We start from the raw sequence: 114,439 nt of genomic DNA on the forward strand, positions 1-114,439 counted from the left end.
GTGCCGAGGCGATGAAACGGCACGACGCAATCGTCGATAAATACGTGCTGAACTTCAAGGAATCCGTGCGCGGCTTGGCCCTCGGCGCGCCGGTTGATTTCCGCGGCATCGTCATCGGCGAGGTGTCGGCGATCAGCTCGCATTTTGATCCGGCGACAAAGGCGTTCGATATCCCCGTCGAAGTCAGCATTTTCCCCGAGCGTTTGATTTCTCGCGATGACGCAGGACGCGCCGTCGGGCGAATACCGTCGGAGCGCAACGCGTTTGCGGACTACCTGGTGACAAAAGGAATGCGTGCGCAACTGAGAACAGCGAGCCTGCTGACGGGCCAACTCTATGTCGCGATCGATTTCTTCCCCGCGTCACCGAAGGCGAGCATGGACTGGAACAAAAAGACGCCCAAATTGCCGACCGTGCCGGGCAACTTGCAGAGTTTGCAAGACTCGATCACCACGCTCGTGGCGACGTTGAACAGGATTCCATTCGAGGGCATCAGCCGCGATCTGCGCAAAACGCTCACTGACGCGGACACGCTGATGAATACGATCAGCACCGATCTCGCGCCCGACGCCAAGGCGACGCTGAGCGCGGCGCGCGAAGCGCTCACGTCGGCGAATCGCGCGTTGCAAAGCGACTCGCCGTTGCAGCAGAGCAGCGCCGAGACAATGCGCGAGTTGTCGCGCACCGCGGCCTCGTTCCGCTCGCTGGCGGAGTACTTGCAACGCCACCCGGAAGCGCTGCTGCGCGGCAAGGTCGAGGACAAGTAATGCGTCGATATGCAACGCTACTGCTGGGCGTGTTCGTGCCGATGCTTCTGGCGGGATGCGCGAGTTCGCCGGCGTCGAGGTTCTATACCTTGAGTCCGGTTCAGGCTGTCGCGCCGCCGCAAGGCGCCAATGCGATCGCGATTCAGATTGCTATCGACCCGGTTACAGTGCCCGAACTGGTCGATCGGCCGCAAATCGTTTCGAGGCTGGATGCGAACCGCGTGTCGATTAACGAGTTCGCCCGCTGGGCCGAGCCATTGAAGAGTCAGATTCCGCGCGTGCTGGCCGCGGATCTCACGCGGCTCATGCCGGGCGCGATGATCTCCACCTATCCGCAGCGCGTGGACGATGACGCCTACCGCGTGTCGATCGACGTGCAGAGCTTCGATTCCTCGGCGGACGGCACGGTAACGCTGGCCGTGATCTGGTCCGTGCGCGCGCCGAGGGGAGGGCGGAGAGTGAACGGGCGCTCGGTCGTGCGCGAGTCGGCAAGCGCGCCAGGCTACGACGCGCTGATCGAGGCGCACAGCCGAGCGCTCGCGTCGGTGGCGAGAGATGTCGCGGTGGCGGCGCAATCGCTCACGCCGCCATGAGTTTCTGACCCACGGCTTGCGCACCAGCAACCAACCAGCGACCAACCACCAACCATTCACGCGGACATCTTCCCATCGGACTCGTCGTCCGCATGGTCCACCGCCGCGCCCGCCGCATCGCGCATGCCATACGCGGTCATCAGCCGATACAGCGTGACGCGCGAGATGCCGAGCGCCGTCGCGGCTTCGCCCAGCCGGTTGTTGTAGCGCCGCAAGGCGGTTTCGATCGCGCCGCGCTCGGCCGTTTCGCGGATATGGTCGAGCGTCGCGGTTCTCCTGTCGGCAGGCGATTCGAGATCGAGGTCGTGCGGCGTCAGCAGCCGGCCTTCGGCCATCACGAGCGCATGGCGCACGCGATTGATCAACTCGCGCACATTGCCGGGCCAGTGGTAGTGGCGCATGGCCTCGATCGCCGACGGCGTGAAGCCATGAATCTTGTGCGTGCTGTCGGTCTTGTACTTCTGCAGAACGTGGTGCGCGAGCACTTCGATATCCGCGCCGCGCTGGTTCAGCGGCGGTTCGTCCACGCGCAGCACGCACAGGCGATGGAACAGGTCGGCGCGAAAGCGTCCGTCTTCTATCGCCGCTTCGAGGTCGACGTGAGTCGCCGAAATGATGCGGATGTCGACCGCAATCGGCTCATTGCCGCCGAGCCGCTCGATCTTGCCTTCCTGCAGGAAGCGCAGCAGGCTCGCTTGCGCTTCGAGCGGCATGTCGCCGATTTCGTCGAGAAACAGCGTGCCGCCGTTGGCCGATTCGATGCGGCCTATCTTGCGCCGGTCCGCTCCCGTAAACGCGCCGCGTTCATAACCGAACAACTCTGACTGGAGAAGATTGTGGGCAATCGCACCGCAATTGATCGCCACGAACGGCGCCTTGCGGCGCGGCGAGCGACGGTGGATCGCGAGCGCGGTGAGTTCCTTGCCGGTGCCGGACTGGCCGGAAATGAACACGCTGGCGTTCGTGTTGGCGACCTTGCGGATGGTGCTGAATAGCTGCCGCATGGCCTCGCAATTGCCCACCATCTCGTCGTCGTCCGCGAGCGGGGTTCCGGCGGCGGTGTCGAGATAATCCAATGCCGCCATGCCCCGAGCGTGCCCGAGCACGCGTGCGATCGATTCGCGCGGCAACGGCAGCGTGACGTAGTCGAAACAGTAATTGCGGATCAGCTCGCGCACCGGCTTGCTGGCCGCCTGGCCATCGGCCGTGACCGCCACCCAGCCGATCGCCGTTTGGCTCAGGCAGGCCTTGAGCACGGAAAAGTCGCGCAGCGTGAAGCCGTCGAAATCGATGAGCCCCGCGGCGACGCCGGTCTTCCTCGTCGCGGCCTCGGCGCTGGCGGGGGTTTTCGCCACGACCACGTCCCAGCCGGCCGCGCGCAGGTCCGCGAGAAGCGCGTCGTCCGGTGTGCGAGCAACGCAGATCAGACGGCGCCGAGTGTCGGGCAGGCGCGCGGGAGCCGGCCCGGCCGGACCGGCCGTCGCGCAGACGACCGTTGCAGCGCGCTCGGATGACTTTCGCACGGTACGTCCCCCTTCATTCTTGCGTCGGTGCGCGCCCGCACACCTGTTGCCGCGAGGAGCGTGAAACGCCCCCTCGGCAATAACGTCCGGATTCGCCCCTGGACGTATCGGTACTTTCCCCGGCGACATGCGATGCACGAACACCCGATGCACACCCGCCGGTTCGAGCACCTCCTAACCGCCGCCGCTCAACGTGGGCAGCAACACCCGGTAGATGTGGATGAACGCGGGCCCGAGCAGAACCGTGAGCAGCGCGGGAAAGATGCAGAAGATCAGCGGAAACAGCAATTTCAGCGCGATCTTCGCGGCCTGTTCCTCGGCGCGCATGCGACGGCGCGTGCGCAGCGTGTCCGACAGCACGCGCAACGACGAGCCGATACTGGTGCCGAACCGTTCGGCCTGCACCAGCATCGCGCAAAACGAATCGACATCCTCGACGCCCGTGCGCAGCGAGAGATTGCGTAGCGCCTTTTCCTTGGTAAACCCGGAGCGCATTTCGAGCAGCATGAGTTGCAGTTCGCTCGCGACCACCGGGCTGCGCAATTCGATTTCTCCCGCCACTTTCATCAAGCCCGCGTCGAGGCTGAGACCCGCTTCGACGCACACGGTCAGCAGATCGAGCGCGTCGGGGAAGTCCTCGAAGATGGTCCGCTTGCGCCACGCGATGCGCCGCGTCAGCACCACGTTCGGCAGGTAGTAGCCGAACGCGGCGAGCAGCGCGAGCGTGCCCATGAACATGTACTGTTGCGCGAAGAACGACGTATTGGACAGCAACACGAGCGCGATCAGCGGCAGCACGAGCGCAAGGATGGTCTTGGCGGCGAAATAAAGCGCGGCGGCTCCCTGCGTGCGCCAGCCCGCGTTCATCATTTGCACGCGCAGCGCCGAGTTTTCCCAGCCTTCGGCCGGGATCGACAGCTTCGAGATCGGCTGCGAAATCTCCGCGAGCTTTTCGAGCCAGGCGGACCCGGTCGACGTACTGCCGGGTTCGGACATCGGCAGGTTCGCGCCGCCCGCCTGCTCGATGCGCCGGCGCATATCGCGTGGCGAGAGCAGCAGCATCGCGGCGAATGCCGCGCCGAACACCACGGCGAAAAGACCGGCCAGCAACAGCATATGCATCGAGTCGAGCGTTTGCATGACAACTCCCTGGTATCTTGTTACGCGACACGCCTGCGAGGCGGGCGCGTCAGACGCGAATCTTGACGATGCGCCGCATCCACATCACGCCGAACAGCATGGAGAAGGCCAGCGTCTGCAGCATCTTGATGCCGGCCGGGTCCTGCCACAGCACGTCGAGAAAGCTGGGGTTCAGGACCATCATGAAGCCGGCGGTGACGAACGGCAGCAGGCCGAGGATCCACGCCGACAACTTGCCCTCGGCCGACAGCACGCGGATCTTGTCGAACAGCTTGAGGCGCTCGCGGATCAGCGTCGCGATGCCGTCCAGCACCTCGGCGAGATTGCCGCCCGTTTCCCGCTGAATCAGCACGGCGATCACGAAGTAGCGCAGATCGCGAACCGGCACGCGCGTCGCCAGATTCAACAGGGCTTCGTTCAGCGAGACGCCGTAGTTGATCTCGTCGAACGTGATGCGGAATTCGCCGCCCATCGGCTCGGCGAACTCGGTGCTCACCATGCCGATCGCGCCCGAGAACGCGTGCCCCGCGCGCAGCGCGCGGCTGATCATGTCGGCGACGTCGGGCAACTGGCGTTCGAGTTGACGCAGCCGCTTGCTGCGCCGCCGGCTCACGTACAGGAACGGAATCGCCGAGGTGGTGAGCGCGCCGAGCGCGGCGAACAGCGTCGGCACCGGTGCGAACGTGGCCGCCCCGAGCACGGCGGCCGGCAGCACGAGGCTCGCGCCGAACAGCCGCGCGATCGACCACTTGAGCCCCGACTGCTGGATCCACAAGTCGAGCGTCTGGATGCGCGGCAGCCGCATCAGCAGCTTGTCGAGCGTTTGGGACTCGCTCAGCATGCGGTTCTTCAGGATCGTGAGGCGATCCTTATGCACCTGGCCGCCGGCGGACAACGCGCGGATTCGCGATTCGATCCGGCGCGCGGAAGGGCCGTGACGATTGTTCCACCACTGGTAGCCGCCCTCGAGCGCGAGCACGACAGCGAGGAACAGCAAGATGGCGAATGCGTAGAAGATCGGGTTCATGCAGGTCTCCTGAGACCGCGACGAGTCAATGAGCGGATCGGCCTCGCCGGATCAACGGGTTTCGAAGTGCCGTCCCGGATCGTAGGTCTGATCGGGCAGGTTGATGCCGAACGCCTGCAGGCGCTCGGCGAATTTGGGCCGCACGCCGGTCGCGCAAAAGTACCCGCGCACCGAACCGTTTTCGTCGATGCCGGTCCGCTTGAACGTGAAGATTTCCTGCATGTTGACGATGTCGCCTTCCATGCCGGTGATCTCCTGAATGCTGACGATCTTGCGGCGTCCGTCGGTCAGGCGGGCCGCCTGTACCACCACCGAGATGGCCGACGAAATCTGCTGGCGCATGGTTTTGGTCGGCAGCGACAGGCCGCCCAGGTTGATCATGTTTTCGAGGCGTGTGAGCGCATCGCGCGGCGTATTCGCGTGGATCGTGGCGAGCGATCCTTCGTGACCCGTGTTCATCGCGTTGAGCATGTCGAGTGCTTCCGGCCCGCGCACTTCGCCGAGAATGATGCGGTCGGGCCGCATCCGCAGCGCGTTGCGCACCAGCGTGCGCTGCGTGATCTCGCCGCGCCCCTCGATGTTCGGCGGGCGTGTTTCGAGCCGCAGCACGTGCTGCTGGCGCATCTGCAGTTCGGCGGCGTCCTCGATCGTGACGATGCGTTCGTCGTCGGGAATGAAGCCCGACAGCACGTTGAGCAGCGTGGTCTTGCCGCTGCCGGTGCCGCCCGACACCAGCACGTTGACCTTCGCGCGCGCCAGCGCATCGAGCACCTCGGCCATCGGCGGCGTCAGGCTTTGCAACTCGATCATGTCGGAGACCTGCAACGGATTGACCGCGAAGCGCCGGATCGAGAGCAGCGGTCCATCCACCGCCGAGGGCGGAATGATCGCGTTCACGCGCGAGCCGTCCGGCAGACGCGCGTCGACCATCGGGCTCGATTCGTCGATGCGGCGCCCGACGCGCGACACGATCTTCTCGATCACCTTCATCAGATGCGTGTCGTCGTAGAACGTCACGTCGGTCAGTTCGAGCCGACCCTTGCGTTCGACGTAAGTGTGCTGGTACGTGTTGACCAGAATGTCCGACACGGTCGGATCGCGCAGCAGGCTTTCCAGCGGACCGAAGCCGAACATCTCGTCGTACACGTCGATCACCAGTTGGCGGCGTTCAAAATCGTTGGCCGGCGCTTTCTCTTCTTCGAGAATGCGCGTGATGAGCGTGCCGATTTCCTGGCGGACCTGATCGGTCGGCAGGCGAGCGAGACGTTCGAGTTCGACGCGCTCGAGCACGCACTGATGTATTTCGCGTTTGAGCTTCTGGTAAGCGCCCCGCGCCATCTGATTCGACGAATGGTGGCTGCTTTCGCGCTCGGCGAACGGCTGCACGCGTTGAGCGGAAATCTGTTCACGCAGCGACATGGTGTGTCTCCCTGTTGTGTATCACATAGCCTTGAGTTTCGGCGCCGGCTGGCGGCCGAAGAAGCGGCTCAGCAGCGGCTCGCTTTTGACGCGGCTGCCTTCGGGTCCCGCCGAGAGGCTGACGATGTTGCCGGCGAGCGCGAGCAGGCTGCGCGACACGCTGCTAGTGCGGCTCACCTTGGTGATCGGCACGCCGTGATTCACCGATTCCAATACCGTGTCGGTATCCTCCGGGATCACCTGGTACGGCCGCATGCCGAGCACTTCTTCGAGCGCGGCGCGCGCGCGTTCGCCGTGGCGCGTGTAGCGGTTCAGCAGCAGCCGCGTGCGGTCGGCCGGATAGGCGAGCGACGCGAGGATTTCCTGCAGACGCCGGCCGGCTCGCACGTGCGGCATGCTTGCCTGCAGCACGAGATGAATCTGGTCGCTGCGATCGAGCGCGAGGATGGACAGCGCGTTGACGGACTGGCCCAGGTCGAAGATCACCATGTCGTAGCGCGGAACGGCCACGCCCAGGATCCATTCGAGCCTTTCTTCCTTGATCTCCGACGCCTTGATCGGATCGCCCGCGCCGGCGAGGATGTGGAACGTGTCGCTCACGTGCACGAGGCAGGCGTCGAAGAAAGCCGCGTCCATGCGCTCGACCTGAGCGCACATTTGCGGCAGCGTGGAGGGCGCTTTTTCCTCGGTCACGAGAAACGCGGCGTCGCCGAAAAGCTGATTGAGGTCGATCAGCAGCACGCGCTTTTTTTGCGTCTCGGAGATCGCATGCGCGACGTTGCTGGCAATGAAGCTGGTTCCCGCGCCGCCCTTGCAGGACAGGAACGAAACGATCTGCGTCTCGTGCGCGCCATTGAGCGCCCGCTGACTCTCGATGCGCGAGAGCGCGTCGCCGAGCGAGGCGCGATTGAGCGGCCAGCCGAGCACGTCGCGAAAGCCCGCGCGCATGGCTTCGATCAGCGTCTGCGGCGACGCGTCGGGAATCAGCAGAATGCTGGTGACGTGGGTGCGCCCGCTGCAGAGCCTCGCGACGACCGGCAGTTCCGCGGCATCGAGCGACGCGGCGTCGACGATCAGCACGTCGAACGCGTCCAGGCTGTCGCCGCGCTCGATCAGCAACGACGGCCTGCCTGCCACGCGCGTGGTGCGATAGTTGCCGCACTCGCCGATCAGACGCACGATTTGCGCGAGCCGCGTGGCGTCTTCCGAAGTGATGAGAATGTTGATCATGATCGTGGTGGCCTGGTTATAGGAAGTTATTGACAGACGGTGCCGCCGGTCGACGTCGCGAGGCTTTCGCGCGGCAGCGTGGTGGTGAGCGGCGGCATCGTGAGCGTGAGCGGCACGAACGGAATCATGGTTTGCACGCTGACGTTGGTGACGCTGACGGTAACGAGCCGGCATGTGTTGCGCGCCGTGGCGGGGTCCGCGTCGCAGCCGGTCGGCGTGTACGCGACGTTCACGTTGGACGAGGCGAGCAGGGGCAATAGGCTGGTCATCTTGCTCTTGATCACCGCCGCGTTGGCATCGCACACCACGGCGGTGCGCGCGCCGAGACGCACCGCCTCGCTCGCGGTGTTCCAGTAAAACAGCACGCGGCTGAATTCGCAGATGCCGATCAGCACCGTGCAGAGAATGCCGGCAACCAGTGCGAACTCCACGACGGCGGCGCCGCGCTGCTTGCGCAGCCGCCTCGATACGGATAACGGTAGCGGGTTCATGACACTTGCCTCATCACGGTAACGATGTTGCCGAACGTCAGGCCCACCAGGTTGAAGTAGGTGAGGAGCGGCGAGTACGGATACCCGGCGATCTTCACTTCGACCAGGTTGATGCTGCCGGCGGCGTTCGAGGGGCCGACGCCGTTGTCGTTGTCGTAGGTCGGGACGTTGGCGAACTGCGGCGGGTCGGACGGATCGGTGCAGCCGCTCGTGTGCGCGCTGTCGCATACGACCACCATCGAAGTCGTCAGGCCCGACACGAGTTCGGTTCCGCTGCCCGACGAGGGGCACGTCGTGCTGCCGTAGACGGCGAGGCACTGAGCCTGCGCGAGCGGGTAGGCGCTATCGGTCGGCAGGTAGGTGGACAGATAGCGGGCCGCGTCGCGCGTCGCCTTGGTGAGCGCTTCGTACTGGTAGATCGCGTGACCGAATTCGGCCACGCCGGCCACGAGCGTGACGAGCGGAATCAGCACGATGGCGAATTCCACCGCGGCCGAGCCGCGCATGCGCGCCAAACGGGAAGAGTGTTTTTTCATGACGGCCCCTATTGCAACAGCACGGGAACTTGCGGTCCGACCGAGCTGCCGGAGCCCGGCACGCCCTGGGTCGCGCACGGGCTTCCCGCCATCGACGACGAACCGCGGTACTCGAGATGGACAGGCCCGGCGGTGCCGGTGGAGCCCATCGGATCGAGCATCAGCACGCAATCCCACGTCACGACCGGGGCGCTGTGGGCGCTTGCCAGCGTGCCGCAATCCAGTTCGGGGGCGAGCGCGAGACGCCGGTCGGCGCCGAGCGGATAGTTGCCGGCGCTGTACGAGCCCTTGGTGTTGACGCCGGAGAGCGTGTCGCCCTGATAGCTCTGAAACGTGTTGCGCTTGCTGACGAAGTCGCTATAGGCGTTGAACGGTGGGCTGAAGGTGCTCGCCGTGTACGCATATCCCGTGAAATCCGGCGCGCCGTCCTGAGGTCCCTTGAACGAGGTGCCGTAGATCCCGAAGCGCGTATTCCATGCACCCGCGTCGGCGACCTTGTTGCCGGTCGAACCGATGCTCGCGCCGACCGCGGGCAGGCTGCAAAAATTCCCCGTCAATTCGTTCTTGATCGCGACCGCATTGCTGCTGCCGTCGAGGGCGGCCCAGCCAAAGTTGCCGGGGCCGTCTGCCGGCGAGGAGCCGCTTTTCGACGCGATCCACTGCCCGATCGTATAGCTCGCGCCCACGATGGGCGGCGTGACCTCCGTTCCCGGCTTGCAGATGAAGACCGGAATCGCGCAGGTGGTTTGCGCCGCGCCGACGGTCGCGACCGCCGAAGCGGAAACCGTCGCGTTGGCGATGGTCGCGCCGGTGAATGCGCCGAGCACCTGGATGAACCAGTGCGCGATGTTCGACTTCGACGTCGTGCATTTGGCGTACTTCATGCTCGCCGGGCTGGCGACGGCGCTCTTCGGCAGGAACGGGTTGCTCAGCGAATCGCTGAACAGCACGCTGCTGTCGGTCGTCAGTTGCACCGCGCCGCTTTGAAACAGCGCGTAGTTGAGGTGGCCGGCCGTGATGCCGGCGGCCTCGGGCACGGACAGATTGACGGTGGCGCCGGTGAGATCGCGCGCGGCCGCCAGCGCGCAGGCATCGGCGCTGTTCTGCAACTCGCTCTTGGCGACGTACAGCTTGCCGAGATCGAGTGCGAGACCCACGAAGCCGATCAACGCCACCAGCGACACCGCGACGATGATCGATACCGCGCCGCGTTCGCCGCGGCGAGCCGCGCGGTATCCCCCTGATTGTTTTACGCGATACATGACGCCCCCCGGTGCATGGTGTCGTTACTGGCTGCCGCCCCCGCTGCCGACGCCGATGACGAATGCATTCGGTGTCGGCACGGGTTGTTGAAACGACTTGTCGTAGGTGTTCATCGCCGAGGCCGCGGCCTTGCCGTCCACGCCCTGTGCCGCTTGCGCGTGTTCCGCCGCGTGCGGATCGATGATCTGCGCCTGGGTGACGCTTTTCAGCGCCTCGCCGATATGCGCATCCCAGATCGGCGTGCTGGTCATGCAACCGCCGAGCGCCGCGCAGACCGGCACGATGAGCGCGGTCCAGCGTGCGAAAGCAAAGTGTTGGTGTTTCATGAGATTCCCCTTGGCGTCACATCAATGTTGGAGCGCGGCGCTCGAAGCGTCCGCTTTCGCGACTTCCTGCTTCGCCGTGCGCGCGGCGATCCGTGCCGCCGCGCTTTCGATACGGGCGGCGCGAGCGGCCTGCGCGGAGTCGGCGGATGGCGTCGGCGTCTCCGCCAGCGGTTCCACGGTGACCGTCGTCGCCGGCACCGCGGCCGACGTGACCGGTGGCGCGTCGGGCTGCCGCAGCACGGTTTCCGTCGGTTCCTGACGCGCCGGCGCGGGCGTGGGCTGCGGTGCTTGCGGCTTCACGGAAGCCGGCGCGGTAGCGGGTGCGGTAGCAGGCGCGGCGGCGGGTGTGGCGTTGGCAGGCGCGGCGGCGGATGCGGCAGGTGTGACGTTCCCAGACGCTGCGTTCTCCGGCGTCGCGGCGCTGGGCGCGGCGGTCGCTGCCGGCGCTTTCAGCTTCGGATGACGGCCTTCCATGTTGCCGGTGGCGTAGACATCGACCGCGTTGGCCGGCGAGAAGCTGTCGGTCGGCAGCGGGTAGTCCGCGGTCTGCAGCGGCTTGACGAGGTGCGGCGTGATGATGAACACCAGCTCGGTCAGGTCCTGCTGGAACGACGTGCTGCGGGCCAGCGCACCGAGCACCGGAATTTCGCCGATGCCGGGCACCGCCTTCAGCGCCCCGGTGACGTTGCTCTTCATGAGTCCGCCGATTGCGAACGACTCGCCGTCGCTCATCTGCACGACCGTGGACGCGCGGCGTGTCGTAATGAGCGGCAGGATCGACACGCCGCTCACGTTGGTCGCGCTGAGCGTGATGCCGGTCGGCGAGAGTTCGGAGACTTCAGGCGCGACCTTCAGGCTGATGCGGCCATTGGCGAGCACCGTCGGCGTGAACTTCAGGCCCACGCCGAATTCCTCTTCCTGCAGCGTGATGGTCGTCGCGCCCGTGCTGCTGCTCTGCGGCACCGGAATGAAGATCTTGCCGCCCGCGAGGAAGGTGGCTTCCTGTCCGCTGATCGCGACTAGGTTCGGTTCGGCGAGAATCTTCACGAGGTCGTCGGTCTTCTGCGCGTCGACCGCGAAGCCGAACGGCCGGTTGTTCGCCTTGTTGCCCGCGGCGAAGCTGGTTACGCCGGCCAGCAGATTGCTCACGAGCGCGCCGCTCCATGAGCCGAAGCCGCCCTGAATGTTGAATGCGGCGCCCATCTGATTGATGAGCGTCTTCGACACCTCGGCGACCTTCACTTCGAGCATCACCTGTTGCGGCGCATCCACCACCATCATGTTGATGACGTCGGCGGGTTTGCTGGTGCTCGAGCTTTGCTGGGCCACATTGTTGCCGTTGCCCATCGTGCCGGTGCCGCTCTGCGATTGCTGCGTGGGCTGGGCGCTCGCGTGGGCCTTGGCGATTTCCATCGCCTGCTGGGCAGCCGGCGAGCTCGACACGTGGCCGCCGAGCACCAGGTTGCCCGCCGCGGTCGACACGCGGATGCCGCGCTCCGCGGGCAACAACTGCCCGAGCGATTGCTGCACGCCGTTGGCGTCGATGTTGACGATCACGTCGATGATCTGGCAACTGCCGCTGCGTCCCTGCACGATCATGTTGGTCGTGCCGACCGCCATGCCGACGAGGTACAGCGTGCGGGGCGATACCAGCGTCGCCTGCACGATCGTCGGATTGCCGAGCGTGCGGTTGCGGACCGCTTCGGCGAGCGGCAGCAGGGCCGACTTGCCGACCGGCACGACGACGCTGGTTTGCTCATGGACCGCGCCGGTGCAGTCGGGGCCGCGCAGCGGCGCGGCCGATCCGCCGGCCGGCGTCGGCGCCGCGGCGAGCATCATCTGCCCGGGCACGCGGCCGCCCGGCAAGGGCGTGTTCGGCCGCGCTTTGGCGAGCGCCGGACCCTCGAATGCTTCCTGCGCCACGCTGCCTTGCGCAACCATTAGTCCGGCGCACAGTGCCGAGGCGACTACGACGCCACCCAGCGAGCGGCCACGCTTTGCGCCGCCGGATGAGAACCCCAGTTTCGTTTTCATTTCTTCATCCCCCATTCCCGACATCTTGTGAATCGAGATTTCTGATCTTTGCTTTGGTGTCAGCTGCGGCGTTCCGTCTTCGCGGATGCCGCCGCGTCCGGTTTAGAAACATTCGACACTGCCCAGCACACCCGAGAGCACGCCGACGCAATCGCGCTTGACGGCCGGCCGGGCGGCGTAACGCACCTTCGCCGGCTGGACCGGCAAGGCGGCCGGCGCCGAGGCGGGCACGGCCGCGGAGGTGCCGAGCAAGGTGAATTTGGTGGCGCCGACGGTCGGCAGCGTGGCCTTGTCGATCTGATTGCGCAGCACGAGCGAGAGCGTGCCGACGCTGCGCGCCAGATCGAGTTTTTCCGCCTGCACGGGCGAGACTTCGAGCGTGACGGCGTTGACGACCTTCGGCGCGGTATCGTCGCGATTCACCTGCTGCGCCACCGCGAGCACCAGGATCTTTTCCAGCACGATCTTCGAAATGCTTTGCTGATCGGCCTTGCCCGGTTCCTGCGTATTCACGATCACGTCGACGTAGTTGCCCGGCAGCGCGAAGCCCGCCACGCCGACCACGTCGTTCACGCGCACCGTGATCGCGCGGTTGCCTTCGCCGATCACGGCCGACAGGCCGCCCTTGGTGCCGATCGGCGCGAGCTTCGATTCGATCACCGGCTCGCCGCGGCCGAGACTCGTGCGCACGACGCGGCCCTCCAGCGCTTTCGGATCGGTGAACGCACCGGGCGGCACGCTGCCCGTCGGCCAGTTGACGGTGCGGATCAGGCCGGCGTTGAGCGGCTCGCCGAGATTGACGTCACCCGCGGCGACCGCGATCGGCGTGATGGCGCTCGACGAGGTTTGCATCAGCCACCGCGAGGCGAAGACCACGGCAGCGAGACCCGCCAGGACGGCGATGGCCAGCATGACTAAAGCGCGACTGTTTTTCATGGTGATACTCCTGCGTAGGTCGTTGGACACTTGCCGGTCAACCGGCGGCCAACTGTCGGCCCGGCCGGTCGGCCGCGGGTGGGTAAGAGGCGTCGTGGTCGGTCGCGATGCCGAAGTAGTTATGCCAGGCGTCGCGCAGTCCTTCTTCCGTCACTTCGCGCGCCGCGCCCCGGTAGTGCGCCGCGGCGGAAAACAGATCGAGCAGGTCGCCGGGATAGCAGGCGAGGAACGGTCTGCCGCTCGGGAAGTGCAGGTTGTGCAACAGGTAATCGAATACGGCCTGGCTCGCGGTGAGTTCCAGCGCCGCGCAGCGGGCGTTGAAGACCGCGCGGTAGTCGTCGACCGATAACGGGCCGACGTACAGCTTCGAGCCGAGCCGGCGCAGGAAGGCGTCGTCGAATTCGCTCGGCGTGAGGTTGCTGGAGAACACCGGCCAGACGTCGAACGGCGCCATGAAGCGCGAGCCGGATTGCAGCGTGAATTGATCGACGCCACGATCGAGCGGCATCAGCCAGCGATTGAGCAGTTCATGCGGCGCGATGCGCTGGCGGCCGAGGTCGTCGACGATATAGAGCCCCATGCTCGCCTTCATGTGCGGCGGCGCCTGATAGAAACCGGCCGCGGCGTCGTAGCGCAGGTCGAGCCCCTCGAGCGTCAGTTCGCCGCCGGAGATCACCACCGGGCGGCGGCACATGCGCCAGCGCCGGTCGGCGGTCGACGCCGGCTCCTGCTCGGGCGCGTCGCGGTGCACGAGCGGGTCGTAAAGCTGAATGATTTCGCCGCCTACGAAGAGCGCGTAAGGAATCGGCACGTTGCCGCGCAACAGCAGGCCGAGCCGCTCCGCGAGAAAGGTCTTGCCGCTGCCCGCGAGGCCGTGCAGCAACAAGGGCCGTCCCGCATTGAGCGAGGCGGCGGCGGCGTCGAGCAGCGCCGGATCGATGACCACGTTGTGGAACGCGGCCCGCACCTCGGCTTGCGTGATGCGCAGCCAGCGCACCGAATGTTCGCGCACGCTTTGCACATAGCTTTCGAACACGACGGGTGCGGGGCCGCAATAGCGGCAGCGCGCCATGTCGTCCTGCGCGAGCGTGCGGCCGCTGTCCGTGAGACGAACCTGCACGTCCATGTCGGTCGCGCCGCGGTGCGTGATCTCCAGCAGATGCTCGCGCACGAGAAAGGCCAGCACTTCATCGAGCACGCCGATGGACAAACGGTGCCGCTCGGCGAGTTCGGCGAAGCTCGACTTGCCGTGCAGCAGCGCGGACTTGAGCACGAGGCGGCTCACGAATTCCAGAGGCAAGCCCGTTTCGGCCAGCGTGCGCGGCGCGCGCAGCGACACGGCGGATTCCTCCGCGCGACGCCCATGCGAGGGCGCCGGCTCGGGAAGGCGCGTCACCTGGGCAAGCGTCGCGCTTTCGATGTTGTGCTGGTTCATCGCTCTTTTCTCCAGCGCCGTTTGCCACTGGCGCTACAGGCTGTACCGCTGTTAGCTGCCTCGTATCGAAGGCAACCCCGGATTGCTCGGCTACGCAGCCGATGCGAACAACACACCTAATGTCCCGGCGGCAATGGCGACGCCGTAGGGCAGTGATCCAACCGATTCGACCTGCAGGTGCTCACGATTCCTCGCCCGTTGTGCGGGGCGCCACGCGCTCGTCGTCATGCACCAGAGATTCACGAGCAACTGCCGCATGCGGCCTTGACGCAAGGCGACCCACAGCGACCAGATTCCGCCGATGACGAACGTCGCCAGCGCGATGCGCACGGTCAGCGCCGGTCCGACCCAGGCGCCGATCGTCAGCAGCAGCTTGACGTCGCCGGCCGCCATGCCGCGCAGCAGATAGAACGGCAGCAGGACCGCGAAGCCGGTCAACGCGCCCATCAACCAGTCCGCGCCGCCCGCAAGCGGGCCTTGCAGCCAGAGCTGCACCACCAGCGCGGCGGCGAGGCCGAGCGCGATGATCCGGTTAGGTATGCGCCGGCTGGTGATGTCCGTGCTGGCGGTCACGATGGCCAGCGCGATCACGCATGCGGGAATGGGTTGGGGCGGCAGTAACATGACGTGTCCGGTCTCGTTCTTCTGCGTTCATGCGAGCGCCGCCGCGACCTTCGTCGCGATGCGCTGATAGAGATCGCTCACGGAGCTGCCCAGTGAAGCGACAGCGCCGAGGACCGTCACCGCGATCAGCGACGCGATCAACGCGTACTCGATCGAAGTCACGCCGCCTTCGTCTCGCAGAAGCTGCTTCACTACGTCGCTCCATGCATGCATGGCGATCTCCTGAATGGGTTCGTTGCCGGGTCCCGTTTGGCAACGGGCCCGCAACGATCTTAAGGAAGACGGGAGAGACGGAAAAACCGCTCACCCGTCAATCCCGTCTCTACAGTTCCGAGCCGATCGTGGTGAACACTGAGTCCAGCTTTTCGCCAACGGTCTTGACCGCACCGATGATGACGACCGCGATCAGCGCGGCGATAAGTCCGTATTCAATGGCGGTGACACCATCTTCGTCACGAACGAAACGCTTGGCTTGGGCGATGATGTTTTGCATGGCTAACTCCTTTGGATGGCAACAATAAGCCCTTGACCTGAACAGGCTGAGGGAAGGAACTACAAAGGAACTACAGGGCACTACGGAAAAAACCGGCGTCGAATCTAGACCTGACGTGTCGGTGCGCGCGCAAGAGCGTGCATACCGGTCGGGGCCGAGGATTCCTTGCGAGGAAACGGATAGGGGAGCGTGAGCGCGGCCATCGGCCTGGCGCACGGTCCGTGAAGATCACCTTCAGCGCGTTGGTGCGCGCCGCGGACGATCGATGCAATGGCAGCAGGGAACGTAGCGTTCGAGTCGCTGTTGCGACGGTGGGTCCGCCGCTTGGTTTGATGGTTCTTCATCTCGTGGTCCTCTGCTTCGTTGCTCGTTATCGGCTTCCGGTGTGAGCTGGAGCCCGCTAGTCAGTCGGCGACCACCCTCTGTTCGATTGCACGCGCTGTGATGTTCTTGCAGCAGCGCATGCGGACGAACTTCCCCGTGGCTGACTCCCGTCGCGGTTCAGGCTCTCGCTCGTCGCTGCTGCCTGAATCGCATCGGTCGTCACGTCGTCGACTTCCGCGCTTTCCCCTTTGCAAGCTCCAGGCCAGCGACCCCAAATGCCAGGAAAGACGGCGTTGACGCCGATTCGCCCGCGCTTCGGTTGCGTTCCTGAAGCACAGGTTGTCTCCGATCTGCGACGTTTTCGGGTGCCGGCCGGCCACGCTGAAAAACCCGCGGAGGCCCGCCAATCAAGGCGCTGCGCAAAATTTCTAGCGATTTACCCTGGGACGAGTTCAACGCCTCGGCGGTCGATATCGGGAGGTTTTCAATCGGCTTGCCAGCCCAAACCGTTGCATGCGTGAAACATGACCTCTTCGGCACGCTCGAAATCGCGTCGAATTTCCGCTTCGAGGGGTTGATTTCGGACCTGCCTCGGCTGGGGAGGAAAACGATGGGTTGAAAGTCTGAATATTTCCTACAACAATGAATCGACCGTAAGCGCGCGACGTTCACTTCGTTAGCTTAGGAATAGAAAGAAAAAACGAATCGACCGGATGAGTAGAAAAACATTCGGACCTCATGTGAGGCGGGGATCATGTACTTTGCAGATCGGGGACCACTCGATGCGGACCGTCGCATCCACGGCTGGCTGACTCGCGAGCGCGTGCTGCTGTACAGCTGCGCGATGCTCGTCGTGTGCGCCATCGTATTGGCGGCCTGGGCCTGGACCAGTCACGGCTTCATGGCGGATAACACTACGCGTCCGGGCATCGATTTTTCGGTGTTCTGGACCGCGTCGCACATGATGCTGAACGGCACGCCGGCCGCCGTCTACGACTATCCGACGTTTGCACGCGCCGAGTCGGCGCTATTCGGCGCATACGTCAATCACGGTTTTTTGCCGTGGCTCTATCCGCCGACGCTGCTGCTGCTCGTCGCACCGCTTGCCCTTTTGCCGTACGTCGTTTCCTATGTGCTGTTCATGGGCGTTTGCGCATGGCTTTTCGCAATCGGCACGCTCGGCGTGAGCGGCCTCGCCGCGCACTTCCATCGCCCGCGAATCGCGGCGCTCGTCGTGCTTGCCTATCCCGGTGTGTATATCGCGGCGGTCGTCGGACAAAACGCGCTGCTCACCGCCGCGCTGATGGCGTTCGCCGTTCGCTGGAATGAGAAGAATCCGGTACTGGCCGGCATTTGCATCGGCTTGCTCGCGATCAAGCCGCAATTGGCCGTGTTGTTCCCGATCGTGCTGATCGCGACGCGCGCCTGGAAGACGATGGGCGCAGCCGCGATCACCGCCGCCACGTTTGCGGGCGTCAGCGTCCTCGTGTGCGGCACGCAATCGCTCCACGCGTTCATGGCCAGCGCCAGCTTCGCGCGAGAGATGGTGCTGGAGAGCCGCATGCTGTACTGGTTCGCGTCTCCGACGCCGTTCGCCACGATGCGTCTCGCGGAAGCATCCATCGTCATGGCTTATGTCGTGCAAGGCGGCGTCGCGCTGATCGCTGCCGCAGCCACCTGTTACGTATGGCGGCGCACGCCCGACCTGCGCATGCGAGCCGCGGTAATCGCCGTGGCGACGATGCTCGCCAATCCCTACCTGTGGTTCTATGAACTGACGTGGCTCGGCGTCGCGCTCGCCTGCCTGGTGGTAAGCGGTCTGGAAAAGGGCTGGCGGCGCGGCGAGCAGACCATGCTGGTGATCGCGTGGCTGCTGCCGATCTACGAATACCTCAATCGCCTGACACTGCTGCCGCAAATCGGACCGATGGTGCTGCTGCTGGTGCTGCTCGTCATCGTGCGGCGCGCGCGGCTTGACACAGAGGTGACGGCATGAATCCGCACGCGTTCCGTCATGCGCCGTCGAAGTCACGGCCTTTGCCCGCATTGCAAATGGCGGGTCCGCGGCGGCGTCCGCATTGGCTCAATGCAAACCGGCTGCGGCTCTATCCGCTCGTCGTGTTCGCCTGCTTCGCATTGTTCGTTGCGATCTATCTGTTCCGCCTGAACACGCAGAGCGGGATCAGTCCGCTCATGGTGGACTTCCTGCCATTCTGGAGCGCGGCGGTCATGGCTCTGCAGGGGCATGCGGTCGACGCCTATAACGTGCACGCGCTTTCGCTGATCGAGATCGGCGCGATGCCGCATTTCGCGACGGTCGACGGCATCCTGCCGTGGCTGTACCCGCCCAATGCGCTGCTCATGATCGTTCCGCTCGCGCTGCTTCCTTATAAGCTGGCGGCGGTGGTGTGGCTCGGCGGCGCGTATCTGCTGTTCGTCAAGACGATTCGCACGATCTTGCCGGACCGGCAGGCCCTTCTGCCCGCGCTGTTCTTTCCGGGCGCGCTGTTCGTCATCACCGTCGGGCAAAACGGTTTGCTGACGGCCGCGCTCGCCGGATGCGGCCTCGTGTGGCTGCGTCGCCGCCCGGTCGCGGCGGGCATCTGCTTCGGCCTCTTGTGCATGAAGCCGCAACTGGTGGTGCTGTTCCCGCTGGCGCTGCTGTGCTCTCGTTCGTGGCGCGCGCTGGCCGCGATGGTGGTGACGGCGGGGGCCACACTCGGCTTCTCGCTGCTCGCATTCGGCACCGGCACGCTGGGCGCATTCCTGCATAACACGGGGATCGCCACCTACAGCATCGAATCGGCGCACGCGACGCTCGCCCGCATGCCGACCCTCTTCGCGCTCGCGACGCTGCTGCACGCGCCCGCGCTGCTCGCTTATGCGGCGCAGGGCGCGTGTGCGCTGCTCGCCGCGGCGGCGGTCTGCTACGCATGGGGACGCGAAAGCTCGCACGCGCTGCGCGCCGCCACGCTGGTCTGCGCGAGCCTGCTCGTGAGCCCCTATCTTTACGACTACGACCTCGCCTGGTATGGCGTGTTGATCGCGTGGTATTGCCGGCATGCGCTGGCCGAAGGCTGGCGGCGCGGCGAACGCGAATGGCTGGTGGTCCTGTGGATCGCGCCGCTTGCCGGCATGCTGATCGTCGCCATGGGGCCGTTCCAGTTCATGCCGTTGATCTCGCTGACCACGCTCGCGATGCTGGTCGGGCGCATCGCGGTCGAACGGCGCGCGGCGCCGGTCTTGCAAGCTTATGTGGACGAGTGAGGAACGAGTAACGGCTCATCCGCACGAGGCGTCAAATCAGAATTACGGGGAGGTCATCATGCTTGAACATAACAATATTCCATTGATTTCACTGGTGGTGCCGTTCTACAACGAAGGCGAGGCAGTCGGCCATTTCTTTAGCGAGATCGTTCCGGTGCTCGAAGGCATCGAATCGACGCGCTTCGAAATCGTCTGCATCAACGACGGCAGCAACGACGGCACGCTCGACAAACTCATCGCCGCCAGCGTGCGCGACCCGCGCATACGCGTGATCGACCTCACGCGCAACTTCGGCAAGGAGGCCGCGCTGACGGCCGGCATCGACGAAGCGTGGGGCGACGCGGTGATTCCCATCGACGCGGATTTGCAGGACCCGCCGAGCCTGATTCCGGTGATGATCGAACACTGGCGCGCAGGCGCGGAAGTGGTGGCCGCCAAGCGGGCCAACCGCGCATGCGACACCTTCGCGAAGCGCACCGCCGCCTCGATCTACTATCGCGTTCACAATGCGCTTTCCGAAGTGAAGCTGCCGGAAAACGTCGGCGATTTCCGTCTGATGGACCGCCAGGTGGTCAACGCGCTGCGCAATTTGCCGGAGCGGCGGCGCTTCATGAAGGGGCTCTTCGCATGGGTCGGCTATCGCACCGTGATCGTCGAGTATCAACGCGAACCGCGCAGCGCGGGCCGTTCGAAATTCTCCGGATGGCGCTTGTGGAATTTCGCGCTCGAAGGCATCACGAGTTTCAGCACCGTGCCGCTGCGCAGTTGGACCTATATCGGTCTCGCGATCGCGACCGTGGCTTTCGTGTACGGCGGGTTCATCATCGGCCGCACGCTGTGGCTCGGCAATCCCGTGCCGGGTTATGCGTCATTGCTTTCCGTGATGCTGTTCATGGGCGGCATCGAGTTGATCGGCATCGGCGTGGTCGGCGAATACATTGGCCGCATCTACTACGAGACGAAGGGGCGGCCGGTCTATCTCGTGCGCCGCCGCTATCAGGAGAACAGCAAGATCAGCACGCTGCCGGTCGGGCGCAACGGTTCGCGCGCGTCGAACATGGTACGGATCGACGCGGCACGCAAGCGCGTGCGCTTCGCGAGCCGCTGAACGGAGGCGCGAATCATGTCCCCCGACGCTTATCTTCAGATGGCCGAGACCGAGTCCGAACATTGGTGGTTTCGCGGCCGGCGCGACGTGTTGCGTTCGGTGTTGCGCCGCCTCGCGTTGCCGCCGCGTGCGCGCGTGCTCGAAGTGGGTTCGGGCACCGGCGGCAACCTCGACATGCTGGCCGAATTCGGCAGCGTGAGCGGAATGGAAATGGACGAAACGGCGCGCAGGCTGACCGCGCAAAGCACCGGCGCGCGTTTCGATATCCGCGCCGGGCGATGCCCCGACGATCTGCCGTTCCACGGCGAGCGCTTCGATCTGATCTGCTTTTTCGATTGCCTCGAACACATCGCCGACGACGTCGCTTCGCTCGAACGCATGCGGGACGTGCTGGCCGTGGGCGGAAAGGTCGTGGTGACGGTGCCGGCCTATCAATGGCTGTGGAGCGCGCACGACGTGCATCTCCATCACCATCGGCGCTACAGCCGGGCGACGCTGGCGGCGTGCGCCGCAAAAGCGGGGTATCGCATCGAGCGCATCACGTACTTCAACACGCTGCTGCTTCCGCTCGCGATTGCCGTGCGTTTTGTCGATCGCCTGTTCAGGCGCGGCGAGTCGAGCGGCGACTCGGTGCCGTCCAGTGCGGTGAACGCGCTGCTTTACCGGATCTTCCGCGCCGAGCGTCACTGGGTTTCACGCGGCGCATTGCCGTGCGGCGTGTCGCTGCTCGCCGTGCTGAGCGCGAAGTGACGCACAGGGTGAAGCACCCATGACGAAGCGCACGGAGTTGATACGGCTGATGCGCTTCGGCGTATGCGGACTCTCGGCGACAGGCCTGCATATCGCGATTGCCGTGGTGTTGATCTCGCGCGCCGGTGTCTCGCCGACGCTCGCCAACACGGTCGCGTTCGCCTGCGCGACCTGTTGGTCGTATCTGGTGAATACGCTGTGGAGCTTTTCGTCGTCGCTTCGCGTGCGCAACGTTTGGCGATTCATCGCCGTGTCGCTCGGCGGTGCCGCTTTGACCGGCCTTGTATCGACGCTCGCGCAAGTTGCGGGAGCGGGGCCGTGGATCGGGATTGCTCTCGTGGTTTGCGCGGTCACGCCGCTTTCCTTTCTCACGCACCGTCGCTGGACGTATCGCTAGCGCGCGGCGGCGCGCGCTTATCTCGTTGGTCTTCAGCGCCGGCTTCGCGCGGCGGGCATGCGGGATGCTCGCCTGCCAGCCAGGTGGAGGCGAGGCGCGGCCCCGGAACGATCGTATCCGTCATGATGCGGGCGAGCGGTGCGCGGGGGTGCCAGGCGGCTCGCCCTTTCCATCGCTAGACAGTGAGCCGCGCCATGACTTCGAGACCGCTGCAATTCGCGCACAAGCCAGGAGGCACACGCAATTTGCGGGGCGTCGCCCTAACGGCGCTCAAACGCTTTTCATCCGACCGCTGCACGACACTCGCCGCGAGCATCGGCTTCTATTCGGCTTTCTCGCTCGCGCCGACGCTGCTGATCGTGCTGACGGTGGCCGGCTGGTTTTTCGGCGAGTCGGCCGCAAGCGGCAGGCTGTTCGCACAAGTGCGCGACGTCATGGGCAAGGACGCGGCAATGGCGATGCAAACCATTGTCGAACATGCTCACCGCGCGAGCGGCGGCGGTCTCGCCGCGCTCGTGTCGACGGGGCTGCTGATCGTCGGCGCGTCGGCCACCTTCAGTTCGCTGAACACCGCATTGGATGTCGTTTTCTCAGCGCGACAGCGCTCGGGCATGGCGGGGCTCGCGCTGCTCGTGCGGGCGCGGCTCATCTCAGTGGGCCTGGTGCTCGGCGTCGGCTTCCTGCTGGTCGTCTCGCTCGTGCTCGATGCGGCGATCGCTTATGTCGGACATCGGATACTCGGTGACTCGCCGCTGGCCGTCGCGGCGCAGATCGCGCAGACCGTGTTCGGCTTGCTCGTGCTATGGGCCGCCTTCGCCGCGCTATTGCGCTGGCTTCCGGATACGCGCGTGCGGTGGACTCAGGCATTGAGCGGCGCGGCGGTGTCGGCGGTTCTCTTCACCGTGGGACGGCGGCTTTTCGGCATCTATCTGGCTTATGCGGGCACGGCGAACTCATTCGGCGCGGCGGGCTCGCTTGCGGTCTTGATGATGTGGCTTTACTTTTCGGCGGCCGTATTCCTGCTCGGCGCGGAGATAGCCGCCGCGATGGGCGAGCGCCGCGACCCTCGCGACGATCGACGGAATGCGAAAAAACCTCCCGGCAAGGTAACGGGCAGCGCTCACGAGTGACGGCCGGGTGCGCCGTCGCTCGCGCTGCATGGCGTCGGGCGGGAAACCCGGCATCGGCTAAACGTTGCTTGCATGACAGGCGATAGATCACGGCGTAACACGAATGAAACCCGCGATGCTCTGGCTACCATTGATCCTCTTAAGACCGACGCAGATAACGGTGGGTCTGATCTACGTCGCCGTCAAGATCGACATCATGCGGCGGATGGAGGACGGCGCGCGCAAGCGCTTCATGGAAAAGCACGCGATCAAATGCGCGCGCGCCGCGGACGGCTCCTTGCATATCGTCGATCATCATCATTGGGCGCGAGCCTGGCATGACTGCGGCATCGAGAAGGTTCCCGTCGAGATCGTGGCGCACTTGCCCACGGATTGCTCAAACGGCATCCGGGCCGCGCTCGCTGAAAGAAGCTGGCTGCATCCCTATGACGAATTCGGGCGGCGTCGCGACGCCAGCGAGCTTCCCGTCACGGTAGGACTGATGCGCGACGATCCGTATCAAAGTCTTGCGGCGTTGACGAGACGCGCCGGCGCCTATCGCAAAGCTCACGCGACGTGCAGCAGCTTCATCTGGACGGACTTCATCCGCGGCGCCGTGCAACTGGAGGGAAGCGACACCGTTGCTTTCACGAGCGCGCTTCTGGCCTCGATAAAAGCCGCGCGCAGCGATGCGGCGCGAGCGCTGCCGGGGTTCATCGGCAATCGCGATCAGTAGGGCTTCGTTGCGCGCTACCGCTTAACCCGCGCCTAACCCGCGCTCAACCGTTCTCATCGACCCATTCGATCGCCCAGCGCCGCGCGTATTCCATCGCATCGCGTTCCGAAGGAAACTGCCCCAGGTCGCCTGACCATTTCTGCTCGACCAGTTGCGTGCCGTCGGCGGAGCGGCGCAACAGTTTCGCGCGTGCGAAGTAGCGGCCGCCTTCGCTCAACGGCGTGGCGTCGATATGAAAATCCTTGTAGTCGAATTCCATCGCTTCCCCGCCGTGCTGTTGCGATACGTGTTGGCGCAGCAAACGTTGCGCCCGTCACGGCTCTTCACCGCTGACGCGTATCTTTTTCCACCGACTCGCGGCATCCGCGCTTCGCTCGGGGCATCGCACCGCCCGCGTCGCTGGCACACGCCATGCGCGTTTGCCGGCATGGGTGGCCTTCAGCAAGGAATCGGAATGCGAGTCGCACAGGTTTCGCCGTTGTACGAGCGCGTGCCGCCGCTGGCCTATGGCGGAACCGAGCGCGTGGTCGGCTGGCTGACCGACGGCCTCGTCGAACGCGGCCACGACGTGACGCTGTTCGCCAGCGGCGATTCGTCCACCGCTGCGCGCCTCGTGCCCGGCAGCGCGTGCGCCGTGCGGTTGATCGAGAACAGCGCCGACGCGCAGGCGTTTCACTTCGCGATGCTGGAAGAGGTGGTGCGGCGCTCCGCCGAGTTCGACATCGTGCATTTCCACACCGATTACCTCGGCTTCCCGTTCGCGCGCCGGCTGGTTTGCCCGAGCGTGACGACCTTGCACTGGCGCATGGACGTGCCCGGCCTGGCCGACCTGTACCGCCAATTCGCCGACATACCGCTGGTCTCCATCTCGAACGCGCAGCGCGCGCCGGTGCCGTGGGCGAACTGGCGCGCGACCATCGGTCATGGCTTGCCCGAGCGGCTGTATCGCTTTCGCGCCGAAGCGGGCGGCCATGTCGCATTCCTCGGCCGTATCGCGCCGGCCAAGCGGCCCGACCTGGCGATCGAGATTGCCGCGCGCGCCGGTGTGCCGATCGAGATCGCCGCGAAAATCGACAACGGCGACCGCGACTACTACGAGGAGCACATCGCACGCCTGTTCGACATGCCGCACGTGCGCTTTCGCGGCGAACTCGACGACGCGGGCAAGAGCGACTTGCTCGGCGGCGCGCGCGCGTTGCTGTTCCCGATCGATTGGCCCGAGCCGTTCGGTCTTGTGATGATCGAGGCGCTGGCATGCGGCACGCCGGTGATCGCGTTCGGCAACGGCTCGGTGACGGAAATCATCGAGGACGGCGTGACCGGCTTCATCGTCGATTCGGTCGAAGAAGCCGTCGCGGCGGTGAAGCGTGTCGGCATGTTGAGCCGCGTCCGTTGCCGCGAGGAATTCGAGCGGCGCTTCACGGTTCAGCGAATGGTCGACGCATACCTCGGCGTCTATGAAGAACTCCGCAACGCGCGCAGAGCCGGCGAGTCTCGCGGTACGCGCGAGGCGGACATGCCCGCGCCGATGCAAGCCGCTGCTGCGCCTAAGTGAGTCGAATGAGTGAGTCGAACGAGTGAACCGAATGAGCCAATCGAAGGAGGAAAGAGGATGCGATTTTTCGCCGTTGCGACCGACTACGACAACACGCTCGCTTCCAACGGCCGCGTCGGCGACGCGGCCTGGGCCGCGCTCGACCGGCTGCGGGCCTCGGGGCGGCAAGCCATTCTCGTCAGCGGACGGGAACTGGATGATCTTCTGACTATCTGTCCGCGGCTCGACGTGTTCTCGCGCGTCGTCGCGGAAAACGGCGGCGTACTGTACGACCCGTCGAGCGGCGAACGCCGCCTGCTCGCGCCCGCGCCGCCTCCGCGCTTCGCGGAAGAATTGCGCAAGCGCGGCCTGCGCGATTTCAGCGTCAGCGAAACGCTGGTTGCGATGATGCGGCCCAACGAACAAACCGCGCTCGCGGCCATTCGCGATCTCGGCCTCGAATTGCAGATCGTTTTCAACGGCGACGCGGTGATGATCGTTGCGCCCGGCGTCTCGAAGGCGAGCGGACTGCAAGCGGCGTTGAACGATCTCGCGCTGTCGCCGTTCAACGTGGTCGCGATCGGCGACGCCGAGAACGACCATGCACTACTCGCTGCGTGCGGTTTTCCGGTGGCCGTGGCGAACGCATTGCCGGCCTTGAAAGAACACGCGGTATGGGTCACGCGCCAGGCGGCCGGCGCGGGTGTCGCCGAGTTGGTCGACGCGCTCGTCGCCGACGATCTGCGCAGCCATGCGAGCCCCGCGATGCGCAATCAGGTGACGCTCGGCCAGCGCCGTGACACGCCCGACGAAGCGCCGCTCGGCTTCCCGGCGCACGGCACGATGGCGTTGCTGGTGGGCGAGTCGGGCTGCGGCAAGTCCACCGCGACCGCCGGCTTGCTCGAACGGTTGACCGCCGCCGGCTGCCAGTTGTGCATCGTCGATCCCGAGGGCGACTACGGCGGCGACGACAGCATCATCGCCGTGGGCGACGCGCACACCGCGCCGCCGCTCGACGAGGTATTGCAACTCTTGCGGCGGCCCAGCGTGCCGGTTGTCGCGGCCAATTTGCTGCGGGTGCCGCTGGATGAGCGGCCAGGCTTTTGCGCGGCCTTGCTGCTGCACATCCAGCAATTGCGTCTGCAAACGGGCCGCCCGCATTGGCTCGTGTTCGAGGAAGCGCATCATCTGTTTCCCGCGGACTGGGCGGGCGTCGCGCAGACGATTCCCGAGGCGCTCGAAACCGCGCTCGCGATCACGGTGTCGCCCGATCAGGTGTCGCCCGCGTTCCTGCGCCAGGTGAACACGGTGCTCGCGATGGGGCGCGACGCCCGCGCCGCATTGGCGCAATTCGCGGCGGCGGTCGGCCGTCCCGCGCCGACGTCCACGGCGTTGCCGTCCAAACCCGGCGAAGCGTTGTTGTGGCGCGTCGACGACGAGGCGCAGCCGCCTTGCGTCGTTTTGCTCGAGCCGGGCAACGAGCATCGCCGCAGACATCGCCGCAAGTATGCCGAGGGGATGCTGATTCCCGAGCGCAGCTTTTACTTTCGCGGCCCGCAAGGCGCGCTGAATCTGCGTGCGCACAATCTGATTCTGTTCCTCGAGATCGCCGAGGGTGTCGACCCGGCGACGTGGCAATTCCATCTGGAGCGCGGCGATTATTCCCGCTGGTTCGAGAACGAAATCGGCGATGCCGAATTGGCGCAGGAGGCGCGGCAGATCGAACGGGATCGTCACCTCAGCCCGGCGGAGAGCCTCGACTTGATTCGAGCCGCCGTGCAGGCGCGCTATACGCAGCCGGAAAATCCGTCGCTGCCGGCCATACTGTCCAGTTCGACGCAAACGGGACAGGCGGCGGGCGAATAGACAAACGCGCCGATAGATTTCAGCGTTCAGCGGCAAGCACATCGCCATGCGGGGAATGGATTTTGCAGCGCCTCGGCAATCTCATTGCCGGAGCCCGCCGATGACCAGTGAATCGAAGAAACCGCTCGAACAACGGCGCCGCCTCGGCGGATGGCTGCCCGATAAGGAAGCCGAACTCGTCGCGTTCAGGAAGGAACTCGCGCGGCGGGCGCGGCAACGCGCGGCCAGCGCGCCGCGCGCCCACGTGGTCGATGAACTGCGTGCGTTGATCGAAGGCGACACGGTGCTGCGAATGAATCTGAGCCGGGCGATCGACCAGGCGCAGTCGGCCGGCTACGAACTCGGCTATTCGACGATCGGCGAGCTGATCGACATCATCGACTACGTGACGACGTATGCGCCGCCCTTCAGCGAGTCGAGCCTGATTCACTGTCCGCTCAACGCGCTGCTCGACTGGCCGATGTGCATGCCCTCGGGGTATGCCGTGTTTCGCGACCCGGCGTTCAACGCGCGACTCAAGCGCGTTCTCAATGTGTGGTGCGGTTTCCTGAGCGGGCCGCATTCGAGAATGCATCTGAACGGCTCGCCGGATGGATGGTTCTGCGAGGAGGCGCAACAGCGGCTGGGCATCTCGCAGTTCCTGTGCGATCCGCACGAACCGCATTGGGGCTTCGCCTCATGGAACAGCTTTTTTACCCGCCAGTTCAAGCCCGGCGCGCGCCCGCTCGCCGAAGCGGCGGATAGCAAGATCATCGTGAGCGCCTGCGAGGCATCGCCGTATGAAGTGCGGCACGGCATCAGGTTCGAGGACAGTTTCTGGCTGAAGTCGCAGCCGTACTCGGTCAGGGAAATTCTCGAACGCAGCCCGCGCGAACTCGCCGAACGCTTCGTCGGCGGCTCGATCTATCAGGCTTTCCTCAGCGCATTCAACTATCACCGTTGGCATGCGCCCGTTGCCGGAACGATTCGTGAAGCGTACCAGGTGGATGGGACCTACTATTCGGACGCCGAGTCGGAAGGCGAGGACCCCGGCGGGCTGAACGATTCGCAGGGCTACACCACGGCGGTCGCCGCGCGCGCCGTGATCGTGATCGACTGCGACGATCCGGCGATCGGGCAGGTGGGCTGCGTTTTCGTCGGCATGGCCGAGGTGTCGTCGTGCATGATCGACGTGTTCCCAGGCCAGCACGTGAGCAAGGGCGAGGAACTGGGCTTCTTCCAGTATGGCGGCTCGACCTACTGCCTGATATTCGAACCGGACGTGATCCGCGGCTTCGTCGTGCAACCGCCTTTCGACGACGCGCAGCCGATCCGGGTCAACGCGCATCTCGCGACAGCGCGATAGCGCGATAGCACCGCGGCAGCGCTGCGAAAGCGCGCGGCCGGAGAGGCGCGCTCAATCGATTTCGGCCGCCGTCTGCGCGATGCTGCGCACGGCGCTCACCGCCGACTCCAGCCGTTGCAGGCTCGCGCGCAGCGGCGCGACGCTGCCGTCGCCGTGCTTCTCGCTGTGAGCGAGCGCCTCGCGCAGCAGAACCACGCGTTCCTGCAAGCGGCGTATCGACGCCCACAGCGCGTCTTCCGTGCCGTCTTTCTGCGCATGAGCCAGCGAGAGTTCGGAGAAGGCGTGGCCCGTATGGCACCTGAAGCGCAGCGGCTCGCCATCGTCGAGCCGCCACAGAATGCCGCCGCATTCCGGACAGGTGAGCGCGCTGCGTTTGCCGATCGCATCGAGATCGGCGGGCTCGGAGCGCAGGCCCAGCGCGATGCGGCTTTCCAGCGCGGCTTTGTCGGTCGAGTGTTCCATCGTCGGGTTCTCGGGAGCGGGGGCCTTCACCGCGGCAACGATCGCATCGCCGAGCTTGTCGATCGGCGCGATGACGTCGACGCGGGTGGCCCGCAATGCGCTGCGCGGCATCGACGGGGCGACGCAGTCAGCCGGGTCCTGAACCATCGCGACGCCGCCGGCGGCCGTGATCGCGCGCAAGCCGGCTGCGCCGTCATCCAGATCGCCGGTGAGCACGACGCCGATCGCGCGCGAGCGATATTCGACGGCGGCCGAGCGGAACAGCGGGTCGATCGCCGGCCGGGCGAAGTTTTCCTTGGGGCCGTGCGAGAGCCGCACGCGGGTCTGATGAATCAGCATATGACGGTCGGGCGGCGCGACGTAGACCGTCGACGGCAGCACCGCCTCGCCATCGCGCGTATCGGCGACGCGCAACACGGTCTCCCTCTGCAACAGTTGAGGCAGCACGCTGTCCCAACTGCCGATGTGCATCACGATCAGCATGGCCGCGTCCATGTCGGGCGGCAAGGATCCCACCAGCGTTTTCAGCGCCGCGAGACCTCCAACGGAGGCTCCGACGACGACGACTCTTTTTGCAGTCATGTCGGCCTTATGTTCGTCATCTTTGAACCGATGACTCGCAATTTTCGATCCGCCAGGTATGAACGCCGTCGGCAAGCCCTGGCAGCGCCTGAAAGCGGGAGACGCAGCCCGCCGCGGCACGCGCCGGCCATGCGCGCAGACGACTGCGGCTTGCCGGCACTTTGCAAACCTTACCCGGTTGCGGTGAGGAGGCTGGTGGAGCGGCTCCTGGCCGATCGACGGGCCGCTTTCGGGCCATCTCGGCTTCGCGGCACAAGCGTTGCTCCACGGCGGATGAAGCGACCGCAATGTGGAGATGCGCATGGCACACCGGGACCCGTCCCGCACGCAAGACGGCGCGCCGCCCATCGACGCCGCGAACGGACCCTCCGTGAGTAGGCCCGCGACGCACGACAGCCCGCGCGCGAACGAAGACCCGCCTGTCGGGCCGGCCGTCCCCGGCGAAGCGGGTGGAACGATGCATCTGACGCATCGGGGCGTCGACATGACGGTGAGCGCGCGGCAGAACCCGCAAGGCGCATGGGTGGACGTGATCGTCGCGTCGCAAGCGGGCAAGCCGTTCGCGTTGCCCGACGCGCAGCCCATCACGCCTGAATGGCTGACGCGCGAGGAAGCGTTGCGCGCGGGTGTCGAACGCGGCTGCTTCCTGATAGACCGATGCCTGCGCGACAGCGGCCCGGACCGCGACGTGCTCGATTGGGAGGCCAGGCAATGACTCTTCTCGCCAGCATCATGCGCCGCGCGCTCGTGTCGGGCAGCGCGGCGGGCAGTGCCGCGGCCGTCGCCGCCGCGGCGCGCGCGCCCGCGGAAGGCAGCACGCCCTTCGCGCCGATCAACGCGGTAACGCACAGCTTGTGGCCGCGGCGGGCCTTCAGCGAGACCGGGCCGAGCGCGCGTTTCACGCTGACCGGCCTCGCGATTCACCAGGCCGCGGCGGTGTTCTGGGGCCTGCTGTTCGAAGCCCTGCTGGCCCGCCGGCAAAACACGCACGGCGCGCGTCCGGGCGCCGCGGCGATCGCGGCGGCGGCCGGCACCACGGCGGCAGTGGCTTACGTGGTCGACTATCACGCGGTGCCGAAGCGGCTCACGCCCGGTTTCGAGGCGCACCTGTCAGGGCGTTCGATGTTTCTGATCTACGCCGCGCTTGCGGCCGGTTTCGCGGCGGCCGCGCTTCGCCGCAAAGAATAAACAGCGTCCACGGCAAAGCGGAACGCCGACCCTTCCCGCGCCGGCGCATCTTGCGATGCTTGCGGGTTCGCATCAAGGAGACCGTCATGGAGTTCAAGTACAAGTCCTGCACGATTCACGCGACCGCGAGCCTCGACGGCGACGCGATCGTCGCCAATGCGCGAATCTATATGCCGTCAGCGGACGATTGCCCGGCCGGCGATACCCATGAGATGGAGTTCCACCGCGATTTCCTCGATGAACACGAGGCGATCGAATTCGCGCACGAGCGCGCCGTCGCGTGGCTCGACGAACATTGGGACGCGGAGCTGGACCGTCCGGTTGGCGCCTAGCGAAGCGCGCTAGCTGCATAGCCGATAGGCGCCCATGTCCAGATGGAAATGCGCGCGGTGCAACGCGTCGTAGTCGGGGCCGAGCACGGCATTGAACACGCTGCAAGCGCCGTCGTGCGCAAGCTTGACGAACGCGCCCGCGCGCGTGTCGCTCGCCCAGCCGCGGGCGACCGTGATCCGCGTGCCGTCGGTCAGCACGAAGCCCTCGATATCGATCGCATTGGCGAACGCATGCTGGCTGAGCGAGCCTTGCGCGGCACGGGCGACGTTCCTGCACGCGTAGCTGCCTACGTGCAGAATCTGCCGCACGTCCTCGCCATACACCGCGCGCGCGGCCGGCTGCAAGTAGTGGCGGTCGTACATCGCAAGGCCGAGTGCGAGCGGACAGGTGGCAAGAAAACGGCTGCTCACCCGCGCTTCGTCCAGGCGCTCGACGCGCAGCGCGTCATGCAGCGCGCAACCTTCGGGCGTGGCCTGATCGGCGACCGGCGCATACGTCAGATGCGAGGTGTTCAACGCGGCGCGGCAGGCCTGCGGATCGCGCGTCGCGCGCCACAGCTTCCACGAAGTCAGCGGGCCTGGCGGCGCCTGAACGTTCAACGGTGCAAACGGATTCCAGCGCTCGGGGATCGATACGCGCTGAGTGGCGACGAGCCACGCTCCCACGAGCGCGGCGCCGGTCAATGCCAGCAGGACAAGGCGCAGCATGCGCTCACAGCGACGCGGCGGCGCTCACAGCGCGCGGCACGCTTCCGCGCACGCACGGCAGGCGTCGCTGCATGCCTGGCAATGCGCCGGAGGATGACGGCCGCATTCGTCCGCGCATGAATCGCAGATTCGCGCGCACAGGTCGCAGAAATCACGCATGAATTCGGTGTCGCGCGCGAGCGCCGCCGACGTGAACCGGCACAGCGATGCGCAGTCCAGATCCAGCCGGATGCACTTTTCCATCTCGGGCAGCGCGCCTTCGGCGATGCACGCCGAAGCGCAGTTCTCGCACGCCCTGGCGCACTTGTCGAGTGCTTCGATGCAGCGGTCGGCGTCGTTCATGGTCGACTCTCCTAGGGTTTGGCGGCGCGGGGCCGCGAGCGTTGTAAGTACTTCCCGGGCGGTTGAATATTTGACCGCGCTTTGAAATCACAGACGCGCGATCGATGTGGCGTATCGACCCACGCGGCCGATTCCTCGCCGGATGCCCGTTGCAGGCAAGCAGCATCGACTGTTCCCACGCGGCGCATCCCGCGCATTTGGCACGCGCATTGCTCGTCAACAGGCGTGACATGTCGAGCGATCGAGCGTGCCTCGCGCGCCCGACGAACAGGTGCCGGCCGGCATCGTGAAGCGCGCAGTTTGACGAACTCAACTGGAGGTCATCATGCCGTTAAAGAGAGGAACTTCAAGAGAGACCGTCTCGCACAACGTCAAGACGGAAACCAAGCATGGCAAGTCGCAAAAGCAGGCGGTCGCCATTGCGTTGAATCAGGCGCGCAAGTCGGGCGCGAAGATCCCGAAGAAGAGCGGCAAGTGAGTGCCGCCGCTCGCGCGTCATCCTCAACACGGGAGTCGTTATGAGCAATACCAAGCAGTCCAACACCCAGCCGGCCAACCCGAAGGAGCCGGCCAAGGAAAAGGCCCAGCAGCAACAGAACCAGCAGAAAGCGCCGCAGCACCAGGGCGGCCAGCGGCAGCCTTGAGTCCAACGGGGAAATGAGCGGTGCGCCGTAGCGGGCGCACCATGAGTCGCGCGCGGCGCTTGAACGGCCGCGCGTTTTTATTGGTACTTTCCCCAGCGCCGCTGGGCTCATCGGCCAACCTGGCCCAGGCATGCGTCGCACGATCCCCGCTCCTGCTTAGCAGGCTACGGGTCATTCGATCGTCATAACGTGACGTCATGGACCCTCAAACAATTCCGGCGTTGTCGCGGCAAATTAGACTCACTATATTTTGATCAAACGCGCGGTATAAGGCCCGCTCCCCTTTGCGTTTCCCGCATCGCCGCCGTTTTCGCCGCCGGCGCGAGGCGCCGACGAAAGCCGCATTACATAGACGATATTTTTCGCTCACCCGCTCACCCGTATCGAGGACAAAGTCGTGATCAAGAAGCCAACGTTGCGCCCGCTTGTCGCTGTTCTGATCCTTGGGGTCGCGAGTCTCGCGACTGTGTGTCCGACGCCCGCCTTCGCCGCGGGAAAAATCACGTTCGTCTCGCAAGGCGGCACGTATCAGGAAGCGCAGACCAAGGCGATTCTCGACCCGGCGGCGAAGCTGCTGAACATCACCGTCAACCAGGACAGCATTCCGGACGCGTGGCCGCAAATCAAGGCGCAGGCCGCCACCGGCAAGCCGATCTGGGACGTGGTGGATACGCCGACATCCAACTGTCTGCGCGGCGGCCGCGAGGGTCTGCTGGAAAAGCTCGATTTCTCGAAGATCCCGAACGGCGCCGCGATGCCGGAGAAATACCGCACGCCGTACTCGGTCGCCTATGAGTTCTATTCGACGGTGATCGGCTACAACAAGAAGACGTTGAAGAAGGTGCCGCAAAGCTGGGCCGATTTCTGGAACGTGAAGGCGTTTCCCGGCTCGCGCGCGCTGCGCAACGATCCGCAGACGGTGCTCGAAGCCGCGCTGCTCGCCGACGGCGTGCCGCGCGACAAGCTCTATCCGCTCGACGTCGATCGCGCGTTCAGGAAGCTTCAGCAGATCAAGCCGGACGTGACCGTGTGGTGGACCTCGGGCGGGCAGTCCGCGCAATTGCTGCACGACGGCGAAGTGGACATGACGATGATCTGGAACGGCCGCGCGAGCGCCGTGCGCAAGGACAATCCCGATGTCGACTTCACCTTCAACGACGGCATTCTCCAGAACACGCAGTTGTGCGTGCTGAAGAACGCGCCGAATCTCGCCGACGCGATCAGGTTCGTCAACGCCGCCGTCTCGCCGGAATTGCAGGCGAATCTGCCGCGTTATATCGACTACGGTCCGGGCAATCCGGCCGCCTTCAAAACGGGCAAGATCGACGCGAAGCGCGCGAGCGAACTGCCGAGTTCGCCGGAGAACGCGGCGAAGCAGGCGCTCATGTCGGAAGATTGGTGGGCCTCGGACGCGGGCATCCAGGCGAAGGCGCGCTGGCTCAAGTTCATGCAGTGAGGCGGGTCTAACGCATTGACCGGCGCGCGGGCCGCTGAACCCAGCGGCTCGCGCGCAAGGTCGTTTCCTGTCGCAGCTTCCATCGCCCGCGCATTCATCGAACGTGATCGACTATCTGATTCTCGGCGGCGGCTCGGCCGGCTGCGTGCTGGCCGCGCGCTTGTCCGAAGACCCCGGCAAGACGGTTTGCCTCATCGAGGCGGGCCGCAATATCTCGCGTACGGACATGCCCGCGGCGGTGCGCAGCCGCTATCCGGGCCGCGCTTATCTCGACACGGCGAACATCTGGCGACGCCTGAAGGCGCGCATGAGCGCGTCGGCGACGACACGCCGCTACGAACAGGCGCGTTTGCTCGGCGGCGGCTCGGCGATCAATGCGCTAATGGCCAATCGCGGCGCTCCCGCCGACTACGACGAATGGCACGCGCTCGGCGCGCACGGCTGGACCTGGAGCGCGTGCCTGCCGTATTTCCGCAAGCTCGAACACGATTGCGACTTCGGCGGCGAACTGCATGGCGCGAGCGGTCCGCTTCGCATTCAGCGCGCGAAGTGGGCACGCATCTCGCCTTTCGTGCGCGCGGTGCTCGCCACGCTCGACGCACGCGGCCACGTGCGGCGCGACGATCAGAACGGGGCGTGGGAGGACGGCACGTTCATCGGGGCGATCGCGGTGAGCGAGGCGGGCGAGCGCATTCCGACTTCGGTCTGTTATCTCGACGACGCCGTGCGGGCGCGGCCCAATCTCACGATCCGCACGGGCAGGGTGGTCGAGCGTGTGCTGTTCGACGGCAAGCGCGCGGTGGGTGCGCGCATCGTCGGCGGCGAAGCGAACGACGGCGCGGCCGAGGATGTGCTGGCCGCGCAGGTGATCGTTTGCTCGGGCGCGATCCACAGTCCCGCGCTCCTGATGCGAAGCGGCATCGGACCCGCCGCCGACCTCGCGGCGCTCGGCATCGAAGTGCGCGCGGATCGGCCGGGCGTCGGCGGCAATCTGATGGAGCATCCGTCGATCGCGGTCTCCGCCGTCTTGCCGCGCGCGGCCCGCACGCCGTTTCCCGATGAACATCACGAGCAGGCCATCGTGCGCTTTTCGTCAGGCGTGCGCGATACGGTGCCCGGCGACATGCACGGCGCGATCCTCTCGCGTTCGGGCTGGCATTCGGTCGGTTATCGGCTCGGCACGATCTTCTTCTGGGTGAACAAGTCGTACTCGCGTGGGCGCGTCACGCTCACGTCGGCGGACCCGCATGGCGAGCCCGCCGTCGACTTCAACATGCTGTCCGATCCACGCGATCTCGAACGGCTGAAGCTCGCGCTGCGCTTCGGCGCAACCACGCTGGCCGATCCGATGATGGCGCAACATCGCGCCACGCTGTTGCCTTCGAGCTATTCGCCGCGCGTCGCGAGCGTGGCCGTGCCGGGTGCATGGAACGCGTTGCAGCGCGGCACGCTGAGCGCGCTGCTGGATATCGCCGGTCCGCTGCGCGGGTGGCTCGTGCGGCGCGTGGTCACCCAAGGCGTGACGCTCGACGATCTGCTCGCCGACGATCACGCGCTCACGCGTTTCGTCACGCGTTCGGTGGGCGGCACGTGGCATCCGTCGGGAACCTGCCGCATGGGCGCCGCCGACGATCCGCTCGCCGTGTGCGATGCGCGCGGCGCGGTGTACGGCGTCGACGGGCTCTATGTGTGCGATGCGTCGCTGATGCCGTCGATACCTTGCGCCAACACGAATGTGCCGACCATCATGATCGCGGAGCGCATCGCGGACAGGCTGCGAGGGCGCTGATCGCCCCGCGCGCCTTCGCTTAAGTTGCCATCAATCGCCAAACCCCACGATTCCCTTCACTTCGAGAAACGCCTCCAGGCCCCACTCGGCGTATTCGCGCCCATTGCCCGACTGCTTGTATCCGCCGAAAGGCGAGCCCGCATCCCACGACGGATAGTTCAGATACACGCTGCCCGCGCGCAACCTGAACGCCACGCGCCGCGCGCGTTCCAGGTCGGCGGATTGGACATAGGCCGCGAGGCCGAAAGGGCTGTCGTTGGCCATGGCAATCGCCTCTTCTTCGTCGCGATACGGCATGATCGCGAGCACCGGTCCGAAGATTTCCTCGCGCGCGATCGTCATCGAGGGCCGCACGTTCGCGAACACGGTCGGCTGCACGTAATAGCCGCGTTCGAGACCCCGCGGACGGCCGAGGCCACCCGCCACGACTCGCGCGCCTTCCTCGATGCCGGCCGCGATCAGCCGCTCCACGCGCTCGAACTGCACGCTGCTGACCACCGGCCCCATGGTCGTGCGTTCGTGATCGGCGGGGCCGACGCACTGCGCCTCTGCCGCGCGCCGTGCGATCTGCGCCGCTTCGTCGTGACGCGCCGCGGGCACGAGCATGCGCGTCGGCGCGTTGCACGACTGACCGCTGTTGCCGAAGCACGCGTTGACGCCCGCGGTCACGGCCGCTTCGAAATCCACGTCGTCTAGCAGGATGTTGGCCGACTTGCCGCCGAGTTCCTGGTGCACGCGCTTGACGGTCGGCGCGGCAAGCTTCGCGATCTCGATGCCCGCGCGCGTCGAGCCGGTGAACGACACCATGTCCACGTCGGGATGCGCGGCAAGCGCCGCGCCGACGCTCGGCCCGTCGCCGTTGACGAGATTGAAGACGCCGGGCGGCACGCCCGCGGCGTCCAGGATCTCCGCGAACAGCAGCGCGTTCAACGGCGTGACTTCGCTCGGCTTGAGCACCATCGTGCAGCCGGCCGCAATCGCGGGCGCGGCCTTGCAGACGATCTGATTGATCGGCCAGTTCCACGGCGTGATGAGCGCGACCACGCCCACCGGCTCGTGATTGATGAGCGTGGTGCCTTTCCTGCGCTGCCAGGCGAAGCTCTCGCAAGTGCGGATCAGTTCTTCCAGATGCCGCCGGCCGATCCCCGCCTGCCACGCATGCGCCATCGCGCGCGGCGCGCCCAACTCGCGCGAAATCGTCTCGCCCATTTCGTCGTGGCGTTCGAGAAACACGTCGAGAATGCGGCGGATCAGCGCGAGGCGCTCGGCGGGCGTGGTTTGCGAGAACGAGGTGAACGCATGTTTGGCCGCCGCCACCGCGCGATCGATGTCGGCGGGCGTGCCCATCGCCACTTCGGCAATCGCTTCCTCGGTGCAGGGATCGATGACGGGCAGGCGAGCGGCGCCCGACGGCTCGACCCATTTGCCGTCGATATAGAACTTCAGTGCATTGGTCATGGCGTAGAGGGTTTTTGAAGGATGGGCTCAGGCGCGCGCCGCGCTGGAGCGGCGGCTCACCACGACGATCATCACGAGGCACAGCGTCAGCGCGGTAAGCATCGTGCTGATCGCGGCGATGGTGGGGTCGATCTCGTCGCGCAAGGTGACGAACATGCGGCGCGTGAGCGTCTGGTTGGTGCCGCCCGACACGAACAGCGCGACCACGGTTTCGTCGAGCGCCTGGATGAACACGAACACCGCGCCGGAAATCACGCTCGCCTTGATCTGCGGCAGCGTCACCGCCATGAAGCTGCGAAAGCGGTTCATGCCGAGGCTGCGCGCGACCATCTCCTGCGTGCGGTCGAAGGTGCGCAGATCCGCGCCGACCGAAATCAGCACATACGGCAGCCCGAGCATCGTGTCGGCGAGAATCAGGCCGCCGAGCGTATTCACATAGCCCGCCTGCGAGTAGACGAAAAACACGCCCACTGCGACGATGATGATCGGCACCATCAACGGCAGCATCAGCAGCGTGCGCAGATAGCGCATGATCCAGTGCGTGCCGTTCTGGATCGCGTAGGCGGCGCACACGCCGAGCGGCGTGGCGATCAGCGCGGCGGCGCTCGATGCGATGAGCGTGGTGCGCGCGGCGTCGATCCACGCGGGGTTGTCGAAGAACGAGTGATACCAGCGCAGCGAGTAGGCGGGCGGCGGGAAGGTCATGAAGCGCGTGTCGGAAAACGACAGCGGCACGACGATCAGCACCGGCACCATCAGGAACAGCAGGATCAGCACGACCGTCGCGCCGAGCACGATGCGTCCGAACGAGAGCCTGTTCATTTCGCCCCCAGGGTTTTTTCGAGCGGCACGACGCGGCTCGCGGCATAGAAGATCGCGCCCACGCAGACGAGCAGCACGACGCTCACCGCGCTCGCCGCGCCCCAACTGTTGTAGATCTCGACGTTGCGGCTCACCACCATCGACACCATGATCGACTTGCCGCCGCCCATCAGTTCAGGCGTGATGTAGAAGCCGAGGCACAGCACGAATACGAGGGTGACGCCGGCGAATACGCCGCTCATCGAGAGCGGCAGGAACACGCGCAGGAATACGTGCAGCGGCGAGCCGCCCAGGCTCGCGCCCGCTTGCGAGAGATTCGGCGGGATTTTCTGCATCGCCGAATAGAGCGGCAGCACCATGAACGGCAGCAGGATATGAACCATCGCGAGGATCGTGCCGAACTGGTTGTATGCGAGTTGCACGGGCCGGTCGATCAGGCCCGAGGCGATCAGCGCCTTGTTGACGAGCCCCGTGCGCTGCAACAGCACGAGCCACGCATAAGTGCGCACGAGCACGCTGGTCCAGAACGGCAGGATCACCATGCCGAGCACGAGCGCGCTGAGTTTCGGCGGCAGCGAGGCCGCGAGATACGCAACCGGATAGCCGAGCGCCAGCGTGATGACGGTCACGACGATACTCAGCTTGAACGTGAGCAGGAACGTGTCGACGTAGGCGCCCGTGAACATGCGCCGATAGTTGTCGAGCGTGAAGCCGTCGTGCCAGATGGATTGCCACGACAGCCACGCGAGCGGCACGACGAGCAGCACCACGATCACGAGGAGCGCGGGCGTCATCAGCAGAAGCATCGTGCGATCCTCGCGCCGCTGGTGGCGCGTGGCGGGATCGGACTCGGTGGCCTGGATCAAGGTGGGTTCCTGGAGCATCCGCTTGGCGGTTGTCATCATGCACCTACAGCGTCGAGAAACTGATACCACGCGGCGACGAGCCTCACGCCCGGCGCGCGCAGCGAATGAAAGGGCACGGGGCGCAGGCCGGGCGCGGCGAGCAGCGAAAGCTCGGGCGTTTCGCCGAGCGCGAGCGCGGCGGCGTGTTGTCCGAGCAGACTCGCCATCGCGACGCCTGCTCCGTTATACCCCAGACAAAAGGTCGTGGCGTCGTCGCTGCGGCCAACGTGCGGCAGCGAGTTGAACGTCATGCCCACATAGCCCGACCAGCGATACGCCACGCGCAGGTCCGCGAGTTCGGGAAAGAGCGCGATCATCGCGCGCTGCAACGCGTCGAAGCCGGTCGTTTGGCCTTCCTTGCCGAACGCGTCGCGTCCGCCGAACAGTATGCGGCCGTCCACCTTGCGGAACCACTTCATCATGCGCCGCGTTTCGGTGTAGCTGCGGCGCTCGACCATCAGGCGCGCGTCGAGTTCGGCGGGAAGGCGGGCGGTGGCGATCATCGCGCTGCGAAACGGCACCAGTTCGCGCTGATAGGGCGAGGTCGCGGGCGTGAGGTCGGAGTAGGCATTGGTCGCGACGATCACCTGTTTCGCGCGCACCGTGCCGCCGGGCGTGCGCAGCGTGACGCGCGTGTCGCCGGGCGCGCGGCGCATCTCCAGCACCGGTGTCGATTCGTGGATCGGCACGCCGCGCCGCGTGATGCCGCGCGCGAGGCCGCGCACGTATTCGAGCGGCAGGATCGTGCCGGCGTCCGCGCTCAGCACGCCGCCGACAAAGCCCCTGGAACCCGTCTCGCGCGTGACTTCATCGCGCGATTGCACGGTCATCGAGGTATCGCCGAGGGTCGTGCGCACCCAGTCGGCCTCGGCGCGGATCGATGCGAACGCGCGCTCGGTGTGCGCGCAGCGCAGGCTGCCGGTGTGCTCGAAGCAGGCGCGTTCGAGCCCGAACTCGTCGACCAGCGATTCGACGACGCGCACGCCGTCGTGCGCGAGCCGGTGCATGCGCTTCGCGGTGTCGAGGCCGTGCAGCGCGTGGATCGCCGGAAACGACAGCCTGAACTTCGACGACACCACGCCGCCGTTGCGCCCGCTCGCGCCCCAGCCGACCGGGTTCGCATCGAGCACCACGCATTCGACGCCGCGCTTTTGCAGCGCATAGGCGGCCGCGAGGCCCGAGTAGCCCGCGCCGATCACCGCGACTTCGACGTCGAGATCGCGCGTCAGCGGCGTGCCGAGCGCCGCGCTTGCATCGGGCGATGTGGCGGCGAGCGCGCGCCAGAGCGAGTCCGGCTGGTTAAGCGGCTGCTTATCCGGCTGGTTAAGCGGCGCGGGCATGAGGCGCGATGTCGTCGGCGCGGGCATGGCGTTACGCGGCGAGGCGCGCTTCGGCTTCGACGGCGTCCGCGAGCGCGGCGAGCGTCGCGAACCTGAACGTCGGCGTGGTGACGGCCTCGGGCACCGGCGTCGCGCCGAAGCCCTTGCTGCCCTGACGGCGCTCGATCCAGCAGGTCGCGTAGCCGAGCTGCGTGGCGACGCCGATATCGTGGTACTGGCTCTGCGCGGTGTGCAGGATTTCGCTGAACTTGTAGCCGAAGGCCGCCTGGCGGCCGCGGTTGTACGCGAAGAACTGCGGGTCCGGCTTGGCGACGCCGGTTTCGTCGCAGCACACGGTGTCGTCGAACGGATCGCCGAGCGTGTGCGCATACGCCGACAATGCGACGCGGTCCGCGTTCGTCATCGCGACGAGGCGGTAGTGCTTGCGCAAGCGCTTGAGCGCCGCGACCGAATCCGCGAACGCGGGCCATTCGAGCACGTCGCGCTGGAACGCGGCGGCCGATTGCGGGTCGTCGGGCAAATTCAGTTCCTTCGCCAGCGACAGATACACGTTCGCCATTTCGTGGCTCGAACGTCCCGGGAACGCCGCGCGGCCGCGCATGTACGGCTCGAAGATCTGATCGTCGCTGAGGTCCTTCGCCGCTGCGCCGCCGAGGCGCCGCACGGAGGCGAGCACGCCGCGCTCGAAGTCGATGAGTGTGCCGACGACGTCGAACGTCAGGACCTTGAAATCGGTGAGCTTCATGAAATCATCCTTTTGCGGTTTGCTGTGATGCGGAGAGGGAAAGGCCCGCGCGCGGGCGGCTGGAAAGGTTGGATTGGCGCATAAGCGTGCAGGCGTGTAGGCGTTGGTTCAGGCGGGCACCACGATCGTGTCTTGCGGATCGAGCGTGACGCTCATGTGCGCGCCCGGCTGCGGAACGCGGCGGCGCGCATCGTGGCCGCCCGGCTGACGGAGACTGATGGCGGTGCCGTCGGCGAGCGCCGCGAACACACGCAGGCTTTCGCCTTGATAAAGCACTTCGGTGACGCGGCACGACAGGCGGTTCACGCCGTCGCGCGCGTCGCCGTTGTCGATCACGAGCTTTTCGGTTTGCACCGCGAGCAGCAGCTTGTCGCCGCGCGGCAGCGGGTGCGCGGTGCGCAGCACCGTCTCGCCGAGACGCACGGCGTCGTCGCCCGCGCGGGTCACGTCGAGCAGCGTCGCCTCGCCGATGAAACTCGCGACGAACGCATCGCACGGACGGTCATAGAGCCGCTCGGGCGTATCAATCTGCACGAGCCGGCCGTTCTTCAGCACCGCGACGCGGTCGCTCATCGTGAGCGCCTCGCGCTGGTCGTGCGTCACGTAGACGATCGTCGCGCCGAGCTTGCGATGCAGCCGCCGCAATTCGATCTGCATGGTTTCGCGCAGTTGCTTGTCGAGCGCGGAAAGCGGCTCGTCCATCAGGATCAGTTGCGGCTCGAACACCATCGCGCGGGCGAGCGCCACGCGCTGGCGCTGGCCGCCCGAAAGCTGGCCGATGCCGCGGTTCTCGTAGCCGGAGAGTTCGACCATCGCGAGGGCGTCGGCCACTTTCCTCGCCCATGTGTTTTTCGGCTGACGGCGCGCGCGCAGCGGAAACGCGACGTTCTCGCCGACGCTCATGTGCGGAAACAGCGCGTAGTTCTGAAACACGATGCCGATGTCGCGTTTATGCGGCGGCGCAAATGTAATGTCGCGCTCGCCGACCCAGACCGCCCCCGAGCTCGGCTGCACGAAGCCGCCGAGAATGCCGAGCAGCGTGGTCTTGCCCGAGCCCGAGGGGCCCAGCAGCGAGACGAATTCGCCTGGGGCGATCTCCAGCGAAACGTCGTCGAGGGCCACTACCGGGCCATAACGCTTCGCTGCCGATCGGATCGAAACACCTGTTTTCGCTCGTGCGTCCATTGCGTTCTGTCTCGCTGAAGAAGCCTGCGTTAGAGAAAATATAGGCTGCGTCTATTTTGGCGGCAATTCCCAAATTGTTGGAGAAGGCATAACATGAGGTCATGCCTAACCTGCGTAAAAAACTGCCGAGCGCCAATGCGCTGTTCGTGTTCGAAGCCGCCGCCCGCTGCGGCAACTTCACGCGCGCGGCACAGGAACTGTATGTCAGCCAGCCCGCGGTGAGCCGAATGCTCGCGCGCATGGAGGACCATCTCGGCGTGCGCCTGTTCGAGCGCGTGCGCGGCGGCATCGAGCTGACCGAGAACGGCAGGATTCTTTACCGGAAAATTTCCGAGGGCTTCAACGGCATAGAAGGCGCGATCCGCGAGATCGAGGCGAGGGCGACCGGCGTGGAGTCGGTCACGTTGTCCGTTTCCACGGCCTTCACCACGCACTGGCTGATGCCGCGCATGAACCGGCTGAACCAGGCGTTTCCGAATGTCGACCTGCGCTTTCAACTGATTTCAGGGCGCATCGGCGGGCCGCTCATCGACGTCGATCTCGGCATGCGCTTTCTGCGCGAGGACGAGATCGGCGAGAACAGCGTGCTCGTGATGCCGGAGACGCTGCTGCCGGTGTGCAACCATCGCTACCATGAGACGGCGTCGACCGAGGCGGGCCGCGAGCACGGCGACACGGTGATCGTGATGGACGACGGCGAGCGCGGCTGGCATGAGCGCTTCGGCGAGTTCGCGGCGCACGGGCGGCATCCGGCGAGCATGCTGAGCTTCAACGATTACGCGATCGTCGTGCAGGCCGCGTTGCTCGGGCAGGGTGTGGCGCTAGGCTGGCTCAACGTGGTGTCGCACTGGCTGCTGGAAGGCGCGCTGTTGCCGGCCGAAGAACAGGTGATCGTCACCAACCGGCGCTGCTGCCTGGTGTGGCCGGAGGGCCGGCCGTTGCGGCCGGTCGCGGCGGAGGTGCGCGACTGGATCATCGGCGAGACGCGCGCCGACGTGCGCGCGGTGGATAGCCGATATCCGAAGCTCGGGTTGCGCGGGTTGCTGGGTGACGCGGGGCTCGCGATCGGGTCCTGATGCGGGCCGCGTGGTTCGATTCCGCGCCGCGCCGAAGAAGCGGCGGCGGCGCGGCTGGCAGATGAGGTGAGGTGAGGCGAGTTGCGGTAGGCCGCGGCGGGCCTACCGATGCGCTAGATCACGGGCCGACCCGCAGAACCACGCCGGACGAAATCTGCACCATCAGATAGTCGCCGCCAATGCCGACCCACGAATAGCCGCGTGGAGGCGGAGCAAGGTGGTAGTCGCGCCAGTTGTCGATCACGTACTGGCGATCGCGGTATTCCGGAGGCAGGCGATCGCCCTTGCGCCAGTGCCCGGGCGCGTTCGCCGAATTGCCTGGACCGTCGGCGCCGTGTCCGGGCGGCGCGTCTTTCGGGCCGTGCCCCTTCGATCCGTGACCATGATCGCCTTTACCCGAGTTGCCGTGGCCGGACTTGTCGTGCGGCGGTTGTGCGCTCGCGAGCGACGATGCCAGCATGCCCGTGACTATCAGCGACGCGAGAAGCATGCGCGATTTCTTCATTGCTTATCTCCTGTTAGGTGGTTGCCCGACGGCCCAGGCATGAAGCAGCATCCCGGCGACAGTCATCGGACCTCAGAAGCACTGGGTCAGGGGCATGATAGCGAACTGTCGGGGATTGATCTACTTGTGTTGGGTGAGGGTGGACACATTGCAAAGGAGCCAATGAGTGGCCGAAATATCGAGTAATGCCTTGAAAGATGGCCTGACTTCCGCGCGCTTGAAACTCGTGCGGGCGGAAGCCGCGTTCGCGCCGGAGCTTCGTGATTACTCCCTTCGCAATCGCGAGCACTTGCAGCCTTGGGAGCCCGCACGCCCGGATTCCTTTTTCGAACTCGAGGCCGTCAAGAACCGACTGGGCGCGATGAGTCGTGACAATGCCTTGGGCAATGCCGTTCATTGGTTGCTAACGCGTAGGGACTCGGCGGAAGTGATCGGCGAATGCCACTTCACGAATATCGTCCGTGGTCCATTCCAGGCATGTCATCTCGGCTTTTCTCTCGCGAAACATGCGCAAGGTCAAGGGCTGATGCAAGAAGCCCTTACGGTAGCGATACCGCATGTGTTCAATGACGTCGGATTGCATCGCATCATGGCGAACTATCGGCCTGAGAACATACGCAGCGGGCAATTGCTGAAGCGGCTAGGGTTCGAACGCGAGGGACTCGCGCGAGCGTATCTGAAGATCAACGGCGCGTGGGCCGACCATGTACTCACGTCGCTGATCAACCCGAGTGCTACATCTTGACGACCACCTTTCCCTTCACGCGTCCTCTCTCGACATAAGCCAGCGCCTCGTTGGTCGACTCGAACGGGAAAACCCGATCGATCACGGGCTTTATCGCACCTGCGTCGACGAGCGCGGCGATCTGACCGAGTTGCTCCCCATTCGCACGCATGAAAAGAAACGAATAGCTGACGTGATGACGTTTCGCCGCCTTTCTAATGCGGTAGCTCAGAAAGCGCATCGCCGTTTTCAGGAACAACGAGGCACCTATCTCTTTGGCGAAATCAGGATCAGGCGGACCCGCGATTCCAATGAGTTTGCCCCCCGGCTTGAGCACTCGCAGCGACTTCTCGAGCGTGTTTCCGCCTTGTGTGTCCAGCACCACGTCGTAGTCTTTCAGAATGGCCGCAAAGTCGTCTTTCTTGTAATCGATGACGACATCCGCGCCGAGTTGCTTCAACCACTCGGCATTCGCCGCGCTCGCCGTCGTTGCGACAGTCGCGCCCACATGCTTCGCCAGTTGAATCGCGAAGGTGCCGACGCCGCCCGAGCCCGCATGGATGAGTACTTTCTGCCCTTTCGCGAGTTGGCCTTTTTCGATCAGCGCCTGCCAGGCGGTCAATCCCACCAAGGGCATTGAAGCCGCTTCTTCCATGCTGAGTGACGTGGGCTTGAGCGCCACGCCGTCTTCCTTGACCGCGATGAATTCCGCGAAAGTGCCGATGCGGTCCTTATGCGGTCGCGCAAAGACTTCATCGCCCGGCTTGAATCGCCGCACGTGCGGTCCGACGCGGACCACCACTCCCGCCAGGTCGTGGCCTAAAATCAATGGCAAACGATAAGGCAGGAGGAGCTTGAATTCCCCGTCTCTGATCTTCGAATCGAGCGGGTTCACGCCGGCGGCGTGAATCTGGATCAATACGTCGTCCTCGCGCAGTTCGGGAACCGGCATATCGCCGGCCCGTACGCCATTCTTGCGTCCATATCGATCGACGACGAATGCCTTCATCACAGTTCCTTATTGCTCATTGCATTACATTGTTTCGCGGGTTGCGGCTTTAAAACGGGAGAGGTAGTCACGCGGCCTACGTTGCCAGCCGCAAATCCTTGCGAACGCCGGCGTCCACCAGGCCCGCGGGCGCGAACCTGCGTAGCAATTGCAGACGGCCGGCGAGTCCGCCGGCCGTATAGCGCAGCTTCGGGCGAGCCGCGCTGGCGGCCCGCAGTACGGTTTCGGCCACGACCTCGGGACCGTCGGCATTCTCGACCACCTCTTTCACCCGCTTGTCGACGGCCGAGCGCACCTCGCGATATTCGTCGAGCGGGGCGTCGGGCGCCATGAAGTTCGCGTCGAAGGCCGTCTTGACGTAGGCGGGCTCGATGACCGAAACCCGAATGCCCTTGGTACGCAACTCGTGGTCGAGCGACTCCGAGTAACCCGCGACCGCGTGCTTGGTGGCGGAATACAGCGCCATATAGGGCATCGGCAGAAAACCCAGCACGGAGCCGATGTTGATGATGCGGCCGCTGCCGTGTCGGCGCATATGGGGCACCACGGCGCGCGTCATGCGGACGATCCCGAAGAAGTTCGTATCGAAGATCGCTCGGGCCTGATCGATCGAACTCTCTTCCGCGGCGGCCGGGGCGACGCCGAAGCCCGCGTTGTTCACCAGCAGGTCGATGCGGCCGTGCAGGCGCAGGACTTCGCTGACCGCCGCTTCCACCAATTCCTCGCTCGTCACGTCGAGCGGCAGCATCTCGAAGGTCCGTTGGCCGCCTTGCGCACCGCGCCGGCTCGTGCCGTAGACCGTGTATCCGGCCTGCGCGAGCCGCTCGGCCGTGGCTTCGCCGATTCCCGACGACGCGCCGGTAACGAGCGCTATTCTGGTTTCCATGATGTTCTTCCGATAGTGAGCGATGTGAGCGATGTCCGATACGTGGGCGGCGGGGCTTTCATCCTGCCATTTGTATGATTGTCATCATATTTCAGGTGCAGCGAAAACCGGCGCCGGGCCGGGCGGATTCACACATCAGTGGGCGCGAGTTTTTTCAATGCGGTTTCAAGAAAACTATCCGTGAGCTTTGGATCGTCGACGGCGCGCGCCAGCATCAGGGTGCCGACCATCGTGGCGACCGTCATCAGCGCCTGTTCGTGTGCGCCCGGTTGGCCCCAGTCGGGCAATTGGCGCGCGACGACATCGATCATTTCCTTGATGCGGCGGGTGGCCGCGCGCCGCACGACGGGCGCCTGGCGCGGCATCTCCGAGCCGAGCGCGGAGACCGGACAGCCCGTTTCCACGCTTTGGCAATGCTCTTTCGACAGATACGCGCGCACGATCGCCGGCAACGCCTGGTCGGGCGCCACGGAGGCCGCGATATGTTCGGACATGGCCACGGCTTCGGCGCCGGCGCGGTCGGCCGCTTCGGCAAGCAGCACTTCGCGCGACGGAAAGTGGGCATAAAAGCCGCCATGCGTCAGGCCGGCCTCCTTCATGATGTCGGCCACGCCCGTGCCGGCGTAGCCGCTGCGCCGGATCGCGCGGGCGGCCACCTCGACGATGCGCTCGTGTGTGAGTTCCTTGCGGCTGGCGGTATTCCGCTTGACTGGGGGCTTCTTCATGATGGTCATCATATACTAGTTTCGACACCTGCGTTTTTCCCGCGCCACGGCCGGCGCTCAAGCCAACGCTTCGGCAGGGCTGCCGGCTGGTCGCGATGACTTTACAATCCTGCGCTTAGATCCACAAAACGGGAACCGCGCCATGAAGTCCATCATCGCATCGTCGCTTATCGCAGGCATCGCCGCGATGAGCGCGCACGCGAACGCCGAAACGTCGACCGGCAATGAAACGCCGAAACAGCAGTGCGCGATTGCCTACGTGACCGGCATTGGCGGGACGGCGCAAAGCCTTCGCGAATACCTGTCGAGTTCGAACCGGTATCGCTATCTGGCCGAGAATCCGATTCAGTGCAAACTCTCCGATGAGGGCCGCGCGTCCGGCTGCGTCGGCGTCACCAGCCTTCGGCACGAGAGGGTGAGCGTGTACGACGACAGCGACGACGCGACAATGACCGTGGTGGCGCGCGTGGAACTCGACAGGGGAACGTATCCGGTGATCATCGTCGTGCCGAGGCAAGACGTGAAGTGCGAGGAGTGAATGCGCGGAGCGGCCGCGGCCGCCGTTCATCCAATCGCTCAATCGTTCAATGGTCAGAGGCCGATCGTTAGCGCAATGCCGACGCGAAACCGCGATCGACAAGCAGTCCAAGGAGGGAAAACCCGTGTCCAGGACATCCGCATCCACGCTGTTTCCAGTCTTCGAGCGCGCGGTGATCAGCCTGTATGACGGCGGCGTGCTGTCGCCCGCGGTGCTTGAGCGTGTGATTGGCGCGTTCGCCCAGACCGACATCGACTGGCGCACGACCCCGACCGCGCGCTCCGTCGACGGCCGCACGCTGCGCGACATCGTTGCCCAGACGATGCTTCCGGGCGATGCGCCAAAATCGGCGTCGAGTTCGTTTGCGGCCGTGATCGGGCACATCGCCGGAGCAAAAGTATCCGAGGACGACACGCAGGCAACCTCAGAAGAGCGTGAACCGTCGCGCGGCAAACCAAAGAAAGCGGCTCGATCAGACGAAGCCGGGAGCAGCGACGACAACAACGACAACAACGACGCAAGCTCCGAAGAACTACTCGCCCAATTGTCGGGTAACGCGCCAAGGGGTAAGCGTAAAGCCGAGGGCAAAGCCAGGCCCGCCACCGACTCGACCCGTTTCAACCCGCTTCTGAACGCAGCGCTGCCGCACAAAAAGAAAGACTGACGGCGCGCTCTTCGCGACATCGCAACGGCGGTTCCGCACCCCCGCGCGAACCCATGCGAGCGCAGACCGCGCATCATCCGCGCGTCCGCCGGAACATTCGTGAATGTGAGCAACCGAAGCCGCTACGGTCTCCGTCTCTCGTCGAAGCCGCGGCTTCATGCGGGCTTCACGACCCATCGGCGCATGCGCTCAATGCGAGTTGTTGAATGCGAGCTTCCGCTTATATTCTGACGTCATCGGCGCTGGCATAGGGCCGCCGCCAATGAGCGAGAGACCGATGATGACCGCCTTTATCGACAGCATGAAACTCAACCACTTGAGCTTCCCCTCAGCCGACACTCCCGCGACCGCCAGGTTCTTTGAACAGCACCTGGGTTTCACTATCGCGGGAACCTGGGACCAGTCGTACATTCTCAAGCGCCCCGGCTTCGACGTGGTGATCGATCACGCGAGCGGCGATGCGCCGGCATGGCCCAAGGCTTTCCATGTCGGCTTCGAACTGCCGAGCCTCGATGCCGTTCACGCGTTGTATGAGCGCTTCAAGACGGAGGGTGTCGAGATGGAGACCGAAGTCTTCAACAATGGCCGCGGTTCGCGCTTCTTTTGCCGCGCGCCGGGCGGCGTGATGTTCGAAATCAACACGCGCCGCGACGCCGCGCCGGAATATCGCGGCACATTCGACGACTGAAAGTCAGCCATGCGTAGCTGAAGCGCTGGGGCCGGGGACATTCAGTGCGCGTGCTCGCAAGCGGTGTCGCCGGCGTATTACTATCGTGGTCCCATGACACGGATTTCGAGGTGAGAAGAACCATGAACCCATCGGAACGCATCGACCAGATGATCGCGGAACTCACGGACTGGCGCGGCGAAACGTTTGCCGGCATCCGCAAGAGCATTCTCCAGGCCGACCCGCGGATCATCGAGGAATGGAAGTGGATGGGAAGCCCGGTATGGTCCCGCGACGGCATGATCGCGGTCGCCAACGCGCATAAAGGCAAGGTGAAGCTGACCTTTGCCCACGGTGCGAATCTTCCCGATCCCGATCAACTCTTCAACGCGGGACTCGAAGGCAACGCGAGACGCGCAATCGACTTTTTCGAGGGCGACAAGATCAATGCGCGCGCGCTGAAAAATCTGGTGCGCGCCGCTATCGATTTCAATCACACCAGCTTGAAGAAGAACGCGCCTGCTCGGGCCAAAAGTGCGCAAAAGTGAAAGACCCGAAGCAATGGCCGATTGAATCGGCCATTGCCCCACGCACGTTCCGTCAGCCTGCTGAGATGTCCGTTCACCACGTCCACGCAAAGCGGTGATTCGCCGCTTCGGCTCGACCGGTTCGCGCCGCTGGCCCGGCCGCGCATAACGGTCATTATTCAGTCACAAACCTCACGCACTATGACCGCCGGCCTCCAACGGCCCACCGAGCTGCGCGCTGGCCCTCCCTGACCACCCCCGAAGATCCACGCGAGCCACGCACGCATGGGCGACGCTTAGCGCGAGGCACGTCCAAAACAAGCATTCCCTTCAAGGAACATCATCGTGTCTCGTTCAAGACTTCTTGCCCTGACGGCGATCGCCTCGTCGCTCCTGTTCGCCACGGCGGCGCACGCAGCCGTGGACCTCATCGCGGTCGGCCAGTTGAGCGGCTTGAGCGGCGATTTGTCGAAGGAAACGGCGGCGCCGCTGGAGAACGGCGCGGCGGGCAATCTGCTGGGCGGCCTGGGTTCGGGCATCGCCTACGCGGGATGCCATACGTTTGTCGCGGTGCCGGACCGCGGCCCGAATGCCGTGCCGTACAACGCGGCCATCGACGACACCGCGTCGTACATCAACCGCTTTCAGACCTTGCGCCTGCGCCTGAAACCCGGCGCGGCGGGCGCTGCGCTGCCGTACACGCTGACGCCGAAACTCATCGGCACGACGCTGCTTCACGCGTCTGAAACGCTGGTCTACGGAACGGGCGCCGCGGCCGGCGTGCCCAACGGCGCGCCCGCGCTGAACCGCCGCAATCGCACTCACTACTTCACCGGCCGCTCCGACAACTTCGACCCGACGCGCCTGTCGACCAACGCTCTCGACGCACGCTTCGATCCCGAAAGCGTGCGTGTGAGCAGCGACGGCGAAAGCGTCTTTATCTCCGACGAATACGGTCCCTACGTCTATCGCTTCGATCGCCGCAGCGGCCGCCGCACCGATACCTACAAGCTGCCCGATACGTTCGCCGTGTCGACGCTCGCCGCCGTCGGCAGCGACGAAATCTCGCAGAACGCCTCGGGCCGCGTGGCGAACAAGGGGATGGAAGGTCTCGCGATCTCGCCGGACGGCAGGACGCTGTTCGGCGCGATGCAAAGCCCGCTGATTCAGGACGGCGGCACGAGCGGCGGGTATACGCGCATCGTCAGGATCGATTTGCGCAGCGGCAAGACCACGCAGTTTGCCTATCCGCTGACGAACATCGGTACGGCGGCGAAGCCGAAGTATCCGACCATCAGCGACGTGGTGGCCGTCAACGACCATGAATTGCTGGTCGACGAGCGCGACGGCAAGGGACTCGGCGACAACTCCACGGCGGCCTTCAAGAAGGTGTTTCACATCGACCTGACAGGCGCGCAGGACGTGAGCAACGCGAGCAGCGAGGCCGGTCTCGCGCCGTATGCGGTGCGCAAAGCCTTGTTCCTCGACGTGGTCGCGTCGTTGACCGCGCACGGCTATAGCGCGAACGACATTCCGGCGAAACTGGAAGGCCTGGCGTTCGGCCCCGACGTGGTAGTCGGCGGCGTGAAGAAGCACACGCTGTTCATCGCCAACGACAACGACTTCCTCGGCACGGTCACCGATACGAATCATCCAGCCGGCATCGCGAACCCGAACCAGTTCTTCGTCTTCGCATGGGATGCGAGCGAGTTGCCCGCCTACGTGGCGCAGACGCTGCCGGGCGCGGACGACGATCGTCGCGGCGACGGTCATGGTCATTCGGCCCAGGCCTGTGGCCGCGACGGCGACGACGAGCATTGAGCCAAGGCGCGGCGAGCGCCCCGGCGTTTTGCCGCGCGCCGGTTTTCCGCAAGGCTGAAGCCGGCGCCACGCATCGTCGATGAGCGGATCCGTCACCATAATGGCGGTTCCGCTCTGCATAACAGCCGCGATATCCGTCCTTTTTGTTCTACGCTATAAGCGCGACACGCAGCGCGTCCTGGCGTTCGTCCCGAGGTTCGTCCGAGGTTCATCACACCCCGCGGCGGGTTTCTTTCAGGGAGCCGCCGCACGCGCTGCGCCCGCTAATGGGCCCCTGCGCCATGCCGTTCGACAAGCCGGAGCCCGATCGTCAGTCAGGCTGCTCGCCTGATTGCCAACCAACCAGCCGGGGCCGCCGACGGCGTACCCTGGCAGCACGCTTCATGGAGGATGACGATGTCGATTCGACTAGGCGAAGAAGCTCCGGATTTCACTGCGGAAACCACCGAAGGGACGATCCATTTTCACGAATGGATCGGCGACCACTGGGCGATCCTGTTTTCTCATCCTAAGGATTTCACGCCGGTTTGCACCACCGAACTCGGATACATGGCCCGGCTGAAGCCGGAATTCGATAAGCGCAACACGAAGATCATCGGTCTTAGCATCGATCCCGTCAGCGATCACGAGAAATGGGTCAAGGATATCGAGGAGACGCAGGGTCACGCGATCAACTACCCGCTGATCGGCGACGCCGACCTGAGCGTCGCGAAGGCCTACGACATGATCCATCCGAGCGCGAGCGGCGGCCCGCGCACCGCCGTGGATAACGCAACGGTGCGCTCCGTGTTTCTGATCGGCCCCGACAAGAAGGTCAAGGCGATGCTCGTGTATCCGATGAGCGCGGGCCGCAATTTCGACGAAGTGCTGCGTCTGCTCGATGCGCTGCAGCTCAACGCGAAACACACGGTGGCGACGCCGGTGAACTGGAAACCGGGGGAGGACGTCATCATCCCGACCTCCGTTTCGAACGACGACGCAGCGAAGAAATACCCGCAAGGCTTCAAGACGGTGAAGCCGTATCTGCGTTACGTCGAGCAGCCGAAGTGAAACCGGCGCGGGTTAGCGCACCTCGCGGTTAAGACGAAGCGCCGTTCTCCACAGTGGCGGCGCGGCCACCGGCGCCGGGCCTTCCCGGCCTGGCGCCCCGATACGGCCGACCATGCCCGCTCGGCGAACGCCCGCGGCATCCAGAGCCAAATAGCGGTTCGAGATAACGTTATCGGAATCGAATCATTCTCAAGGCCCGCTTCGCTCGCTACGCTTGGCGAACTATTGCAAAGCGAGGGCGTATGGCCGCTTCTGTTCCCACATCGTTTTCCACGCGACGGCGCACGCTGAAGCTATTAGGCGCGGCGCCCGCACTGAGCGCCTTCGCCGTGACCGGCGTGTTGCACGCGCACCGCGCGCAGGCCGCCGAAGCCGCCGCCACTTCCACCACGCTCGTTCTCGGTGACCAGGCCGGCGGCACGCGCGCGCTGGCGGAAGCGGCGAAAGTGCTCGACGGCGCGCCCTACGCTTTTCGCTGGGCCAACTTCCAGGGCGCCGCGCCGCTCTTCGAAGCGCAACGCGCGGGCGCGGTCGATCTCGCGCCGGCGGGCGACTTGCCGGTGCTCGCGGCGGCGGTGGGCGATCCGAGCTTGAAGATCGTCGCGACGCGCGTGGGCTCCGGCGCGCAACTCGGCATTCTGGTCGCGGCGGATTCGAAGATTCGCACGGTCGCAGATCTGAAGGGGCGCACCGTGTTCGTCTCCTCGGCGCGCGGCAGCATTTCGCAGTTTCAGTTATACGGCGCGCTGGCTGAAGCGGGGCTCTCGAAAGAAGACGTCAGCGTGCGTTTCATCTTGCCGGTCGATGCATTTGCCGCGTTCGCATCGGGATCGATCGAAGCATGGGCGACGTTCGATCCGTACTACGGCATCGCGGTGCAACGCGGCGCGCGGATTTTGCGCGACGGCACCGGCATCAACAGCGGTCTCGGTTTCATCACCGCCTCCGGGGCCGCGCTCGCGGACACGCGCAAACGCGCGGCGATCGCGGACGTCCTGCTCAGGCTGCAACGCGCGGGCGATTGGGCGCTGGCGAACCCCGACGCCTACGCGCAAATCTACGCGACGCTGACGCGCTCGCCGCTCGATGCCGCGAAGCGGATCACGCAACGCGCGTCGCTGAAACAGCACTTCATCACCGAGGCGGATATTGCCGCGCTGCAAAAGGTGGCGGACAGCGCGAACCGCGACGCGATCCTGCCGCGCCGCATCGACGTGCGCGCGATTGCGGACACGCACATCGCGAACGTGTGAACTGTGGCTGAGCGCGTTCGCGTTCACGCGCCGGGTGTGGCCGGTTGCACGTGAGCCGGCCGGCGAGCGCAACGGCCGCCGCAAGGGCCACCGCTATCTAGCCGGCGCTAGCGGGAGCCGCCAAAGCCGCGCGCGTGTCGAGCGGCGGCATGGTGTCGAACGCCGCCCGGCGAAGCGGTTTGCCTGAGCGCGAGCGCAGCGTCCCGATGGTCTCGAACAACGCATCGACGTCGGCGCTGCCGGATGCCGCGTCGAAACAGAGCGCGATTCGTTCGAGCAGTTCAAGCGCCGCCTCGGTTCGGCCTTCGTCGCGCAGCAGCGCGGCGAGCGCCATCGAGGCGCGCAGTTCCCACATCCTCGCGCCCTGCGTGCGGGACAGTTCGATCGCCTTCGCGAAGCATGCCGACGCGTCACTGCGCCGCGCGTTGGACGCATTCCCCGCATAGGCCTGCGCGCGCGCTTCGGCGTGTGCCGCAAGCCCCAGCACGCGCCAGATTTCCGGCAGGAAAATCAGCTCGCCGTTGCTTTCGCAGAATGCCAGCGCTTCGTTCAATCGGCTGCGGGCTTCGTGGATCTGCCCGGCCGTGACGAGCGCCTCGGCGTAGGCGACGATGAACAGCGTGATCAAACGCCGGAAGCCGCGCGCGATCAACGCGTCGAGCGCCTGCGCGAGAACCGGTAGCGCCCGCTGCGCGTGTCCGTCGAGAATGTCGCGATACGCGGACAGGCAGTCGCAGTAATCCAGCCACACCTCGGAGCGATGCAGCGCGGCTTGCGAGCGCATGATCTCCAGATAGGCCGCGCCGCCGCTCAGATCGCCCGACAACAACGCAAGCGGCGCCGCCGCCGCGCCGAGCACATGCGTGAGCGACGGTTCCATCGTATGGGGGCGCACCAGGCTCACGAGTTGATCGACGAGCGCCAGGGCCTCGCCGACATTCCCTTCGAGCCACGCGATTCGCGCGAGCGTGCCGTTGCAATAGACGAGCGGATCGACGGCGAAGCTGCCCACCCGCTGCGCTTTGCCGTCGAGCGAGACGATACGTTGCCTGACGTCGAGCAGCGCCTGCCGGGCTTCGCCATGCCGGCCGAGACAATGCAGCGAAATGGCCACCAGTTGATCCGCCAGGATCTGTTGCCACGGGTTCTCTTGTGCTTGTGCTTGTGCCTGCGTGAATTGCTGGAACCGCTTCGCGTACTTCATCGATTCGTGGATGTTTCCGCCGGACATCATCGTGTTCCAGAGGCCCCATAGCGCGCGGGCATGAAACGCTTCGTCGCCGCACGCCAGCGCGAGCGCGAGCACGTCGCGCCACAATTCCGCCGACCGCCCAACCGCGCCGTGAATGTAGGGCAAGGCCGACGCCAACGCCGCGCGCACGCGCATTTCGCTGACGGCGGCGACCGATGCGGCGGGGAGCTTGTCGAGCGCGTCGACCGCTTGCCCGGTGCGCGCGCAGCACTCCGCGATCATGCCGGCGTCGAGCAGCGCGCCGGCCAGATTCGACGCGAGTTCGACGCCGAGCCGCACGTCGCCCTCCGGGGAGAACGCCCAATCCAGGGCGCTGCACGCGTCGTCGAGCGAATGCTGGAAAACCGCCGCGTGATCGGCGGCGCTCGAATCGGTGCTGCTCGCCGCGCCGGCAGCCGTCCGCGCCGGGCGAGCCTGCAAGCAGCAGGCGAGATAGCGCGCATGGCGCGCGGCCAGATCCTGCCGCTCGCCTTCCGCCTGGAGCTTTTCGAGCGCATAGGCGCGCGTCGATTCGGAGAGGCGATACCGCGCCACCGGACCGTCGAATTCGACATTCACCAGCGATTTGGCGAGCAGTTCGCTGATGCCGTTGATCGCGCTCGCGACCGTCAAGCCGGCGTCGCACACGACCGCGCACATGGCCTCGAACGTGAACAGGCCGCCGAACACCGCGATTCGTCTGAACAGCGACTGCGCGCCGGCGTCGAGCAGCGCGAAGCTCCAGTCGAAGGTCGCGCGCAAGGTTTGATGGCGCGGCAGCGCGGTCCGATAGCCGCCCGCGAGAATCGCCATGCGATCGTCCAGCCGCTGATACACGCCTTCCACGCCGAGCGCCACGACGCGGGCCGCGGCCAGTTCGAGCGCGAGCGGAATGCCGTCGAGCCGCCGGCATATCTCGCCGACCAGCCGCAGTTCCGCACGCTCCGCGCCCACCTTGCGCTGCAACGAGTTGGCGCGCAGCAGAAACAGATTCACGGCCGACTGCTGCAAGATCTCCGCGTCGCTCGAATCCGGTTGCGGCACGTCGAGCGGGTCCACCCGAAAAATTGCTTCGGGCATGATGCGCAGCGGCTCCCTGCTCGTGACGAGCACGCGCAGCGAAGCGCATTCCGCGACCAGCGCCTCGACGACTTCCGCGACCTCGTCCACCAGGTGCTCGGCGTTGTCGAGCACCAGCAGCCGGCGTTTTTGCGCGAGCGCGGCGGCCATTTGTGCAACACCCGGTGCAACACCCGGCGCGACGTCTGCCGCAGCCACTCCGCAGCCTTCGGCGATGGCGGCGAGCACGCCGCCGTGCGCGGTGAGCGCGGCGAGTTCCACGAAGCACACTTCGACGAAATCCGCGGCGGCGTGACGGGCCGCTTCGATCGCGAGACTGGTTTTGCCGATGCCGCCCGCGCCCACCAGCGTCAGCACGTGCGCGTGCGCGAGCATCGCGCGGATTTGCCGAACCGCCGCCTCGCGGCCCACCAGGTGCGTCTTGGGCGGCGGCAACGGGCATGCGGCAGGCGCGGGCGCGAAGGATTGCCCGGGCGTCGACCGGTTCGATCGGCGCACCAGTTGATAACCGCGCCCTGGCACGGTGAGAATCAGATCGCGGTCCGCGCCCAGTATTTTTCGCAGCGCGGAGAGGTGCACCTGAATATTGTTTTCTTCGACTATCGTGTTGGGCCAGACCGCGTTCATCAACTCGTCTTTCGTGACGAGGCGCCCGCCCGCCGATGCGACCACCGCGAGGATATCGAACGCACGGGAGCCGAGATGCACCGGTTCGCCGTCCTTGCGCAACGTGCGCATCTCCAGATCGATGTGAAAGCGGCCTAATTCGATCATGTCGTTTTCAGGTTCCGGGCAATGAGCGTGATAAGGCAACGGTGCGGCTCGATCGTGGCGTCACCCGCCTTTGCATGATTTCCATCCGGCGAGGCGCGCTCGAACGGCCATCGTCGACGTGATCGAAAGTACCTTGGCGAATCGCGCGTGTCTTGTCGGTTAGTGCGATGCTTTGTATGAAAGTCCATTGGCATGAAACAACGGCGGCGCTCGATCGTTCAATCGGCGCCGGCTCGACGCATGCGTTGCAAGCGGGTCAGTTGCAGGCTTGCCGGCGCCACGCGCCGGGCGGCACGCCGACCCATTGCGAGAATATTCGCGTGAAATGACTCTGATCGGAGAAGCCGCAGGCGATGGCGATTTCCGACAGGGAATAGTCCGAATGCTTCAGCAGGTCGCGGGCGTGGTCGATACGCCGTTCGAGCAGCCATTGATGCGGCGTGCGATGCGTGGTCTCGCGAAACGCGCGAATGAAGTAGCTGCGTGACAGATTGCACGCGCTTGCGATTTCCTCGATCGAAACGTTGCCTTGCGACTTTGCGAGCAGCATGTCCTTGGCGCGTGCTTCCTGCAAACTGGAGAGGCGGCGGCTTTTCTTCTCCGATTGCGGCGGCGCGTTGCCGTACCGATCGAGCAGATGGGTTCCGATGGTGACGCCCAATTGTTCGACGAAGAGCGGGCTGGCCTCGCTCTGCCGGTCGAGCGTGAGCGCCAGCACCTGGGCGAGATGGCCGAGCACCGGGTCCTTGTGCCCGGCCAGCGGCGCGAGCCGCGGCACGCTCGCGCCGCTTCGCTCATAGCAGGCGTTCGCCATGAAAGCGCGCGACAGTTCGATCAGCACGAAATCGAAGCCGCTTTGCAAGTCGGCTTTATAGTCGTCCGCGAAGTCGCGAATGTAGATGCTGTCCTGTTCGAAGTCGTGCGAGGTCCAGCGGTGGCCCGAGAAAATACGCCGGCGATGCCCGGTTTTCAGCGACACGCCAATCAGAAAGCCGCGCTCCGAACCGTGCATGGCAACGGCGCTGGCCTTGTTGTCGCGCGTGCATTTGCGATGGAACCTGAACTCGCCGGTGTCGAGTTCGAGATCGCGGTACAGGTGGCTCGACAGGCAGCCGAGCGAGTCCTTCGGGCGTGCGGCCGTGGCGGCGGATGTCTGAGTATCGTCAAGCATGGATCGTCACCTCGATTCGTCGCGCAGCGGTCCCGCTACCTCGGTAATTTAACCGAAAATAACGAAATGTAATTATTCGTCATTATGGCTTACCGGTCGCAATCGGTCGAATGACGAGTTCAATCTCCAACGCACGCGCGGCGCGTTTTTCCGGCGAGCCAGGTTCGCCAGGAAAACGCGCCGCGCATGGGCAACGAGCGTTGCCCCGATTCATCCCGGGATCAGCGCCCGGGCTTCGGCATCAGCTTTGCAAGAACTCCAGCAGATCGGCGTTGACCTTATCCGCCAGCGTCGTGCACATGCCGTGCGGCGCGCCCGGATAAACCTTCAGCGTGGCGTTCTTCACCAGCTTCGCCGAGAGGCGCGCCGAGTCGTCGATCGGCACGATCTGGTCGTCGTCGCCGTGCAGGATCAGCGTGGGGACGTCGATCTTCTTCAGGTCGGCGGTGTAGTCCACCTCGGAGAACTGCTTCACGCATTCGTACTGGCCGAGTATCGAGCCGAGCATGCCTTCGCGCCAGAACTCGTCGATCGTGCCTTGCGAGGTCTTCGCGTTGGGCCGGTTGAAGCCGTAGAACGGCATGGCCAGGTCCTTGTAGAACTGCGAGCGGTTCGCCGCCACGTTCGCGCGAATGCCGTCGAACACGGACATCGGCAGGCCGTTCGGGTTGCTCTCGGTCTTGACCATGATCGGCGGCACGGCGCCGATCAGCACGGCCTTGGCGACCCGCGAGGTGCCGTGGCGGCCGATGTAATGCGCGACTTCGCCGCCGCCCGTCGAATGGCCGACGAGCGTCGCGCCCTTCAGGTCGAGCGCGTTGATCACCGCGGCCAGGTCGTCGGCGTAGGTATCCATGTCGTTGCCGTGGGACGGCTGATCGGAGCGGCCGTGGCCGCGGCGGTCGTGGGCGATGACCCGATAGCCCTTCTGCACGAGGAAGAGCATTTGCGCGTCCCACGCGTCGGCGTCGAGCGGCCAGCCGTGCGAGAACACCACGGGCTTGCCGGCGCCCCAGTCCTTGAAGAAGATCCGCGTGCCGTCTTTTGTGGTTACCGTGTTCATCGTGTGTCGCTCTCCATGCTGTGAGTGGGATGCACTGCCTGCGTGCGGATTGCCGCCGGCCGCCGCGGCGGCCATCGCGACGCCCGGCGCGGCCATGGCGGCGACTGCCGCGCCGGCCGCGCCAGCGCCCGCAACCAGCAGTTGCCGACGATTCGCCGAGGGGATTGCGGATGGGTTAGCCAAATTTCTCTCCAGTCTTGACGTTGATGAATCGCTGTTCTTGACGATGCATGATGCGACATCGCAGGTTTCAATCGTAAGACTGCGCGCACTGTATTGAACTTCAGATTGCTTAAATCTTCTTAACGGGCATGCCGTCAGGCGTCGATCCGGCGGCGCAGGCCGTCTCCGGCGAGCGGCATGTCGCGCAGGCGCTGGCCGGTCGCGTCGAACAACGCATTGCCGAGCGCGCCGGCGGTCGGCCCCATCGACGCTTCGGCCGCGCCCAGAAACGGTGCGCCGGGGCGGTCGAGCAGGTGCACGTTCAGGCTGCGCGGCACGGCGGAGAACCGCAGGATCGGATAGCTGCTCCAGTCGAAGCTGCGGATGCGCCGCGTGTCGAACTTCAAGGCCTCGTAGAGCGTCCAGCTCGCCGACTGGATCACACCGCCTTCGATCTGGTTGCGGATGCCGTCGGGGTTGACGATCTGCCCGGAGTCCACCGCCACTTCCGCGTGTTCGAGCGTCACCTGACCGGTCTCGCGCACGACGGCAACCTCGACGGCGATCGCCACGTACGCCATCAGGTTCTTGTACTTGCCGAACGCGAAGCCGACGCCGTGATTGGCCTTGCGCGGCGCGCGCGGCCAGCCGAATTTCTCGGCGGCGAGGCGGATCACGTCGCGTGCGCGCGGGTCATGCAGATGCTTCAGACGGAACGCGACCGGATCGGCGCCCGCCGCGGCGCTGAGTTCGTCCATGAAGGACTCGATCGTGAACACGTTCATGTGCGCGCCGAGCGAGCGCATCGCCGAGGTATGCAGCGGCATGGTCGGCGAGAAATGGTTCATCACGCGCAGGTTCGGAAACGTGTACAGCGGAATCGCGTTGCGGTCGCCGCCGCCTTCGGGCTGCACCATCGGCACCGAGGGCGCCGGCGTGAACGGCTTCTCCAGCAACTGCGCCGGAATCAGCCGGCCGGCGTTGACGATCCGCTCGTTGTGCGAGCTGCTCCACAGCGCGTAATCCCAGTCGACGATGCCGCCGCCGGCGTCGAGCGAGGCCTTCGCTTGCGTGACCATCGCGGGCGTGTAGTGGTCCCACGTGTGTTCCTGTTCGCGCATCCATTGCACGCGAACCGGGCGGCCGGCCATGTCGCGCGCGATCAGCGCGGCGTGCGCGGCGACGTCGTCCGCGCCGTTGTGGCCGTAGCAGCCCGAGCCTTCGACGTGGACGCAGCGCACGTTCTCTTTCGGCAGCGCGAGCATTTCGGCCAGCGCGTCGCGCAGCGGATAGACGCCTTGCGAGTGCGTCCACACGGTCATGTGGCCGTCCTTGAACTGCGCGACCGAGCACGACGGCCCGATCGAGCCGTGCAGCATGTAGCGCTTGGTGTAGGTCGCGCTCAGCGTTTTGAGCGGCGCGCCCGCCGGGCCATGCGTGTTGGCGATCTCGATGTGTTCGGTGGAAATCTGTTTGAGATCGCGGTGCACGGTGGCGGGATCGGGCAGCGCGTGCCCCGCGCTCCACTGGCTGCCCGCCGCGAGCGCGCGTTGCGCCTGCACCGCCTGCCATTCGCCGCTGGCGACCACGGCCAGCATGCTGCCGTCGCGGATCACGTCGACCACGCCCGGCATCTTCAGGACATCGGGCGTGTTGGTGCGCAGCAGTTGCGCGCCGTACACCGGCGGCAGCACCACGCGCGCATGCAGCATGTCCGGCATGACCATGTCCTGCACGTAGCTCGGGCCGCCCGTCACCTTGCCCGGTATGTCGAGACGCGGCAACGAGGTGCCGATCACGCTGAAGGTCGCGGGATCTTTCAGCGGCGACTCGGGTGTGGCTACGCGATGCAGGTCGACCAGGCCGACGGCTTCGCCATAGGTCATCGATCTTCCATCGGGCGCCTTGATGATCGCGTCGTGCGCGCTCAACGCGCTGCCGCTCACGCCGAAGTGTTTGGCCGCCGCGCCGACGAGCAGCCCGCGGACCTGCGCCGCCGCGTTCAGCAGCGCGCTGCCGCTATCGGCGATGGTGTGGCTGCCCGCAGTGAGTCCTTCGTCGGGCGACGCGCCGGTGTCCGCGGTCAGGAAGGTGATCAGCGACGGCGCCATGCTCAGTTCCTCGGCCGCGACCTGGAGCAGCGCGGTGCGCACGCCCGTGCCGAGTTCCACCTTGCCGGTATAAACGGTCACCCTGCCGGCGGGATCGATCTTGATCCACGCGTCGAGATAGGGATTGGTTTTCAGGCTGCCCGCCAGCTTCTCGGTGGCTTTCGCGATGTGCACGGCGGCGCCTTCGTCGGCGATCACTTGCTGCGCGAGCGCCTTCGCGCCGGGGAACAGGCTGAAGCTCACCGCTAGCGCGCCGGACATCATGAAACGGCGGCGTCCTTCGTCGATGCCGTTGATGTCGTCGATCCTGTCGATCTTGTCGTGGACGCTCATTGCGTGCCTCCGTGGTTCGCCGTGCGTGGTGGCTTCGCGGCGGGCACGCCGTCGCCGGCCGGCAGATGCGCAACCTCGCGGATCGCCGCGAGAATGCGCATATGCGTGCCGCAGCGGCACAGGTTCGGCTCCATATGCTCGCGCAATTCGCTTTCCGTCGGATGCGGATTGCGATCCAGCAGCGCCTGCGCGCGCATGATCATGCCGGCGATGCAATAGCCGCACTGCGCGGCCTGATGCTCGATGAACGACTTCTGCAACGGACCGGGATGCTCCGCGGTGCCGAGACTTTCCACGGTGCGCACGGGCCGCGCGCCGATCGACGAAACCGGCACCAGGCACGAGAAAACCGCTTCCCCGCCGACGATCACGGTGCATGCGCCGCATTGCCCGAGACCGCAGCCGAACTTCGCGCCGTGCAGGTGCAGACCGTCGCGCAACGCATAAAGCAGCGGCGTGGACGGGTCGATATCGAGGGCGTGCTGCACGCCATTCACGGTAAGCGTGATCATCGCGCGTTGTTCTCCTTTCTGACTTTCGCCACGGTGGCTTCGACGTCGTTCCACGGGCCGCGCTGCGAATACGCGGCGCGAATGTAGGCGGCGAGATCGGCGATTTGCCGGTCGCTATAAATCTCACCGAAGGCCGGCATGTAGTTCATCGTGTCCGCGCCGTGCCAGCCGATGCCGCCGAGCATCATCTGGATCGCGTTGCGCGGCGTGGCGGCATTCACCGCGGTGCTGTACGCGAGGGTGGGGCGCTCGCCGATTGCCTGCATCGGCGCGGCGGGTCCGTGGCATTGCGCGCATGACGCGCCGAACAGGATCGCGCCGCGCTGCGCCGACGCGGACGTTTCGGCTTGCGTTCTGCCTTGCGTTTCGCCTTGCTCAGCAGCCTGTGCCGATACGTTCGCGACAGCGGGCCGCGGCTTCTGAAGCGACAGGATGTAGGTGGCGATGGCCTCCACGTCCTGCTCGGGCACGCTGGCGAGATCGCGCGTGACGGGCAGCATCGGGCCGGCCGCCGCGCCGTGTTCGCTCGCGCGGCCGCTGCGCAAATAGGCGACGAGCTGCTCTTTCGTCCACGGTTTCGGCGCGCCGCCGAGCGCATTGAGCGCGGGCGCTTCCCAACCGTCGACCATCCCGCCGTCGAACGCGTGGCCCGACTTCTCGCCGCCGATCGCGTCGAGCGGCGAATGGCACGAGGCGCAATGGCCGAGGCCATCCACCAGCAGCTTGCCGCGATTCCATTCGGCGTCTTTCGACGTCTCCGCGGGACGCTCGCCGGCACGCAGGAACAACACGTTCCAGAATGCCAGCAAGGGCCGGAAGTTCAGCGGGAAGATCAGGTCGTTAGGCGGCGCGCTCGCGCTGACCGGTTCGCGCGTCATCAGATACGCGTATGCCGCGGCAATGTCGGGATCGGACATGCGCGTGAAGTGGATGTACGGAAACGCGGGATACAACAGGTGCCCGTCGCGCGCCACGCCGTGACGCACGGCGCGCGTGAACGCTTCGAGCGACCAGTTGCCGATGCCGGTCTGCACGTCCGGTGTGATGTTGGTGGCGTAGATCGTGCCGAACGGCGTGGCGAGCGGCAGGCCGCCCGCGAACGGCTTGCCGCCCTTGGCCGTGTGGCACACGATGCAGTCGCCCAGCGCGACGACGCGCGCGCCCGCGAGCCTCGTCTGCGAATCGAACGATGAAGCCGGCGGCGCACTGAGCGGCGCGATTGCGGGCTTCCACATCGACCACACGGCGACGATCAGCGCGGCGACGATCAGCGCGCCGGTTGCCGCTAGCAAGATTGGCTTGCGAGTCATCAGGCACCTGTCAATGAAGTATCTCGAGCAGCGTATCGCCGCCGTCACGCGAATTCCTTAAAGCCACGCTTAAACGTTGTGAAACCGTACCGTGACCGGTTCCGCTCACGCGCTGTGCCGCGCCGCATGCGGACGGCCGATCGCCAGGTAGTGAATCAGCGCGACGAGCGGGAATGCCGTGGCGACGCCGGCGACCAGCGTCCATCCGCCGTGCTCATAGAGGGGACTCGCGAGCGCCGAGCCGAACGCGCCGCCGACAAAAATGCTCGTCATGTACAGCGCATTCAGACGGTTTCGGCTCGCGGCATGCAGCGCATAGATTTCGCGCTGGCCGAGCACCATGTTCATCTGCACGGCGAAGTCGAGCACGATGCCGGTCGCGACCAGCCCCACCACGCCCCACGCGGGATGGATCAACGCAGGCGTATAGGCGAGCGCGCCCACCACCAGCGCGATCAACGTCGCGCGCACCGTGTGGCCCGCGTCGGCGAGACGTCCCGCAACCGGCGCCGAGGTCGCGCCGATCGCGCCGACCAGCGCGAAGATGCCGATCGCGGTTTGCGAGAGTCCGAACTGCCGGGTCAACTCGATCGGGATCGCGGTCCAGAAGAGGCTGAACGAAGCGAACATCAGCGCCTGATACAACGAGCGGTGGCGCAGCACCGGCATCGTGCGGATCAGATGACCGAGCGAGGCGATCAACTGGAAGTACGTGGCCTGGTGATCCGGCTGGCGGCGCGGAATAGTGAGCGCGAGCACGCTGGTGACGATCGCCATCAACACCGCCGCCGCGGCGAATACCGCGCGCCAGCCGAAGTGCCCGGCCACCACGCTGGAGATCGGGCGCGCCAGCAGAATGCCGAGCAGCAGTCCGCTCATGATGGTGCCGACCACCTTGCCGCGCGATTCGTCCGGCGCGAGATGGGCGGCGAGCGGAATCAGGATCTGCACGGCCACGGAACTGAAGCCGATCAGCAGCGAAATTGCGAGCAACCCGTCTGGCTGGTGCGCGAACGCGGCGGCGGCGAGACTCACGATCGATACCAGCGCGGTGGCGATCATCAGCTTGCGGTTTTCCAGCAGATCGCCGAGCGGCACGAGAAAGAACAGCCCGAGCGCATAGCCGATTTGCGTGAGCGAAACGATCAGGCTCGCGGTGCCGCCGGACATGTGAATGTCCGGCGCGATCAGTTCGGTGATCGGCTGCGCGTAGTAGAGATTCGCGACGATCGCGCCGCAGCAGAAGGCGAATAGCGCGATCAGGCCGCGCGTCAGTTTGACGGGGCCTGGGCTTGCGGCGGTGATGGATGCGTCGGTCGACATGAGCAACTCCTGAAATGAAAAAGCGGGAAAGCGGAAAGAGCGGGAAAGCGGAAAGAGCGGGAAAGCGGAAAGAGCGGGAAAGCGGAAAAAGCGGCGGAAAGAGCCTCGGATCTAACCGGCGATATTCATCAAACGGTCGCCGAGCGAAATGCCCAGATCGGTCATGCGCTTGCCGCGTTGCAACTGCTGGCTCTCCCAACGCGTGAGCAACGCATCGATGCTCGTGTCGGCTTGCCTCGCACCCGCCAGCGCGAGCGCGAGCGCATGCGCGTTGGCCGCGGCCTTGGCGGTGCTGCCCGCCGTATGGGGACGCGGCACCGATGCGGCGTCGCCGATCAGCACCACACGTCCGAACACCATCCTGGGGGTGCGCAGGTCGACGATCGGCTGCATGAACGGCTCGCCGGTTGCATCGACCAGCGCGCGAAACGTCGGCCCGAGCAAGGCTTTTGCATCGAGCCGAAGCTGCTCGACATCGGCGTGCTTGGCCGTGCCCGGCGGCAGCGAGAAAGCGCGCGCCGCGCCGTGACGGTCCACCAGCAGTTCATTGAGCCGGGCGCGGTCGTACTTGCGATACCACACCCAGTTCCAGCGACGCTCGCCGGCCGCGGTCGAGTCGTTTTCGCCGGGAATCAGATAGGCGAGTGCCGAGTGTTCGTCGCCTTGCTGGAACGTAAAGCGCTCGCGCAAGATGTCCGCGGCGAAGAGCGGCAGATCGGGTTCGGCGACGAGTCCACGCCATGCCGCATAGCCCGCGTAGGCCGGCACGATCTCGGGCAGCAGGCGGCGCCTGAGCGTCGAGCGGATGCCGTCCGCGCCGATCAGCAGATCGGCGCGCTCGCTGCGGCCGCTTTCGAAGCGCGCGACGATCTGCTCGCCGTCCATGCGGAAGTCGCTAAAGGTCTCGCCGGTATGCAGGCGCGCCGCGGGCAGCGCGTTTCTCATGGCGCTGTACAGCAGGCTCCATGAAGTCTGCATTTGCGGCATGAACAGTTGCTCGACGCGCCTGTCCTCGCGATCCAGATAGATGCGTTCGCCCGACGCCACGCCCGGCGGATCGGGCAGGGCGACGCCCGCGAAATGCAGCGCGTCCAGCACGTCCGGTTGCAGCACGATGCCGCCGCCGCGGCTGTCGAGCTGATTGGGCGAGGTCTCGAACACGTCCACGTCCCAGCCGGCCGCGCGCAAGGTGGTGGCCGAGAACAGTCCGCCGAGCGAGCCGCCGATCACCACGGCGCGCGGTGCGTCGAGCGCGTTCATGCCGCGCTCCGTTGCATGGCGGCACGCAGCGCGTTCGCGAACACGGCGCCCGGTTGCGCGCCGCTGATCAATTCGCCGGCAATCGAGATCGTCGGCACCGAATGAATGCCGAGGCGCTCCGCCTCGTCGCGTGCGGCCTCGATGTGCGGCGTGCCGGAAGCGGCGAGCAGATAAGCGCGAACTTCATCGGCATCGAACGCGTGTTCGGCGGCGATGTCGATCAGCGTGTCCAGCGAGCCGATGTCGCGGCCTTCCGAAAAGTAGGCGGCATAGATGGCTTGATATAGCGCGGCGGTCTGCCGGGCTCGATTGAGCGCTTGCGCGAACTGCATCAGACGATGCGCGAGCCGCGTGTTCGGCGTGCGCAGCACCTTGTCGTAATTGAACTGCGCGCCCGCCGCGAGACCCGCCGCGGCAACCTGCGCGTCCATGCCTTGCGAGCGCGCCCAACTGCCGAACTTGCGGGTGCGATAGTCGCGCCGGTTCATGCCTTCGGCGGGCATCGCCGGATTCAACTCGAACGGCACATAGCGGATCGCCACGCGCGCCTCGGCGCCCGACTCCGCGAGCGCCGCGGCGAGATTGCGCTGGCCGATCCAGCACCACGGACAAATGAAGTCGTAATGGACCTCGACCTGAATGGTTTGCATGCTGCACCTCTCGCTAAGTAACGACGACAGGTTATTCGTTGCGCGCCATTGAGTGAATACGTCTAGAATGCAATCCCCCGTTGCGTGTGACGCAACCAAACCCGCATTGAGGCCGTGCATGGACAAACTCCTGGCCCTGAATACCTTGCTCGAAGTGGCCGACGCCGGCGGCTTTTCGAAGGCCGCGCAACGTCTCGGCGTGGCGACCTCGTCGGTCACGCGTCTGATGGATGCGCTCGAAACCTCGCTCGGCACCGCGCTGCTGACCCGTACGCCGAGAAAGGTCAGCCTCACCGACGCCGGCATTGCCTACGTCGAACAGGTCGGCAAGGTGCTCGACGATCTGGCCGAGGCGGACGAAAGCGTGTTCGACAGCGGCGCGTCGCCGGTCGGCGCGCTGCGCATCGCGGTGCCCTCCGCGTTCAGCCGTCTGCGGCTCGCGCCGCACCTCGCCGCCTTTCTCGCCGAGCATCCGCGCGTGTTTCTCGACGTCGTCGTGGCCGATCACTACGCCGACCTCGCGCTCGACAGAATCGATATCGCGATCCGCATCGGCCTGCCCGATCGCGACGCGAATCTGGTCGTCAGAAAGCTCGCGGACAATCCGCGCTATGTCGTGGCGAGCCACGACTATCTCGAACGCAGCGGCACACCGCCTACGCCGCAGGCGCTCGATTCCCACGAGTGCCTGCGCGTCGCCTATGGCGGCGGTTACCGCACGCGCCAGGTCTGGAGCTTCCGCCGCGACGGCGCGGAAGAGCGCGTCGAAGTGCGCGGGCATCTGCTGTCGAACAGCATCGACATCCTGCTCGAAGCCGTCCTCGCCGGACGCGGCATTGCGTTGCTGCCGGAATGGCTCGTCGCCGCGGAGATTCGCGCGGGACGCCTGATGCGGCTGTTCGAGCAGTTCGAGGCGACGCCGCACAATGGCGACGCCGTGGTCTATGCGGCGTATCTGCCCAATCGCCGCCATTCCAGCAAGGTGCGCGCGTTCCTTCAGTTTCTCGGAGCGCGGCTTCAGTCCGCGCTGGAAGGCTGACGCACCGCGCGCGTGCTTACGAATGGCGTCCCGATTCGAACAGGAACCACACGCGCTGCTCCGCTTCGTCGATCCAGTTTTCCAGCAGGCTCGCCGTGGCGACGTCGCCGTATTCGTCGCATAGCGCATGCGTTTCGCGCATGTAGCCCGCCAGCGCCAGGTTGTCTTCGCGCAATTCCGCGAGCATGTCGCTGGGCGTGACGAACTCCGCGTCGTTATCGGCGATGCGTTGCAGCTTCGTGATCTGCCCCGCCGAGCGCAGCGTCTTGCCGCCGATCTTGCGCGCGCGTTCCGCGATCGGGTCGGTGGTCGCGTAGATCTGATCGGACTGGTCGTCGAGCAGCAGGTGGTAGTCGCGGAAGTACGGCCCCGACATATGCCAGTGGAAATTCTTGGTCTTCAGATAGAGCGCGAACACGTCGGCCAGCAGGGTCGTCAACGCGGCGGCGATGTCGCGCGTCGCGTCTTCGCCGAGGCTGGTCGGTGTCTTGAGCGGCGCGGCGCGATGCGCGGCTGCGGTCTGTGCGTCTTTCATGGCGGTTCCTTTTAGATGTCGATAAGTGCGGCCGAAGGTCCTGAATCCGGCAACTGAAGTGTGAAACGGCGCGCACGTAAAGTCCTGCACAAAACATGAATTTTTCTGAAGCGGCTTGAAGCGGCTTGTAGAGCGGCTTTCGAGGCGGCAACCAGGATCGGGCGCGCGCGATTTCCGTTGCGGGCTCATTTCTCCAGAACTCTCAATTAAGAACGATTAAGGGCTTTGCCAAGGACTTGGCCAATGGCCGTCGATAGACTGGCCTCAGTTTTTCGCGCACTTCAACGCAGTGCGGCATGTCCATCAAACCCTTTCAGGATCTACACAGCCATGTCAAACCCCAAACTCGAAGTTCTGACACCTGCAAACTCGCAGATCATCTTCATCGACCAACAGCCGCAAATGGCGTTTGGCGTTCAGTCCATCGACCGTCAGGTACTGAAGAACAACGTGGTCGGACTCGCGAAGGCCGCGCGCGTGTTCAACATCCCCACCACCATCACGACGGTGGAGTCGGAAAGCTTCTCGGGCTACACCTACCCCGAACTGCTGGACGTATTCCCGGGGCACAAGGTGCTCGAACGCACGTCCATGAATTCGTGGGACGACCAGAAGGTGCGTGACTCGCTCGCCGCGAACGGCCGGAAGAAAGTCGTGGTGGCGGGCTTGTGGACCGAGGTGTGCAACAACACGTTTTCGTTGTGCGCGATGGACGAAGGCGACTACGAAATCTACATGGTCGCCGACGCATCGGGCGGCACGTCGAAGGAAGCGCATGACTACGCAATGCAGCGCATGATTCAGGCCGGCGTGGTGCCGGTCACGTGGCAACAGGTGCTGCTCGAATGGCAGCGCGACTGGGCGCACAAAGAGACCTATGACGCTGTCATGAAGATCGCCAAAGAACATTCGGGCGCATACGGAATGGGCGTGGACTACGCGTACACGATGGTGCACAAGGCGGCTCAGCGTACGGCTGAGCAGCACGAAATCCTGGCGCCGGTGCCGGCTAAGGTGAAGTAACAGTCGCGTCACGCCGTCTCGCGGAATTCGAGCGTCTACCGGCGCTCTGGATTCCGCGAGACGGCTGGTTTCTGAATGCTTCATGGAAGCGGGCGTCACGAGCGCCCGCTTCCATGAATCGCTCCGCGCGTGAAAAGCGGAGCGCTCCCTATGAGGATCGCCATGACTTCCACCACTTCCGCGCCGACGCCGGCCGAAGTCGTCTTCTTCAACGGCAAGATCGCCACGCAGGACGACAAACGCTCGTTCGCGGACGCGCTCGCCGTCGCGAACGGCCGCGTGATCGCGGCCGGCTCGCGCGACACCGTGATGCGCCACGTCAACGACAACACGCGCCACGTCGACCTGAAAGGCCGCACGGTCATTCCCGGTCTCAACGATTCACACCTGCACGTGATTCGCGGCGGCCTGAACTTCAACATGGAACTGCGCTGGGACGGCGTGCCGTCGCTCGCGGATGCGCTCGACATGCTGCGCAAGCAGGTGGCCCGCACGCCCGCGCCGCAGTGGGTGCGCGTGGTGGGCGGCTGGAACGAATTCCAGTTCGCCGAGCGGCGCGGACCGACGCTCGAAGAGATCAACGCGATCGCGCCGGATACGCCGGTGTTCATCCTGCACCTGTACGACAGCGCGCTCCTGAATGGCGCTGCCTTGCGCGCGGTCGGCTATACGAAAGACACCCCCAATCCGCCCGGCGGCGAGATTCAGCGCGACAAGCGCGGCAATCCGACGGGCATGCTGATCGCGCGGCCGAATGCGGGCCTGTTATACGCGACGCTCGCAAAAGGTCCGAAGCTCGCGCCGGAGGATCAGCGCAATTCCACGCGCCATTTCATGCGCGAACTGAACCGCCTCGGCGTGACGAGCGCGATCGACGCGGGCGGCGGCTACCAGGCCTATCCCGACGACTACGCCGTCATCATGGACATGGCGAAGCACAATGAGCTGACCGTGCGGATCGCGTACAACCTGTTCACGCAAAACGCCAAGCAGGAAATCGAGGACTTCGCGAAGTGGGTGAAGATGACGAAGCCCGGCGAGGGCGACGACTTTCTGCGCGTGAACGGCGCGGGCGAAATGCTGGTGTTCTCCGCCGCCGACTTCGAAGACTTCCTGGAGCCGCGCCCCGATTTGCCGGACACGCTCGAAGCGGAACTCGAAGGTGTCGTCAGGCTGCTGGTGGCGAACCGCTGGCCGTTCCGTCTGCACGCAACCTATAACGAATCGATCGAGCGCTTCCTGAACGTATTCGAACGCGTGAACGCCGACATTCCGTTCAACGGCTTGCGCTGGTTCTTCGACCATTGCGAGACCATCACGCAAAAGAATATCGACCGCGTGCGCGCGCTCGGCGGCGGCATCGCGATTCAGCACCGCATGGCTTACCAGGGCGAGTACTTCATTCAGCAATACGGTGAGGAAGCCGTGAAGCGCACGCCGCCGATCCGCCACATGCTCGATGCGGGCCTGCCGGTGGGCGCGGGCACGGACGCCACGCGCGTCGCGAGCTTCAACCCGTTCGTGTCGCTGTACTGGATGGTGTCGGGCAAGACGGTCGGCGGCACGGCGATGTACACGAGCGAGAACCGGCTCGACCGCATGGAGGCGCTGCGCCGCTATACGGTCGGCAGCGCGTGGTTCTCGAATGAGGACGACCGCAAGGGCGCGCTCGTGCCCGGCCAGTTCGCGGACTTCGCGGTGCTCAGCGACGACTATTTCACGGTCGACGAAAGCCATATCAAGTATCTCGAATCGGTGATGACGGTGGTGGGCGGCAAGGTGGTCTACGCAGCCGACGACTTCGCGCCGCTCGCGCCGCCTGATTTGCCGGTCAGCCCGTCGTGGTCGCCGGTCGCGGAGTTCGGCGGCTACAGCCGGTACAAGCCGACCGCGGTGGCGTGCGTGGACGGCTGCGTGAATCTGTGCGGCGTGCATGCGCATGCGCACGGCTGGGCCTGGCGCAAGAACGTGCCCGTCAGCGATTCGAACGGCTTCTGGGGCGCGCTGGGCTGTAGCTGCTTCGCGTTCTGATCGTTCCGATTGTTCCGGTTGTTCCGATAGCCACGGTTTCATGCCGCCACGCGAGCGAGGACCTTCATGCCGACCCTGACCGACGGCGTGCTGTACGGGCTAGGCATCCTGGTCCTCGATTTCCTCGCCTGGCGTTTCGTGGCGATCAGGCGCGAGCAGGCGCGTCTCGGCTTGCGCGCGCTGATGTTCGGGCTATCGACCTACGTGCTGTTCAGGTCAGGCATGAATCCGCTGCGCGCCGCGCCGTGGGAGGATCAGCCGCTGCGCCATCTGCTCGCGCAGATGCTCGAAGTGGTGTGGTGGCTGCAAGGCGCGCGTCTCGTGACGATCGTGCTGGATCGCACCGTGTTGCCCGAGTCGTGGCACAAGGAGCGTCTGTTTCAGGACGTGTTCGGCGCGCTGGTGTTTCTCGCGGCGGCGGTGGGCGCGATCGCGTTCGTGTTGCAACTGCCGGTGCGCGGTTTGCTCGCGACCTCCGGCGCGCTCGCGGTGGTGCTCGGCCTCGCGATTCAGAGCACGCTCAACGACGTGTTTTCCGGGGTGGTGCTGAACGCCACGCAGCCGTTTCACATCGGCGACTGGGTGACGATCGGCGACGTGGAAGGCAAGGTGGTGGAGAGCAACTGGCGCGCGACCAGCCTGCTGAACGGGCAGGGCAATATCGTCGTGATCCCGAACAGCGTGGCGGCGCGCACCAACATCGTCAACGCGAACCAGCCCTCGCATACGCACGGCATCAGCGTGGTGCTGCCGGTCAAGCCGACGATCCGGCCGGCCACGGTGTTGCAGGCGCTGGCCGACGCCGCCGCCAGCTCCGACGCTGTGCTCGCCGATCCCAAGCCGATTGTCAGCGTGCGCCGCGCGACCAACGACGCGATCGAGTACGAGATCGTCTGCTACGTCGATACCCTGAGCAAGAAGATCGACGTGCGCAACGATCTGTTCGATCTGGCGCACCGGCATTTGCTGTCGCGCGGCGTGGTGTTGCGGCCGTTGTCGGTGCCCGAGCCTGCCACCGAGGCGACGGACGAAAAGCACCGGCTGCTCTGCAACGTATTGATCTTCCAGACGCTCGACGACGGCGAAATAGCCGAACTCGCGGCGAAGCTGACGAAACACGAATTCGACACCGCCGATACGATCTACGCCGCCGCCGATGAAAGCGGCCACGAACTGCACATTCTCGCGCGCGGCGTCGCGAGCGTGAGCGTGCCGAAGGGCGGCGGCGAGATCGAATTGCGACGGCTCGCGCCGGGCGATTCGATCGGCCAGTCGGGCATCCTGGCGGGCGTCAGGTCCGGCGTGATCGTGCGAGCGCTCACGCGCGCCACGGTGTTTCGCCTCGACAAAAGCGCGTTGACGCCGATCCTCGCGCGGCGGCCCGAGGTAGCGAAAGAGATGTGCCGGCTGCTCACGGAACACCATGAAACCGAGAAGATGCTGCTCGCGTCGCCCGAGCATGCCGATCAGCACGCCGGCGGCTTGCTGCAATGGATACGCGACGGTCTGCGGCGCTTTCATGAACTGGCGATTTGAGCGGGGCCCGCAAAAAAAGCGCCGCGCGAATTAAGTCTTTTTAAGGAACGGCCAAAGTCTTTATTGGATTAATTCGCTACGCTGCATCGGACAGTGGGCAAGCATCGCGCGGCGGAGCGACCGAGGAGCGAGGATGGGCGATAGGGAGGAGGTGACATGAAGAAAATGATTGCGGGAGTCGAGATTCCCGATGGTGCGATGGCTGGGGCGGCAACCACCCAGATGCGCGCCACGGAATCCGAGTTGATGTTTCAGCATGCGTTGCGGGTCTTTCTGTTCGGCGCGCTGACCGGCTATCGCAAGCGCCTGAGTTTCGACGCGGAATTGCTTTACGTGGCCGCGCTGTTTCACAACGCCGGTTTGAATGCGCAGTACCGGCACTCGCCTTACCGATTCGAAGTGGATGGCGCGAATGCGGCGCGCGCGTTCGTGCGGCAGCACGGCGCGGCGGAAAGCGATATCCACGAAGTATGGACGGCGATCGCGTTGCACACCACGCCCGGCATTGCGGAGCATATGTCGCCGCTCGTCGCGCTGACCCGCGCCGGCGTGCAGATGGATGTGTGCGGCGACGGTTACGACGAATTCACCGCGCAGCAGCGCGACGAAATCATGCAGGCGTGTCCGCGCGAACTGGACTTCAAGAAGAAGATCATCGAAGCCTACGCGCGCGGTATGGAGCATCGTCCCGAGACGACGTTCGGCACGGTGAACGCGGACGTGCTGGACCGCTGGGACCCGAACTATCGCCGGCTGAATTTCTGCGGTCTGGTGCTGGGTTCGGACTGGCCGAATTAAGGCATTTGCAGGTATCGAAAGGAAAGGAAAACGCAATGGGCTACGTCATTTCACTGGGAGTCGGCTTCGGCGTCGGACTGCTTTACTGGCTGCTCAAGGTGCAGTCGCCGGCGCCGCCGTTAATCGCGCTGGCAGGTCTGCTCGGCATGGTGCTGGGCGAGCACGCGATACCGGTCGTCAAGGCGCAGTTGTTCGCGCAGACGCCGACGGTTCAGGCCGCGCCGCCAGCCGGGACAGCCCCGGCGGCTTCGGCGCTGCAAAAGCCGAACGCGCCCGGCGCGGCGAAAGAGGGCGGTTGATGCCGTCGGCACGCGTCTATTCCTGTCGAGGAAATCGTCCGTGAACAAGCATGAAGACACGATTCTCGCGATGATCGCCGGCTATGTGGACACGGTTGGCTTCATCGCATTGTTCGGCCTGTTCACCGCGCATGTGACCGGCAACTTCGTGCTGCTCGGCGCGGAAGTCGCGGGCGTGGGCCAGGGCGCGCTGCTCAAGCTGCTGGCGTTTCCGTCCTTCATCGTGGGCATTGCGTTGGGCAGCGTGATTTTCAAGTTCACGGAGCGGCATCAGTCGCCGAATGCCGCGAGCGTGCTCTATCTGTTGCAGGCGGCGCTGCTCGTTTCGTTCCTCGTCACGGGCATGCTGATCACGCCCGCGATGGGATCGGACGCCTCGATGGTGCTGCTGTGCGGCGTGCTCGGAACGATGGGGATGGGCGTACAGAATGCGCGCGGCAAGCTGCTCCAGGTGAGCGGCCTGCCGAATACGGTGATGACCGGCAACGTCACGCAAATCGTGCTGGATGTGATCGAGCTGATTCACCGGGGCGCGGCGGGCGGACATGGCCAGCAGGTTAGCGAACGCCTCAAATGGACCTTGGCGGCGATGTGCGGATTCGCGGCCGGCGCGATCCTCGGCGCGCTCGCTTATATGCAGTTTTCGTTCGTCGCGATTGCGCTACCGGTGGCCGTGCTGCTTGCTCTCGCATGGAACAGAAGGGCGGCGCCCGCGAGCCATTAGGTCACGGCGATACGTCGCCGTCGCTTGAACGCGCGCGCGGTTTCCACGGATAACTCACGCGGCCTCGCAGGGGGCCGGTTATTCACGCTATTCAAGCTATTCATTATTGCCAACACAATCGGGTTACAACACATGTTCACATCGCTGAAACGCTTTCGTCCCGTCGCGCTTCTCTGCGCCGCGCTGCTGATCGGCTTCACGCCGGTCTCGTCCGCATTCGCCGATGCCGGGCCGCCTGAAGTATCGAACGGCAAGACCGCGCTCGCCGCGAAACATGCCGACGTTTCCGTGGGTCCGCAATACGACACCACGCACGTCTATGTCGCCTCCGCCGATCTCGACGCGTTCGTCACGAGCTTTGTCGCGACGTTCGGCGGCAAGGCTTCGCCGCGCGCGGTGTTCACGGTCACGCCGACGCCGAGCAAGACGGCCTCGCAGTACGTGCAGACGCCGGTCGGCATGCTGTCGGTATTCGGCTTCGAAACGCCGATTCCCTATCCGTTCGGCAACGAGCGCACCGGCTATCTGGTGACGAACATCGATCAGGCGTTGAAGGCGGCGCGCGCGGCGGGCGCCGACGTGCTCGTGGATAGCTTCGACGATCCGATCGGCAAGGACGCCATCGTTCAATGGCCGGGCGGCCTGACGATGCAACTCTACTGGCACACCAAGGCGCCCAGCTACGCGCCCTTGCACAGCGTGCCGGATAACCGCGTGTATGTGTCGCGCTACGAAGCCGACAACTTCGTGCGCCGCTGGCTGCATTTTTCGCACGGCAAGGTGGTGTCGGACACTCCGCGCGCCGACGCGGGCGTGATTGGCCGGCCGGGCGAGACCATCCGCGAGATTCGTCTCGAATCGGGCTTTGGCCGCATGGTGGTGTTCGTCACGGACGGCAAGCTGCCGTTCCCGTTCGGACGCGAAACGACCGGCTATGCCGTCGACGATCTGGCGCAGACGCTGCAGCGCGCGCAGGCGGCCGGCGCGAAGGTGCTGTACGCGCCGTATGGCAGCGCATCGGGCAAGACGGCGATGCTGGAATTCCCCGGCGGCTACATCGCTGAAGTGCACGATGGCCGCTAAAGCGAGCGCAACGAAGGCGCACAACGCGCGCGCCCGGCGGGCGCTGCGCGCCGCGCGCGCGCTGCTGGTCAGCACGGGGCTGGCGGCGGCGCTGCCGGCTTCGGCGGCGGACACCGCGCTCGGCAGCGCCGACGATACCGCCGCGACCAGTGCCGCGGCTAGCGCTTCGTGCGCGCGTCCGGTGGTCATGTTCAATCGCTGGCAGGAAAACTGGTCGGCGCTCGCCAATCCGTGCGTGCCGAAACGGCCTTTCGATTCGCTGAAGTACATTCCGCTGTTCGGCAATCCCGATGCGTATATCTCGCTCGGCGTGGTGTTGCGCGAGCGGCTGGAAGTCAACGACGCGCCGCTGTTCGGCCTCGGCTCCGGGCGCGACGACACCTATCTGCTGCAACGTCTCGAAGTTCATGCGGATGTGCGGCTCGGCCCGCACGTGCAGTTCTTCACGCAATTCGAGGATGCGCGTCCCTATGGCAAGGACAACGTTTCGCCGGTCGACAAGAACCCGCTCGACTTGCGCCAGGCGTTCGTCGCGATCACCGAGCCGCTGGGTCCCGGCACCGTGAAGGTCCGCGTCGGGCGGCAGGAAATGGCGTTCGACTTGCAGCGCTTCATCTCCGTGCGCGACGGCCCGAACGTGCGCCAGGCCTTCGACGCGATCTGGGCCGACTATGAAACCGGCCCGTGGCGCTGGATCGCCTACGCGACGCAGCCGGTGCAGTACCGCGACAACTCGGATTTCGACGACGTGTCCAACCGTCACCTCACCTTCAGCGGCGTGCGCGTGGAGCGCCAGGGCGTCGGTCCGGGCGATCTGTCCGCGTACTACTCGCGCTACAACCGCAGCAATGCGCGCTTTCTCGACGCGGCCGGCGACGAGCATCGCGACGTATTCGACGCGCGCTATGCCGGCAAGGTCGCGCAGATCGACTGGGACGTGGAAGCGATGTATCAGTCGGGGCACGTGGGCAACAAGACCATCGGCGCGTGGGCGGTGGGCTCGCTCGCGGGCTACACGCTGGCCTCGGTGCCGTGGACGCCGCGCGTCGGCATTCAGGTCGACGCCGCATCCGGCGACCGTCATCCGGGAGACGGCCGCGTCGGCACGTTCAATCCGCTGTTTCCGAACGGCTACTACTTCGCGCTCGCGGGCTACACCGGCTACACCAACCTGATTCACGTCAAGCCGTCGCTGATCGTCAAGCCGAACAGCAAGCTCACGCTGCTGGCGGGCGTGGGCCTGCAATGGCGGCAGACCACCGCGGACGCGGTGTACGGACAGGGCTCCTCGGTGGTGCCGGGCACGGCGGGACACGGCGGACGCTGGACCGGTTTCTACACGCAGTTGCGCGCTGACTGGGCGGTTACCGCCAATCTCGCCGCCGCGCTCGAAGCCGTGCATTTTCAGGTCGGCCCGTCGCTGCGCGAACTGGGCGCGCGCAATGCCGACTACGTAGGGGCCGAATTGAAGTTCGGCTGGTAAGCGCAACGCCGTCATTTTGCGGGACGTCGTCGGTTCGACGAGGCCCGAGAGAGGTCCATTGTCATGAGCACCCCCGATCTACCGATCGACGCGTCCGTACCGTCGGAACTCGAGATTCCGTATTCGTCGCTGGAATATAGGCAGCATCAGATGTTTCCGCGTCTTTCGCCGGCGGAGATTCAAAGTCTGCGGCGCTTCGCGAAGCCGATGTCGTTCAAGGCCGGCGAACTGATCTTCGAAACCGGGCATGTCGCGCTCGGCCTCTTCGTGCTGCTGCATGGGCGCGTGCGCATCTATTCGCGCGACAGCTTCGGGCGCTCCACGCTCGTCACCGAACACGACGACGGCCACTTCATGGCGGAGATGGCGCAACTCTCCGGCAAGCCCGCGTTGATCGACGGCGTCGCGTTGACGGATGTGGAAACGCTCGTGATCGACCCCGACCGCCTGCGCGCGCTGATCGTCGCCGATGCGCAACTCGGCGAGCACATCATGCGCGCCTTGATCTTGCGGCGGCTCGGTCTCATCGAGCAGGGCTTGGGGCCGATCATCGTCGGCAACGGCGACGACGCGCGGCTGGTTCGCCTGCAAGGCTTCCTGCGGCGCAATGCGTACCCCGCGACGGTGATCGACGCGCGCAGCGATCCCGAAGCGGTCACGTTGCTGGGCGGCATGACGACCGGCCCCGGCGATTTCCCGCTGGTGTTCTGCGCGAACGGCAACGTGCTGCGCGCGCCGGACGAAGCGCAACTCGCGTCGTGCCTCGGCCTCGTGCCGACCTTCGAGCCATCGCACGTGTACGACGTCGCGATCGTCGGCGCGGGTCCGGCGGGACTCGCGGCGTCCGTCTATGCCGCGACGGAAGGCTTGTCGGTCGCCGTGTTCGATCAGCGCGCGCCAGGCGGCCAGGCCGGCGCGAGTTCGCGCATCGAAAACTATCTCGGCTTTCCCACCGGCATTTCCGGCCAGGCGCTCGCCGCGCGCGCGTTCCAGCAGGCGTTGAAGTTCGGCGCGCATCTGGCGATTCCCGGCAAGGTCGTCGACGTGAGCCGGCAGGAGGGCATCTTTCTGCTGACGCTGCTCGACGGCCAGCGCATCAGCGCGCGCACGGTGGTGGTCGCGAGCGGCGCCGCCTATCGCAAGCCGACGGTGCCGGACTTCGAACGCTTCGAGGGGCGCGGCACGTATTACTGGGCCTCGACGATCGAAGCGAAGCTGGTGAAGGGCCAGGACATCGTGCTGATCGGCGGCGGCAATTCGGCGGGCCAAGCGGTGGTGTTCCTCGCCAACTTCGCGCGCAGCATCCGCATGCTGATTCGCGGCAGGGATCTCAACGCGAGCATGTCGAAGTATCTGATCGACCGCATCGGCTCGTTGCCGAACGTCTCGCTATGCACCGGCTGCACGCTGCATTCGCTCGAAGGCGACGAAGCGGGACTCACGCATCTTCGCGTGCGTCATGAAGACGACGGCAGCGACGAAGTGCTCGCGTCGCGCCATCTGTTTCTCTTCATCGGCGCGGACCCGAAAACGGATTGGCTCGCGTCGAGCGGCGTGGAGCTGGATAACCGCGGCTTCGTCGTGACCGGCTTTGCGCGCAGCGAGCATGGATTGTCCGAGGCCAGCGCGCGCTATCCGCTCGAAACGAGCGTGCCGGGCATGTTCGCGGTCGGCGACGTGCGCTCGGAATCCGCGAAACGGGTGGCCGCGGCGGTGGGCGACGGCGCGGCGGTCGTCGCGCAGATTCACGCGTATCTGAGCCAACGGGCGGCGGCGCCGGTTCAGCACGTTTAATAAAAATTAGCGACTGCGTGGCCCGCGCGGTCGTTATGCTTTTCTCATGCACACGGCAAACAGGGATCGAATGATGAAGCGGCTTCAGCGCGTTTGGGCGATGCAGGTGGGCACCTGGTGCGTGCTGATGTTGAGCGTCGTCGCGAGCGGTACCGCGTTCGCCGCCGCGCCCCAGGTCAAGACCCAGGGGCCGGGCTTCTACCGGATCATGCTCGGCGCGTTCGAAGTCACGGCGCTGCTCGACGGCACGCATCCGTTTCCGATCGACACGGTAGTGGAAGGCGTGCCGAAGAATGAAATCGCCCGCGATCTCGCACGCGATTTTTTGCAGGCGCCGGTTCAAGGCTCGATCAACGCGTTTCTGATCAATACCGGTTCGAAGCTGATTCTGATCGATTCCGGCGCGGGCGTGCTGTACGGCGATTGCTGCGGCAAGCTGCTCGCCAACCTGCGCGCGGCGGGCTATCAACCGGGGCAGGTCGACGAAGTGCTGCTCACGCATCTGCATAAGGATCACGTCGGCGGTGTCGTGTCGAACGGTGCGATGGCGTTTCCGAATGCGCTCGTGCGGGTGAGCCAAACCGAAGCGGATTACTGGCTGAATCCGGCCAACAAGTCGAAAGCGCCGGCTTTTCTCAGCACGTTCTTCGACGCCGCCATCGCCTCCGTCGCGCCTTATGTGGCAGCCGGACGCTTCAAGCCGTTCAGCGGCGACGTGGAACTCGACGCGGGCATCCGCTCGATCGCGTTGCCGGGCCATACGCCGGGCCACACCGGCTATCTCGTGCAAAGCGATTCGAAGGATCTGCTGGTGTGGGGCGACATCATCCACGTCGCGTCGATCCAGTTGCAAAACCCGGTCGCTTCCGTCGAATACGACACCGACGCGGCCGACGCGCGGCGCTCGCGCCGCGCGGTGCTCGAACTCGCCGCGAAGCAGCGCTATCTGATCGGCGCGGCGCATATCGCGTTCCCCGGCCTTGGACACGTCAGGAAAAACGGGCGCACGTATGACTGGGTGCCGGTCAATTACGAGGCGGCGCCCGGTCAGTAGCACCGGCGCCTCGCGCGCTCATTACTTCGAGGAACACGAGATGAATACGGAAATGGAAAACGAAGCGATCGACATCACGCATCACACGCGCCGTGCGAACGGCATCCGGCAGCACTACCTCGATGCCGGTAGCGGTCCGGTGGTCGTGCTGCTGCATGGCTTTCCCGAAACGGGCTTTGCGTGGCGCCATCAGATTCCGGTGCTGGCTCGCCACTATCGCGTCATCGCGCCGGATCTGCGCGGTTATGGCGAGACCGACAAGCCCGGTTCGGGCTACGACAAGCGCAACATGGCGCTCGATATCGTCCGTCTGCTCGACGAACTCGGCATCGGCAAGGTCGCGCTCGTCGGGCACGACCGCGGCGCGCGCGTGGCGACGCGTCTCACCAAGGATCACCCCGAGCGGGTCGACCGGCTCGTCGTGATGGATAACGTGCCGACGCGGGTGGTCGCGCAAAACATGAATCCGCAGACCGCGCGCGCCTACTGGTTCTTCCTGTTCCATCTGGTGGCGGACCTGCCGGAAACGCTGATCGCGGGCAAGGAAGCCGAGTGGCTGCATCACTTCTTCGCGGACTGGTGCTACAACCCGCACACCATCGAAGGCGCGGACTTCGAGACTTATGTGAAGGCGTATAAGCGCCCCGGCGCGGTGCGCGGCGCGATGGCCGATTACCGCGCGAACGCGGAAGACGTCGCGCAGGATCTCGTCGATGCCGACACGAAAATCGCGTGTCCGACCATGGCGCTATGGGGCGAGGACTTCTACGCGGTGGGCGGCATGTTCGACATGAAGGCGGTGTGGGAAAGCATGGCGACCGATCTGCGCGCCGAGCCGATCGCGCGTTGCGGACACTTGCCGCAAGAGGAACAGCCGGAGCGGGTCAATGAACTGCTGGTGGATTTCTTGCGCGACTGGACCGGTGCCTGAGCGGGCGGCGGGCGTGAGCGTGCTAAAGTTCATCGCGGTTCATCGCGCTTCATTGCACCTCATTGCACTTCACGAACGGCATGCCCGCTGGTCTCGCCTGCGACCGGCCGGCGCGAACGCCGCGGCTCGATGGAACGAAGCGAGTAACACGCTAGGGAGAAGCGCGATGCAGATCGAAAGCCCCTTGAAGCCACGCACGGATGCGCTTCGACCGGAAGCGGGCAGCCGCCGTGAAGGCTGTTGCGCGGCCGCCGAGAACCCGGCGGCATCATGCGACGCCGGCCGCGATGCGCGCGCCCCCGTGTGGGATCACGTGATCAGCCGGCTGCTCGCCGGCTATCGCAGCGAAGCCGAAGGCGAGGCGTATCTTCTCAGGCCGCGGATCGATCGCGCCGCCTTGAACGCGCCGTCGCGGCACGTCCAGGTCGAGGTGATCGAGCGTTTGTCCGACACGTCGATCGCCGTGCTCTGGCAGGACGCCACCCGCTGCCGTTACGCGGACCAGGTGTGGATCGCCTGCCGTGCGCGTCTCAAGGGACGCTGCGCGCTGAGCGGCGCGATCATCCGCCGTAATGATCCGATCTACAAGCCGAGGGTGCGCAGCGCGGTCCCGGTGAATGCCGGAGCGATGATTCTCGCTTCCGTGATCGCATGCATGCCGTGCATGGGAATGAAGGGCGACGCGCGCTAGCGCGTCGGTGGTTCGGCAACTACATCGCGGCCGCATTGCGTCGCTCCGTGCGCGCTCTCACAGTACAAAAAATTCGAACGATAGGTTCATTTTTTTCCGCGCATGGGCACCCGGCCTTGGTCTAGACTTCGGGGCACAACGCCGACCGGTCCGTCGGCGGTGGTTCTTTTCCCCGCAAGTCCTGGATATTCCCGCAATGATCCGCATCGGCCCCCTTCAGGTGGACCTTGCCAGTCGAGAGCTGTTTCTCGACGGACAGCCTGTGCGCATCGGCAGCCGTGCGTTCGACATCCTCGCCGTGTTGATCGCCGCCAATGGCGCGCTCGTATCGAAGAACGACATTCTCAAGCAGGTATGGCCCGACACGATCGTTGAAGAGAACAATCTTCAGGTGCATATGTCCGCGCTGCGCAAAGTGCTGGGCGAGAGCCGCGGCCTGATACAGACCGTCTCCGGGCGAGGCTACCGGCTGGTGCTGAGAGACCCGTCCGCGATCCTGGCCGGCAAGCCCGACGCCGCGGAGCGCGCCGCGCCCGCGCTCACGGTGCCCAATAATCTGCCCGCGAGTTTGTCGGCGCTGATCGGCCGCGAGCAAGCCATCGAGAACGTTGCGCTCGCGCTCGCCTCCGCGCGCACCGTCACGCTCGTCGGCTCGGGCGGCATCGGCAAGACGCGGCTCGCGATCGAGGTCGCGCGCAGCCTGCTCGCGGACTTTCCCGACGGCGTCTATCTGGTATCGCTCGCGTCCACGTCGGATTCGAACAGCGTGCTCGCCATGTTCGCCAACAGCATCGGCGTGAAGGCGGCGGCCGGCCCGCTCACGCTCGCGCGGGTCAGCAAGGAGCTGGGCGGACGGCGCGTGCTGTTCGTGCTCGACAATTGCGAGCACGTGCTCGGCCCCGCCGCCGAACTGGCCGAGACGTTGTTGAGCGTAAGCGCGGCCACCCGCATTCTCGCCACCAGCCGCGAGCCGTTGCGCGTCGCCGATGAGCACCTGTACTGGGTCGCGTCGCTGGAGGTGCCCGGCCAGGACGATCAGAGCGAGGACGTTCTGCAACGCAGCGCGGTCAAGCTGTTCCTGTCGCGCGCCCGCGCGATGGACGCGCGGTTTTCGTCCGACGAGCGCAGCATCCATCTGACCGGCACCGTGTGCCGCCGGCTCGACGGCATTCCGCTCGCGATCGAACTTGCGGCGGCGCGCGCCGCGATACTCGGCATCGAAACGCTCGCCGATCATCTCGACGACCGCTTCAACATGCTGACGGGCGGCAACCGCACGGCATTGCCGCGCCACCAGACCCTGAAGGCGACGCTCGACTGGAGCCATGCGCTGCTCGACGAAACCGGGCGCGCCACGCTTCGCTGGCTCGGCATCTTCGTCAACAGCTTCACGCTGGAAGCGGCGATCGCGGTCGCCGGAGACGGCGCATCGAGCGACGCCGAAGTGGTCGCCGCGCTCTCCGGCCTGGTCGAGAAATCGCTGGTGGTGACCTGCGTGGTGCGCGGCAAAACCGGCTATCGCCTGCTGGAAACCACGCGCGCCTATGCGCTGCAAAAGCTGGACGACAACGGCGAGCGGCGTCTCGTCACGCTGCATCACGCGCGCTACTTCGCGAGCCTGCTCGAACGCGAAGCATCGGCCGGCAGGAATCCGGCGAGCGCTTACGCGGACGCATGGCAGCAGCAGATGCGCGATCTGCTCGACGACCTGCGCGCCGCGCTGGCCTGGGCGCTCTCGCCGAAGGGCGACCAGGCGCTGGGCGAAGCGCTCGCGGTGAAGGTCGTATCGTTGCTGTACGAGCTTTCGCTGGTCGACGAATGCTGCGCGTGGGCGCGGCGCGCGCTCGACACGGTGGCCGCCGCGCATCAGGGCTCGCGCGCGAGCCGGCATCTGCGCGTGCGCATGCAACTGCTGGCCGCGCTCGCCGCGGCGCTCGTCTATGTCAGCGGACCGAACCGCGAGACCCTCGGCATCTGGGCCGAGGTGCTGGCGCTGGCCATCGCGCTGGGCGAGCAGCGCTTCGAAGCGCGCGCGTTGTGGGGCATGTGGAACGCAAGTCAGTCGTCCGGCGCGGCGCGCAATGCGCTCGCGTTCGCGCAGCGCTTCGGCTCGCTCGCCGCCGAGACGGGCGACGCGAGCAACGCGATCCTCGCGTACCGGCTGCTCGGCATCGCCTCGCATCACGCGGGCGATCAGCAGCAGGCGCGGGCGTCGCTGGAACAGTTTCTACAGCACACCGGCAGCTTGCGGCATCGGCTGCCGCTCGGGCAGTCCGTCGATCAGCGCGTGGTGGGCCGCGCGACGCTGGCGCGCGTGCTATGGCTCCAGGGCTTGCGCGATCAGGCGCTCGGCATGGCGGCGGAGTGCGTGGTCGATGCCTGCGGGCAGGAACAGTCCATCGTCACGTGCTACGTGCTGGTCGAGGCCGAGGTGCCGCTCGCGCTGCTGGCGGGCCTGCGCGAGCGGGCCGCCGAGGCGATAGCGTTGCTGCGCGAGGTGTCGGCGCGCGCGGGCCTGAGCGTGTCGCAAGTGTGCTGCCGCTGTTTCGACGCCTACCTGCGCTCGCTGGACGAAGCCACGCCGCCGCATTTGCAGGCGTTCGGCGCGGCGCTGGACGAGATGGACGCGCTCGAATACGGCGCGCCGCGCGCGCTGCTCGCCGCGCAATACAGCCTCGCGCTGGGCCGCGCGGGGCGGCGCGACGAGGGCATCGCCGCGGTGGTGGAGGCGCTCGCGCAATGCGACGAAAGCGGCGATCACTGGTACACGGTCGAACTCAGGCGCGTGCATGGCGAGTTGCTGCTGATGGCGTATGCCGGCGAGCCGCCCTATGGCGACACGGCGACCGACGCCGAAGCGTGCCTGAGCGCGGCGCTCGACGAATCGTTGGCGCAAGGCTGCCGCTCGCTGCAATTGCGGGCGGCGACCAGCCTGAGCCGGCTTTGGCATGCTCAGGGCCGCAACGGCGAAGCCGGGCAGTTGCTGAAGTCCGCCTGCGCGCGGCTCACCGAAGGGCTCGATCTCGATGACTTCAACGAGGCGATCGCGTTGCTGCGGCTTGTCGATGAAGCGCGCGGCGCTGCGTCACGAGCGGACCCGGATGTGGGCGCGGACCCGGACGTAGATACGGACATTACGGCCCGCCCGTTCGACGAACCGCCGTCGGGCGAGATCAACGAACCCGGCTAGAAGAACCGGCTAGAACGTCGCTCACCCTTGCAGTGCCCGCTGTCGCGCCACGTCGTCGATCAGGTCCGGCCGGTCCAACTGCTCGACCCACCATTGCAGCGCCTTGCCGCTTTCATCTTCGCGCCATGCGAGATAGAAATGCGTGAGCTCGCGCATGCCGAGCACTTCTTTCTTCACCAGTTCGCCCCGGTTCATCGGCTCGATCGCAAGGCATTCGGGAATCGTGCCCGCGGCCAGCCCCTTGATCTGCGCGGCGAGCTTGGCTTCGAGCGTCGGCACCGTCAGCACCTCCTGATTGGCGGCGAGCGCGATCGTGCGCGGCGCGAGCTTGCGCGACGTATCGCCGATCGCGACCGCGCGATGGCGCGCGACGACGTCCAGCGTGAGCGGCTCCGGCATCACTGCGAGCGGATGATCGGGCGCCACCACGAACACATGCCGCAGCGAGCCGATCGGCTTCGCGACCAGATGAGGAATCTGCGGCGGATCGCCCGCCGCGCCGACGATCAGATCCGCGCGGCGCGTCAACAGCGCGTCCCACGAACCGCCCAGCACTTCGGTCGACAGATGCAGCCGCGTGTCCAGCTTCAGCTTGTAAAACTCGCTGACGTGCGGCCAGATCAGGTCGAACGGAATGATTTCATCGACGGCGATGCGCAACTCGGATTCCCAGCCGTGCTGGATTCTTCTCGCCTTGCATTCGAGGTCTTCCGCCGCTTCCAGCAGCCGCCGCCCTTCCTCGACCACCACGCGCCCCGCGTGCGTGAGCGTCGCGCGCCGGCCCGTGCGGTCGAACAGCTTGACGCCGAGATCGAGTTCGAGCTTCTGAACCAGGTAGGAGAGCGACGAGGGCACCCTGTGAAGCGTTTCCGCGGCGCTTGCAAAGGTGCCGGTTCGATCGATCGCATCGAGCGCCTGGAGGACTTCAAAGGATAGGTTCATGACGAGGAGGCGGATTGTCGGGGGTGTCGGCGGGACGTTCAGGATACTGGATTTCAGCGCGCCCGCCGTGCCCGGCGCCATGGCCGGCTCCGTGCCGGCCGCATGCCGTGCGCCGCGTCGAGCAGATCGATTCAGGTGTTTTCAGCCTGGTTTCAGGACATTTACTCCGCCTTCCCCTAGCTTTAGCTAACTCGATTTAGCTGACTCGACTCGCACAGGCCGCGCACGGCGGCGGCGAGTATTCTTCAGATCAGTCAGGGCGCCGCCGCGATGTGCGCCGGCGCCCGGCTGATCTTCAATTTCCGTGACAAGGAGTCAAGCATGGCCAACAGCACCATTGCCGGATATCTCGCGGGCACGCTCGCCGCGGCGGGCGTCGAACGGATCTGGGGCGTGACGGGCGACAGCCTGAACGGACTCGCCTACGCCCTCGATCAAGCCGGATCGATCCGCTGGATGCACACGCGCCACGAGGAAGCCGCCGCGTTCGCCGCCGGCGCCGACGCGGCTTCCACCGGACGCCTCGCCGTGTGCGCGGGCAGTTGCGGACCGGGCAACCTGCATCTGATCAACGGCTTGTTCGATTGCCATCGCAATCATCAGCCGGTGCTGGCCATCGCCGCGCATATTCCGTCGACGGAAATCGGGCTCGGCTACTTTCAGGAAACGCATCCGCAGGAACTGTTCAAGGAGTGCAGCCATTACGTCGAGCTGGTGTCGTCCGCGTCGCAGTTTCCGCGCGTGCTGGCGCGCGCGATGCGCACCGCGATCGAGGAGCGCGGCGTCGCGGTGATCGTGTTGCCGGGCGACGTCGCGTTGTCGGAGGGACCCGCCGAACTGCCGTCGTGGACGCACAGCGCGCCGCCGACGATCATGCCCGCCGAGGCCGACCTCGATCGCCTCGCGGCCATGCTCAACGAGTCGGACGCGGTGACGATCATGTGCGGCAGCGGCGTGCAGGGCGCGCACGACGAAGTGGTGGCGCTCGCCGACACGCTCGGCGCGCCGGTGGTCCACGCGCTGCGCGGCAAGCCGTTCATCGAATACGACAACCCCTACGACGTCGGCATGACCGGGCTGATCGGCTTCAGTTCGGGCTATCACGCGATGATGTCGTGCGACACGCTGCTGCTGCTCGGCTGCGACTTTCCTTATCGCCCGTTCTATCCGGCCGATGCCAGGATCATCCAGATCGACTGGAAGGGCTCGAAGCTCGGCCACCGCGCGCTGCTCGCGCTGGGGCTGGTCGGCACGGTCAAGGAAACGATCGCGGCCACGCTGCCGAGGCTCGATCGCAAGACCGACCGCGGCTTCGTCGACAACGCGCGCAAGCACTATGCGTCGGCCCGCAAGGGGCTGGACGATCTGGCGACGCCTTCCGGCGCGGGCCGCCCGATTCATCCGCAATATCTGGCGAGGCTGATCGACGAAGCCGCGGACGACGACGCCATTTTCACCGCCGACGTCGGCACGCCGACCGTCTGGGCCGCCCGCTATCTGACGATGAACGGCAAGCGCCAACTGCACGGCTCGTTCAACCACGGTTCGATGGCGAACGCGATGCCGCAGGCGCTCGGCGCGCAAGGCGCGCATCCGGGCCGGCAGGTGGTGTCCTTGTCGGGCGACGGCGGTTTGTCGATGATGCTCGGCGATCTGCTCACCGCGCGGCAGCTCGATTTGCCGATCAAGATCGTCGTGTTCAACAACAGCCTGCTCGGCTTCGTGTCGATGGAATTGAAGGCGGGCGGTTACCTCGATACCAACGTCGACCTCAGCAAGACCGACTTCGCGGCGATCGCGAAAGGCGCGGGCATTTTCAGCGTCCGCGTCGAGGAATCGGAAGACGTGGCGGGCGCGCTGAAGCAGGCGTTCGCGCATCCGGGCCCCGCGCTCGTGGACGTCGTCACGTCGAAACACGAACTCGCGATGCCGCCGAAGATCGAGCTCTCGCAAGCGAAGGGCTTCAGCCTCTACATGATGCGGGCGATCCTGAGCGGGCGCGGCGACGAGATCGTCGAACTCGCGCGCACCAACCTGCGATAGATCCGGCGATGACCCCGCATGCCGGCGGCGCGGCGTGGCCGCGACTACGCGACGAGCTCAAGACGTACTGGAGCGACGACGCGCCGCGCTTCCTTCACATGGCGAAGGTGGCGCTCGCGGCCGCCCTCGCGATGGGGCTGTGCATGCGTCTGGAACTGCGCTCACCCGGCACCGCGATGGTGTCCGTCGTCATCGTGATGATGCATCAGCAAAGCGGCATGGTGATCGCGCGCGGCTTCTATCGCGGCTTGGGCATGGTATGCGGCAGCCTGGCCGGGCTCGTGCTGATCGCCTGGTTCGCGCAGCAGCCGCTGCTGTTCTTCATCGCGCTGGCGGCGTGGATCGGCGCGTGCGTGTTCGGCGCGTCGTACTACCGCAACTTCCAGTCATACGGCTTCGTGCTGACCGGCTACGGCACGGCCATCACCGCGATACCGGCCTGGCCCGATCCGTATGGCGTGTTCGACAACGTGGTGTACACGGTCAGCGAGGTGGTGATCGGCGTGGTCTGCGCAAGTCTGGTCAGCGCGCTGGTGTGGCCGCGGCGGGTCGCGCCGGCGCTGTATGCGTCGAGCCAGAAGAACTTCGCGAACCTGCTGGATGCGCTGCATGCCATGCTCGAACGCGGGTCCGCCGCGGCCGGCTTCGATACTTTTCTCGGCCTGATCCGCGAGCGCGCGGGCGTGGAAAGCCTGCGCAGCGGCGCGGTGTTCGAGGACCCATCGATCCGCCTGCACGGCCACGTGTTTCTCGATCTCGACAGAAGTTTTCTCGACAGCGTCGCGTGGCTGCACGCGCTGCATCAATTGAAGGCGCGCGTGGCCGCCGAAGCCGAGCCGCGCGCGCAAGCCGCCGTCGACGCGCTGATCGGCGGGTTGCTCGCGATCGTGCCGCGCGGCTCGCCGGCCGGGGCGCTCACGCTGGAACGGATCGAGACCTTGCCGGGCCGGCTTGCCGCGTTCGAACAGGCGTTGCCCGCGCGACTGGGCACGCTGCTCGATTCGCTCGCGGACGTGTCGCCGCGTCAGCGCCAGTTCGTCGCGACCACCGGCGCGGCGCTGTTTTTTTCGATCGCGGATCTGCGCGTGCTGTGCAGCAGCTACGTCGAAGCGCGCAGCGCCGACCGGCGCCCGTGGTCGCAATCGGTGCTTCAGGCGCTCGGCCGCATCGGGCGCATCGGCACCACGCGCGCGACGGCCAATCGCACGGCCGCGATGATCGCCGGCATGCGCGCGGCCGTCGCCGTGTCGCTGGTCGGCGCGGCGTGGCTCGCGTCCGGTTGGGTCGGCGGGGCGAGCGCGATCGTCGCGGTGGCGATTACCAGCGCATTGTTCGCGCTCGCGCCGAACCCCGCCGTCGCGAGCTGGCAGATCTTCTGCGGTTGCCTCGCCGGCTGGCTCGCGGGCTTCGCGTTCAATTTCTTCCTGCTGCCGCGCCTCGACGGTTTCGTGTTGCTGGCGTCGTCGATGGCGATCTTCGTGATGGCTGGCAGCTACATCAATACGTTTGCGAAAACGGCGGTTCTCGGGCTGGGTTTCAGCATCTATTTCTGCTTTATCGTCGGCATTTCGAATCCGACCGTGTACAACCCGAGCGCCTATCTCGACACGGGTTTCGCCTTGCTGTTCGGCATCGCGGCCGCCGCGGTCGCTTTTTCGGTCATCGTGCCGCGCGCGGGCGACTGGATCACCGCGCAATACCTGAAGCAGATTCGCGCGCTGGTGGCGCACACCGCGCCCGACGCCGAACTCGACGATGAACTGCTGTTGTCGTTCGAGGCGCATCTGCGCGATTTCATCATTCAGATCGCGTCGGCGCCGGCGGACGCGCGCGTGGACCGCAATGGCCTGATCGGCTGGGCGTTCGCCGCGCTGGAACTCGGCCGGGCGATGATCCAGATGCGGCTCGACACCGAACAACTCGGCGACACGCTGCCGGCAAGCTGGCCGGAGGTGCAGCGCGCGTGGCTCGCGGCGCTGGCCGAGGTGTTCACCGCCATGACGCCGCAGGCCGGCGAAAACGCCGTCGCCGCGACCCGGCGCGCCCTGGTTGCGCTGCCGTTCGCGCAGGACCCGGCGGTCGGCCCGATGCTGCTCGCGCGCTGCCGGATGCGGGCGCTGCTGCACTTCACCGAACTCACGTTGCAGGACGAGAGCTTGCCGCTGTGGCGCGCGGCGAAGGCGGCCGTATGAGGACGCTTGCCCTGCCGCGCGTGATGGCGTTGGTCCGCGGGCTGCTTGTCAGCGCGTGGACTCGCACGTTCGCGAGGGCGGGAATGCGGGCGCGCCCGCCGATGCAACCGCTTCGCTCCCTCGCGCCGGCGCTTGCCGCCGCGCTCATGCTGTGCGCGTGCATCGACAGCGGCGGCATCCGTCCGCGCGAATCGCTGCTCGATCCCGCGACGCTCGACCCCGGCGTCGCGCTGCGCGACACGCAAGCGGACGCGAAATGGCCCGACGACGGCTGGTGGCGTCAATGGAACGATCCGCAGCTCGACACGCTGGTGCGCGACGCGACCGCGGGCAACCCAGGCTTGCGCGCCGTCGAAGCGCGCGTGGACGCCGCGGCATTCCAGGCCAGCATCGCCGGCGCGGACACGTTGCCGCAACTGAACGCCGGCGGCGACTTCCAGCGCCGGCGCTACGCCCGCTACACCACGCCCGCGCCGCCGGGCGGCACGACGGTGTGGAGCAACAGCGTCACAGCGGATCTCTCCTATGACCTCGACCTGTGGGGCAAGGCGCGCGCGCTTCGCGAGGGCGCGCTCGACAACCTGCATGCGGCGGCCGCCGACGCCCGCTTCGCGCAACTCGAATTGCAGACCGCGATGGTCCGCGGTTATGTGCGCTTCTCGCTGCAATACGCATTGCTCGATGTCTACCGCGCCATGCAGGACCAGCAGCAGCGCACGCTCGACATCGCGACGCGCCGCTGGCGCGCGGGTGTCGGCAGCCAGTTGGAGGTGAGCGAGGCGTCGACGCAATACGCGATGAGCACGACGCGCGCGCAGCAGGCCCAGCAGCAGCTCGCGTTGAGCCGGCTCAGCATCGCGGCTCTCGCGGGCAAGGGACCGGGTTTCGGCGATTCGCTGCGCCGGCCGAGCCTTGCGTTGAGCGTGCCGGTGGCGCTGCCCGCGCGCTTGCCCGCCGAACTCGTCGGCCATCGGCCGGACGTGGTGGCGGCGCGCTGGCGCGTGCTGGAAGCGGACAAGGGCATCGACGCCGCGCACGCCGATTTCTATCCCGACATCGATTTGCTGGCGACCGCGTCGTTCGGTTCGGCGGCGACCTTCGGCGGGTTCCTGAACTTCCTGAACAGCGACGGCATGGGTCACGGGGTGGGCGCGGCGATCTCGCTGCCGATCTTCGACGGCGGCCGCCGCCGCGGCCGTTACGGCGTGGCGGTCGCGTCGCGGGACGCGGCGGTCGACGCGTACAACCAGAGCGTGGTGAACGCGATGCAGGCCATCGCGGCGCAGGTGGTCTCGCTGCGCTCGCTCGATGAACAGCAGGCGTCGATTGAAACCACGCTCGATGCCGCGCGCCGTTCGTTCCGGCTCGCCGATGCCGGTTATCGCAGCGGCATCACCGAGTTTCTCAACGTGCTGGCCGCGCAGAACGCACAACTGCAACAGGCGGAAAGTCTCGCGACGGTGCAGGCGCAGCGCCTCGACGCGTGGGCCTTGTTGATGAAGGAGCTGGGCGGCGGTTATGGGTCGACGTCCGCGACGTCCACGACGTCCGCCTCGTCTGAACATGCGTCGCAAGGAGCGGACGATGCCCGGCGAAATTGAACTGTTCTCGCTGCTGGTGCCAGGGCTGCTGCCGATCCTCGTGGGCTGCGTGGCGGTTTTCGTCGTCGTCGATTTGCTGCTGGCGCGCGTGGGTGTGTATCGCTACGCGTGGCACCCCGGGCTCTTTCGCGTCGCGCTGTTCGCCGCGATGTTCAGCGGCGCTTCACTGCTGCTGTTGCGGCCATGAATCCCGCGCGCCTGCACGCTTGCCAAAGCGAGGCTCCCAGCAACGCTCCGAAGGCTCACCGCACTTAACGCTCAAGCATAGAAGATGAAAACGCAATCCCTCCTGCGCGCGCTTGTCACCCTCACGCTTTTGCTGGTGGCGATCGTGCTGGTGCGCCTGCTGTGGCTCGACTATATGTACGCGCCGTGGACCCGCGACGGCCGCGTCCGCGCGAACGTGGTGCAGGTCGCGACCGACGTGTCGGGCCTCGTCAGCGAAGTGCGCGTGAAAGACAACCAACGGGTTCGCCAGGGCGACATTCTGTTCGTGCTCGACCCGGCCCGTTTCCGCTATGCGCTGGCGCAAGCCGACGCGGACCTCGAGCGGGCGCGGGCGCAAATGGCGCAGGCGCGGGCGCGCGTGGCGGGCAGCGAAACCGACTTGGCGATGAAGCGCGCGCAGGCGGCGCGCCGGGCGAATCTGGGCGGCGACGTGATCTCCGACGAAAGCCGTGCCGATGCGGCCTCGCTCGCGCGGCAGTCGCAGTCCGCGTATGCCGCCGACGTGGCTGCCTACAGCGCCGCCGAAGCCATGTACAAGGCCGCCGTGGTCGCGCAACAGACGGCGGCGCTCAACCTCGCGCGCAGCGAAGTGCGCGCGCCCGCCGACGGCTTCATCACCAACCTGAACCTGTATCCCGGCGATTTCGCCACGGCGGGCGTCGCGCGCATGGCGCTGATCGACTCGCACTCGTTCTGGGTCTATGCGTATTTCGAGGAGACCAAGCTGCCCAACGTGCAGGTCGGCGATCAGGCCGTGGTGCGGCTGCTGTCGGGCGGCGAGGAGATTCACGGGCACGTCGACAGTCTCGCGAGCGGCATCGCCGATCGCGACAACCCGTTTAGCAACGGCGATCTGCTCGCGGACGTCAACCCGATTTTCACGTGGGTGCGGCTGGCTCAACGGGTGCCGGTGCGGGTGCATCTGGACCGGATTCCGGCCGGCATCAAGCTCGCGACCGGCATGACCTGCACGGTGACCTTGAAGCCGCGGGCCGGTCAATCCGCTGCTGCCGAGGGCACAGGCGCGGCGTCGTGAACCGGCACGCGCTGCGATCGTGCGAATTGGAAAACGGCGCGCCGCGAACTGGCCCACAGTGTTCAACAGCGCGACACAGGCAGGGCGCGTAGGCGGATATCGGCAGACATCGGCAGACATCGGCGGATCACGCCGGCCGCGCCGTCACCGTGTTGCCGACCATCGGTTGGAATCAACTCATCTGGAGAAGAACATCATGAAGGCAAAGTGGGCAATCGTATTTCTGGCAGCGTCGGCGTTCGGTGCGCTCTGCCAGCCGGCCAGCGCGCAGGTGGCGGGTGCGCAGACCATCGGCGTGTCGGTCGAACAGGATCAACTGATCGTCGAAGGCTGGAGCGCGAAGAAAAGCCTGCTCGGCAAGGCGATCTATAACGACAGCGGCGAAAAGGTCGGCGTGCTGCACGACATCATCATCGCGCCGGATAACGCCGTGTCGTTCGCCATCGTGGCGGCCCATCAGTTTCTCGGCGTCTCGCAGCACGACGTGGCGGTGCCGATGTCGCAACTCGATTATGTGAGCGGCAAGCTCGTCTGGGCCGGCGCCACGCGCGACGCGCTCAAGTCGATTCCGGCGTTCAGGTATACGAAGGTGCGCACCGTTCCGATCGCACGCAAGGACTTCGGCCACCATTGAAGCGATGACCGCGCCACGGGCTTGCCGCGCGAGCCCGTGGTTCAGGAAAGCATCGGCCCCTGCCTGTCTAGACAAGCAGGGGCGGGTGCGTTTGTGCGATTAAGATAAGTTAAGTACCGCATCGACGCGGGCTCGCGCATGATGTGCATCACATCAGGTCCGCGCCGCTTCGTTCCGTTTTTGTACGCCGGCGCTCGTCGCGCGCGGCTTGGGATCGCCGCCGTTCATGGTCACGAGCGATCCTGAGAACGCGTGCCGCGTTTTACCTGTCCGTCCAACGACAGCGACCGTATGAGGAACGAGGTGGAAAGCAACGAAACCGATAATGGCGATGCCGTGGTCTACGTGGTGGACGACGACGAGTCGATGCGCGAATCCTTGCGCCGGCTGTTGCGCTCGGTCGGGCTGAAGGTCGAGATCTTTGCTTCCGCGCAGGAGTTTCTCGCGTTCGACATGCCCGACGTGCCGAGCTGCCTCGTGCTCGACGTTCGCCTGAAAGGACAAAGCGGCCTTGTCGTGCAGGAACAGGTCACGGCGGCGCGGCTCGGCTTGCCGATCGTTTTCATGACCGGGCACGGCGACATCGCGATGACCGTGAAGGCGATGAAGGCGGGCGCGCAGGATTTCCTGGCCAAGCCGTTTCGCGACCAGGACATGCTCGACGCGGTCGAGCAGGCGCTCGCCACCGACGCGGCGCGGCGCGAGGCGAGCCGCTCGGTCGCGGATCTGCGCCGCTGCTACGAATCGCTGACGCCGCGCGAGCGCGAGGTCATGGGCTTCGTCGTGACGGGGTTGATGAACAAGCAGATCGCGGCTGAGATGAACCTCAGCGAAATCACCGTGAAGATCCATCGCGGGCAGGCCATGAGGAAGATGGGCGCCCGCTCGCTCGCGGACTTCGTGCTGAAGGCCGAGGCATTGGGCATCACCTCGGTGCCTGTGGCGCGCGCCGCGCGCGGCTGAGCGCGCAGTTCACCACGCAGTCGAGTGCGCGGCTCGCCGGATAGCGCGACATGAACCCCCCGCGTTTCATCCGCTTGCGCCGCATGGCTTACGCAGAATGGCTTACGACGACGCGCCGCCGACCCGCGCCTTCGCTTCGGATCGAAGCAGCACCGCTCATGCATTTCACTTGCTCCATGCCCGTGGCCGGCAGGCTGCGGCGTGCCGTGTCACGCCCGGCGGCATGATTAAACCTAGATATGAGTCGGCCCTACCATTGGTCGTTTCGGGCAACCGTATGTAGGCTGGTTGACGGGTTTGCGGTGCGTTACCGTGGAGTCATCGCGGCGCCTGTTTTTCGGGGCGTTGCATCACCACTGTATCGGATGGCTAAACCATGCTCAGCCCGCTGCCTTTGTATGCCGAACCCGCCTCGCATGCCGTTCACGACGACCGGGCAAGCCCGATCGGCATCGAGCGTCAATGGCGCTCTCCCGCGCATGCCGACACCGGTGCGCCGCCGCGCGATCTCGTCGTGTCGCGCTGGATTCACAACGATTCCGCTCCGCTCGCGGTCGCCAGCGCCGGCAGCGCGGCGCATCACTGCATCGCGGTGAACCTCAAGTGCACCTCGCTGACCTTTGCCCATGCCGGGCGCACGCTGGTTCACGGCCGGCTCGGCGCGGGGGCCGCGCAGATCACCGCGCCCAGGGTGCCGTGCAGCGCCGTATTCGAATCGCCCGCCGACGTGCTGCATCTGTTCGTCTCGCAACAGGTGCTCGCCGAGTGTTACGAAGACCGCTTCGGTCGTCCGCATGCCGGTGAAATACGTATCGACGAGCCGCGGCTCGTGCGCGATCCGGCGCTGGAACGGCTGGGGCAGGCGCTCGCCGTGTCGCAGTCGGACGACGCCGTGCTCGGCAAGGTGTTCGCCGAGAGCGTCGGCCTCGCGATCGTCTCGCGCGTGGTGGCGCGCCACTTCGGCGAGGCGAGGCGTGAGACCCGCGCGGCCCTTGCGTTGCCTTCATGGCGGCTGAACCGCGCCGTCGAATTCATCGACGCGCATCTCGCCGACCCGATCGGACTCGAGGATATCGCGCACAGCGCGGGACTCACGCGAATGCATTTCGCTTCGCAGTTTCGCGTCGCGACGGGCATGCGTCCGCACGAATATCTGGTGCGCCGGCGCATCGAACACGCCCAGCGCCTGTTGCTCGAACCGAAACACAAAGTGCTCGACGTCGCCTTGAGTTGCGGCTTTCGCACCCAGGCTCACTTTACGACGGTGTTCAAGCGCCTGGTCGGCGATACGCCGTATTGCTGGAGGACCCGGGTCCATGTCGATCGGTGAGCGAATTCATGCGTTTCTCGCGGTCAGCGAAACCTTCTTGCGGCAGTCCGATGACGCGGCGTCGCGCGACGGCCTCGACCATCAACCCGATTTCTGGAAACTGGAGAGCGAACATGCAGGCGAATGCGAAATGCAGCGACGATCCGTGGATGCGAACCATCGGTCTGTTGTCGGTCTTGTCCGGGGCGCCTGATTCCGGCATGGCCGAAATCGCCGCGCTGGCGGCGGGGCGCCCACGCAAAGGCGCGATGCCGCCGTTCATGAGCGCACGCAGCGACGTTCAGGTGCAACTGATCGACCGGCCTTCGCAATCCACCGCGACGATCGCATGGCGCGACTCCACCCATTGCTCCTATGGCGACCAGGTGTGGCACGCCTGCCGCGCGCGCATGGCCGGCGTGTGCGCGATGAGCGGCCGTGCGATCCGGCCGGGCGATGCGATCTACAAGCCGCGTCCGTGCCGTCCCGCGCCATTGAACACCGGCGCGATGATTCTGCGCTCGGTGCTGCACGAAGCCGACACGCTCTGAACTTGTCCGCTCGAGCGCCGCGACATCGGCGCTCACACTACCCGCGCCGGCCGTCCATGCGAAATCGCATCGACGGCCGGCGCATTTTTATTTGCCGCCGCGCCTGCTTCCCTCATTCGCCCGCCTCCGAGCCGCCCACCACCTTGCCACGGAAAATGTAGTACTGGTAGAGGTTGTAGCCGATCATCACCGGGAAGATCAGGCCGATGCCGATCAGCATGAAGACGAGGGTCGCCGAATCGGACGCCGCTTCGACGATGCCCAGCTTGCCCGGAACGAAGTCGGGAAAGAGGCTGATCGCGAGCCCGGCGAACGAGAGCACGAAAAGCGTCACCGACGCGCGAAACGGCACGCCGGCGCTGCCGAGATAGAGCGACGCCATGATCGCCGCGAAGGCGAGTGCGGCGGCGGCGCCGAGCGCCAGCAGCAAATGGAACACGCCGGGTTGGGTCCAGCGCTCGTGGCCGACCTCGCTGAAGAACCAGGTGGCGGCGGTCAGCAGCACGGCGGCCGCGACGGTGATCGACGCGCAGAGCAAGGCAAGGCGGCGCGCCCATTGTTCGAGCGTGCCCACGGTTTTCTTGACCAGATAGGTCGCGCCGAGCAGCGAATAGCCGGCCACCACGCCGAGCGCCGACACGGCGACGAACACGTCGCCACGCGCGCCGGGAACGAATCCGGTGATGACCTTGCCGAGCACGATGCCCTGCGCGAGGGCGGCGACCAGGCTGCCGATGCCGAACACCTTGTCCCACCACGGACCGTGCGCCACGCCATGACGGAATTCGATCGCCGCGCCGCGCATGATGAGCCCCGCGATCAGCGACATCACCGGCAGATACAGGTCTTGCAGAAGCAGCGCATACGCGTCGGGAAACGCGCCGAACAGCGCGCCGCCCACCACCACCAGCCACGTTTCATTGGCGTCCCAAACGTGGCCGATGGTTTGCACCATGACGTCGTGATCCTCGCGGCGTTTGCGCAACAGGCTGAGTATGCCGATGCCGAGATCGAAGCCGTCGGTGATCACGTAGAACGCCAGCATGAGTCCGATCAGGCCGAACCAGGTGACGGCGAGCATCGTGTGAGTGGAGCTGTCCATGAGATATCCTCGCGACGAAAATGTTTTAGTACTCGGTGAGCTTGACCGCCGCCTCGGCGTTGAGAGGAGCGGGCGGGTTCAACGTGAGGTCCGGGCCGGTCTTCAGCCAGTTGCGCGCCAGCACGAAGAACGTGACGAGCAGCACGACGTAAAAGGCAACGAACATCGCCATGCTCAGCGTGACCGACGAGGCGGCGACGGCGGACACCGCGTCTTGCGTGCGCAGCAGCCCGTACACCACCCAGGGCTGGCGTCCCACCTCGCGCACGATCCAGCCGGCCTCCACGGCGACGTAGGGCAGCGGAATGCACAGCACCCACGCGAGCAGCAGCTTGCGTTGCGCGAGCAACGCTTCGAGACTGCCGCGCGTCCGTCGCAAGACCCAGACGGTCCAGAACGCCAGCAGCATGAAAAGAAAACCGATGCCCGCCATCACGCGGAACGCGTAATAGAGGAGCGGAATCATCGGCGGCTGATCGGCGCGCGGGAAATCGGTGAGCCCTTTCACCTGGCCGTGCAGCGTATGAGTGCCGAGCACGCTCAGCATGCCGGGCACTTCGAGCGACCAGTCGTTGCGCTGCGCGTCCTGATTCGGCCACGCGAGCAGCGACCACGACGCGCCGGTGCCGGGCGCGTTGGTGATCCAATGCCCCTCGATCGCCGCGCCCTTGGCCGGCTGTGTCCTGAACACGCTGCCGCCGCTCGCGTCGCCGAGCCAGATCTGCAGCGGCGCGGCGAACACCAGCACCGTCAGCGCGAGCCTGAACGAGCGCGCGAAGAACTCGGGATGACGCCGCCTGAACAGATGCCACGCCGAGATGCCCGCGATCACGAACATGCCGGTTTCGATCGCGGCCACCCACATGTGCGTGACGCCCCACACCATGTCGGGATTGAAGATCGCCGCCACGTAATCCGTCACGACGAGCTTGCCGTTTTGCACCGTGACGCCGGCGGGCGTCTGCATCCACGAATTGGCGACCATGATCCAGAACGCGGAGATGCTGGAGCCGAGCGCGACCATCGAGGTGGCGAACAGATGCACGCCGCGCGGCACGCGTCCCCAGCCAAGCAGCATCACGCCGATGAAGCCGGCCTCCAGCATGAAGGCCATCGCGCCTTCGAAGCCGAGAATGTTGCCGAAGAACTGCCCGCTGTAGCGCGAAAAGCCGGCCCAGTTGGTGCCGAACTGAAATTCCATCGGAATGCCGCTCACCACGCCGACCGCGAAATTCAGCACCAGCAGCTTGCTCCAGAAGCGCGCATGCCGGTAATAGACGACGTTGCCGGTTCTGAGCCACAGCACTTCGATCAGCACGAGAAAGGCCGACAGACTGATCGTCAGAATCGGCCACAGGATGTGGAAGATCGCCGTCATCGCGAACTGCGCGCGCGACAGATCGAGTACGTCACTGACATGCATGGTGGGCTCCGGCGTTCGACATGAGGCTCAAGCATGGGCTCGGGTCGCGCGCGGCACTTGTTCAAATGCCCCGCTGTTGCCGATTCGCACGCTGGCGGACGCGCATGCCGCGCCATGCGCGTGGCGGCGCGCCGTGCATTTACGAAACCTCGCGGACGATTCGAAAGCCCGGCGAGTCGCGTCGCCGAATAATGGTGTCGAACGTGGGCCGCTGCGCGAACGCACGAAGACCCGTCCGCAAGAAAACCGGAGAACGACGATGCGATATGTGAACGAGTCACACCACGAGATGAACGGCGGCGAGTTGGGATATTGGACGCGGACGAACCGCGCCGCGCTGCACGACCCGCACGCGCACAACATGCCGGCTCCGCAACCGGCTCTCGGACGCTGGACCCGCTTCGTCGTGATCGCGACGGGCGTGTGGTCGCTGTGCGAGTTGCCGTTCGAAGTCTGGGCGAGCCGCTCGGCGAGCGAGGCGGCCGCGTGCATCGTCGCCAAGCTGCTGTGGGTGGCGCTGGTCGGTTTCGTTCTGGCCGGAAACCGCGCGGCGCGGATCGTCTACGCGTTTCTGTGCACGATCGGATTGATGGCGGTGGCGTTCGGCCTGCCTGCCGAATACCGGGTGTTCCCGCTGGGCTTCGTTCTATCCTCGGTGGAATGCGTGTTGAAGGCGAGCGCGTTCGTTTGCCTCGTGTCGGCCGGCATCTATCCCGACGAGGCGTGAGCCGTGACGCGTGCCGCTGCCCGCGCGCATCGGGTTATACCAAGGTGTGAATGCCAGGCCGTGATGCCGCGGCCCGCGCTGGATGCCCGAGCCGCCAGGGCTTGCCGGCTCGCGATCCGCGCCGTTTGCGGCGCGTCGCGGGCGAGAGTGGACACAAGCGCGAGCACAAGAGCAAGCACAAGCGTGCGGCAAGCGCCGGCGTCATATCCCTATGGATAATGGTTTCAGAGGAGATTCCCCCCTACCATGCTTCTGACGACAAGCGCTTCGCCCCCGACACGGGATGCACGGGGCGGCGTCTTCGAACGTGCCCGTTCCGCTAACCAACCAGGCGTGAGTGCAGCATGATAAAGATCGGTCGAGTTACCGTATCACTGGAAATGCGCGAGATTTACCTGGACGGTCAACTGGTTCAGGTGGGTTCACGCGCGTTCGACATCCTCGAACTGCTGATCAACGCGAGAGGAAAGACCGTGACCAAGGACGAGATTTTGCGTGAGGTGTGGCCGAAGTCGGTGGTCGAGGAAAACAATATCCACGTGCAGTTGTCGGCGCTCAGGAAGATTTTCGGCGCGGACAAGGACGTGATCCGCACGATATCCGGGCGCGGCTATCGCCTGGCCGCGCCGGTCGAGGAAAGCGCGACGCTCGGCATGGCCGACGCCGGCGCCATCCATGCCGGCCGCACGGAACCCGGAAAACTGAGCGGCCTGCCGGTGTGCCATGCGCCGCTGATCGGGCGCGATGCGGCGATCGCCGAGATCGGCGGCGCGCTGACGGGCACGCCGATCGTCACCTTGCTCGGGCCGGGCGGCATCGGCAAGACGCAGCTCGCCATCGCGGTTGCGGCGGTTGCGGCAGTCGCGGCGACCGCGGACGTCGAAGTGTGCTTCGTCGCGCTCGCTTCGGTGGAGCGCGGGCAGTGCATCGTCGGCACGCTCGCCGAAGCGCTGGGCGTTCGGCGCGGCGATGGCGCGGACGATGCCGATGGCGCGCTCACGCCCGAAACCCTCGTCGCCGCGATCGCGGGGCGCAAGCTGCTGATCCTGCTGGATAACTGCGAGCACGTGATCGAGTCGGCGGCAACGGTGTGCGAACTGCTCGTTCAGGCGAGCGCCGAGGTCCGCATTCTCGCGACGAGCCGCGAACCCCTGCGCACCCGCGACGAAAAGTTCTACTGGGTGCCGCCGCTCGACACGCCGGATCTCGACGCGTCTTCGCAGCGCATTCTCGCCTGCGCTTCGGTCGGACTGTTTCTTGCGCGGCTCGATGCGCTCAATGCCGATTTCACGAGCGAGCGCGACAGCCTCGACATGATCGCGACGATCTGCCGTCGGCTTGACGGCGTGCCGCTCGCGCTCGAACTCGCGGCGGCGCGCGCGGGCGTGTTCGGGATTCGCAAGCTGTTGTCCGAGATGGACGACCGCTTCCGCTGTCTGACCGGCGGGCGGCGCACCGCGCCGGCGCGGCAGCAGACATTGGCCGCGGCGCTCGACTGGAGCTACCGTCTGCTCGACGAGACGGAACGACTCGTGCTGCACCGGCTCGGCGTGTTTCCGGCGCGTTTTTCGCTGGACGCGGCTTGCGCGATCGCAACGTGCGAGCGTCTGTCGCGCAACGAGGTGACGGAGGCGATGGTGGGGCTTGCGTCGAAGTGCCTCGTCATGACAACCTTCGACAGCACGGTCAAGGCGTATTTCCTGCTTGAAACGACGCGTGAATACGCGCTGTGCAAGCTATACGAATCGGGCGAGGCGGACGAGGTCCACGCGCGCGGCGCCGATTATCTGGAGCCGGCGTACGAGCAGCGTTACACGCGCGGCGTCGTTGCGGGCGCGCCCGGCCGCGAGCGTGCGCTGAGTTCGATCGCGCCGGGATGAACGGCGCGCAATCCTCGGCGAACCCGCGCCGAACCCCTGCGCACCCCGGCCGCCGCGGCAATCGCGCCGAATATGATCTACACGCATGATGTGGGCGCGCCTCGCGCGCCCTTGGAGTCCAGGCAGCCATGAGTTTTGTTTGCATCGTCGACGATGACGCCTCGGTACGGAGCGGTCTCGGGAATCTCCTGAAGGCCGTGGGCTATACGACCGTGTCCTTTTCATCGGGCGAGGACTTCCTTGCCTCGCCCGTCGTCGACGATGCGTTGTGCGTGTTGCTCGACGTGCGGATGCAGGGCATGCAGGGGCTCGACGTGCAGCGTCGACTGAACGCGGAGCATCGGCGGGTTCCCATCGTGTTCATGTCGGCGCACGGCGACGATGACACCGTGCAGCGCGCCATGCGGCAGGGCGCGGTCGGCTTTCTGCGCAAGCCCTTTGCGGAAGAAATGCTGCTCGATTCGATCGAGCTTGCGATCGGACGCAAAGGGGCGGCGAATTGAGCACGGACGCGATCATCGAGAGCCCCGGTCCCGGCCCCGGCGAATCCGCCGTCGTCATCCACTTCGATCAGGCGTGGTTCGATCAGCTCCTGCTCGAACCGCTGCTGATCGACGGCAACATCGTGCGGTATCGCGCGAGGTCGTCTGACGGATTGCAGTCGTGGCTGATCGCGGCGGCCACCGACGTTCCGTCGGAAGCCGTTTTCCGCCGTTTGCAGCAGGAGTTCGCCGCCGCCTCCAGACTCGAATCGACGTGGGCCGTGCGGCCCGTCGCGCTCTTGCGGCTAGCCGAGAGCCCGGTTCTCGTGTGCGAGGATGGCGGCGGCGCGCTGATTCACCTCGCGGCGGACGGAACCATCGCGCCCGGCCGTTTCCTGCGACTGTCGGTGGGCGCGGCCCGCGCGTTGCGGCATGCGCATTCGCGCGGCGTGCTTCATCGCGACCTCAAGCCGGCGAATCTGCTGGAAGGCGCGGACGGCACGGTGCGGCTGCTGGGCGTGCGCGACGCGTCCAGCGCCGCCGGTGAGCCGGCTGCGGAAGCGCACGACACGCTATACGGCACGCTCGCCTACATGTCGCCCGAACAGGCGCGCCGCGCCGAGCGTCACGCGGACGAGCGCAGCGATCTCTATTCGCTCGGCGTGACGCTCTACGAACTGCTCACGGGGCGGCTGCCATTCGAAGCGAACGACGCGGTGGAGTGGGTCTACAACCACGTCGCGCGTCAGCCCGCGAACCCGCTGCAATTTCGCCACGCGATTCCCGAGGTGCTCGGCGCGATCATTCTGAAGCTGCTCGCCAAGAATCCCGACGAGCGGTATCAGAGCGCGTCGAGTCTCGAAGCGGATTTGCGCCGCTGTCTCGCGGACTGGAACGAAATGCAGCACATCGTGCCGTTCGAACCCGCGGCCGAGGACAACGTGAGGCACCTCGCGGTCACGCATCGTCTGTTCGGAAGGGCGAACGAACACGACACGCTGCTGGAGGCGTTCCGGCGCAATGCGCGGCAAGGCAGCCCCGAACTGATCCTCGTGTCCGGGTATTCGGGCGCGGGCAAATCGGAACTGGTGCGAAGCGCGCACCGCGCCACGGCCCAGTCGCCCACGCTGTTCGCTTCGGGCAAGCTCGAACAATACGGACAGAACGCGCCCTACGCGCCGTTGATGCAGGCCGTGCGCTCGCTGTTCCAGCGCATTCTCGGCGAACCCGAGGCCGATCTGCAACGCTGGCGCAACGTGCTGCGCGAGGCGCTGCAATGGCAGGGCAAACTGCTCGCCAGTTTCATTCCCGAACTCGAACTGGTGCTGGGCGCGCAGCCGGAGGTGCCGGATCTGCCGCCGGTGGAGGCGCAGCTTCGTTTCCGGGCGTTGCTCACGCGGCTCATTTCCGTGTTCGCCACCGCGCAGCATCCGTTGATCCTGTTCTTCGACGACGTTCACTGGTTCGACGACGCCACGTTGAATTTCATCGCGGGCTTCGTCACGAATCCGGAGATCAGGCATGTGCTGCTGATCTGCGCGTATCGCGACAACGAGGTCGAGCGTTCGCCGAAGTTCAAGGCTTTCCTCGACGCGCTGCCGGGCGGCGCGGCACGCGTCACGCGGCTCGCGGTCGCGCCGCTCGATCCCGCCAACGTCGCCGCGTTGCTGGCCGACGCGCTGCATTGCGCGCCCGCGCAGGTCTTGGCGCTCGCCCAGGTGGTTCACGACAAGACAGGCGGCAATCCGTTCTTCGTCAAGCAACTGCTGCTGGCCTTGGCCGACAATCAGCTGATCCGTTACGACGGGATCGTGGGCCGCTGGACGTGGGAGCTCGAACGCATCCGCGAGCATCAGTATTCCGACAACGTGGTCGACCTGATGGTCACGCGCGTGGCCCGCTTGCCCGCCGACGCGCAGGCCGTTCTGCGGCTGCTGGCGTTCATGGGGCGGCGGGTGGACAAGACCACGCTGTTGCGGATCGACCGTGACGCCGATGCCGAACTGGAGCGGCGCCTGCGTCCCGCCGTCGAAGCGGGGCTCGTGCTGTCGGACAGAACCGGCTTCGCCTTCGCGCACGACCGCGTGCAGGAAGCGGCGTATGCGCTGACCGATGTGCGCGACCGCGCGGCCGAACATGCGCGCATCGCGCGCGTGCTGTTCGAGGAGTTCAACGTGCGCGAGGTCCGCAAGTCGGCCTTTGAAATCGCGCATCACATTCAACTGGCGCAGGCGGCCGGCGCGTTTCATTCGCTCGATGCCGACGAAACGCGCGTGTTCAGCAAGATCTGTCTGCAAGCGGCCCGCCACGCGAAGGAAGCGATCGCGATTCAATCGGCGCTGAACTACCTGGACGTCGCGCAAAATCTGCTCGACGCGAGCGGCGACGACTATTCGCGCTCGCTCGGCTTCGAGGTCGGCCTGTTGCGCGTGCAGTGTCATATCCTGAATGCCGACTTCGAAGCGGCGGGCGCGCGGATCGAGACGCTGCTGCGCCAGGACCTGCCGGTGATCGCGCGCGCCTCGGTGTACAAGCTCAAGGTCGACATGCAGCAGCATCTGTCGGACTACGAGGCCGCGATCGAGACGGCGCTGGAAGGCATCAAGCTCTTCGGCCGCGACATGCCGCGTTATCCCGAAGCGGCGGATGTCGACGCCGCGTATAACCGCCTGAACGAATCGCTGCGCACGCGCAGCATCGCGTCGCTGGCCGAATTGCCGGCCTTGCAAAACGAGGCGATCGAATCGGAACTGAATCTGCTGGCGAGCGTCTATGCGCCGGCCTCGTTCGTGAACGAACGGCTCGGTTTCCTGCACCTGTGCCACATGGCGCAGTTGACGATCGATCATGGCGTCACGGCGGCGTCGGCGCATTGTTTCGCCTGGTTCGGCGTCTATGTGGCCGACTTCTTCGGCCGCTACGAGGAAGGCTTCGAATATTCGCGGCTCGGCCGCAGGCTGACCGAGCAACGCGGCTACCAGTCGGCGGTGACCAGCACGCTCGTTGCGCTCGACCAGGTGAGCGTGTGGACGCAGCCGCTGCCCTACGTGCTGGAATGCGCGCGCGGCGCGTTCGAATCGGCGCGTCCGAGCGGCGATCTGACGATGAGCTGCTACGCGTGCAATCACATCGTGTCGGACCTGCTGACCCAGGGCGTGCCGTTGGATCAGGTCGACAAGGAAATCGACGTGGGCCTTTCGTTCGCGCGGCGCGTGCGTTTCAAGGACGTCGAGCACATTCTCGAACTGCAAAAGCGCTTCGTGCATAGCCTGAGCGGCGGGCCTGGCCTGCCGGGCAATTTCGGCATGGTGGTCGATGGGCGAATGACCTTCGACCCCGCGCTGCTCGACACGCAGATGACCACCCTGCGTTTCTGGATCTGGCTGTTCAAGGGCGTCTCCTGCTATTTCCACGGCGACCATCACAACGCGGCGTATTGCCTGAGCGTGGCCGGCGAGTTGAAGTGGGCGACGCCCGCGCATATTCATCTGCTGGACTATCACTTTTATCAAGCCCTCAACCTTGCGAAAACCTGCGCCGATCACAACGAGGCCGTCGAGAAGATCGAGCCGCATCTGGCGAAGCTGAGGCACTGGGCGCGGATCAATCCGGCCACCTTCAAGGACAAGCTGCTGATCGTCGAGGCCGAGGTCGCGCGGCTCAAGGGCTCGCCGCTCGAGGCGCTGGCCTTCTACGAGCAGGCGGCGGGCGCGGCGGCGGAGAACGGTTTCACGCACAGCCACGCGCTCGCTCATGAACTCGCGTCGCTGTGCTGCAAGTCGAACGGGCTTTTCACCGCGGCGCGCCATCATCACCGCTGCGCGATCGAGGGCTATACCCGCTGGGGCGCGCTTCTCAAGGTCGAGCAGCTCGAACGCGCCGAACGTCCGCTGCATCATGCGTTCGAGCGGCCTGGCGCGGCGCGCGCCGCGGTCGAAATCGCCGACGCGCAGGAGCAGTTCGATCTGGTGTCCGCGCTCAAATCGTCGCAGGCCTTATCCGAGGAGATCGTGCTCGACAAGCTGGTCAGAACGCTCGTGACGTTGGCGATCGTCCACGCGGGCGCGCAGCGCGGCGCGCTGATGTTGCTGAAGGACGATGTGCCGGTTATCGAGGCGCATGGGCAGGAGGAGCCGGGCGGCGTTCAGGTGACGCTATCCGGCGAACGCGCCGAGGGCTCGTACATTCCGCTGTCGGTGTTCTATACGGCGCTGCGCACGCGCAAGCCCGTGGTGGTGGAAGACGCGCGGCGCGATGCGCGCTTTTCGTTCGATACGTCGCTTGCGGAACGCTCCGTGCGTTCGGTGCTGTGTCTGCCGCTCGTCAAGCAGGGCAACGTGATCGGCGCGTTGTACCTGGAGAACAACCTGACGGCCGGCGTTTTCACCGCGAGCCGCACGTCGGTGCTCGAATTGCTGGCGTCACAGGCGGCGATTTCGCTGGAGACGGCGCGCCTCTATGCGGAACTCGTCGAGGAAAACAAGCGCAGAAAGCAGACCGAGTCGGCGTTGCGAATGAGCGAGGAGGCGCTTGCGCTGGGGCAGAAGATCGGCCGGTCGGGCAGCTACATCTGGAACAGTCTGAGCGGCGAACGCTACTGGTCCGATGAGCTTTACAACGTGTTCGGCTGGCCGATGGAGAGGGGCAGCCCGAGCGACGAGGCGATCATCGAACGCATTCATCCCGAGGACGTGGACGCATACCGCGAAGCGGTGGAGCGCGCCACGCGCGAGCGCACGCCGTTCCGCATGAAATTCCGCGTGCGCGTGCCCGGCGGCGCGGTCCGGCACCTGGAAGCGCTCGGCGAACCTTCGGGCGTGAGCAACTTCGTCGGCGTGGTGACGGATTACACCGAGCGTCACATGACCGAACTCGCGCTGCAAAACGCCAAGATCGAACTGGCGCGCGCCTCGCGCGCGACCACGATGGGCGAGCTTGCGGCTTCGATCGCGCATGAGATCAATCAGCCGCTCGCGTCCATCGTCTCGAACGCGAGCGCGGGCGTGCGCTGGCTGAACCGCCCGGAGCCCGACATGCACGAGGCGCTGGCCGGCTTGCGCGATATCGTCAAGGACGGCAAGCGCGCCGGCGACATCATCCGCTCGCTGCAATCGCTCGCCAAGGAAGCGAAGCCGAGCCCGGTGCCGACCTTCGTCGACAGCGTGGTGCGCGAGGTGTTCGCGCTGGCGGCCGCCGAAATCGAGCAGAAGGGCGTGAACGTCAGGCTCGATCTGGCGTCGCGTTGCGCGGTGCTGGCCGATCGCGTGCAATTGCAGCAGGTGCTGTTCAACCTCGTCATGAACGCCGCGGATGCGATGAGCCATCTCGACGCGCGGCAGCGCTTGCTGAGCGTCGCCACATCGGTCAACGGCCAGGGTTCGGTGACGGTGTCGGTGCAGGACAACGGCTGCGGCATCAGCGCCGAGATCGCGCCGCGCATTTTCGACGCGTTCTTTACGACGAAGGAAACCGGCATGGGGATGGGCCTCGCGATCTGCAAGTCGATCATCGAGGCGCATGGCGGCACATTGACCGCCACGCCGGGCGAGCCGACGGGGACGGTGTTCGGATTTACGCTGCCGGTGGCCGAGCACCCGGTTTTGCCTTGACCGCCGAGCCGGTTCGCTCGCGGCGCAGGGCATTTTTAACCAGGACAGCCTCTTAAAAGACTGAGTATGCCAGGCGCAATCAGTCATTGACGGGAGCGCATCGAGGTGCCGCACAACGCATGAAAACGAGCCGGAAGTAACGTGCTGGCGGGACGGCGCGCTCGACGGCGCGCGTCTTGCCACCGCCCGCTACGGCAAGCACAAGTTCGATCGGCACCTGCACGACGAACTCCTCATCGTCGCCACGAGGCGCGCGCGATAACCGCGGGTGATCGCCGTATCGAAACAATTCATTGGTCAACCATCCGGCGCTCACCTAATGTCCCACAAAACTGGGCGCATACCGGCTCGAACGCATCAAGCCTGCCGGCACGCGCCATACGCGGCGTCGTGAAAAAAAACGGAGGAGACAATGTTTCATCGACCCAGAGTCAGTCGAGCGATTCTCGCGATCATGTGCGGGATGTCGTTCATCATGTATCTCGATCGCGTCAATCTCTCGGCGGCCGCGGGCCTGATCCGCGATGATCTGCATCTGAGCAATACCAACGTGGGCCTCGTCTTCGCGGCGTTCGCCTACACGTATGCAATCTGTCAGGTGATCGGCGGCTGGGTCAGCGACCGCTTCGGCGCGAAGCTGACGCTGGTCGTCTGCGCGAGCATCTGGATCGTCGCCACCGTCGCCACGGGGCTGGCGGGCGGCGTCGAGTCGCTGTTCTGCGCGCGCATGTTGCTCGGCGTCGGCGAAGGCGCGGCCTTGCCCGCGCAGGCGCGTGCCCTGACCAACTGGTTTCCGTCCAGCAAGCGCGGCTTCGTGCAAGGTCTCACCCATTCTTTTTCGCGGCTCGGCAACGCCATTACGCCGCCGTTTGTCGCCTTGCTCGTCGCGTTCTCGTCGTGGCGCGCGTCGTTCTTCGTGGTCGGCGCATTGACGCTGGCATGGGTGCTGGTCTACGCATGGTATTTCACCGACAATCCGCGCAAGCATCGGCATATGACGGCGCAGGAAGAAGCGGAATTGCCGCCCGCGGGCAAGGTCGCCATCGAAAAAACGAGTGAGCCGACGCCGTGGCGGCGTCTCATCAAACGCATCGGGCCGACCATGCTCGTGTACTTCTGCTATGGCTGGACCGGCTGGCTCTTCTTCACGTGGCTGCCGACCTTCTTCATGCACGGGCGCGGGCTCGATCTGAAAAGCTCCGCGATGTTTTCGGCCGGCGTGTTTCTGTCCGGCGTGGTCGGCAATACGGCGGGCGGCGTGCTCAGCGATCGCGTGCTGAAGCGCACGCGCAACGTGGTCGCCGCGCGGCGCAACGTGATTATCGGCGCGTTCCTCGGCGCGCTGGTGTTCCTTGCGCCGGTGATGGTCGTGAAATCCTTGCCGGTCATGGCGGCGTGCATGAGCCTTTCGTTCTTCTTCCTCGAAATGACGATCGGACCGGTCTGGGCCGTGCCGATGGATATCACGCCCAAACACGTCGGCGTGGCGAGCGGGCTGGTGAATGCCGGCTCGGCGGTGGCGGGCATTTTCACGCCTATCGTGTTCGGTCTCGTGGTCGATCGCACGGGCAGTTGGACGCTGCCGTTCGCCGGTTCGCTCGGGCTGCTCGCCGTGGGGATCGTCGCGACGTTCTTCATGCGGCCGGATATTCCGCTCGACACGGCGAGCGCGCCGGCCGATGCGAGTGGTGGCAATGATCTGAGGTTCGCCGAGCGTCCGGGCCAGTGAGACGAGATGTGATTGCCGTAACGGCCGCGGCTGGAAGCCTCTACACTGTGGCTTCAATCCGCGAACCACTGAGGCAATGGCATGCAACTGACCGACTTCGATACGCTGACGTTCGATTGCTACGGCACTTTGATCGATTGGGAAACGGGCATTTTCGAGGGCTTGCGGCCGCTGCTCGAACGCGTCGCGCAGCCGCTGACGCGTGACCAGGTGCTCGAAGCTCACGCGCGGCATGAGTCGTCGCAACAGCGGTACACGCCCGCGCGGCGTTATCGGGAACTGCTGTCGATCGTCTACAAGCGTCTCGCGGAAGAATGGCAAGTGCCGTTCACGCTCGCGGACTGCGTGGCTTATGGCGAGTCCATTCGCAACTGGCCGGCCTTTGAAGACTCGGCACAAGCGCTGCGGTATTTGAAAAAGCACTACAAGCTCGTCATCCTCTCGAACGTGGACAACGAAAGCTTTGCGTATAGCAACGCGAAATTGCAGGTGGAGTTCGACGCGATCATCACGGCCGAAGACGTCGGTTCATACAAGCCGTCGCCGCGTAATTTCGAGTACATGCTGGAGAAACTGGGCGAGCGCGGAATCTCGAAAGAGACGATTCTTCACACGGCCGAGAGCCTGTTTCACGACCATAAACCGGCGAACGCATTCGGTCTCGCGTCGTGCTGGATTTATCGACGTCATGCGAAGCAGGGCTTCGGCGCGACGATGGACCCCGGGTCACAGCCGAGGATCGACTTCCGCTTCAACAGCATGGCCGATCTCGTGAAAGCGCATCAGGAAGCTTTGCAGCGCGGGTAGTGCTCGAAGCAGAGGCTGCCGCCTCGGCGCATTGTTGCAGACGGTGCGATGGCGTGTCGGCGGCAGCGGAATTCAGCAAGCACGGCGGCGTATCAATCGAGCCCGCCCTGGCACAGATATTTGATCGACAGGTAATCGTCGAGGCCGTACTTCGAGCCTTCGCGGCCATAGCCCGATTCCTTCACGCCGCCGAACGGCGCCGCTTCGCTCGACACCGCGCCTTCGTTGATGCCGATCACGCCCGCTTCGAGCTGGCCGGCCACGCGGTGGATGCGCCGCACGTCCTGCGTGTAGAAGTAGGCGGCGAGTCCGAACGGCGTGTCGTTGGCGAGGCGGATCGCTTCGGCTTCGTCGTCGAAGCGGAACAGCGGCGCCACCGGGCCAAAGGTTTCCTCGCAGCACACCAGCATGCCGTCGCGCGTGTCGGTGAGCACCGTCGGCGCATAGTAGTTCGGGCCGAGTTCGGTCAGGCGCTTGCCGCCCGTGAGCACTTTTGCCCCTTGTTTGACGGCGTCTTCCACGTGGCTCGCGATCTTGTCGATCGCGCGGGCGTTGATCATCGGACCGATCTGCGCTTGCGGGTCGGTGGCCGGCGCGACCTTCAGGGCGGCGACGCGTGTCGCGAGCAGGTCGGCGAAACGCGCATAGACGCCGGCTTGCACATACACGCGGTTCGGGCACACGCAGGTCTGGCCGCCGTTGCGGAACTTGGCCGCCATCAGGCCCGTGACCGCCGCGTCGAGATCGGCGTCGTCGAATACGATGAAGGGCGCGTTGCCGCCCAATTCGAGCGACAGTTTTTTCAGCGTGGCCGCGGATTCGCGCGCGAGATGCTTGCCGACCGGCGTCGAGCCGGTGAAGGTGATCTTGCGCACGCGCGCGTCGGCGAGCCAATCGGCGACCGCCGCGATGCCGTTCTCACGCGAAGCCGACAGCATGTTCAGCACGCCGTTCGGCAAGCCGGCTTCCTGCGCGAGCGCGGCCAACGCGAGCGCGGTGAGCGGCGTATCCTCGGCGGGCTTGGCGATCACGGTGCAACCGGCGGCGAGCGCGGGCGCGATCTTGCGCGCGATCATCGCCAGCGGGAAATTCCACGGCGTGATCGCCGCGACCACGCCGACCGGTTCCTTCACCGCGCTCATGCGCTTGCCGCGCTGCTGCTGCGGAATCAGGTCGCCGTAGATGCGCGTCGCCTCGTCGGCGAACCACGCGACGTAGGACGCACCGTATGCCACTTCGCCGCGGCTCTCCGCGAGCGGCTTGCCTTGTTCCGTCGACATGAGTTTCGCGAGGTCCTCAGTATTGGCGACGATCAGCGCGTGCCACCGGCGCAAGATCTCGGCGCGCTCGCGCGGCAGCTTGTCGCGCCATGCGGGGAACGCACGTGCGGCGGCGTCGGTGGCGGCGCGGGCATCCGCCGCGCTGCTGTTCGCGACTTCGGCGATCGTCTCGCCGGTGGCCGGGTTGGTGACGGCGAAGCGGGCGCCGTCGGCGGCGCCGGTCCATGTGCCGTCGATCAGATTGAGCGGGCGGATCAGTTCGTTGCGCGTCAAGGCGAGAGACATGCGAGTGCTCCTTCAATGCGGCGGCGCGGCCGCTTATTTCGGGTCGGGTGATGGATCGATGCTACGCGTGCGGCGCAGTCAATGAAACCGCCTGGCCGGGGCTTTCACGGTGTGCGCGAGGTTTTTTTGGGGCTGGCGCAGCATTTTATGCTGCGGGGTGTTCCCGCTGCTGAAATGGCTGTTAGCTCGAAGTCGGCGCAGCGGGTTCCTTTCGCCTGATCGGGACGAAGCCGACCCTCAGGCCGAAGAGCTTCGCCACGCTATTGAGCGAGTCGACGGTCGGATTGCCGGTCCCGCGCTCGATGTCCTGGATCACCCGGCGGCTCACGCCCCGGTGCGCGGCGAATTCCGCCTGGGTGAGACCGGTCATCGCGCGCATCGCTTTAAGGGCCTCGGGAATGGTCATGTCGCCCGCGTCGATCCTTTCGTAGAAAGCGCGGCGCAGCGCGTTCTGCTCTTCACGGGTAGGTCGGTTCCGGCGCGGCATGGTCAGCTTGTGGTGGTTGAAGGGCTTTGAGTTGTCGAACCTGCGTATCGATGTGCTGCGTCAGGAACTCGATGATGTCGTAATCGACGCCCTGCGCTTGCATGATGCCGGGCAGGCGTTCGACCCGCGCGGCAAAGCGGCTCAATGCCTCGACGAGCATGCGGCGCTCGTGAGCGGGTACAGGTAGCGCCGCGAGCACGTCGCCCCAGTCCGTCAACTCAACCCCGGTGTCCGGCCGATACCACCTCAATACGCGCGGTATCAAATCGGGATCGAGGTACATTGGCGCGAAGTCGAACAGGGGTGTGAGCCGGACTTTGCCTTCGGCCGACTGCACGGCCGTATTGCGCGCGTGATTGTCCGTGTTGCGCAGCGCCAGATTGAGTACGTCCCGTTTGATGAATTCGAGCGTTTCTGCTGCCGGATCAGTCACGACCTTGCGGATGGCAGCCACCACGTCGAAGAGACTTGGACGCAGATCGAAGCCGGACAGCCCCAGAATGGATGCCACGCTTTCCTGATGGAGGCGCGCAACTTTCCCGTCGCTCGCGCTTCGATCGAAGCGCGGGACCAGCAGCACGTCGCCGTGAAGGGTCGGCAAATCCGAGTGCGTGCGGATACCGAGCGCGGCAGCCACCCGCATGTAGGCAGCTTCGTTGCGCAGGACTTTTTCATCGGCCGCACTATTGCCGCGCGGCAGTTTCGCGATCAGGTGCTGCGTGGCTTCGGCGTCAGGCAAGACGGCGTCGCCATGCAGCAGGCCCGCGCGGTCCCGGGTGAGCAGATATTTCGGCGCCGCGCCCTGGACTCCGGTGGTGCCGGTGCCCAGCATGCCGTGCAGGAACATCTTTTCCTTGAACTCGTCGCTGCGCACGACGACTTCGTCGATCGTCAGGCCGCGCAGGCCACGCGCAGCCGGGTGCCGCGCCACGTGCGCCTCGAAGTAGTTGGCGGCCTCGGCGACGCGGATTCGGCCGATCGGATTGAACGCGCCCGCGCCAAGCAGCGGAAAATCAGCGTCGGGGCCGTCCGCGAGTTTTAGCTCGCCCAACAGAAAGCGACGCCCCGCCCCCTGCGGGACGAGGTCGTAGAGGAAGGCGGGCATGGTCCGGGCTGCGCGGATTTCCATATCCACGGGCTCAGCCAGGGATAGCGGGGTGTCCGCGCGCTCGATGGCGTACTCAACCAGGTAATTCCACTGGCAAAGGCCACCGTTGAACTCGATCTGTGCGCAGTCGACCCAGCGATTGTCCAGGAATATCTGCAGGGTGCAATTCATGAGGTCACTCCTAATGCCTCATAAATGTAGCACAATACGGCCGGGAAGGGTTTATACGCCTCTTATAAGAGCTTTTTAGCAGAATCGGTTGCCGACAACTTACCAAGGCCGCCTCCCTTCCCACCCAACAGTGAAAACCCGCTTATTCCCTCCTCCGCACCCCCGTCGACGCGCGCACGACCAGTTCCGGCGGCGCGGCCAGCACCATCGACGGCTGCCGTTCCGGCGTCTCGATCAACCGGATCAAACTTTCGATCGCCAACTCCGCGATCGCCGCGGTTTGAATCGCGACCGTGGTCAGCGCGGGGTGCACCTGGTGCGCGAGCTGAATGTCGGTAATGCCGATCACCGACACGTCGTCCGGCACCGCGCGGCCGAGCGTGATCAACGCTTGCGCCGCGCCGATCGCGAGCAGATCGTTGGTCGCGAAGATGGCGGTCAAATGCGGCCGGTTCGTCATCAACTGCATGCAGGCGGCGTAGCCGGCATCGATCGAATCGCGAATCTGCAGCACGGCGGCGGCGTCGGTTTCGATGCCGGCTTCGCGCATCACCGCGCGAAAGCCGTTCGAGCGCGCATCCTGCAAGCCGCCGCAACCATCGCCGATCAAAAGCCCGATCTCGCGATGCCCGAGTTCCAGCAGATGCCGCGCGGCAAGCGCGCCCGCGCGCGCGAAATCCACGGCGATGCAGGGCAGCGCGGGCGGTGTCTCCGGGTGCTCCCACATGGCGAGCAGAATCGGCGCGCTATGTCTCGCCGACGCGCACAGATCGTTGATCTCGATGTCCGTGTTCATGACGAGCACGCCGTCCGCCAACGTGCCCGCGATCTGGTTCAGATACGCGCGGCCGATCTCGGCGTCGTCGTCGGTGTTGCAAACCATCAGGAAGCGGCCGGCTTTGCGCGCCGCGCGCTCGGCGGCCAGCACGAACTCGGGGTAGAAGGGGTTCGAGATGTTCGAGAGCATCAACGCGAGCGTCGAC

At 65.6% G+C, this 114,439-nt stretch carries 104 protein-coding genes (2 of these 104 only partly in view); 58 read left to right on the forward strand and 46 right to left on the reverse strand.

Annotated elements, in window-relative coordinates:
• Together CUJ90_RS26035 and CUJ90_RS26040 are read left to right on the forward strand one after the other, a co-directional pair.
• A protein-coding gene (locus CUJ90_RS26035) for a PqiB family protein (RefSeq protein WP_114164176.1) crosses the window boundary here: on the forward strand, positions 1-767 show its 3' portion. It extends 847 nt beyond the left edge of the window; the window shows 767 of its 1,614 coding nt (coding positions 848-1,614); the start codon falls outside the window, past its left edge; its stop codon occupies positions 765-767.
• On the forward strand, positions 767-1,360 hold the full coding sequence (locus tag CUJ90_RS26040; RefSeq protein WP_114164177.1) for a PqiC family protein: 594 nt from the start codon (positions 767-769) through the stop codon (positions 1,358-1,360). The genes CUJ90_RS26035 and CUJ90_RS26040 overlap by 1 nt, the downstream gene beginning before the upstream one ends.
• A 56-nt stretch (positions 1,361-1,416) precedes the next feature.
• Here the strand turns inward: CUJ90_RS26040 and CUJ90_RS26045 are convergent, their stop codons facing one another.
• From CUJ90_RS26045 to CUJ90_RS26115, 15 genes are all read right to left on the reverse strand, one after another.
• On the reverse strand, positions 1,417-2,883 hold the full coding sequence (locus CUJ90_RS26045) for a sigma-54 dependent transcriptional regulator (protein ID WP_422879707.1): 1,467 nt from the start codon (positions 2,881-2,883) through the stop codon (positions 1,417-1,419).
• Positions 2,884-3,057: 174 nt separating this feature from the next.
• Entirely contained in the window at positions 3,058-4,023 is a 966-nt protein-coding gene (locus CUJ90_RS26050; protein ID WP_083081443.1) for a type II secretion system F family protein, read from the reverse strand.
• A 49-nt stretch (positions 4,024-4,072) separates the two neighbouring features.
• Positions 4,073-5,050 carry a type II secretion system F family protein gene (locus CUJ90_RS26055; RefSeq protein ID WP_073428886.1) on the reverse strand — a complete coding sequence of 326 codons (978 nt, stop codon included), beginning with the start codon at positions 5,048-5,050 and terminating at the stop codon, positions 4,073-4,075.
• A gap of 51 nt (positions 5,051-5,101) precedes the next feature.
• Positions 5,102-6,469 carry a TadA family conjugal transfer-associated ATPase gene (locus CUJ90_RS26060; RefSeq protein WP_073428885.1) on the reverse strand — a complete coding sequence of 456 codons (1,368 nt, stop codon included), beginning with the start codon at positions 6,467-6,469 and terminating at the stop codon, positions 5,102-5,104.
• A gap of 21 nt (positions 6,470-6,490) precedes the next feature.
• Positions 6,491-7,699: a CpaE/TadZ family protein gene (locus CUJ90_RS26065; RefSeq protein ID WP_083081441.1), complete on the reverse strand. Its 1,209-nt coding sequence runs from the start codon at positions 7,697-7,699 to the stop codon at positions 6,491-6,493.
• A gap of 26 nt (positions 7,700-7,725) precedes the next feature.
• Complete coding sequence (locus CUJ90_RS26070) at positions 7,726-8,190, reverse strand: TadE/TadG family type IV pilus assembly protein (protein WP_073428883.1); 465 nt, start codon at positions 8,188-8,190, stop codon at positions 7,726-7,728.
• Positions 8,187-8,696 (reverse strand): TadE/TadG family type IV pilus assembly protein, encoded by a 510-nt coding sequence (locus CUJ90_RS26075; RefSeq protein ID WP_083081439.1) that lies wholly within the window; start codon positions 8,694-8,696, stop codon positions 8,187-8,189. The genes CUJ90_RS26070 and CUJ90_RS26075 overlap by 4 nt, the downstream gene beginning before the upstream one ends.
• Before the next feature lie 38 nt (positions 8,697-8,734).
• Positions 8,735-9,988, reverse strand: coding sequence for a pilus assembly protein TadG-related protein (locus CUJ90_RS26080; RefSeq protein ID WP_083081437.1), 1,254 nt, complete (start codon positions 9,986-9,988; stop codon positions 8,735-8,737).
• Positions 9,989-10,012: 24 nt separating this feature from the next.
• The gene (locus tag CUJ90_RS26085; RefSeq protein WP_083081436.1) at positions 10,013-10,315 is read right to left on the reverse strand and encodes a hypothetical protein; all 303 of its coding nucleotides are present in this window, start codon (positions 10,313-10,315) and stop codon (positions 10,013-10,015) included.
• 21 nt (positions 10,316-10,336) lie between these two features.
• Positions 10,337-12,349 carry a type II and III secretion system protein family protein gene (locus CUJ90_RS26090; protein WP_083081434.1) on the reverse strand — a complete coding sequence of 671 codons (2,013 nt, stop codon included), beginning with the start codon at positions 12,347-12,349 and terminating at the stop codon, positions 10,337-10,339.
• 102 nt (positions 12,350-12,451) lie between these two features.
• Complete coding sequence (cpaB, locus tag CUJ90_RS26095) at positions 12,452-13,285, reverse strand: Flp pilus assembly protein CpaB (protein ID WP_073428878.1); 834 nt, start codon at positions 13,283-13,285, stop codon at positions 12,452-12,454.
• A gap of 37 nt (positions 13,286-13,322) precedes the next feature.
• Positions 13,323-14,720 carry an ATP-binding protein gene (locus tag CUJ90_RS26100; protein WP_114164179.1) on the reverse strand — a complete coding sequence of 466 codons (1,398 nt, stop codon included), beginning with the start codon at positions 14,718-14,720 and terminating at the stop codon, positions 13,323-13,325.
• Positions 14,721-14,810: 90 nt separating this feature from the next.
• The gene (locus CUJ90_RS26105) at positions 14,811-15,344 is read right to left on the reverse strand and encodes an A24 family peptidase (protein WP_073428876.1); all 534 of its coding nucleotides are present in this window, start codon (positions 15,342-15,344) and stop codon (positions 14,811-14,813) included.
• 27 nt (positions 15,345-15,371) lie between these two features.
• Positions 15,372-15,557, reverse strand: coding sequence for a Flp family type IVb pilin (locus CUJ90_RS26110; protein WP_073428875.1), 186 nt, complete (start codon positions 15,555-15,557; stop codon positions 15,372-15,374).
• Positions 15,558-15,666: 109 nt separating this feature from the next.
• Positions 15,667-15,837 carry a Flp family type IVb pilin gene (locus CUJ90_RS26115; protein WP_114164180.1) on the reverse strand — a complete coding sequence of 57 codons (171 nt, stop codon included), beginning with the start codon at positions 15,835-15,837 and terminating at the stop codon, positions 15,667-15,669.
• 1,078 nt (positions 15,838-16,915) lie between these two features.
• Between CUJ90_RS26115 and CUJ90_RS26120 the strand changes: the two genes are divergently transcribed.
• From CUJ90_RS26120 to CUJ90_RS26150, 7 genes are all read left to right on the forward strand, one after another.
• Positions 16,916-18,157 (forward strand): glycosyltransferase family 87 protein, encoded by a 1,242-nt coding sequence (locus tag CUJ90_RS26120; RefSeq protein ID WP_073428873.1) that lies wholly within the window; start codon positions 16,916-16,918, stop codon positions 18,155-18,157.
• Entirely contained in the window at positions 18,154-19,428 is a 1,275-nt protein-coding gene (locus CUJ90_RS26125) for a glycosyltransferase family 87 protein (RefSeq protein ID WP_073428872.1), read from the forward strand. The genes CUJ90_RS26120 and CUJ90_RS26125 overlap by 4 nt, the downstream gene beginning before the upstream one ends.
• A 58-nt stretch (positions 19,429-19,486) precedes the next feature.
• Positions 19,487-20,536 carry a glycosyltransferase gene (locus CUJ90_RS26130; RefSeq protein ID WP_073428871.1) on the forward strand — a complete coding sequence of 350 codons (1,050 nt, stop codon included), beginning with the start codon at positions 19,487-19,489 and terminating at the stop codon, positions 20,534-20,536.
• Positions 20,537-20,551: 15 nt separating this feature from the next.
• On the forward strand, positions 20,552-21,286 hold the full coding sequence (locus CUJ90_RS26135) for a class I SAM-dependent methyltransferase (RefSeq protein WP_114164181.1): 735 nt from the start codon (positions 20,552-20,554) through the stop codon (positions 21,284-21,286).
• Positions 21,287-21,305: 19 nt separating this feature from the next.
• Entirely contained in the window at positions 21,306-21,683 is a 378-nt protein-coding gene (locus CUJ90_RS26140) for a GtrA family protein (protein WP_073428869.1), read from the forward strand.
• 194 nt (positions 21,684-21,877) lie between these two features.
• The gene (locus CUJ90_RS26145; RefSeq protein WP_084561397.1) at positions 21,878-22,813 is read left to right on the forward strand and encodes a YihY/virulence factor BrkB family protein; all 936 of its coding nucleotides are present in this window, start codon (positions 21,878-21,880) and stop codon (positions 22,811-22,813) included.
• Positions 22,814-22,928: 115 nt separating this feature from the next.
• Entirely contained in the window at positions 22,929-23,528 is a 600-nt protein-coding gene (locus tag CUJ90_RS26150) for a ParB/Srx family N-terminal domain-containing protein (protein WP_176035741.1), read from the forward strand.
• Between the two features lie 43 nt (positions 23,529-23,571).
• On the opposite strand, the gene CUJ90_RS26155 is transcribed toward CUJ90_RS26150, so the two are convergent.
• Positions 23,572-23,787, reverse strand: coding sequence for an HlyU family transcriptional regulator (locus CUJ90_RS26155; RefSeq protein WP_073428867.1), 216 nt, complete (start codon positions 23,785-23,787; stop codon positions 23,572-23,574).
• Positions 23,788-23,982: 195 nt separating this feature from the next.
• Here CUJ90_RS26155 and CUJ90_RS26160 point away from each other — a divergent pair, with 195 nt between their 5' ends.
• The 3 genes from CUJ90_RS26160 (at position 23,983) to CUJ90_RS26170 (ending at position 28,273) form a co-directional block, all read left to right on the forward strand.
• On the forward strand, positions 23,983-25,083 hold the full coding sequence (locus CUJ90_RS26160; RefSeq protein ID WP_114164182.1) for a glycosyltransferase family 4 protein: 1,101 nt from the start codon (positions 23,983-23,985) through the stop codon (positions 25,081-25,083).
• A 57-nt stretch (positions 25,084-25,140) separates the two neighbouring features.
• Complete coding sequence (locus tag CUJ90_RS26165; RefSeq protein WP_114164183.1) at positions 25,141-26,928, forward strand: HAD hydrolase family protein; 1,788 nt, start codon at positions 25,141-25,143, stop codon at positions 26,926-26,928.
• Positions 26,929-27,028: 100 nt separating this feature from the next.
• Positions 27,029-28,273, forward strand: a complete 1,245-nt coding sequence (locus tag CUJ90_RS26170) for a phosphatidylserine decarboxylase family protein (protein ID WP_073428864.1) — start codon at positions 27,029-27,031, stop codon at positions 28,271-28,273.
• A 51-nt stretch (positions 28,274-28,324) separates the two neighbouring features.
• On the opposite strand, the gene CUJ90_RS26175 is transcribed toward CUJ90_RS26170, so the two are convergent.
• The gene (locus CUJ90_RS26175) at positions 28,325-29,317 is read right to left on the reverse strand and encodes a chemotaxis protein CheB (protein ID WP_073428863.1); all 993 of its coding nucleotides are present in this window, start codon (positions 29,315-29,317) and stop codon (positions 28,325-28,327) included.
• Positions 29,318-29,618: 301 nt separating this feature from the next.
• On the opposite strand from CUJ90_RS26175, the gene CUJ90_RS33415 reads away from it, so the two are divergent.
• From CUJ90_RS33415 to CUJ90_RS26190, 3 genes are all read left to right on the forward strand, one after another.
• Positions 29,619-30,032, forward strand: coding sequence for a DUF6566 family protein (locus CUJ90_RS33415; protein ID WP_235004864.1), 414 nt, complete (start codon positions 29,619-29,621; stop codon positions 30,030-30,032).
• The gene (locus tag CUJ90_RS26185; protein ID WP_073428862.1) at positions 30,029-30,505 is read left to right on the forward strand and encodes a hypothetical protein; all 477 of its coding nucleotides are present in this window, start codon (positions 30,029-30,031) and stop codon (positions 30,503-30,505) included. The genes CUJ90_RS33415 and CUJ90_RS26185 overlap by 4 nt, the downstream gene beginning before the upstream one ends.
• 86 nt (positions 30,506-30,591) lie before the next feature.
• A complete protein-coding gene (locus tag CUJ90_RS26190; RefSeq protein WP_073428861.1) occupies positions 30,592-30,837 on the forward strand; it encodes a hypothetical protein in 246 nt (81 codons plus the stop codon).
• Positions 30,838-30,846: 9 nt separating this feature from the next.
• Here CUJ90_RS26190 and CUJ90_RS26195 read toward each other — a convergent pair whose 3' ends face one another.
• The gene (locus tag CUJ90_RS26195; protein ID WP_073428860.1) at positions 30,847-31,545 is read right to left on the reverse strand and encodes an extensin-like domain-containing protein; all 699 of its coding nucleotides are present in this window, start codon (positions 31,543-31,545) and stop codon (positions 30,847-30,849) included.
• 24 nt (positions 31,546-31,569) lie between these two features.
• On the reverse strand, positions 31,570-31,887 hold the full coding sequence (locus CUJ90_RS26200; protein WP_073428859.1) for a four-helix bundle copper-binding protein: 318 nt from the start codon (positions 31,885-31,887) through the stop codon (positions 31,570-31,572).
• A 325-nt stretch (positions 31,888-32,212) separates the two neighbouring features.
• Here CUJ90_RS26200 and CUJ90_RS32915 point away from each other — a divergent pair, with 325 nt between their 5' ends.
• The 4 genes from CUJ90_RS32915 (at position 32,213) to CUJ90_RS26210 (ending at position 35,776) form a co-directional block, all read left to right on the forward strand.
• Entirely contained in the window at positions 32,213-32,365 is a 153-nt protein-coding gene (locus CUJ90_RS32915; protein WP_167363281.1) for a DUF6496 domain-containing protein, read from the forward strand.
• A 40-nt stretch (positions 32,366-32,405) separates the two neighbouring features.
• The gene (locus tag CUJ90_RS33655) at positions 32,406-32,531 is read left to right on the forward strand and encodes a hypothetical protein (protein ID WP_268801993.1); all 126 of its coding nucleotides are present in this window, start codon (positions 32,406-32,408) and stop codon (positions 32,529-32,531) included.
• 397 nt (positions 32,532-32,928) lie between these two features.
• The gene (locus CUJ90_RS26205; protein ID WP_073428858.1) at positions 32,929-33,987 is read left to right on the forward strand and encodes an ABC transporter substrate-binding protein; all 1,059 of its coding nucleotides are present in this window, start codon (positions 32,929-32,931) and stop codon (positions 33,985-33,987) included.
• A gap of 103 nt (positions 33,988-34,090) precedes the next feature.
• Positions 34,091-35,776 carry a GMC family oxidoreductase gene (locus tag CUJ90_RS26210; RefSeq protein ID WP_073428857.1) on the forward strand — a complete coding sequence of 562 codons (1,686 nt, stop codon included), beginning with the start codon at positions 34,091-34,093 and terminating at the stop codon, positions 35,774-35,776.
• A gap of 30 nt (positions 35,777-35,806) precedes the next feature.
• On the opposite strand, the gene CUJ90_RS26215 is transcribed toward CUJ90_RS26210, so the two are convergent.
• The 6 genes from CUJ90_RS26215 to CUJ90_RS26240 all read right to left on the reverse strand — a co-directional run bounded on the left by CUJ90_RS26215 (position 35,807) and on the right by CUJ90_RS26240 (position 42,231).
• Positions 35,807-37,234, reverse strand: coding sequence for an aldehyde dehydrogenase family protein (locus tag CUJ90_RS26215; protein ID WP_114164185.1), 1,428 nt, complete (start codon positions 37,232-37,234; stop codon positions 35,807-35,809).
• 27 nt (positions 37,235-37,261) lie between these two features.
• Positions 37,262-38,056 (reverse strand): ABC transporter permease, encoded by a 795-nt coding sequence (locus CUJ90_RS26220; RefSeq protein ID WP_073428855.1) that lies wholly within the window; start codon positions 38,054-38,056, stop codon positions 37,262-37,264.
• Complete coding sequence (locus CUJ90_RS26225) at positions 38,053-38,961, reverse strand: ABC transporter permease (RefSeq protein WP_073428854.1); 909 nt, start codon at positions 38,959-38,961, stop codon at positions 38,053-38,055. Before CUJ90_RS26225 ends, CUJ90_RS26220 begins: the two co-directional genes overlap by 4 nt.
• Complete coding sequence (locus CUJ90_RS26230) at positions 38,958-40,301, reverse strand: NAD(P)/FAD-dependent oxidoreductase (RefSeq protein ID WP_083082954.1); 1,344 nt, start codon at positions 40,299-40,301, stop codon at positions 38,958-38,960. The genes CUJ90_RS26225 and CUJ90_RS26230 overlap by 4 nt, the downstream gene beginning before the upstream one ends.
• 31 nt (positions 40,302-40,332) lie before the next feature.
• The gene (locus CUJ90_RS26235) at positions 40,333-41,046 is read right to left on the reverse strand and encodes an HAD-IA family hydrolase (RefSeq protein WP_083081401.1); all 714 of its coding nucleotides are present in this window, start codon (positions 41,044-41,046) and stop codon (positions 40,333-40,335) included.
• A 108-nt stretch (positions 41,047-41,154) separates the two neighbouring features.
• Entirely contained in the window at positions 41,155-42,231 is a 1,077-nt protein-coding gene (locus CUJ90_RS26240) for an ABC transporter ATP-binding protein (protein WP_114164186.1), read from the reverse strand.
• 101 nt (positions 42,232-42,332) lie between these two features.
• Here CUJ90_RS26240 and CUJ90_RS26245 point away from each other — a divergent pair, with 101 nt between their 5' ends.
• Positions 42,333-43,307, forward strand: a complete 975-nt coding sequence (locus CUJ90_RS26245; protein ID WP_073428851.1) for a LysR family transcriptional regulator — start codon at positions 42,333-42,335, stop codon at positions 43,305-43,307.
• Between the two features lie 118 nt (positions 43,308-43,425).
• Here the strand turns inward: CUJ90_RS26245 and CUJ90_RS26250 are convergent, their stop codons facing one another.
• A complete protein-coding gene (locus CUJ90_RS26250; RefSeq protein WP_073428850.1) occupies positions 43,426-43,812 on the reverse strand; it encodes an RcnB family protein in 387 nt (128 codons plus the stop codon).
• 166 nt (positions 43,813-43,978) lie between these two features.
• Here CUJ90_RS26250 and CUJ90_RS26255 point away from each other — a divergent pair, with 166 nt between their 5' ends.
• Complete coding sequence (locus CUJ90_RS26255) at positions 43,979-44,557, forward strand: GNAT family N-acetyltransferase (protein ID WP_073428849.1); 579 nt, start codon at positions 43,979-43,981, stop codon at positions 44,555-44,557.
• Here CUJ90_RS26255 and CUJ90_RS26260 read toward each other — a convergent pair.
• From CUJ90_RS26260 to CUJ90_RS26270, 3 genes are all read right to left on the reverse strand, one after another.
• The gene (locus tag CUJ90_RS26260; protein WP_073428848.1) at positions 44,547-45,545 is read right to left on the reverse strand and encodes an NADP-dependent oxidoreductase; all 999 of its coding nucleotides are present in this window, start codon (positions 45,543-45,545) and stop codon (positions 44,547-44,549) included. The genes CUJ90_RS26255 and CUJ90_RS26260 overlap by 11 nt on opposite strands.
• Before the next feature lie 76 nt (positions 45,546-45,621).
• Entirely contained in the window at positions 45,622-46,431 is an 810-nt protein-coding gene (locus tag CUJ90_RS26265; RefSeq protein WP_114164187.1) for an oxidoreductase, read from the reverse strand.
• Positions 46,432-46,559: 128 nt separating this feature from the next.
• A complete protein-coding gene (locus tag CUJ90_RS26270; RefSeq protein WP_114164188.1) occupies positions 46,560-47,168 on the reverse strand; it encodes a TetR/AcrR family transcriptional regulator in 609 nt (202 codons plus the stop codon).
• A gap of 130 nt (positions 47,169-47,298) precedes the next feature.
• Between CUJ90_RS26270 and CUJ90_RS26275 the strand changes: the two genes are divergently transcribed.
• The 7 genes from CUJ90_RS26275 to CUJ90_RS26305 all read left to right on the forward strand — a co-directional run bounded on the left by CUJ90_RS26275 (position 47,299) and on the right by CUJ90_RS26305 (position 53,676).
• Entirely contained in the window at positions 47,299-47,694 is a 396-nt protein-coding gene (locus CUJ90_RS26275) for a hypothetical protein (RefSeq protein WP_073428845.1), read from the forward strand.
• Between the two features lie 124 nt (positions 47,695-47,818).
• On the forward strand, positions 47,819-48,358 hold the full coding sequence (locus tag CUJ90_RS26280) for a hypothetical protein (protein WP_114164189.1): 540 nt from the start codon (positions 47,819-47,821) through the stop codon (positions 48,356-48,358).
• Positions 48,359-48,659: 301 nt separating this feature from the next.
• A complete protein-coding gene (locus CUJ90_RS26285; RefSeq protein ID WP_073428990.1) occupies positions 48,660-49,046 on the forward strand; it encodes a VOC family protein in 387 nt (128 codons plus the stop codon).
• Positions 49,047-49,168: 122 nt separating this feature from the next.
• Positions 49,169-49,573 (forward strand): DUF1801 domain-containing protein, encoded by a 405-nt coding sequence (locus tag CUJ90_RS26290; RefSeq protein ID WP_114164190.1) that lies wholly within the window; start codon positions 49,169-49,171, stop codon positions 49,571-49,573.
• A gap of 324 nt (positions 49,574-49,897) precedes the next feature.
• Positions 49,898-51,373: an esterase-like activity of phytase family protein gene (locus tag CUJ90_RS26295; protein WP_114164191.1), complete on the forward strand. Its 1,476-nt coding sequence runs from the start codon at positions 49,898-49,900 to the stop codon at positions 51,371-51,373.
• Between the two features lie 396 nt (positions 51,374-51,769).
• Entirely contained in the window at positions 51,770-52,423 is a 654-nt protein-coding gene (locus CUJ90_RS26300) for a peroxiredoxin (protein WP_073428989.1), read from the forward strand.
• A gap of 242 nt (positions 52,424-52,665) precedes the next feature.
• The gene (locus tag CUJ90_RS26305) at positions 52,666-53,676 is read left to right on the forward strand and encodes an ABC transporter substrate-binding protein (RefSeq protein ID WP_114164192.1); all 1,011 of its coding nucleotides are present in this window, start codon (positions 52,666-52,668) and stop codon (positions 53,674-53,676) included.
• Positions 53,677-53,773: 97 nt separating this feature from the next.
• Here the strand turns inward: CUJ90_RS26305 and CUJ90_RS26310 are convergent, their stop codons facing one another.
• The 9 genes from CUJ90_RS26310 to CUJ90_RS26350 form a co-directional block, all read right to left on the reverse strand.
• Complete coding sequence (locus CUJ90_RS26310; protein ID WP_114164193.1) at positions 53,774-56,761, reverse strand: ATP-binding protein; 2,988 nt, start codon at positions 56,759-56,761, stop codon at positions 53,774-53,776.
• 256 nt (positions 56,762-57,017) lie between these two features.
• The gene (locus tag CUJ90_RS26315; protein ID WP_114164194.1) at positions 57,018-57,932 is read right to left on the reverse strand and encodes a helix-turn-helix transcriptional regulator; all 915 of its coding nucleotides are present in this window, start codon (positions 57,930-57,932) and stop codon (positions 57,018-57,020) included.
• A gap of 241 nt (positions 57,933-58,173) precedes the next feature.
• Complete coding sequence (locus CUJ90_RS26320) at positions 58,174-58,995, reverse strand: alpha/beta fold hydrolase (protein ID WP_083082953.1); 822 nt, start codon at positions 58,993-58,995, stop codon at positions 58,174-58,176.
• Positions 58,996-59,312: 317 nt separating this feature from the next.
• Positions 59,313-61,601: a xanthine dehydrogenase family protein molybdopterin-binding subunit gene (locus CUJ90_RS26325; RefSeq protein WP_073428838.1), complete on the reverse strand. Its 2,289-nt coding sequence runs from the start codon at positions 61,599-61,601 to the stop codon at positions 59,313-59,315.
• On the reverse strand, positions 61,598-62,113 hold the full coding sequence (locus CUJ90_RS26330; protein ID WP_073428837.1) for a (2Fe-2S)-binding protein: 516 nt from the start codon (positions 62,111-62,113) through the stop codon (positions 61,598-61,600). The genes CUJ90_RS26325 and CUJ90_RS26330 overlap by 4 nt, the downstream gene beginning before the upstream one ends.
• On the reverse strand, positions 62,110-63,423 hold the full coding sequence (locus tag CUJ90_RS26335; protein ID WP_073428836.1) for a c-type cytochrome: 1,314 nt from the start codon (positions 63,421-63,423) through the stop codon (positions 62,110-62,112). The genes CUJ90_RS26330 and CUJ90_RS26335 overlap by 4 nt, the downstream gene beginning before the upstream one ends.
• A 105-nt stretch (positions 63,424-63,528) precedes the next feature.
• Positions 63,529-64,746 (reverse strand): MFS transporter, encoded by a 1,218-nt coding sequence (locus CUJ90_RS26340; RefSeq protein WP_073428835.1) that lies wholly within the window; start codon positions 64,744-64,746, stop codon positions 63,529-63,531.
• Positions 64,747-64,857: 111 nt separating this feature from the next.
• Complete coding sequence (locus CUJ90_RS26345; protein WP_073428834.1) at positions 64,858-66,006, reverse strand: FAD binding domain-containing protein; 1,149 nt, start codon at positions 66,004-66,006, stop codon at positions 64,858-64,860.
• Positions 66,003-66,656 (reverse strand): DsbA family oxidoreductase, encoded by a 654-nt coding sequence (locus CUJ90_RS26350; protein ID WP_083081387.1) that lies wholly within the window; start codon positions 66,654-66,656, stop codon positions 66,003-66,005. The genes CUJ90_RS26345 and CUJ90_RS26350 overlap by 4 nt, the downstream gene beginning before the upstream one ends.
• Positions 66,657-66,774: 118 nt before the next feature.
• Between CUJ90_RS26350 and CUJ90_RS26355 the strand changes: the two genes are divergently transcribed.
• Complete coding sequence (locus CUJ90_RS26355; RefSeq protein ID WP_090518752.1) at positions 66,775-67,695, forward strand: LysR family transcriptional regulator; 921 nt, start codon at positions 66,775-66,777, stop codon at positions 67,693-67,695.
• 16 nt (positions 67,696-67,711) lie between these two features.
• On the opposite strand, the gene CUJ90_RS26360 is transcribed toward CUJ90_RS26355, so the two are convergent.
• Positions 67,712-68,230, reverse strand: a complete 519-nt coding sequence (locus CUJ90_RS26360; RefSeq protein ID WP_073428831.1) for a Dps family protein — start codon at positions 68,228-68,230, stop codon at positions 67,712-67,714.
• 330 nt (positions 68,231-68,560) lie between these two features.
• On the opposite strand from CUJ90_RS26360, the gene CUJ90_RS26365 reads away from it, so the two are divergent.
• The 13 genes from CUJ90_RS26365 (at position 68,561) to CUJ90_RS26425 (ending at position 84,867) form a co-directional block, all read left to right on the forward strand.
• A complete protein-coding gene (locus CUJ90_RS26365) occupies positions 68,561-69,253 on the forward strand; it encodes a hydrolase (RefSeq protein WP_073432301.1) in 693 nt (230 codons plus the stop codon).
• A 162-nt stretch (positions 69,254-69,415) separates the two neighbouring features.
• Positions 69,416-71,284: an amidohydrolase gene (locus CUJ90_RS26370; protein ID WP_073432300.1), complete on the forward strand. Its 1,869-nt coding sequence runs from the start codon at positions 69,416-69,418 to the stop codon at positions 71,282-71,284.
• Positions 71,285-71,350: 66 nt separating this feature from the next.
• Positions 71,351-72,820, forward strand: a complete 1,470-nt coding sequence (locus CUJ90_RS26375; protein WP_073432299.1) for a mechanosensitive ion channel family protein — start codon at positions 71,351-71,353, stop codon at positions 72,818-72,820.
• 156 nt (positions 72,821-72,976) lie between these two features.
• Entirely contained in the window at positions 72,977-73,618 is a 642-nt protein-coding gene (locus CUJ90_RS26380; RefSeq protein ID WP_083081385.1) for an HD domain-containing protein, read from the forward strand.
• Positions 73,619-73,653: 35 nt separating this feature from the next.
• Positions 73,654-73,917, forward strand: coding sequence for a DUF1427 family protein (locus tag CUJ90_RS26385; RefSeq protein ID WP_073432297.1), 264 nt, complete (start codon positions 73,654-73,656; stop codon positions 73,915-73,917).
• Between the two features lie 40 nt (positions 73,918-73,957).
• Positions 73,958-74,641, forward strand: coding sequence for a YoaK family protein (locus tag CUJ90_RS26390; RefSeq protein WP_244220038.1), 684 nt, complete (start codon positions 73,958-73,960; stop codon positions 74,639-74,641).
• A gap of 132 nt (positions 74,642-74,773) precedes the next feature.
• A complete protein-coding gene (locus tag CUJ90_RS26395; RefSeq protein ID WP_114164195.1) occupies positions 74,774-75,724 on the forward strand; it encodes a VOC family protein in 951 nt (316 codons plus the stop codon).
• Entirely contained in the window at positions 75,714-77,207 is a 1,494-nt protein-coding gene (locus CUJ90_RS26400; protein ID WP_244220039.1) for an alginate export family protein, read from the forward strand. The genes CUJ90_RS26395 and CUJ90_RS26400 overlap by 11 nt, the downstream gene beginning before the upstream one ends.
• A 63-nt stretch (positions 77,208-77,270) precedes the next feature.
• A complete protein-coding gene (locus tag CUJ90_RS26405) occupies positions 77,271-79,001 on the forward strand; it encodes an FAD-dependent oxidoreductase (protein WP_073432294.1) in 1,731 nt (576 codons plus the stop codon).
• A gap of 73 nt (positions 79,002-79,074) precedes the next feature.
• Positions 79,075-80,055, forward strand: coding sequence for an MBL fold metallo-hydrolase (locus tag CUJ90_RS26410; protein WP_422879728.1), 981 nt, complete (start codon positions 79,075-79,077; stop codon positions 80,053-80,055).
• 40 nt (positions 80,056-80,095) lie between these two features.
• The gene (locus CUJ90_RS26415; RefSeq protein ID WP_244220040.1) at positions 80,096-80,986 is read left to right on the forward strand and encodes an alpha/beta fold hydrolase; all 891 of its coding nucleotides are present in this window, start codon (positions 80,096-80,098) and stop codon (positions 80,984-80,986) included.
• 166 nt (positions 80,987-81,152) lie between these two features.
• A complete protein-coding gene (locus tag CUJ90_RS26420; protein ID WP_083081374.1) occupies positions 81,153-81,677 on the forward strand; it encodes a DUF3331 domain-containing protein in 525 nt (174 codons plus the stop codon).
• A gap of 196 nt (positions 81,678-81,873) precedes the next feature.
• The gene (locus CUJ90_RS26425; RefSeq protein WP_114164197.1) at positions 81,874-84,867 is read left to right on the forward strand and encodes an ATP-binding protein; all 2,994 of its coding nucleotides are present in this window, start codon (positions 81,874-81,876) and stop codon (positions 84,865-84,867) included.
• A gap of 21 nt (positions 84,868-84,888) precedes the next feature.
• Here the strand turns inward: CUJ90_RS26425 and CUJ90_RS26430 are convergent, their stop codons facing one another.
• Positions 84,889-85,809: a LysR family transcriptional regulator gene (locus tag CUJ90_RS26430; protein ID WP_083081370.1), complete on the reverse strand. Its 921-nt coding sequence runs from the start codon at positions 85,807-85,809 to the stop codon at positions 84,889-84,891.
• A 321-nt stretch (positions 85,810-86,130) separates the two neighbouring features.
• On the opposite strand from CUJ90_RS26430, the gene poxB reads away from it, so the two are divergent.
• The 10 genes from poxB to CUJ90_RS26475 all read left to right on the forward strand — a co-directional run bounded on the left by poxB (position 86,131) and on the right by CUJ90_RS26475 (position 96,366).
• Positions 86,131-87,852 (forward strand): ubiquinone-dependent pyruvate dehydrogenase, encoded by a 1,722-nt coding sequence (poxB, locus tag CUJ90_RS26435; RefSeq protein ID WP_114164198.1) that lies wholly within the window; start codon positions 86,131-86,133, stop codon positions 87,850-87,852.
• 8 nt (positions 87,853-87,860) lie between these two features.
• Positions 87,861-90,044 (forward strand): FUSC family protein, encoded by a 2,184-nt coding sequence (locus CUJ90_RS26440; RefSeq protein ID WP_114164199.1) that lies wholly within the window; start codon positions 87,861-87,863, stop codon positions 90,042-90,044.
• Between the two features lie 101 nt (positions 90,045-90,145).
• A complete protein-coding gene (locus CUJ90_RS26445; protein ID WP_167449685.1) occupies positions 90,146-91,645 on the forward strand; it encodes an efflux transporter outer membrane subunit in 1,500 nt (499 codons plus the stop codon).
• Entirely contained in the window at positions 91,629-91,832 is a 204-nt protein-coding gene (locus CUJ90_RS26450; protein WP_083081366.1) for a DUF1656 domain-containing protein, read from the forward strand. Before CUJ90_RS26445 ends, CUJ90_RS26450 begins: the two co-directional genes overlap by 17 nt.
• Positions 91,833-91,916: 84 nt before the next feature.
• On the forward strand, positions 91,917-92,909 hold the full coding sequence (locus tag CUJ90_RS26455; protein ID WP_114164200.1) for an HlyD family secretion protein: 993 nt from the start codon (positions 91,917-91,919) through the stop codon (positions 92,907-92,909).
• Between the two features lie 196 nt (positions 92,910-93,105).
• The gene (locus CUJ90_RS26460; protein ID WP_073432285.1) at positions 93,106-93,543 is read left to right on the forward strand and encodes a PRC-barrel domain-containing protein; all 438 of its coding nucleotides are present in this window, start codon (positions 93,106-93,108) and stop codon (positions 93,541-93,543) included.
• Between the two features lie 291 nt (positions 93,544-93,834).
• On the forward strand, positions 93,835-94,506 hold the full coding sequence (locus tag CUJ90_RS26465; RefSeq protein ID WP_114164201.1) for a response regulator transcription factor: 672 nt from the start codon (positions 93,835-93,837) through the stop codon (positions 94,504-94,506).
• Between the two features lie 376 nt (positions 94,507-94,882).
• Positions 94,883-95,836, forward strand: a complete 954-nt coding sequence (locus CUJ90_RS26470) for a helix-turn-helix transcriptional regulator (protein WP_114164202.1) — start codon at positions 94,883-94,885, stop codon at positions 95,834-95,836.
• Positions 95,823-96,029, forward strand: a complete 207-nt coding sequence (locus tag CUJ90_RS32920; RefSeq protein WP_167449679.1) for a hypothetical protein — start codon at positions 95,823-95,825, stop codon at positions 96,027-96,029. The genes CUJ90_RS26470 and CUJ90_RS32920 overlap by 14 nt, the downstream gene beginning before the upstream one ends.
• A complete protein-coding gene (locus CUJ90_RS26475; protein ID WP_114164203.1) occupies positions 95,950-96,366 on the forward strand; it encodes a DUF3331 domain-containing protein in 417 nt (138 codons plus the stop codon). Before CUJ90_RS32920 ends, CUJ90_RS26475 begins: the two co-directional genes overlap by 80 nt.
• Positions 96,367-96,478: 112 nt before the next feature.
• Here CUJ90_RS26475 and CUJ90_RS26480 read toward each other — a convergent pair whose 3' ends face one another.
• Positions 96,479-97,468, reverse strand: a complete 990-nt coding sequence (locus CUJ90_RS26480) for a cytochrome d ubiquinol oxidase subunit II (protein ID WP_114164204.1) — start codon at positions 97,466-97,468, stop codon at positions 96,479-96,481.
• Positions 97,469-97,493: 25 nt separating this feature from the next.
• Positions 97,494-98,891 carry a cytochrome ubiquinol oxidase subunit I gene (locus CUJ90_RS26485; RefSeq protein WP_114164205.1) on the reverse strand — a complete coding sequence of 466 codons (1,398 nt, stop codon included), beginning with the start codon at positions 98,889-98,891 and terminating at the stop codon, positions 97,494-97,496.
• A gap of 259 nt (positions 98,892-99,150) precedes the next feature.
• Here CUJ90_RS26485 and CUJ90_RS26490 point away from each other — a divergent pair, with 259 nt between their 5' ends.
• The 6 genes from CUJ90_RS26490 to CUJ90_RS26515 all read left to right on the forward strand — a co-directional run bounded on the left by CUJ90_RS26490 (position 99,151) and on the right by CUJ90_RS26515 (position 110,125).
• On the forward strand, positions 99,151-99,618 hold the full coding sequence (locus CUJ90_RS26490) for a hypothetical protein (protein ID WP_114164702.1): 468 nt from the start codon (positions 99,151-99,153) through the stop codon (positions 99,616-99,618).
• 344 nt (positions 99,619-99,962) lie between these two features.
• Positions 99,963-101,498, forward strand: a complete 1,536-nt coding sequence (locus CUJ90_RS26495; RefSeq protein ID WP_114164206.1) for an ATP-binding protein — start codon at positions 99,963-99,965, stop codon at positions 101,496-101,498.
• A gap of 128 nt (positions 101,499-101,626) precedes the next feature.
• The gene (locus tag CUJ90_RS26500) at positions 101,627-102,001 is read left to right on the forward strand and encodes a response regulator transcription factor (protein ID WP_073432282.1); all 375 of its coding nucleotides are present in this window, start codon (positions 101,627-101,629) and stop codon (positions 101,999-102,001) included.
• A complete protein-coding gene (locus tag CUJ90_RS26505; protein ID WP_114164207.1) occupies positions 101,998-107,589 on the forward strand; it encodes an ATP-binding sensor histidine kinase in 5,592 nt (1,863 codons plus the stop codon). Before CUJ90_RS26500 ends, CUJ90_RS26505 begins: the two co-directional genes overlap by 4 nt.
• Before the next feature lie 412 nt (positions 107,590-108,001).
• Positions 108,002-109,318, forward strand: coding sequence for an MFS transporter (locus CUJ90_RS26510; RefSeq protein ID WP_114164208.1), 1,317 nt, complete (start codon positions 108,002-108,004; stop codon positions 109,316-109,318).
• An 81-nt stretch (positions 109,319-109,399) separates the two neighbouring features.
• On the forward strand, positions 109,400-110,125 hold the full coding sequence (locus tag CUJ90_RS26515) for a haloacid dehalogenase type II (protein ID WP_114164209.1): 726 nt from the start codon (positions 109,400-109,402) through the stop codon (positions 110,123-110,125).
• 92 nt (positions 110,126-110,217) lie between these two features.
• Here the strand turns inward: CUJ90_RS26515 and CUJ90_RS26520 are convergent, their stop codons facing one another.
• The 4 genes from CUJ90_RS26520 to CUJ90_RS26535 all read right to left on the reverse strand — a co-directional run.
• Positions 110,218-111,690: an NAD-dependent succinate-semialdehyde dehydrogenase gene (locus CUJ90_RS26520; protein ID WP_114164210.1), complete on the reverse strand. Its 1,473-nt coding sequence runs from the start codon at positions 111,688-111,690 to the stop codon at positions 110,218-110,220.
• Between the two features lie 181 nt (positions 111,691-111,871).
• Positions 111,872-112,177, reverse strand: a complete 306-nt coding sequence (locus tag CUJ90_RS26525; RefSeq protein ID WP_114164211.1) for a helix-turn-helix domain-containing protein — start codon at positions 112,175-112,177, stop codon at positions 111,872-111,874.
• The gene (locus CUJ90_RS26530) at positions 112,149-113,456 is read right to left on the reverse strand and encodes a type II toxin-antitoxin system HipA family toxin (RefSeq protein ID WP_114164212.1); all 1,308 of its coding nucleotides are present in this window, start codon (positions 113,454-113,456) and stop codon (positions 112,149-112,151) included. Before CUJ90_RS26530 ends, CUJ90_RS26525 begins: the two co-directional genes overlap by 29 nt.
• 142 nt (positions 113,457-113,598) lie before the next feature.
• A protein-coding gene (locus CUJ90_RS26535; RefSeq protein WP_073428559.1) for a LacI family DNA-binding transcriptional regulator crosses the window boundary here: on the reverse strand, positions 113,599-114,439 show its 3' portion. Its footprint extends 176 nt past the window's final position; only the last 841 of its 1,017 coding nucleotides appear in the window; the start codon falls outside the window, past its right edge — the gene reads right to left on this strand; the stop codon is at positions 113,599-113,601.

This window comes from Paraburkholderia terricola (assembly GCF_003330825.1).
Taxonomy (GTDB): domain Bacteria; phylum Pseudomonadota; class Gammaproteobacteria; order Burkholderiales; family Burkholderiaceae; genus Paraburkholderia; species Paraburkholderia terricola.

Bases quoted from the DNA above. Each gene is read 5' to 3' on its own strand.
- CUJ90_RS26040 (WP_114164177.1), top strand. From the start codon at position 767: ATGCGTCGATATGCAACGCTACTGCTGGGCGTGTTCGTGCCGATGCTT.
- CUJ90_RS26050 (WP_083081443.1), bottom strand. From the start codon at position 4,023: ATGCAAACGCTCGACTCGATGCATATGCTGTTGCTGGCCGGTCTTTTC.
- CUJ90_RS26055 (WP_073428886.1), bottom strand. From the start codon at position 5,050: ATGAACCCGATCTTCTACGCATTCGCCATCTTGCTGTTCCTCGCTGTC.
- CUJ90_RS26060 (WP_073428885.1), bottom strand. From the start codon at position 6,469: ATGTCGCTGCGTGAACAGATTTCCGCTCAACGCGTGCAGCCGTTCGCC.
- CUJ90_RS26065 (WP_083081441.1), bottom strand. From the start codon at position 7,699: ATGATCAACATTCTCATCACTTCGGAAGACGCCACGCGGCTCGCGCAA.
- CUJ90_RS26070 (WP_073428883.1), bottom strand. From the start codon at position 8,190: ATGAACCCGCTACCGTTATCCGTATCGAGGCGGCTGCGCAAGCAGCGC.
- CUJ90_RS26075 (WP_083081439.1), bottom strand. From the start codon at position 8,696: ATGCGCGGCTCGGCCGCGGTGGAATTCGCCATCGTGCTGATTCCGCTC.
- CUJ90_RS26080 (WP_083081437.1), bottom strand. From the start codon at position 9,988: ATGTATCGCGTAAAACAATCAGGGGGATACCGCGCGGCTCGCCGCGGC.
- CUJ90_RS26085 (WP_083081436.1), bottom strand. From the start codon at position 10,315: ATGAAACACCAACACTTTGCTTTCGCACGCTGGACCGCGCTCATCGTG.
- CUJ90_RS26090 (WP_083081434.1), bottom strand. From the start codon at position 12,349: ATGAAAACGAAACTGGGGTTCTCATCCGGCGGCGCAAAGCGTGGCCGC.
- cpaB (WP_073428878.1), bottom strand. From the start codon at position 13,285: ATGAAAAACAGTCGCGCTTTAGTCATGCTGGCCATCGCCGTCCTGGCG.
- CUJ90_RS26100 (WP_114164179.1), bottom strand. From the start codon at position 14,720: ATGAACCAGCACAACATCGAAAGCGCGACGCTTGCCCAGGTGACGCGC.
- CUJ90_RS26105 (WP_073428876.1), bottom strand. From the start codon at position 15,344: ATGTTACTGCCGCCCCAACCCATTCCCGCATGCGTGATCGCGCTGGCC.
- CUJ90_RS26110 (WP_073428875.1), bottom strand. From the start codon at position 15,557: ATGCATGCATGGAGCGACGTAGTGAAGCAGCTTCTGCGAGACGAAGGC.
- CUJ90_RS26115 (WP_114164180.1), bottom strand. From the start codon at position 15,837: ATGCAAAACATCATCGCCCAAGCCAAGCGTTTCGTTCGTGACGAAGAT.
- CUJ90_RS26120 (WP_073428873.1), top strand. From the start codon at position 16,916: ATGTACTTTGCAGATCGGGGACCACTCGATGCGGACCGTCGCATCCAC.
- CUJ90_RS26125 (WP_073428872.1), top strand. From the start codon at position 18,154: ATGAATCCGCACGCGTTCCGTCATGCGCCGTCGAAGTCACGGCCTTTG.
- CUJ90_RS26130 (WP_073428871.1), top strand. From the start codon at position 19,487: ATGCTTGAACATAACAATATTCCATTGATTTCACTGGTGGTGCCGTTC.
- CUJ90_RS26135 (WP_114164181.1), top strand. From the start codon at position 20,552: ATGTCCCCCGACGCTTATCTTCAGATGGCCGAGACCGAGTCCGAACAT.
- CUJ90_RS26140 (WP_073428869.1), top strand. From the start codon at position 21,306: ATGACGAAGCGCACGGAGTTGATACGGCTGATGCGCTTCGGCGTATGC.
- CUJ90_RS26145 (WP_084561397.1), top strand. From the start codon at position 21,878: ATGACTTCGAGACCGCTGCAATTCGCGCACAAGCCAGGAGGCACACGC.
- CUJ90_RS26150 (WP_176035741.1), top strand. From the start codon at position 22,929: ATGCTCTGGCTACCATTGATCCTCTTAAGACCGACGCAGATAACGGTG.
- CUJ90_RS26155 (WP_073428867.1), bottom strand. From the start codon at position 23,787: ATGGAATTCGACTACAAGGATTTTCATATCGACGCCACGCCGTTGAGC.
- CUJ90_RS26160 (WP_114164182.1), top strand. From the start codon at position 23,983: ATGCGAGTCGCACAGGTTTCGCCGTTGTACGAGCGCGTGCCGCCGCTG.
- CUJ90_RS26165 (WP_114164183.1), top strand. From the start codon at position 25,141: ATGCGATTTTTCGCCGTTGCGACCGACTACGACAACACGCTCGCTTCC.
- CUJ90_RS26170 (WP_073428864.1), top strand. From the start codon at position 27,029: ATGACCAGTGAATCGAAGAAACCGCTCGAACAACGGCGCCGCCTCGGC.
- CUJ90_RS26175 (WP_073428863.1), bottom strand. From the start codon at position 29,317: ATGACTGCAAAAAGAGTCGTCGTCGTCGGAGCCTCCGTTGGAGGTCTC.
- CUJ90_RS33415 (WP_235004864.1), top strand. From the start codon at position 29,619: ATGGCACACCGGGACCCGTCCCGCACGCAAGACGGCGCGCCGCCCATC.
- CUJ90_RS26185 (WP_073428862.1), top strand. From the start codon at position 30,029: ATGACTCTTCTCGCCAGCATCATGCGCCGCGCGCTCGTGTCGGGCAGC.
- CUJ90_RS26190 (WP_073428861.1), top strand. From the start codon at position 30,592: ATGGAGTTCAAGTACAAGTCCTGCACGATTCACGCGACCGCGAGCCTC.
- CUJ90_RS26195 (WP_073428860.1), bottom strand. From the start codon at position 31,545: ATGCTGCGCCTTGTCCTGCTGGCATTGACCGGCGCCGCGCTCGTGGGA.
- CUJ90_RS26200 (WP_073428859.1), bottom strand. From the start codon at position 31,887: ATGAACGACGCCGACCGCTGCATCGAAGCACTCGACAAGTGCGCCAGG.
- CUJ90_RS32915 (WP_167363281.1), top strand. From the start codon at position 32,213: ATGCCGTTAAAGAGAGGAACTTCAAGAGAGACCGTCTCGCACAACGTC.
- CUJ90_RS33655 (WP_268801993.1), top strand. From the start codon at position 32,406: ATGAGCAATACCAAGCAGTCCAACACCCAGCCGGCCAACCCGAAGGAG.
- CUJ90_RS26215 (WP_114164185.1), bottom strand. From the start codon at position 37,234: ATGACCAATGCACTGAAGTTCTATATCGACGGCAAATGGGTCGAGCCG.
- CUJ90_RS26220 (WP_073428855.1), bottom strand. From the start codon at position 38,056: ATGAACAGGCTCTCGTTCGGACGCATCGTGCTCGGCGCGACGGTCGTG.
- CUJ90_RS26225 (WP_073428854.1), bottom strand. From the start codon at position 38,961: ATGATGACAACCGCCAAGCGGATGCTCCAGGAACCCACCTTGATCCAG.
- CUJ90_RS26230 (WP_083082954.1), bottom strand. From the start codon at position 40,301: ATGCCCGCGCCGCTTAACCAGCCGGATAAGCAGCCGCTTAACCAGCCG.
- CUJ90_RS26235 (WP_083081401.1), bottom strand. From the start codon at position 41,046: ATGAAGCTCACCGATTTCAAGGTCCTGACGTTCGACGTCGTCGGCACA.
- CUJ90_RS26240 (WP_114164186.1), bottom strand. From the start codon at position 42,231: ATGGACGCACGAGCGAAAACAGGTGTTTCGATCCGATCGGCAGCGAAG.
- CUJ90_RS26245 (WP_073428851.1), top strand. From the start codon at position 42,333: ATGCCTAACCTGCGTAAAAAACTGCCGAGCGCCAATGCGCTGTTCGTG.
- CUJ90_RS26250 (WP_073428850.1), bottom strand. From the start codon at position 43,812: ATGAAGAAATCGCGCATGCTTCTCGCGTCGCTGATAGTCACGGGCATG.
- CUJ90_RS26260 (WP_073428848.1), bottom strand. From the start codon at position 45,545: ATGAAGGCATTCGTCGTCGATCGATATGGACGCAAGAATGGCGTACGG.
- CUJ90_RS26265 (WP_114164187.1), bottom strand. From the start codon at position 46,431: ATGGAAACCAGAATAGCGCTCGTTACCGGCGCGTCGTCGGGAATCGGC.
- CUJ90_RS26270 (WP_114164188.1), bottom strand. From the start codon at position 47,168: ATGATGACCATCATGAAGAAGCCCCCAGTCAAGCGGAATACCGCCAGC.
- CUJ90_RS26275 (WP_073428845.1), top strand. From the start codon at position 47,299: ATGAAGTCCATCATCGCATCGTCGCTTATCGCAGGCATCGCCGCGATG.
- CUJ90_RS26285 (WP_073428990.1), top strand. From the start codon at position 48,660: ATGAAACTCAACCACTTGAGCTTCCCCTCAGCCGACACTCCCGCGACC.
- CUJ90_RS26290 (WP_114164190.1), top strand. From the start codon at position 49,169: ATGAACCCATCGGAACGCATCGACCAGATGATCGCGGAACTCACGGAC.
- CUJ90_RS26300 (WP_073428989.1), top strand. From the start codon at position 51,770: ATGTCGATTCGACTAGGCGAAGAAGCTCCGGATTTCACTGCGGAAACC.
- CUJ90_RS26305 (WP_114164192.1), top strand. From the start codon at position 52,666: ATGGCCGCTTCTGTTCCCACATCGTTTTCCACGCGACGGCGCACGCTG.
- CUJ90_RS26310 (WP_114164193.1), bottom strand. From the start codon at position 56,761: ATGATCGAATTAGGCCGCTTTCACATCGATCTGGAGATGCGCACGTTG.
- CUJ90_RS26315 (WP_114164194.1), bottom strand. From the start codon at position 57,932: ATGCTTGACGATACTCAGACATCCGCCGCCACGGCCGCACGCCCGAAG.
- CUJ90_RS26320 (WP_083082953.1), bottom strand. From the start codon at position 58,995: ATGAACACGGTAACCACAAAAGACGGCACGCGGATCTTCTTCAAGGAC.
- CUJ90_RS26325 (WP_073428838.1), bottom strand. From the start codon at position 61,601: ATGAGCGTCCACGACAAGATCGACAGGATCGACGACATCAACGGCATC.
- CUJ90_RS26330 (WP_073428837.1), bottom strand. From the start codon at position 62,113: ATGATCACGCTTACCGTGAATGGCGTGCAGCACGCCCTCGATATCGAC.
- CUJ90_RS26335 (WP_073428836.1), bottom strand. From the start codon at position 63,423: ATGACTCGCAAGCCAATCTTGCTAGCGGCAACCGGCGCGCTGATCGTC.
- CUJ90_RS26340 (WP_073428835.1), bottom strand. From the start codon at position 64,746: ATGTCGACCGACGCATCCATCACCGCCGCAAGCCCAGGCCCCGTCAAA.
- CUJ90_RS26345 (WP_073428834.1), bottom strand. From the start codon at position 66,006: ATGAACGCGCTCGACGCACCGCGCGCCGTGGTGATCGGCGGCTCGCTC.
- CUJ90_RS26350 (WP_083081387.1), bottom strand. From the start codon at position 66,656: ATGCAAACCATTCAGGTCGAGGTCCATTACGACTTCATTTGTCCGTGG.
- CUJ90_RS26355 (WP_090518752.1), top strand. From the start codon at position 66,775: ATGGACAAACTCCTGGCCCTGAATACCTTGCTCGAAGTGGCCGACGCC.
- CUJ90_RS26360 (WP_073428831.1), bottom strand. From the start codon at position 68,230: ATGAAAGACGCACAGACCGCAGCCGCGCATCGCGCCGCGCCGCTCAAG.
- CUJ90_RS26365 (WP_073432301.1), top strand. From the start codon at position 68,561: ATGTCAAACCCCAAACTCGAAGTTCTGACACCTGCAAACTCGCAGATC.
- CUJ90_RS26370 (WP_073432300.1), top strand. From the start codon at position 69,416: ATGACTTCCACCACTTCCGCGCCGACGCCGGCCGAAGTCGTCTTCTTC.
- CUJ90_RS26375 (WP_073432299.1), top strand. From the start codon at position 71,351: ATGCCGACCCTGACCGACGGCGTGCTGTACGGGCTAGGCATCCTGGTC.
- CUJ90_RS26380 (WP_083081385.1), top strand. From the start codon at position 72,977: ATGAAGAAAATGATTGCGGGAGTCGAGATTCCCGATGGTGCGATGGCT.
- CUJ90_RS26385 (WP_073432297.1), top strand. From the start codon at position 73,654: ATGGGCTACGTCATTTCACTGGGAGTCGGCTTCGGCGTCGGACTGCTT.
- CUJ90_RS26395 (WP_114164195.1), top strand. From the start codon at position 74,774: ATGTTCACATCGCTGAAACGCTTTCGTCCCGTCGCGCTTCTCTGCGCC.
- CUJ90_RS26400 (WP_244220039.1), top strand. From the start codon at position 75,714: ATGGCCGCTAAAGCGAGCGCAACGAAGGCGCACAACGCGCGCGCCCGG.
- CUJ90_RS26405 (WP_073432294.1), top strand. From the start codon at position 77,271: ATGAGCACCCCCGATCTACCGATCGACGCGTCCGTACCGTCGGAACTC.
- CUJ90_RS26410 (WP_422879728.1), top strand. From the start codon at position 79,075: ATGAAGCGGCTTCAGCGCGTTTGGGCGATGCAGGTGGGCACCTGGTGC.
- CUJ90_RS26415 (WP_244220040.1), top strand. From the start codon at position 80,096: ATGAATACGGAAATGGAAAACGAAGCGATCGACATCACGCATCACACG.
- CUJ90_RS26420 (WP_083081374.1), top strand. From the start codon at position 81,153: ATGCAGATCGAAAGCCCCTTGAAGCCACGCACGGATGCGCTTCGACCG.
- CUJ90_RS26425 (WP_114164197.1), top strand. From the start codon at position 81,874: ATGATCCGCATCGGCCCCCTTCAGGTGGACCTTGCCAGTCGAGAGCTG.
- CUJ90_RS26430 (WP_083081370.1), bottom strand. From the start codon at position 85,809: ATGAACCTATCCTTTGAAGTCCTCCAGGCGCTCGATGCGATCGATCGA.
- poxB (WP_114164198.1), top strand. From the start codon at position 86,131: ATGGCCAACAGCACCATTGCCGGATATCTCGCGGGCACGCTCGCCGCG.
- CUJ90_RS26440 (WP_114164199.1), top strand. From the start codon at position 87,861: ATGACCCCGCATGCCGGCGGCGCGGCGTGGCCGCGACTACGCGACGAG.
- CUJ90_RS26445 (WP_167449685.1), top strand. From the start codon at position 90,146: ATGCAACCGCTTCGCTCCCTCGCGCCGGCGCTTGCCGCCGCGCTCATG.
- CUJ90_RS26450 (WP_083081366.1), top strand. From the start codon at position 91,629: ATGCCCGGCGAAATTGAACTGTTCTCGCTGCTGGTGCCAGGGCTGCTG.
- CUJ90_RS26455 (WP_114164200.1), top strand. From the start codon at position 91,917: ATGAAAACGCAATCCCTCCTGCGCGCGCTTGTCACCCTCACGCTTTTG.
- CUJ90_RS26460 (WP_073432285.1), top strand. From the start codon at position 93,106: ATGAAGGCAAAGTGGGCAATCGTATTTCTGGCAGCGTCGGCGTTCGGT.
- CUJ90_RS26465 (WP_114164201.1), top strand. From the start codon at position 93,835: ATGAGGAACGAGGTGGAAAGCAACGAAACCGATAATGGCGATGCCGTG.
- CUJ90_RS26470 (WP_114164202.1), top strand. From the start codon at position 94,883: ATGCTCAGCCCGCTGCCTTTGTATGCCGAACCCGCCTCGCATGCCGTT.
- CUJ90_RS32920 (WP_167449679.1), top strand. From the start codon at position 95,823: ATGTCGATCGGTGAGCGAATTCATGCGTTTCTCGCGGTCAGCGAAACC.
- CUJ90_RS26475 (WP_114164203.1), top strand. From the start codon at position 95,950: ATGCAGGCGAATGCGAAATGCAGCGACGATCCGTGGATGCGAACCATC.
- CUJ90_RS26480 (WP_114164204.1), bottom strand. From the start codon at position 97,468: ATGGACAGCTCCACTCACACGATGCTCGCCGTCACCTGGTTCGGCCTG.
- CUJ90_RS26485 (WP_114164205.1), bottom strand. From the start codon at position 98,891: ATGCATGTCAGTGACGTACTCGATCTGTCGCGCGCGCAGTTCGCGATG.
- CUJ90_RS26490 (WP_114164702.1), top strand. From the start codon at position 99,151: ATGCGATATGTGAACGAGTCACACCACGAGATGAACGGCGGCGAGTTG.
- CUJ90_RS26495 (WP_114164206.1), top strand. From the start codon at position 99,963: ATGATAAAGATCGGTCGAGTTACCGTATCACTGGAAATGCGCGAGATT.
- CUJ90_RS26500 (WP_073432282.1), top strand. From the start codon at position 101,627: ATGAGTTTTGTTTGCATCGTCGACGATGACGCCTCGGTACGGAGCGGT.
- CUJ90_RS26510 (WP_114164208.1), top strand. From the start codon at position 108,002: ATGTTTCATCGACCCAGAGTCAGTCGAGCGATTCTCGCGATCATGTGC.
- CUJ90_RS26515 (WP_114164209.1), top strand. From the start codon at position 109,400: ATGCAACTGACCGACTTCGATACGCTGACGTTCGATTGCTACGGCACT.
- CUJ90_RS26520 (WP_114164210.1), bottom strand. From the start codon at position 111,690: ATGTCTCTCGCCTTGACGCGCAACGAACTGATCCGCCCGCTCAATCTG.
- CUJ90_RS26525 (WP_114164211.1), bottom strand. From the start codon at position 112,177: ATGCCGCGCCGGAACCGACCTACCCGTGAAGAGCAGAACGCGCTGCGC.
- CUJ90_RS26530 (WP_114164212.1), bottom strand. From the start codon at position 113,456: ATGAATTGCACCCTGCAGATATTCCTGGACAATCGCTGGGTCGACTGC.